The sequence below is a fragment of the Embleya sp. NPDC050493 genome (assembly GCF_044458105.1).
Lineage (GTDB): Bacteria > Actinomycetota > Actinomycetes > Streptomycetales > Streptomycetaceae > Embleya.
Window position 1 is genome coordinate 390,388 of record NZ_JBITHP010000003.1, and the last position, 112,471, is coordinate 502,858.

The 112,471-nt window shown below is 72.3% G+C and carries 98 protein-coding genes, 1 pseudogene and 1 riboswitch (1 of these 100 cut by a window edge); of the genes and pseudogenes, 58 read left to right on the top strand and 41 right to left on the bottom strand.

The features are described 5' to 3' along the window. On the top strand, positions 1 to 1,786 hold the 3' portion of the coding sequence (locus tag ACIBM5_RS08495) for a BTAD domain-containing putative transcriptional regulator (protein WP_396006060.1). It extends 1,721 nt beyond the left edge of the window; 1,786 of the gene's 3,507 nt are visible here — the last part of the coding sequence; its start codon lies beyond the left edge, outside the window; the stop codon is at positions 1,784 to 1,786. Here ACIBM5_RS08495 and ACIBM5_RS08500 read toward each other — a convergent pair. Further along, positions 1,780 to 2,190, bottom strand: a complete 411-nt coding sequence (locus ACIBM5_RS08500) for a VOC family protein (RefSeq protein ID WP_396006061.1) — start codon at positions 2,188 to 2,190, stop codon at positions 1,780 to 1,782. The two genes, ACIBM5_RS08495 and ACIBM5_RS08500, sit on opposite strands and share 7 nt — an antisense overlap. 59 nt (positions 2,191 to 2,249) lie before the next feature. Between ACIBM5_RS08500 and ACIBM5_RS08505 the strand changes: the two genes are divergently transcribed. The 3 genes from ACIBM5_RS08505 to ACIBM5_RS08515 all read left to right on the top strand — a co-directional run bounded on the left by ACIBM5_RS08505 (position 2,250) and on the right by ACIBM5_RS08515 (position 4,079). Next, positions 2,250 to 2,690, top strand: a complete 441-nt coding sequence (locus tag ACIBM5_RS08505) for a MarR family winged helix-turn-helix transcriptional regulator (RefSeq protein ID WP_396006062.1) — start codon at positions 2,250 to 2,252, stop codon at positions 2,688 to 2,690. Between the two features lie 228 nt (positions 2,691 to 2,918). Further along, positions 2,919 to 3,581, top strand: coding sequence for a hypothetical protein (locus ACIBM5_RS08510; RefSeq protein ID WP_396006063.1), 663 nt, complete (start codon positions 2,919 to 2,921; stop codon positions 3,579 to 3,581). Between the two features lie 102 nt (positions 3,582 to 3,683). Then, positions 3,684 to 4,079 carry a cupin domain-containing protein gene (locus ACIBM5_RS08515; protein ID WP_396006064.1) on the top strand — a complete coding sequence of 132 codons (396 nt, stop codon included), beginning with the start codon at positions 3,684 to 3,686 and terminating at the stop codon, positions 4,077 to 4,079. A 337-nt stretch (positions 4,080 to 4,416) separates the two neighbouring features. Here ACIBM5_RS08515 and ACIBM5_RS08520 read toward each other — a convergent pair whose 3' ends face one another. Beyond that, positions 4,417 to 5,577: a pyridoxal phosphate-dependent aminotransferase gene (locus tag ACIBM5_RS08520; protein WP_396006065.1), complete on the bottom strand. Its 1,161-nt coding sequence runs from the start codon at positions 5,575 to 5,577 to the stop codon at positions 4,417 to 4,419. Between the two features lie 161 nt (positions 5,578 to 5,738). On the opposite strand from ACIBM5_RS08520, the gene ACIBM5_RS08525 reads away from it, so the two are divergent. Next, positions 5,739 to 6,275, top strand: coding sequence for a helix-turn-helix domain-containing protein (locus ACIBM5_RS08525; RefSeq protein WP_396006066.1), 537 nt, complete (start codon positions 5,739 to 5,741; stop codon positions 6,273 to 6,275). A gap of 170 nt (positions 6,276 to 6,445) precedes the next feature. Continuing rightward, positions 6,446 to 7,567, top strand: a complete 1,122-nt coding sequence (locus ACIBM5_RS08530; RefSeq protein WP_391584095.1) for a dienelactone hydrolase family protein — start codon at positions 6,446 to 6,448, stop codon at positions 7,565 to 7,567. Between the two features lie 195 nt (positions 7,568 to 7,762). Here the strand turns inward: ACIBM5_RS08530 and ACIBM5_RS08535 are convergent, their stop codons facing one another. Beyond that, positions 7,763 to 8,215 (bottom strand): heme-binding protein, encoded by a 453-nt coding sequence (locus tag ACIBM5_RS08535; RefSeq protein WP_396006067.1) that lies wholly within the window; start codon positions 8,213 to 8,215, stop codon positions 7,763 to 7,765. A gap of 249 nt (positions 8,216 to 8,464) precedes the next feature. Here ACIBM5_RS08535 and ACIBM5_RS08540 point away from each other — a divergent pair, with 249 nt between their 5' ends. The 5 genes from ACIBM5_RS08540 to ACIBM5_RS08560 all read left to right on the top strand — a co-directional run bounded on the left by ACIBM5_RS08540 (position 8,465) and on the right by ACIBM5_RS08560 (position 11,258). Next, positions 8,465 to 8,854: a hypothetical protein gene (locus ACIBM5_RS08540; RefSeq protein ID WP_396006068.1), complete on the top strand. Its 390-nt coding sequence runs from the start codon at positions 8,465 to 8,467 to the stop codon at positions 8,852 to 8,854. 208 nt (positions 8,855 to 9,062) lie between these two features. After that, positions 9,063 to 9,893, top strand: coding sequence for an oxidoreductase (locus ACIBM5_RS08545; RefSeq protein ID WP_396006069.1), 831 nt, complete (start codon positions 9,063 to 9,065; stop codon positions 9,891 to 9,893). Between the two features lie 180 nt (positions 9,894 to 10,073). After that, positions 10,074 to 10,391 carry a GNAT family N-acetyltransferase gene (locus tag ACIBM5_RS08550; protein ID WP_391584091.1) on the top strand — a complete coding sequence of 106 codons (318 nt, stop codon included), beginning with the start codon at positions 10,074 to 10,076 and terminating at the stop codon, positions 10,389 to 10,391. Between the two features lie 130 nt (positions 10,392 to 10,521). Beyond that, positions 10,522 to 10,710: a hypothetical protein gene (locus tag ACIBM5_RS08555; protein ID WP_396006070.1), complete on the top strand. Its 189-nt coding sequence runs from the start codon at positions 10,522 to 10,524 to the stop codon at positions 10,708 to 10,710. Between the two features lie 188 nt (positions 10,711 to 10,898). After that, positions 10,899 to 11,258, top strand: a complete 360-nt coding sequence (locus tag ACIBM5_RS08560) for a GNAT family N-acetyltransferase (RefSeq protein WP_391584090.1) — start codon at positions 10,899 to 10,901, stop codon at positions 11,256 to 11,258. Positions 11,259 to 11,393: 135 nt separating this feature from the next. Here ACIBM5_RS08560 and ACIBM5_RS08565 read toward each other — a convergent pair whose 3' ends face one another. From ACIBM5_RS08565 to ACIBM5_RS08575, 3 genes are all read right to left on the bottom strand, one after another. After that, positions 11,394 to 12,038: a LysE family translocator gene (locus ACIBM5_RS08565; RefSeq protein ID WP_396006072.1), complete on the bottom strand. Its 645-nt coding sequence runs from the start codon at positions 12,036 to 12,038 to the stop codon at positions 11,394 to 11,396. Between the two features lie 55 nt (positions 12,039 to 12,093). Next, positions 12,094 to 13,470 (bottom strand): histidine--tRNA ligase, encoded by a 1,377-nt coding sequence (gene hisS, locus ACIBM5_RS08570; RefSeq protein WP_396006073.1) that lies wholly within the window; start codon positions 13,468 to 13,470, stop codon positions 12,094 to 12,096. Between the two features lie 94 nt (positions 13,471 to 13,564). Continuing rightward, complete coding sequence (locus ACIBM5_RS08575) at positions 13,565 to 13,963, bottom strand: MerR family transcriptional regulator (protein ID WP_396006074.1); 399 nt, start codon at positions 13,961 to 13,963, stop codon at positions 13,565 to 13,567. Between the two features lie 64 nt (positions 13,964 to 14,027). Between ACIBM5_RS08575 and ACIBM5_RS08580 the strand changes: the two genes are divergently transcribed. Beyond that, positions 14,028 to 15,245, top strand: a complete 1,218-nt coding sequence (locus ACIBM5_RS08580) for an MFS transporter (protein ID WP_396006075.1) — start codon at positions 14,028 to 14,030, stop codon at positions 15,243 to 15,245. 182 nt (positions 15,246 to 15,427) lie between these two features. Next, positions 15,428 to 16,207 carry an SDR family NAD(P)-dependent oxidoreductase gene (locus tag ACIBM5_RS08585; protein ID WP_396006076.1) on the top strand — a complete coding sequence of 260 codons (780 nt, stop codon included), beginning with the start codon at positions 15,428 to 15,430 and terminating at the stop codon, positions 16,205 to 16,207. A 157-nt stretch (positions 16,208 to 16,364) separates the two neighbouring features. On the opposite strand, the gene ACIBM5_RS08590 is transcribed toward ACIBM5_RS08585, so the two are convergent. Further along, positions 16,365 to 18,296 (bottom strand): LamG-like jellyroll fold domain-containing protein, encoded by a 1,932-nt coding sequence (locus tag ACIBM5_RS08590; RefSeq protein ID WP_396006077.1) that lies wholly within the window; start codon positions 18,294 to 18,296, stop codon positions 16,365 to 16,367. 32 nt (positions 18,297 to 18,328) lie between these two features. Between ACIBM5_RS08590 and ACIBM5_RS08595 the strand changes: the two genes are divergently transcribed. Next, complete coding sequence (locus tag ACIBM5_RS08595; RefSeq protein ID WP_396006078.1) at positions 18,329 to 18,577, top strand: hypothetical protein; 249 nt, start codon at positions 18,329 to 18,331, stop codon at positions 18,575 to 18,577. Continuing rightward, positions 18,577 to 19,173 carry a GNAT family N-acetyltransferase gene (locus tag ACIBM5_RS08600; RefSeq protein ID WP_396006079.1) on the top strand — a complete coding sequence of 199 codons (597 nt, stop codon included), beginning with the start codon at positions 18,577 to 18,579 and terminating at the stop codon, positions 19,171 to 19,173. Before ACIBM5_RS08595 ends, ACIBM5_RS08600 begins: the two co-directional genes overlap by 1 nt. Positions 19,174 to 19,478: 305 nt before the next feature. Here ACIBM5_RS08600 and ACIBM5_RS08605 read toward each other — a convergent pair whose 3' ends face one another. Next, on the bottom strand, positions 19,479 to 20,909 hold the full coding sequence (locus tag ACIBM5_RS08605; protein WP_396006080.1) for a PLP-dependent aminotransferase family protein: 1,431 nt from the start codon (positions 20,907 to 20,909) through the stop codon (positions 19,479 to 19,481). Positions 20,910 to 20,937: 28 nt separating this feature from the next. Between ACIBM5_RS08605 and ACIBM5_RS08610 the strand changes: the two genes are divergently transcribed. Continuing rightward, complete coding sequence (locus tag ACIBM5_RS08610; protein ID WP_396006081.1) at positions 20,938 to 21,816, top strand: DMT family transporter; 879 nt, start codon at positions 20,938 to 20,940, stop codon at positions 21,814 to 21,816. Between the two features lie 340 nt (positions 21,817 to 22,156). On the opposite strand, the gene ACIBM5_RS08615 is transcribed toward ACIBM5_RS08610, so the two are convergent. Beyond that, a complete protein-coding gene (locus tag ACIBM5_RS08615; protein WP_396006082.1) occupies positions 22,157 to 22,534 on the bottom strand; it encodes a MerR family transcriptional regulator in 378 nt (125 codons plus the stop codon). A 308-nt stretch (positions 22,535 to 22,842) separates the two neighbouring features. Further along, positions 22,843 to 23,610: an SDR family NAD(P)-dependent oxidoreductase gene (locus tag ACIBM5_RS08620; RefSeq protein ID WP_396006083.1), complete on the bottom strand. Its 768-nt coding sequence runs from the start codon at positions 23,608 to 23,610 to the stop codon at positions 22,843 to 22,845. An 855-nt stretch (positions 23,611 to 24,465) separates the two neighbouring features. Here ACIBM5_RS08620 and ACIBM5_RS08625 point away from each other — a divergent pair. After that, positions 24,466 to 25,518 carry a 2-dehydropantoate 2-reductase gene (locus ACIBM5_RS08625; RefSeq protein WP_396006084.1) on the top strand — a complete coding sequence of 351 codons (1,053 nt, stop codon included), beginning with the start codon at positions 24,466 to 24,468 and terminating at the stop codon, positions 25,516 to 25,518. A gap of 143 nt (positions 25,519 to 25,661) precedes the next feature. On the opposite strand, the gene ACIBM5_RS08630 is transcribed toward ACIBM5_RS08625, so the two are convergent. Beyond that, positions 25,662 to 26,642, bottom strand: a complete 981-nt coding sequence (locus ACIBM5_RS08630; RefSeq protein WP_396006085.1) for a LysR family transcriptional regulator — start codon at positions 26,640 to 26,642, stop codon at positions 25,662 to 25,664. Positions 26,643 to 26,893: 251 nt separating this feature from the next. Here ACIBM5_RS08630 and ACIBM5_RS08635 point away from each other — a divergent pair, with 251 nt between their 5' ends. Continuing rightward, complete coding sequence (locus ACIBM5_RS08635; RefSeq protein WP_396006086.1) at positions 26,894 to 27,589, top strand: type 1 glutamine amidotransferase domain-containing protein; 696 nt, start codon at positions 26,894 to 26,896, stop codon at positions 27,587 to 27,589. A gap of 287 nt (positions 27,590 to 27,876) precedes the next feature. Here ACIBM5_RS08635 and ACIBM5_RS08640 read toward each other — a convergent pair whose 3' ends face one another. Then, the gene (locus ACIBM5_RS08640) at positions 27,877 to 29,283 is read right to left on the bottom strand and encodes an MFS transporter (RefSeq protein ID WP_396006087.1); all 1,407 of its coding nucleotides are present in this window, start codon (positions 29,281 to 29,283) and stop codon (positions 27,877 to 27,879) included. 59 nt (positions 29,284 to 29,342) lie between these two features. Between ACIBM5_RS08640 and ACIBM5_RS08645 the strand changes: the two genes are divergently transcribed. Further along, positions 29,343 to 30,527, top strand: coding sequence for an ROK family protein (locus tag ACIBM5_RS08645; protein WP_396006088.1), 1,185 nt, complete (start codon positions 29,343 to 29,345; stop codon positions 30,525 to 30,527). 51 nt (positions 30,528 to 30,578) lie between these two features. Here ACIBM5_RS08645 and ACIBM5_RS08650 read toward each other — a convergent pair whose 3' ends face one another. Beyond that, the gene (locus ACIBM5_RS08650; protein WP_391584072.1) at positions 30,579 to 31,424 is read right to left on the bottom strand and encodes a serine/threonine protein kinase; all 846 of its coding nucleotides are present in this window, start codon (positions 31,422 to 31,424) and stop codon (positions 30,579 to 30,581) included. Positions 31,425 to 32,575: 1,151 nt separating this feature from the next. Here ACIBM5_RS08650 and trpS point away from each other — a divergent pair. Both trpS and tsaA read left to right on the top strand, forming a co-directional pair. Further along, positions 32,576 to 33,706, top strand: a complete 1,131-nt coding sequence (gene trpS, locus ACIBM5_RS08655; protein ID WP_396006374.1) for a tryptophan--tRNA ligase — start codon at positions 32,576 to 32,578, stop codon at positions 33,704 to 33,706. Positions 33,707 to 33,749: 43 nt separating this feature from the next. Continuing rightward, entirely contained in the window at positions 33,750 to 34,166 is a 417-nt protein-coding gene (gene tsaA / locus ACIBM5_RS08660; protein ID WP_396006089.1) for a tRNA (N6-threonylcarbamoyladenosine(37)-N6)-methyltransferase TrmO, read from the top strand. Positions 34,167 to 34,274: 108 nt separating this feature from the next. Here tsaA and ACIBM5_RS08665 read toward each other — a convergent pair whose 3' ends face one another. Continuing rightward, positions 34,275 to 35,900, bottom strand: coding sequence for an MFS transporter (locus ACIBM5_RS08665; protein ID WP_396006090.1), 1,626 nt, complete (start codon positions 35,898 to 35,900; stop codon positions 34,275 to 34,277). 194 nt (positions 35,901 to 36,094) lie between these two features. Between ACIBM5_RS08665 and ACIBM5_RS08670 the strand changes: the two genes are divergently transcribed. Further along, positions 36,095 to 36,835, top strand: coding sequence for a TetR/AcrR family transcriptional regulator (locus ACIBM5_RS08670; protein WP_396006091.1), 741 nt, complete (start codon positions 36,095 to 36,097; stop codon positions 36,833 to 36,835). 377 nt (positions 36,836 to 37,212) lie between these two features. Then, complete coding sequence (locus tag ACIBM5_RS08675; protein ID WP_396006092.1) at positions 37,213 to 39,342, top strand: MMPL family transporter; 2,130 nt, start codon at positions 37,213 to 37,215, stop codon at positions 39,340 to 39,342. 95 nt (positions 39,343 to 39,437) lie between these two features. Here ACIBM5_RS08675 and ACIBM5_RS08680 read toward each other — a convergent pair whose 3' ends face one another. The 4 genes from ACIBM5_RS08680 to ACIBM5_RS08695 all read right to left on the bottom strand — a co-directional run bounded on the left by ACIBM5_RS08680 (position 39,438) and on the right by ACIBM5_RS08695 (position 45,010). Continuing rightward, positions 39,438 to 40,373 (bottom strand): MerR family transcriptional regulator, encoded by a 936-nt coding sequence (locus ACIBM5_RS08680; protein ID WP_396006093.1) that lies wholly within the window; start codon positions 40,371 to 40,373, stop codon positions 39,438 to 39,440. 90 nt (positions 40,374 to 40,463) lie between these two features. Next, positions 40,464 to 42,092 (bottom strand): ABC transporter substrate-binding protein, encoded by a 1,629-nt coding sequence (locus ACIBM5_RS08685; protein ID WP_396006094.1) that lies wholly within the window; start codon positions 42,090 to 42,092, stop codon positions 40,464 to 40,466. Between the two features lie 224 nt (positions 42,093 to 42,316). Next, positions 42,317 to 43,873 (bottom strand): alkaline phosphatase D family protein, encoded by a 1,557-nt coding sequence (locus ACIBM5_RS08690; RefSeq protein WP_396006095.1) that lies wholly within the window; start codon positions 43,871 to 43,873, stop codon positions 42,317 to 42,319. A 204-nt stretch (positions 43,874 to 44,077) separates the two neighbouring features. Further along, the gene (locus ACIBM5_RS08695; protein ID WP_396006096.1) at positions 44,078 to 45,010 is read right to left on the bottom strand and encodes an NADP-dependent oxidoreductase; all 933 of its coding nucleotides are present in this window, start codon (positions 45,008 to 45,010) and stop codon (positions 44,078 to 44,080) included. A 125-nt stretch (positions 45,011 to 45,135) separates the two neighbouring features. Between ACIBM5_RS08695 and ACIBM5_RS08700 the strand changes: the two genes are divergently transcribed. Together ACIBM5_RS08700 and ACIBM5_RS08705 are read left to right on the top strand one after the other, a co-directional pair. After that, positions 45,136 to 46,119: a GlxA family transcriptional regulator gene (locus tag ACIBM5_RS08700; protein ID WP_396006098.1), complete on the top strand. Its 984-nt coding sequence runs from the start codon at positions 45,136 to 45,138 to the stop codon at positions 46,117 to 46,119. 168 nt (positions 46,120 to 46,287) lie between these two features. Beyond that, on the top strand, positions 46,288 to 47,085 hold the full coding sequence (locus ACIBM5_RS08705) for an SGNH/GDSL hydrolase family protein (RefSeq protein WP_396006099.1): 798 nt from the start codon (positions 46,288 to 46,290) through the stop codon (positions 47,083 to 47,085). Between the two features lie 93 nt (positions 47,086 to 47,178). On the opposite strand, the gene ACIBM5_RS08710 is transcribed toward ACIBM5_RS08705, so the two are convergent. Continuing rightward, positions 47,179 to 48,162 carry a DUF5937 family protein gene (locus ACIBM5_RS08710; protein WP_396006100.1) on the bottom strand — a complete coding sequence of 328 codons (984 nt, stop codon included), beginning with the start codon at positions 48,160 to 48,162 and terminating at the stop codon, positions 47,179 to 47,181. Positions 48,163 to 48,250: 88 nt separating this feature from the next. Here ACIBM5_RS08710 and ACIBM5_RS08715 point away from each other — a divergent pair, with 88 nt between their 5' ends. The 3 genes from ACIBM5_RS08715 to ACIBM5_RS08725 all read left to right on the top strand — a co-directional run bounded on the left by ACIBM5_RS08715 (position 48,251) and on the right by ACIBM5_RS08725 (position 51,558). Then, positions 48,251 to 49,597 carry an MFS transporter gene (locus ACIBM5_RS08715; protein WP_396006101.1) on the top strand — a complete coding sequence of 449 codons (1,347 nt, stop codon included), beginning with the start codon at positions 48,251 to 48,253 and terminating at the stop codon, positions 49,595 to 49,597. 348 nt (positions 49,598 to 49,945) lie between these two features. Continuing rightward, a complete protein-coding gene (locus ACIBM5_RS08720; RefSeq protein ID WP_391584058.1) occupies positions 49,946 to 50,308 on the top strand; it encodes a YciI family protein in 363 nt (120 codons plus the stop codon). Then, the gene (locus ACIBM5_RS08725) at positions 50,305 to 51,558 is read left to right on the top strand and encodes an RNA polymerase sigma factor (protein WP_391584057.1); all 1,254 of its coding nucleotides are present in this window, start codon (positions 50,305 to 50,307) and stop codon (positions 51,556 to 51,558) included. The genes ACIBM5_RS08720 and ACIBM5_RS08725 overlap by 4 nt, the downstream gene beginning before the upstream one ends. A 136-nt stretch (positions 51,559 to 51,694) precedes the next feature. Here the strand turns inward: ACIBM5_RS08725 and ACIBM5_RS08730 are convergent, their stop codons facing one another. The 3 genes from ACIBM5_RS08730 to ACIBM5_RS08740 all read right to left on the bottom strand — a co-directional run bounded on the left by ACIBM5_RS08730 (position 51,695) and on the right by ACIBM5_RS08740 (position 54,084). Further along, entirely contained in the window at positions 51,695 to 52,207 is a 513-nt protein-coding gene (locus tag ACIBM5_RS08730; RefSeq protein WP_396006102.1) for a VOC family protein, read from the bottom strand. A 181-nt stretch (positions 52,208 to 52,388) separates the two neighbouring features. Next, positions 52,389 to 53,411, bottom strand: coding sequence for an aminotransferase class I/II-fold pyridoxal phosphate-dependent enzyme (locus ACIBM5_RS08735; protein ID WP_396006103.1), 1,023 nt, complete (start codon positions 53,409 to 53,411; stop codon positions 52,389 to 52,391). Between the two features lie 241 nt (positions 53,412 to 53,652). Next, a complete protein-coding gene (locus tag ACIBM5_RS08740) occupies positions 53,653 to 54,084 on the bottom strand; it encodes a nucleoside deaminase (protein ID WP_396006104.1) in 432 nt (143 codons plus the stop codon). Positions 54,085 to 54,290: 206 nt separating this feature from the next. On the opposite strand from ACIBM5_RS08740, the gene ACIBM5_RS08745 reads away from it, so the two are divergent. Together ACIBM5_RS08745 and ACIBM5_RS08750 are read left to right on the top strand one after the other, a co-directional pair. After that, positions 54,291 to 54,626, top strand: coding sequence for a hypothetical protein (locus ACIBM5_RS08745; RefSeq protein ID WP_396006106.1), 336 nt, complete (start codon positions 54,291 to 54,293; stop codon positions 54,624 to 54,626). 252 nt (positions 54,627 to 54,878) lie between these two features. Next, positions 54,879 to 55,172, top strand: coding sequence for a hypothetical protein (locus ACIBM5_RS08750; protein ID WP_396006107.1), 294 nt, complete (start codon positions 54,879 to 54,881; stop codon positions 55,170 to 55,172). Positions 55,173 to 55,243: 71 nt separating this feature from the next. Here ACIBM5_RS08750 and ACIBM5_RS08755 read toward each other — a convergent pair whose 3' ends face one another. Continuing rightward, a complete protein-coding gene (locus tag ACIBM5_RS08755; RefSeq protein WP_391584051.1) occupies positions 55,244 to 56,143 on the bottom strand; it encodes a MurR/RpiR family transcriptional regulator in 900 nt (299 codons plus the stop codon). Positions 56,144 to 56,367: 224 nt separating this feature from the next. On the opposite strand from ACIBM5_RS08755, the gene ACIBM5_RS08760 reads away from it, so the two are divergent. From ACIBM5_RS08760 to ACIBM5_RS08795, 8 genes are all read left to right on the top strand, one after another. After that, positions 56,368 to 57,552, top strand: coding sequence for a C45 family autoproteolytic acyltransferase/hydolase (locus ACIBM5_RS08760; RefSeq protein ID WP_396006376.1), 1,185 nt, complete (start codon positions 56,368 to 56,370; stop codon positions 57,550 to 57,552). Between the two features lie 107 nt (positions 57,553 to 57,659). Beyond that, positions 57,660 to 59,306: an ABC transporter substrate-binding protein gene (locus tag ACIBM5_RS08765; RefSeq protein WP_396006109.1), complete on the top strand. Its 1,647-nt coding sequence runs from the start codon at positions 57,660 to 57,662 to the stop codon at positions 59,304 to 59,306. A gap of 136 nt (positions 59,307 to 59,442) precedes the next feature. Then, positions 59,443 to 60,393 (top strand): ABC transporter permease, encoded by a 951-nt coding sequence (locus ACIBM5_RS08770; protein ID WP_396006110.1) that lies wholly within the window; start codon positions 59,443 to 59,445, stop codon positions 60,391 to 60,393. Continuing rightward, a complete protein-coding gene (locus tag ACIBM5_RS08775) occupies positions 60,390 to 61,265 on the top strand; it encodes an ABC transporter permease (protein ID WP_396006111.1) in 876 nt (291 codons plus the stop codon). The genes ACIBM5_RS08770 and ACIBM5_RS08775 overlap by 4 nt, the downstream gene beginning before the upstream one ends. Continuing rightward, positions 61,265 to 62,293, top strand: a complete 1,029-nt coding sequence (locus ACIBM5_RS08780; RefSeq protein ID WP_396006112.1) for an ABC transporter ATP-binding protein — start codon at positions 61,265 to 61,267, stop codon at positions 62,291 to 62,293. Before ACIBM5_RS08775 ends, ACIBM5_RS08780 begins: the two co-directional genes overlap by 1 nt. After that, the gene (locus ACIBM5_RS08785) at positions 62,290 to 63,111 is read left to right on the top strand and encodes an ABC transporter ATP-binding protein (RefSeq protein WP_396006113.1); all 822 of its coding nucleotides are present in this window, start codon (positions 62,290 to 62,292) and stop codon (positions 63,109 to 63,111) included. The genes ACIBM5_RS08780 and ACIBM5_RS08785 overlap by 4 nt, the downstream gene beginning before the upstream one ends. A gap of 265 nt (positions 63,112 to 63,376) precedes the next feature. Then, complete coding sequence (locus ACIBM5_RS08790) at positions 63,377 to 65,335, top strand: fibronectin type III domain-containing protein (RefSeq protein WP_396006114.1); 1,959 nt, start codon at positions 63,377 to 63,379, stop codon at positions 65,333 to 65,335. 133 nt (positions 65,336 to 65,468) lie between these two features. Next, complete coding sequence (locus ACIBM5_RS08795) at positions 65,469 to 67,562, top strand: fibronectin type III domain-containing protein (protein WP_396006115.1); 2,094 nt, start codon at positions 65,469 to 65,471, stop codon at positions 67,560 to 67,562. 114 nt (positions 67,563 to 67,676) lie between these two features. On the opposite strand, the gene ACIBM5_RS08800 is transcribed toward ACIBM5_RS08795, so the two are convergent. The 3 genes from ACIBM5_RS08800 to ACIBM5_RS08810 all read right to left on the bottom strand — a co-directional run bounded on the left by ACIBM5_RS08800 (position 67,677) and on the right by ACIBM5_RS08810 (position 71,068). Continuing rightward, the gene (locus ACIBM5_RS08800) at positions 67,677 to 68,144 is read right to left on the bottom strand and encodes a pyridoxamine 5'-phosphate oxidase family protein (RefSeq protein WP_396006116.1); all 468 of its coding nucleotides are present in this window, start codon (positions 68,142 to 68,144) and stop codon (positions 67,677 to 67,679) included. A 65-nt stretch (positions 68,145 to 68,209) separates the two neighbouring features. Then, the gene (locus tag ACIBM5_RS08805; protein ID WP_396006117.1) at positions 68,210 to 70,357 is read right to left on the bottom strand and encodes an MMPL family transporter; all 2,148 of its coding nucleotides are present in this window, start codon (positions 70,355 to 70,357) and stop codon (positions 68,210 to 68,212) included. A gap of 108 nt (positions 70,358 to 70,465) precedes the next feature. After that, positions 70,466 to 71,068 (bottom strand): HDIG domain-containing metalloprotein, encoded by a 603-nt coding sequence (locus ACIBM5_RS08810; RefSeq protein ID WP_396006118.1) that lies wholly within the window; start codon positions 71,066 to 71,068, stop codon positions 70,466 to 70,468. Positions 71,069 to 71,415: 347 nt separating this feature from the next. Here ACIBM5_RS08810 and ACIBM5_RS08815 point away from each other — a divergent pair, with 347 nt between their 5' ends. From ACIBM5_RS08815 to ACIBM5_RS08830, 4 genes are all read left to right on the top strand, one after another. Further along, complete coding sequence (locus tag ACIBM5_RS08815; protein WP_396006119.1) at positions 71,416 to 72,051, top strand: hypothetical protein; 636 nt, start codon at positions 71,416 to 71,418, stop codon at positions 72,049 to 72,051. Between the two features lie 53 nt (positions 72,052 to 72,104). Beyond that, positions 72,105 to 72,770 (top strand): TetR family transcriptional regulator, encoded by a 666-nt coding sequence (locus ACIBM5_RS08820; RefSeq protein WP_396006120.1) that lies wholly within the window; start codon positions 72,105 to 72,107, stop codon positions 72,768 to 72,770. A gap of 32 nt (positions 72,771 to 72,802) precedes the next feature. Further along, entirely contained in the window at positions 72,803 to 74,878 is a 2,076-nt protein-coding gene (locus tag ACIBM5_RS08825) for a HelD family protein (RefSeq protein ID WP_396006121.1), read from the top strand. Between the two features lie 125 nt (positions 74,879 to 75,003). After that, positions 75,004 to 75,642 (top strand): SGNH/GDSL hydrolase family protein, encoded by a 639-nt coding sequence (locus ACIBM5_RS08830; protein ID WP_396006122.1) that lies wholly within the window; start codon positions 75,004 to 75,006, stop codon positions 75,640 to 75,642. A gap of 85 nt (positions 75,643 to 75,727) precedes the next feature. Here the strand turns inward: ACIBM5_RS08830 and ACIBM5_RS08835 are convergent, their stop codons facing one another. Further along, positions 75,728 to 76,525, bottom strand: a complete 798-nt coding sequence (locus ACIBM5_RS08835; RefSeq protein WP_396006123.1) for a maleylpyruvate isomerase family mycothiol-dependent enzyme — start codon at positions 76,523 to 76,525, stop codon at positions 75,728 to 75,730. 246 nt (positions 76,526 to 76,771) lie between these two features. On the opposite strand from ACIBM5_RS08835, the gene ACIBM5_RS08840 reads away from it, so the two are divergent. Both ACIBM5_RS08840 and ACIBM5_RS08845 read left to right on the top strand, forming a co-directional pair. Then, entirely contained in the window at positions 76,772 to 77,044 is a 273-nt protein-coding gene (locus ACIBM5_RS08840) for a type B 50S ribosomal protein L31 (RefSeq protein ID WP_391584033.1), read from the top strand. A gap of 190 nt (positions 77,045 to 77,234) precedes the next feature. Then, complete coding sequence (locus ACIBM5_RS08845; RefSeq protein WP_391584032.1) at positions 77,235 to 78,080, top strand: SAM-dependent methyltransferase; 846 nt, start codon at positions 77,235 to 77,237, stop codon at positions 78,078 to 78,080. Between the two features lie 31 nt (positions 78,081 to 78,111). Here ACIBM5_RS08845 and ACIBM5_RS08850 read toward each other — a convergent pair whose 3' ends face one another. Further along, positions 78,112 to 79,008, bottom strand: coding sequence for a Gfo/Idh/MocA family protein (locus ACIBM5_RS08850; protein WP_396006124.1), 897 nt, complete (start codon positions 79,006 to 79,008; stop codon positions 78,112 to 78,114). Between the two features lie 316 nt (positions 79,009 to 79,324). Between ACIBM5_RS08850 and ACIBM5_RS08855 the strand changes: the two genes are divergently transcribed. Both ACIBM5_RS08855 and ACIBM5_RS08860 read left to right on the top strand, forming a co-directional pair. Beyond that, entirely contained in the window at positions 79,325 to 80,437 is a 1,113-nt protein-coding gene (locus ACIBM5_RS08855; RefSeq protein ID WP_396006125.1) for an LLM class flavin-dependent oxidoreductase, read from the top strand. 99 nt (positions 80,438 to 80,536) lie between these two features. Beyond that, on the top strand, positions 80,537 to 81,331 hold the full coding sequence (locus tag ACIBM5_RS08860) for an SDR family NAD(P)-dependent oxidoreductase (protein WP_396006126.1): 795 nt from the start codon (positions 80,537 to 80,539) through the stop codon (positions 81,329 to 81,331). A 129-nt stretch (positions 81,332 to 81,460) separates the two neighbouring features. Here ACIBM5_RS08860 and ACIBM5_RS08865 read toward each other — a convergent pair whose 3' ends face one another. The 4 genes from ACIBM5_RS08865 to ACIBM5_RS08880 form a co-directional block, all read right to left on the bottom strand. Further along, on the bottom strand, positions 81,461 to 82,990 hold the full coding sequence (locus ACIBM5_RS08865; protein WP_396006127.1) for an MFS transporter: 1,530 nt from the start codon (positions 82,988 to 82,990) through the stop codon (positions 81,461 to 81,463). Between the two features lie 176 nt (positions 82,991 to 83,166). Next, on the bottom strand, positions 83,167 to 83,859 hold the full coding sequence (locus tag ACIBM5_RS08870) for a TetR/AcrR family transcriptional regulator (protein WP_396006128.1): 693 nt from the start codon (positions 83,857 to 83,859) through the stop codon (positions 83,167 to 83,169). 198 nt (positions 83,860 to 84,057) lie between these two features. Beyond that, positions 84,058 to 85,047 carry an aldo/keto reductase gene (locus ACIBM5_RS08875; RefSeq protein ID WP_391584349.1) on the bottom strand — a complete coding sequence of 330 codons (990 nt, stop codon included), beginning with the start codon at positions 85,045 to 85,047 and terminating at the stop codon, positions 84,058 to 84,060. A gap of 367 nt (positions 85,048 to 85,414) precedes the next feature. Further along, positions 85,415 to 86,860, bottom strand: a complete 1,446-nt coding sequence (locus ACIBM5_RS08880; protein WP_396006129.1) for a PLP-dependent aminotransferase family protein — start codon at positions 86,858 to 86,860, stop codon at positions 85,415 to 85,417. A 119-nt stretch (positions 86,861 to 86,979) separates the two neighbouring features. On the opposite strand from ACIBM5_RS08880, the gene ACIBM5_RS08885 reads away from it, so the two are divergent. From ACIBM5_RS08885 to ACIBM5_RS08895, 3 genes are all read left to right on the top strand, one after another. Then, positions 86,980 to 87,846, top strand: a complete 867-nt coding sequence (locus tag ACIBM5_RS08885; RefSeq protein ID WP_396006130.1) for a hypothetical protein — start codon at positions 86,980 to 86,982, stop codon at positions 87,844 to 87,846. 598 nt (positions 87,847 to 88,444) lie between these two features. Further along, the gene (locus tag ACIBM5_RS08890; RefSeq protein ID WP_396006131.1) at positions 88,445 to 89,713 is read left to right on the top strand and encodes a hypothetical protein; all 1,269 of its coding nucleotides are present in this window, start codon (positions 88,445 to 88,447) and stop codon (positions 89,711 to 89,713) included. A gap of 86 nt (positions 89,714 to 89,799) precedes the next feature. Further along, positions 89,800 to 90,294, top strand: a complete 495-nt coding sequence (locus tag ACIBM5_RS08895) for a DUF1203 domain-containing protein (RefSeq protein WP_396006132.1) — start codon at positions 89,800 to 89,802, stop codon at positions 90,292 to 90,294. Positions 90,295 to 90,432: 138 nt separating this feature from the next. Here ACIBM5_RS08895 and ACIBM5_RS08900 read toward each other — a convergent pair whose 3' ends face one another. Next, entirely contained in the window at positions 90,433 to 91,104 is a 672-nt protein-coding gene (locus ACIBM5_RS08900; protein ID WP_396006133.1) for a TetR/AcrR family transcriptional regulator, read from the bottom strand. Between the two features lie 148 nt (positions 91,105 to 91,252). Here ACIBM5_RS08900 and ACIBM5_RS08905 point away from each other — a divergent pair, with 148 nt between their 5' ends. After that, positions 91,253 to 92,767 carry an MFS transporter gene (locus ACIBM5_RS08905; protein ID WP_396006134.1) on the top strand — a complete coding sequence of 505 codons (1,515 nt, stop codon included), beginning with the start codon at positions 91,253 to 91,255 and terminating at the stop codon, positions 92,765 to 92,767. A gap of 77 nt (positions 92,768 to 92,844) precedes the next feature. Here the strand turns inward: ACIBM5_RS08905 and ACIBM5_RS08910 are convergent, their stop codons facing one another. Then, positions 92,845 to 94,071 carry a hypothetical protein gene (locus ACIBM5_RS08910; protein WP_396006135.1) on the bottom strand — a complete coding sequence of 409 codons (1,227 nt, stop codon included), beginning with the start codon at positions 94,069 to 94,071 and terminating at the stop codon, positions 92,845 to 92,847. Continuing rightward, entirely contained in the window at positions 94,071 to 94,901 is an 831-nt protein-coding gene (locus ACIBM5_RS08915; protein WP_396006136.1) for a polysaccharide deacetylase family protein, read from the bottom strand. The genes ACIBM5_RS08910 and ACIBM5_RS08915 overlap by 1 nt, the downstream gene beginning before the upstream one ends. A gap of 61 nt (positions 94,902 to 94,962) precedes the next feature. Between ACIBM5_RS08915 and ACIBM5_RS08920 the strand changes: the two genes are divergently transcribed. Then, positions 94,963 to 95,682, top strand: coding sequence for a Type 1 glutamine amidotransferase-like domain-containing protein (locus ACIBM5_RS08920; RefSeq protein WP_396006137.1), 720 nt, complete (start codon positions 94,963 to 94,965; stop codon positions 95,680 to 95,682). A gap of 22 nt (positions 95,683 to 95,704) precedes the next feature. On the opposite strand, the gene ACIBM5_RS08925 is transcribed toward ACIBM5_RS08920, so the two are convergent. Continuing rightward, positions 95,705 to 96,661, bottom strand: a complete 957-nt coding sequence (locus ACIBM5_RS08925; RefSeq protein ID WP_396006139.1) for a hypothetical protein — start codon at positions 96,659 to 96,661, stop codon at positions 95,705 to 95,707. A gap of 211 nt (positions 96,662 to 96,872) precedes the next feature. Here ACIBM5_RS08925 and ACIBM5_RS08930 point away from each other — a divergent pair, with 211 nt between their 5' ends. Next, positions 96,873 to 98,339 (top strand): hypothetical protein, encoded by a 1,467-nt coding sequence (locus ACIBM5_RS08930; protein ID WP_396006140.1) that lies wholly within the window; start codon positions 96,873 to 96,875, stop codon positions 98,337 to 98,339. Positions 98,340 to 98,458: 119 nt separating this feature from the next. On the opposite strand, the gene ACIBM5_RS08935 is transcribed toward ACIBM5_RS08930, so the two are convergent. Then, positions 98,459 to 100,720: an MMPL family transporter gene (locus ACIBM5_RS08935; RefSeq protein WP_396006142.1), complete on the bottom strand. Its 2,262-nt coding sequence runs from the start codon at positions 100,718 to 100,720 to the stop codon at positions 98,459 to 98,461. Positions 100,721 to 100,822: 102 nt separating this feature from the next. Here ACIBM5_RS08935 and ACIBM5_RS08940 point away from each other — a divergent pair, with 102 nt between their 5' ends. Together ACIBM5_RS08940 and ACIBM5_RS08945 are read left to right on the top strand one after the other, a co-directional pair. Beyond that, on the top strand, positions 100,823 to 101,305 hold the full coding sequence (locus tag ACIBM5_RS08940) for a MarR family winged helix-turn-helix transcriptional regulator (RefSeq protein WP_396006143.1): 483 nt from the start codon (positions 100,823 to 100,825) through the stop codon (positions 101,303 to 101,305). A gap of 205 nt (positions 101,306 to 101,510) precedes the next feature. Then, positions 101,511 to 102,575, top strand: coding sequence for a glycerophosphodiester phosphodiesterase family protein (locus ACIBM5_RS08945; protein ID WP_396006144.1), 1,065 nt, complete (start codon positions 101,511 to 101,513; stop codon positions 102,573 to 102,575). 185 nt (positions 102,576 to 102,760) lie between these two features. Here ACIBM5_RS08945 and ACIBM5_RS08950 read toward each other — a convergent pair whose 3' ends face one another. The 3 genes from ACIBM5_RS08950 to ACIBM5_RS08960 form a co-directional block, all read right to left on the bottom strand. Further along, positions 102,761 to 104,038, bottom strand: a complete 1,278-nt coding sequence (locus tag ACIBM5_RS08950; RefSeq protein WP_396006377.1) for a transglycosylase family protein — start codon at positions 104,036 to 104,038, stop codon at positions 102,761 to 102,763. 32 nt (positions 104,039 to 104,070) lie between these two features. After that, positions 104,071 to 104,304: riboswitch (cyclic di-AMP (ydaO/yuaA leader) on the bottom strand. Positions 104,305 to 104,751: 447 nt separating this feature from the next. Beyond that, positions 104,752 to 105,939 carry a (Fe-S)-binding protein gene (locus ACIBM5_RS08955; protein WP_396006145.1) on the bottom strand — a complete coding sequence of 396 codons (1,188 nt, stop codon included), beginning with the start codon at positions 105,937 to 105,939 and terminating at the stop codon, positions 104,752 to 104,754. Continuing rightward, the gene (locus tag ACIBM5_RS08960; RefSeq protein WP_396006146.1) at positions 105,936 to 107,501 is read right to left on the bottom strand and encodes an FAD-linked oxidase C-terminal domain-containing protein; all 1,566 of its coding nucleotides are present in this window, start codon (positions 107,499 to 107,501) and stop codon (positions 105,936 to 105,938) included. Before ACIBM5_RS08960 ends, ACIBM5_RS08955 begins: the two co-directional genes overlap by 4 nt. Before the next feature lie 115 nt (positions 107,502 to 107,616). Between ACIBM5_RS08960 and ACIBM5_RS08965 the strand changes: the two genes are divergently transcribed. The 3 genes and pseudogenes from ACIBM5_RS08965 (at position 107,617) to ACIBM5_RS08975 (ending at position 109,519) form a co-directional block, all read left to right on the top strand. Beyond that, positions 107,617 to 108,390 carry an IclR family transcriptional regulator gene (locus tag ACIBM5_RS08965; RefSeq protein WP_396006147.1) on the top strand — a complete coding sequence of 258 codons (774 nt, stop codon included), beginning with the start codon at positions 107,617 to 107,619 and terminating at the stop codon, positions 108,388 to 108,390. Continuing rightward, a pseudogene (locus ACIBM5_RS08970) lies at positions 108,369 to 109,085 on the top strand (fumarylacetoacetate hydrolase family protein); the annotation flags it as partial. The gene ACIBM5_RS08965 and the pseudogene ACIBM5_RS08970, both read left to right, overlap by 22 nt. Before the next feature lie 182 nt (positions 109,086 to 109,267). Next, positions 109,268 to 109,519, top strand: a complete 252-nt coding sequence (locus ACIBM5_RS08975; RefSeq protein WP_396006148.1) for a hypothetical protein — start codon at positions 109,268 to 109,270, stop codon at positions 109,517 to 109,519. A gap of 154 nt (positions 109,520 to 109,673) precedes the next feature. On the opposite strand, the gene ACIBM5_RS08980 is transcribed toward ACIBM5_RS08975, so the two are convergent. After that, positions 109,674 to 110,546 carry an aldo/keto reductase gene (locus ACIBM5_RS08980; protein ID WP_396006149.1) on the bottom strand — a complete coding sequence of 291 codons (873 nt, stop codon included), beginning with the start codon at positions 110,544 to 110,546 and terminating at the stop codon, positions 109,674 to 109,676. Positions 110,547 to 110,821: 275 nt separating this feature from the next. Between ACIBM5_RS08980 and ACIBM5_RS08985 the strand changes: the two genes are divergently transcribed. Beyond that, positions 110,822 to 112,096 carry an ATP-binding protein gene (locus ACIBM5_RS08985; RefSeq protein WP_391584007.1) on the top strand — a complete coding sequence of 425 codons (1,275 nt, stop codon included), beginning with the start codon at positions 110,822 to 110,824 and terminating at the stop codon, positions 112,094 to 112,096. Positions 112,097 to 112,471: the final 375 nt, after the last annotated feature.

Below are 112,471 nucleotides of genomic sequence, written 5' to 3' on the forward strand. Positions count from 1 at the left end.
CTCGCTGGTGGAGAAGTCGATCGTGGACGCGGTCGGGGACGGCGAACCGCGCTACCGGATGTTGGAGACGGTGCGCGCCTATGCGGCCGAGCAATTGTCGCTGGCCGGTGAACAGGCCGGGTTCGCGGCCCGGTTCGAGCGCTACTTCCTGGCGCTCGCGCACGAGCAGGACCCGCTCCTGCGCACGTCCGCGCAGTTGGAATCGCTCGCGCTGTTGGATGCGGAGTACGACAACCTGATGGCCGCGCTGCGGGCGTTCGTGGACGCCGGGCAGGCGGTGGATGCGGCCGGGTTCGCCGGTGCGTTGTTCTGGTACTGGGGGATACGCGGGATCGGTGCGCCGTTCGAGACCATCGTGCCCGAGGTGTTGCGGTTCGGTGACGCGCTGCCCGAGCACGCGCGGGCCGCGTTCGCCGTGATGCGCCTGTTGGCCGGGATCGGCGCGCCGCGGCTCGCGGACGGCGAGGAGCTGCGTTCGTTGCTCGAAGCCTGCGCCCGGGCCGACGTGTTCGCGCATTACCCGGCGCTCGTGGTGGGGCTGCCGCTGGCCGCGTTCCTGTCCGGGAACACCGAGGCGGGCGAGCGCGAACTGGCCCGGATGGTGTCCGGGTCGGATCCGTGGGTCCGGGCCTGCTCGCACTGGATGACGGACTTCGTGCACACCGATCGTGGTGACTGGGAGGCGGGGGCGAGTGCGCGGGCCGAGGCGCTGGCCGGGTTCGCGGCGGTCGGCGATCGGTGGGGTCTGGCGACGGCGCTGATGGCCATCGGTGCGCACCACTCGATTCGCGGCGAACACGAGCCGGCGATCGCCGCGTTCGAGCGGGCGGTCGCGCTGGCGAGCGAACTGGGAGCCGCGGACGACGCGTCGCTGTACCGGGGTACGCTCGCCGCCGAGCGCATGCGGGCGGGCGACCTGGCCGGCGCGCGGAGCGAACTGGCGGCCGCGGAGCGGCAGGCGTGGACGCGCGGGCATCGCTATCTGGAGCTCGCGGTATTCTCCGGCCGCGCCGAACTGCACCGCAGGGTCGGGGAGTTCCCGGACGCCGAGAAGATGCTCGACCGCCTGGAGGCGCTCGCCGAAAGCCTGTCGCTGCCCGCCGAGATGGTCGGCGACATGCTCGCCCAGGGGCGGTTGGCCACCCTCCTCTCGGCGGCCGAGGAGGGTCTCGACCCGGCGTCGACGGATGGCATGCACGAGATCGACGCGAGGGCGTCCGGTGCGCCGGATCGGGCCGATCGGGCGCCCTCCCGCACGACGGCGGGGGCCGCCGTCGAGTCCTCTGCGGGCACCGATCGGGCCGACCCGGTGTCCTTCGGCACCGCGACGCGGGTCGACGCCGGGGCCTCCGCGCGCATCGATCGGGCCGACCCCGGGGCCTCCGCCCGCGTGGATCGCACCGAACTCGGCTCCTCCGCCCGTGTGGATCGAGTCGACCTGCTCGCGCGGGCCCGGGAGTTGTTGCCCGCGACCTCCGCCGCGGCGGTCGCCCGTCGCGATCTGGCCGACGTCGCGCCGACGGCGGAGTTGCTCGCCGCGGTGTTGCGGTGGGAGGGGGATCCGGTCGGCGCGGCCGAGGTGCTCGGGCTGAGTGCGGCGTTGCGCGGCATCTTCGACGCGGGCAGCCCGGATCTGCGATTGCTGGTGGACCGGCTCGTGGCGACCCTGGGCACGGCGGGCTACCGCGAGGCGTACGAGCGCGGCGCCGCGCTGCCCCGGGAACAGGCCCTGGGCGCCGTATTGGCCCGACTCGAACCGGTCACCGTCCCGAACGCGCCTCAGTAGGACTGGAGTGCGAGCAGGGTGCCGGCCGGATCGCGGACGTGGGCGGTGTGCAGGCCCTCGCCCCAGGCCGGGCGGTGGGTGGGCGGGGTGACCGGCTGTGCGCCGTGCGCCAGACACAGTGCGTACGCCGTGTCCAGGTCGGCGACCCGGCTGACGAGCATCGTGTGGTCCTGCACCGGCGCGGGGGTCTCGCCGGGCAGATGGCCGGTACCCACCACCTCGGCCATCGCCGTGCGGTCGAACAACATCAGCACGCCCTCGGCGCCCACGTCCCAGCTCGCGTAGGGACCGTGCGCGGCGCCGCGGGTGCGGGTGGCGCCGATCAGTTCGGGCAGGACGGCGTCGTAGAAGCGGAAGCAGTCGGCGAAGCGGTCGACCAGAAGGCGGGGGTGCAGGGCGTCCATCCGAGCTCCGAAATTCGTAGGTGAGAACCTATCATTGGTTGGAGCCTATAGTATTCGCCATGAACGAGACCGCGCCGCCGACGCTGACCGCGCTGACCACCTACCTGCTGTCCCGGGTCGGCAAGACCGCCCGAGGCCGGCTCGCCGACCGGCTCGCCGGCAGGGGGCTGCGCCTGTGGCACATGGCCGTGCTCGCCGCGCTGGCCGACTTCGGTCCGCATGCGCAGCGTGACCTGGCCGCCCGGCTGGCCATCCACCCCAGCGACGTGGTCAAGGTGCTCGACGAACTCGCCGTCGCCGAATGGGTGGAGCGGGTGCGCGACCCGAAGGACCGCCGCCGCGTCCGGGTCAGTCTCACTGCGGCCGGCCGCATCGCCCTGGCCGAGTTGGAGGCGGATGCGCGCGAGGTCCAGGACCGGCTGCTGGAGCCGTTGAACGCCTCCGAACGAGGCGTCCTGAACGAGCTGTTGCTTCGGGTGCACGGGCAACTCCCGTACTGAGCAGGCACATCAGGTCCGGCGGCGGCCGTGTCGGTGATCGGCGGTCGGCGGTCGACGCGGCCGGCCGATCGGATTTGCATCTGCCGGCTGTATGACCATTATTGGGTCGCAAATACAAGCCGATCCGCGAGGTCGGTGCAGAGATGTATTTTGTGTTCGGACCCTTCGGCATGGGCATGATCCGGAACGGTGGCCGAACGGATGATCACGCGATCGGAAGGAGCAGCGGTGAGCGATCGCGAGATCCGGGAGGTCGGGCTGGACGGGGAGTTGACCAGGGTCGCCGGGACCGAGGTGCGGATCGTCGTCGACGGCATCGCGGCCTGGGGCATCGAGTGGGTCGACGGCCCGACGGTGGATCGCATGCGCGGACACGTCGCCGCCGTGCGCACGGCGCGACGCCGTGTCGCGCCCCCCGAGCATCGGCTCGCCTACCGTCGCCGGCAGAGCCCGCGGGCGTGGGCCGCGCGAGCGATAGCCGTGCTGCGGGACGCGAACTCGGCCCGCGCGGTGGCGGCGGGCGCGGCGTTGCGCCGCAACCACCCGGCCGCACAGGGGTGGCGGGCCGGCGGCCTGACACCCGAGGACCACGCGCTCCTCGACCTGGTCCAGCGGTTGTCCGAGGGCATCGCCGACCCCGAGCGCGCGGACCGGCCGGAGGACGAGCCGCTGATCCGTCGACTGCTCGACGAGGGCGACCACTCCAAGGAAGCGATGTGCAGGCTCCTCAATGACGGATCCGACGGCTCCGACGGCTCCGACGGCCCGGACGGTCCGGGTATCGGTAGCGGTCCGAGCCTCCGCCTCCGCCTCGGCCTCGATGGCGGAACCACCGAGAAGCCGCGTGAACGGGCGCGGTTGCGGCTGGTCCAGGGGGGCTCCGGGCGCTGAGTACGGCCGCCGGCCGCCGCGTGGGCAGCGGATCGGGTGCGGGGTGTCGACGGGTTGGAAACGTACAAGACGCGCGCCCGAGCGATGGTCGAGAATCGGGTCATGGAGATCAAGCCCGTCAACCTCACCGAAGCACTGGCGACCTTCGAGGACGTGTACAGCCCTCGGATCGTGGCCCGAATGAACGACTACGACGTGCGCATCGCCCACACCCTGGGTGAGCACGTGTGGCATGTACACGAGGACACCGACGAGTTCTTCCTCGTCCTCGACGGGCGGTTCGACATCGCACTGCGGGAAGCGGACGGCGACGAACACACGGTGGTGCTGCGCAAGGGAGACACCTTCGTGGTGCCCAAGGGCACCGAGCACAAGCCGTCGTCGCCGGGCGGCTCCATCCTGATGTTCGAACCCACGGGCACCTCGACCACGGGGGACCGGCACCTGGGCGAGATCCCGGACCACGTGGACAGCACCACCGGCCACCGACTGGCCTGACTGCGCCCGACGCGACGCCCCGGGGCGCCGCGTCGGCGCGGCAACCCCGGCCGGCGCACTCGGGCTGCGCGGCCCCAAGCGCTCACCCGCACGCGCCAACGCAGGCGCCCACCCGCGGCAGCGCCCCGCCCGCAGGCGTCACCGGCAGGCGCACCCGCAGCAGCGCCCGACCGGCGCCCACCCGCCGGTCGCCCACCCGCCGGTCGCCCACCCGCCGGTCGCCCACCCGCCGGCCGCCCACCCGCCGACCGCCCACCCGCCGACCGCGCACCCGCCGACCGCCGCCCACCCGCACCTACGCCCCCGGTCGCCACAAAGCACCGCTGGTCGGCCCCGGTCAGCCGAACGCCGCCGCGAACCGGGCGCGTACGTCGCCCAATCGCTCCACCGGTTCGTTGGCGAAGACCAGACGCAGGTGCGTACTCCCCTGCGGACCCCAGCCGTTCATCGGCGTGGCCGCGATCCGACCGAGCCGGAACAGCCGTTCGGCGGCGACCTCCGGGGCCAGGCCCATCGCGGCCGTGTCGATCAGCAGCGACCAGCCGCCGTGCGGTCGGATGCACGGGTAGTCGGCGAGTGCGTCCAGGATGGTCGCGCAGCGCTCCCGCCAGATCCCGGTCGCGGCGGCGACGTCGGCGTCCGCATCGGGCGCGGACAGCGCGGCGGCGACGGCCGCCTGACCGATGCCGACCGGGCAGACCACGTTGCTCAGGCCGACGAGTTTGACGTCGGCCATGATCTCGGCGGGCCCGACCACCCACCCCACCCGCCAGCCGATCATCCGCAGTTCCTTGGAGGCGGCACCGCACGTGATGGTGCGATGAGCCAGCCCGGGATGCGCCGCCGGATGGTCGGGCGCCCTGCCGTCGAACCGGATGCGCTCCATCGCCGCGTCGTGGATCACCCAACAGTCGTGCTCGGCCACCGCGCGGGCCAGCGCGTCCCAGTGCGTGTGGTCGAGCAGCGCGCCGGTGGGCATCGCCGGGGACATCACCAGCACGGCGGCGGTGTTCGGGCCGACCGCGGCGGCGAGTTCGTCCGGATCGGTGCTCCAGCCGGCCGGGCCCGCGGTGCACGGCACATGGCGCGGAACGCCCCCGGCGAGGCGGATCCGGTTGACCAGGCCGGCGTAGATCGGGTCGGCGAGCACCACCTCGCGGCCCGGCTCGACCGTGGCGAGCAGCACGTCGAGGATGCCGTTGAGCCCGCCGGCCGCGTTGATCACCTCCTCGTGCGGGTCGTACGCGCGTCCCGCGATGCGGCCCACGTGCGCCGCGGCGGCCTCGCGCAGGGCGAGCGAACCGTGGAACGGCAGGTAGCTGTTGGCCGCGTCGTCGTCGATCGCGGCCCGGGTGGCGGCGAGGGCGACGGCCGGCGGGCGGATGTCGGTGTCGAGGTTCTCCAGACGCAGCAGGTCCGGATCGTGTGCGGCGTCGGCGGCGGCGCCGACCCTGTCCACGCCGATGCCGGGGATGTGCTCCAGGCGGGAGACGCGCATGACCATGTTCTTCCATCCCTACGGAGTCGGGGGAACGTCCCACAGCGCCCAGGCGGCACCGGCACGACGCGCCCGTTCCCGCGGTGTTCGGGAGCGTGGTCCAGAAGCACCGGCTCATGTGTACCGGTAAACTGGTACGGCAATCCAGCATAATGAACGGCATGACCATCGCAAGGGAAATCGGGCACAACATTCGGGTGCTGCGCGAGGCGGCCGGCCGCTCGCTCGCCGACCTCGCCGCGAGTGCGGGCCTGAGCAAGACCACGTTGCACGGCATCGAGCAGGGCGAGGCCAATCCCACGCTGAGCACACTGTGGGCCCTCGCGGGCGCGCTGGACGTTCCGCTGGGCGGTCTGCTCGACGGCGGCGCGCCGGCGGTCACGGTGGTCCGGGCCGACCAGGGGCCGCAGGTGAGCGGCGAGGCGGTGCACGCCCGCCTGCTGCACCGGGTGCACGTCCGCGGCTGGGTGGAACTGTACGAACTCGACGTCACCGACGCCGAACAGGTCTCGGCGGCGCATCGTCCCGGCGTCGAGGAATGCCTGCTGGTCACCGCCGGCCGGATCGAGACCGGGCCGGTCGCCGACCGTCGGGAGTTGTCGACGGGCGACTCGATCCGCTTCGACGCCACCCGTCCGCACGTCTACCGGGGCCTGGCCGACGACAACCGGGCCGTGCTGCTGATGGTCCATCAGTAGTCGCCGGCAGCCCGTCGACGACCCGGTGCGAAACCGGCCGTGCCGCCCGCCGGCCGCCGGCCGGATTTCACCCTTCGTGTCGCCGCCCCCACACGACTGTGACCGGGGTCTCGATACTTTGGCCAAGTAATGCGGTGCCAAAGCGAGTCGGCGAAGAGTTGACTCGCTTCATGGCAACCACACTCGTGCCCGAGAGTCCGGTACGCCCGGACCAGCCGGGCCCCTATGGCATCGGCACCATCGAGTTCCCGTTCTGGACCGGTGGACCCGGGTTCACCCTCGCCAAGATCAGCTACCCGGCCGAGCACGACGGCTGGTTGGCCCCGGCCGACAAGTCCGAGGGCTCGTACCCGTCCGTCGTCCTCGCACCGGCGACCTGGACCGGCTCGAACATGTACGACTGGTTCACCGACTACGTGGTGCGGCACGGCTACATCGTCTTCCGCTACTTCCCGGAGAACATCCTCGCGCTCGACCCGCACGTGCACGCGGACACCATCAGCGATGCCATCGACAAGCTGATCGACATCGACGACGACCGGTTCAACCCGCTGCGCGGCATGATCAAGCAGGACGCGTTCGCCGCAGTCGGGGTGTCCCTGGGCGGAGCGGGCGCGCTGGTCGCGGCGGCCCGGGACAAGCGCATCCGCGCGGTCATGGGCTTCGCGCCCGGTCGCAACGTCAAGGAACCCGACCTGTACGCGCTGATCGACGCCGACGTCGCCAAGGTGAGCGCGCCGACGCTGATCGTGTCCGGGCAGAACGACAAGATCTCCCCCGGATCGGGCGTGCACTACCTGGACCTGGTCCCGCAGGGCTACAAGGCGTACGTGGAGATCAGCGGCGGCAACCACGTGCAGTTCCTCGATCCTAGCGACATGGACATCCACCTGCCCGGCCTGCCCCGGGACGGCAAGCCCGGGATCGGCTTCGCCGAACAACACGCGATCACCAACGTCTACGCGACCGCGTTCCTGCACGCGGCGCTGAAGGGGTACGGCCACTGCGAGGGGTACGTGTCCGGTGAGGACGCGGTGATGGCGCTGAAGAACGGCCAACTCTCCGACCTGCGTTCACACGCCGGCCCACTGCCGCTGCCGTTCCCGGCGGCGACGAGCGGCGTACGCGGCGCGGCGGTGGCGGCGAGTACGGCGGCGGCGTCGGGGAACCTGGTCGAGGCGGCGAGCACGGTCGCCTCGGCGGTGCTGCTGCGCGTCAACGGGCTGGTCCGGGACGTGGCTCGCGGGGTGGAACGGGCGACGGTGGCGGTGGAGAAGCGCATCGTGGGCTGACCGACATCGGGATCGGGGCGGCCCGGTGTGGGGCGCGGGCCTGGTGCGGTGGTGGGTCGACCGAGACCGAGACCGAGACCGAGACCGGGATCGGGATCGGGGCCGGGGTCGGCGGGTGTCGGGCGCGGCCCCGGTGCGGTCGTGGGTTGCCCGAGATCGGGAGCGAAGCCGCCCGGTGTCGGGCGTGGCACCGGTTCACCCGCCCGCGTCTCTGCCGAAGGATTCGGCGGCGGCGCGGGCGAGTTCGTCCTCGTACTGCGCCGCGTCCCCGCTGACTCCGACCCCGCCCACCGGTCGGCCGTCGACCAGGAGCGGATGGCCACCGCGGCCCAGGTACCAACTCCCGTGCTGGACGAAGCTCTGCGCGAACACCGGCCGATCGCCCAGTTGTTCCTCCATCGTCGCGGTGGACCGGCCGAACGCCGCCGCCGTGCGGGCCTTGGCCGTGGCCAGATCCGCGCTGAACCGCAATGCCCCGTCCATGCGTTCGAACGCAACCGGTACGCCGGCGCCGTCCACCACCGCGACGCTCACCGCGCGACCGGCCGCCGACGCCGCGGCCACCACGTTCCGCACGATCGCCCGTGCGGCACTCGCGGCCACATCGTGGTTCGGCACGACGTGCCCGGCCCGGCTTCCGTTGCCCATCGTCGCTCCCGTCGTCGGGCCGCGCGAACCCGGCCGGACCGCGCCGGGCCCGGCGAGAACCGGGGCGCAGCGGCGCGGCCCACCGGGATCCGCCGGACAGGGCCCAAGGGTGCCGGCGCGGCGATGATCGCGGAAGAGCCGTTCCGGGCCCGGATTCGGGCCTTTGGGCGGCCGACTCGGACTCGCCCATTCGGTGTGGTTCGGCGACACGCGCGTTTCCGGCATCGACCCCGCGTCGACCCTGAACCCATGGCCGACCGTGAACCTGTGAACCAAGCCGTGCTCGTACCCGCCGGTGCCGACGTCGTCGGTGCGCAGGGCATCCGGATGAGCGAACGTGTATCCGCCGCGACCGTGGGCGCCGGACGCCTGTGCGGCTTCTTCGCCACGCTCGGACCGGGCGAGCGGACCGCGGTGCACCACCACGAGGGCGAGGAGACCGTCGTGCTGCTCACCGCGGGCAGTTGCGACGTCTTCTCCGGTGCCGGGTTGGCGAGCGGGGTGCACATGAAGGTGGGCGACGTCGTGTTCATCCCGTCCGGCTGCGTGCACCAGGTCCTGGCCGGCCCGCACGGATTCACCGTGTTCGAGGTGCGATCCGGCGCCACGGACCGCACGGTGCTCGTCGGCCCGCCGTGATCCGCTCCGGGTGCGCCCGCGGCTCTTCGTCCCGCCGGCCCCGGGTCCGGTCCGTGGTCGGGGAACTGCGCTCGCGTCGATAACCATCGGCTATCACCGGTGGTCTTGGACCGGGCGTTGGCCGGCACGGCAGGGTGATGGCACGGGAAACGCACGCCGACGACGACTTGCCGAGTCGGCGGGGACGATCACAAGGGGGAACCTCACGATGAGCAGGATCTGGTTGGTCACCGGCGCGAACAGTGGCTTCGGGCGGGCCGTCACCGAGGCGGCCGTGGCCGCCGGCGACACCGTGGTGGCCGCGGCGCGCCGGCCCGAGTCGTTGGCCGATCTGGTGGCGGCACACCCGGATCGCATCGAGGCGGTCCGGCTGGACGTGACCGACGCGGCCGGGATCGAGACCGTGGTCACCGAACTGGTCGCCCGGCACGGCCGGGTCGACGTCCTGGTCAACAACGCCGGCCGCACCCACGTGGGCGCGCTGGAGGAGACCACCGACGCGGAACTGCGCGCGCTGTTCGATGTGCACGTCTTCGGCCCGGCCGCGCTGGTGCGCGCCGTACTGCCGCACATGCGTGCCCGGCGCTCCGGGGCGATCGTGCAGTTGAGCAGTATGGGTGGGCGGATGTCGTTCGCGGGCTTCTCGGCCTACAGCGGCACCAAGTTCGCCTTGGAGGGCATGTCCGAGGCGCTGGCCGACGAGGTGCGGCCGTTCGGCATCAAGGTGCTGGTGGTCGAGCCGGGTGCGTTCCGAACCGGTTTGATGGGCGCCGCCGGTGCAAGTGCCGAGATCGCCGCGTACTCCGAGGGCGCGGTGGGCACCACTCGACGCATGGTCGGCGCGGCCGACGGGCAACAGCCCGGCGATCCGGCCAAGGCCGCCGCTGCCATCCTGGCCGCGCTCGCCGACGAGGCCACCCCGCTGAACCTGCCGCTGGGCGCGGACGCGGTGGATGCGATCGTCGGCCGGCTCGACACCCTGCGGTCCGAGATCGAGGCGTGGGAGAAGGTCGCCCGCGCCACTGCGTTCGACGCGTGAGCGGAGCCGGCCGGCATGCACCGGGCGGTATGGGCACGCACCGGGCCGGTCCGGCATGCAACGGACCGGCCGCGGGCGACCGGGGCCGGAGGGTCGCGGTTGCGCCTGTCGGGTGGGCTGCGGGTGGTCGGTACGGTTGAGGGTCCGGGTCGTACGTCCCGGTCCGGACCAGGAGGCACCATGCACACGCGCGTGATCGACAACCCGGCGCAGTCCCGATTCGAGCTCCACGTGGGCGGCGATCCGGCCGAACTCGCCGGATTCGCCGAGTACTTTCCCGGCGAGGACGACGTGATCGCGTTCATCCACACCGAGGTCGATCCGCGCTTCGCGGAGCACGGTCTGGGCGATGTGCTGGTGCGGTCCGCGCTGGACACCGCGCGCGAGCGCCGGGTCGGGGTGGTGCCCAACTGTGCCTACCTGCGCGCCTGGATGATCGAGCACCCCGAATACCTCGACCTGATCCCCGAGCGGCACCGGGCCGCCCTGGGGTTGTGATCCGGGCGAAGGGTGTCGGCGGCGGCGCCGGCCTGGCAGCCTTGACCCACGGGCACCGTGGGGTGGTCCGGGTGGATGCGCGTGATGCGCGTGATACGCACGATGCGCGCGAATTCTTCGAGGAGCGTCGATGGGGAAGTCCTTGCGGGAACGGATCGGCCCGGAGCGATTCGACCAGTTGGTGGAGGAGGGCGTCCGGAAGGCCGTCGCCGAGCTGCATGCGGCCGGCCTGCCGTCGGTCGGCACCGACGAGACCGGTCGGATCTGCAAGGTGTACGCGGACGGCACCAAGGTGTACATCGACGACGAGCCCGAGTGAGCCCGAGTCCGTTCGAAGCGGCGGGGCGGCGGGCCTCGGCAGGCGGTGCGGGGACGGGGGAGAAACGGCCGCCGGCGGTGCCGGATACGGTGGGACGCGCGAGTGCGGCGATCGGTGTGGCCGAAGGGCGTGCGCGCGGACCACATTGCCCGGGCCGCAGGTCCCGATGGTGACCAGGAGGCAGCGATATGGAAACGCGTGTGAGCGACAACCCCGCGCAGTCCCGCTACGAGATATTCACCACCGCCGAGGCCGCTTCCGACACCTCGACCGGCCCGGTCGCCCCGCCGCTGCGAGCGACCGAACTCGTGGGCTTTGCCGAGTACTTCGTCAGCGGCGACGAGGTCGCCTTCACACACACCGAGATCGACCCGAAGTTCGGCGGCCGGGGTCTGGGCGGTCGGCTCGCCCGGGCGGCGCTGGACGCGGTCCGGGAGCGGGGCCTCGCGGTGCTGCCCTACTGCTCGTTCATCAAGGACTGGATCGCCAAGCACCCGGAGTACGTCGACCTGGTCCCGGAGGATCGGCGCGACGCGTTCGGATTGTGAGCCGTCCGGTCGGGTGACCTCGGCCTTGGCGGGCGTCTTCGGCGCCTGCGGGGGGTTAAGGCCCGTTCGTTCATCGCGGCCGGCCGGCCGATCCGGGCACCGCCTCGGCCTGCGGGCCGGGCGTGGGGCGGCTGTTTACGACTCCACGGCCATCCGGATGCCCAGTGCCACCATGACCCCGCCGGACGTCTGCTCCAACCGGCGGCGGACCTTGGCGCGGCCGAGTACCGCACGCATGCGGCCGACGAACCACACGTACAGGCTGTAGTACCCGACTTCGTACGCCGCCCAGATCGCGGCCAGGGCGACCATCGTGGGTAGCTGCGGCGAGCCGTGCGGAACGAACTGGGGGAGGAAGGACATCGCGAAGACGGCGGCCTTCGGGTTGGCCAGGTTCAGGGTCAGCGCGGCGCGGTAGGCGCGCCGGCCGCTGCCCGGTTCGGGCTCGGCCTTAGCCGTGTTGCCGGCCTCGGCGGTGATGAATCCGGTCAGGCCGTCGCGGCGGGCCGAGCGGATGGCCTGGATGCCGAAGCCGACCAGGACGACGGCGCCGACGATGCGCATGATGTCGTAGGCGAGTTGGGACGCGGCCAGCAGGCCGGTGAGCCCGAAGGCCGCGGCGAGTCCCCAGATGAAGACCCCGGTCTCGTTGCCGAGCACCGCCAGGAAGCCGGCGCGACGGGTGTGCAACGAGTGCCGGATGATCAGGATCGAACTCGGCCCGGGACTCGCCGCGATGAGCGTGCAGGCGCCCAGGAACGCCAGGAGGGTGTGCGTCATGCCCCGCATCCTGAACCCGCGCCGGGCCGAGCCGCCACCGATTTGTCCGGGCGGACTACCGGGCGGGAAGCGGCTCGGGCTGCTCGGGCGGCAGCCAGGTGTGCGGGTCGGCGACGGCCTGCTCGGCCGAGGCCAGGTCCTTCACCTGGTGCGATCGGCCGTCGCCGACCCCGGCGCCCGGATCGGCCGGCGGGAACCATACGTGGCCGATGCCCTTGCACAGCGCGTACCGCAGTTGCTTCTGCAACTTGTCCGGCTGGTGGTAGACCTCGGTGCGGATTCCACGGGCGCGCAGCACCGCGCCCGTGCGCTGCGCGAGCGCGAACGACGCGGCCTCGGGCACCGCGACCAGCACCTGCGTGGGACACTTCGGGCCGATCGGCAGCCGACCCTCGGCAACGAGCTTGGCGAAGATTCGGGTCAGGCCGATGGAGATGCCCACACCCGGCAGGTTGCGCCGGATGAAGGAGCCCGCCAGGTTCTCGTAGCGGCCTCCCGAGCAGATGCTGCCGTAGTCCGGGAATTCGACGAACTTCGCTTCGTAGACGGTGCCGGTGTAGTAGTCGAGCCCCCGCGCGACGGACAGATCCGCGACGATCGAACCGCGCGGTAGATCGGCCAACGCGTCGAGTACGAGGGCCAGTTCGGCGAGGCCCTCGTCGAGCAGGGGGTGTTCGACGCCCAACGCGCGGATCTCCTCGACCACGGATGCGTCGGTGCCGCGAATCCCGGCCAACTTCAGGCAGTTCGCCACCAGGTCCGGCTCCAGGCCGAGTTCCTCGACGAGCAGGGGCCCGACCCGGTCGAGGCCGACCTTGTCCAGTTTGTCGAGGATCCGGATCGCGGCCACCGGGTCCGTCAGGCCGAGCCCGGCGTAGAAACCCTCCAGGATCTTGCGGTTGTTGAGGTGGATCGTGAACGGGCCGATTCGCAACCCGGTGAGGACCTCGTGGGCGATGCGAGGCATTTCCGCATCGAAGTGGAGCGGGATCCGGTCCACGTTGATCACGTCGATATCGCATTGCACGAATTCCCGATACCGGCCCGCCTGTGGGCGTTCGCCGCGCCAGACGCGCTGGATCTGATATCGCTTGAACGGGAAGACCAGGTCGTTGAAATTCTGCGCGGTATAGCGCGCGAACGGCACGGTGAGATCGAAGTGCAGGCCGAGCCGGGCATCACTGTCGTCGTCCCGGTCCGCCTGGAGCCGGTGCAGGGTGTACACCTCCTGGGAGGTCTCACCCTTCTTGAGCAGGACGTCGAGTGCCTCCACGGCCGGCGTCTCGATCGGGGTGAAGCCGTACGACTCGAACGTGCGCCGGATGTGGTCGAGCCATTGCACCTCGACCATGCGGACTTCCGGAAGCCATTCCGGAAATCCGCTGAGCGGAGTCGGACGCAGAGGCGGATCAGCGCGCACGATATGCACCATCCCGGTCGAGGATCGTTTTGCGGGTTCGGATTCGGGTTCGGCAACCCTCACAGAGTCGGCGGAGACGGGCAAGGAAATATGTGGCGTCACGCCTTCACGCCTTCACGTCGTGAAGGTGGGCGGTGGGTGGGGGGGTGGGGTTGCGTACCGCGTCGAGGTATTCGGCGATTGCGTCGCGGTTGCGGGTCAGGCAGTTGACGCGTTCGGTCATCCGGTCGCGTTCGTGCTCCAGGGTGGCGATCATCTCCGGTGTCGCGTCCGGGAAGTGGATGATGCGGGGCTTGTCGAGGCAGGGCAGGATCTGTTTGATGATTCGGGTCGGCAGTCCGGCGTCGAGCAGGCCGCGGATCTGTAGGACCCGGTCGACGCAGGACCCGTCGTAGTCGCGGTAGCCGTTGGGGGAACGGTCGGCGACGATCAGGCCCTGCTCCTCGTAGTAGCGCAACAACCGGCGCGGAGTACCGGTGCGTTCGGACAGCTCGCCGATGCGCATGTGATCCACCTCGTGTCTCGCTGCTTGACCCTCACATCAATGTGATGGTTCGAGCATACGCAGCATGAGAACCCGAAGCGCGACCCCGACACCCTCACCCACCACGATCGACGACCGGAAGTTGCCGATGGCGGCGCTGTTGGCGCTGGCCACGGCGGTGTTCGTGACCAGTCTGACCGAGACGCTGCCTGCCGGTGTACTGCCCGCGATGAGTGCCGACCTGAGGGTCGGGGAGTCGGCGATGGGGCAGTCGGTGACGATCTATGCAATCGGCACGGCGCTCACCGCGATTCCGCTGTCGGCGGCGACCGCCGGGTGGCGTCGTAAACGACTGCTGCTCACCGCGATGGCCGGCTTCGCGGCGGCCAATACGGTCACCGCGGTTTCCGGCAGCTACCCGCTGACCATGGTGGCCCGCTTCGTCGCCGGTGTGGCCGCGGGCGTGGCGTGGGCGCTGCTGGCCGGATACGCCCGTCGCCTGGCGCCGGCGCACCTCCAGGGCAAGGCGATCGCGATCGTGATGGCGGGCATTCCGATCGCCCTGTCGCTGGGAGTGCCCGCCGGGACCTTCCTCGGCGACGAGTTCGGTTGGCGGGTCTCCTTCTGGGCGATGACCGTGCTTGCGCTGGTCCTGATCGCCTGGATCGTCGCGATCGTGCCGGATCAGCCCGGACAACGTGCGGACGAGCGAACGCCCCTGCTGCGCACTCTGGCCATCCCGGGTGTGGCGCCGGTCCTGTTCGTCACCCTGGTGTTCGTGCTGGCGCACACCATCCTCTACACCTACATCGCCACCTACCTGGATCGACTGGACCTGGGCGACTCCACCGACGTGGTGCTGCTGGTCTTCGGCGGCGCGTCGCTGCTGAGCATCTGGGTCGTGGGCACCGCGATCCACCGACGGCTGCGCGAGCTGACCATCGCGGCCACGCTGCTGTTCGCCGCGGCGGCCACGATCCTTGCGGCATTCTCCGACAGCCACGCCCTGGTCCTGGCCGCGGTCGTGCTGTGGGGACTGGGCTGGGGCGGTGCGCCCACCCTCCTGCAGACCGCCGTCGGCGACGCGGGCGGGGACGAGGCGGATGCCGCCCAGGCGATGCTCGTCACCCTGTGGAACGCGGCGATGGCCGGCGGCGGCGTGGCCGGTGCGATCCTGCTGGACCTGCTCGGCACCGGCTCCTTCCCGTGGAGCGTGCTGGTCCTGCTGATCCCGGTGCTCGCGGTGGTCGTCGCAGCCCGCGCACACGGCTTTCCGGCCCGACGCCGGGGCGCGGACGCCTGATCGACGGCTGCGCACGGACGGCGCCCCGGCGCCCCGGCACCGCGGGACGCCGGCGCGCCGTTCGGTTCCCGGGCGTTGTCGGATCGGCGGGATGCCGAGCGCCGGAACATGACCGGCGGGGTGCGGGACCGGCCGTCGACCCGCCCCGCCGGCGAGATCGATCCCGGTATTAGGCTTTCGTCATGAGCTCGCAGGCATACCTCTCCGCACTGTTCTCGCTGGACGGCCGGGTCGCCGTGGTGACCGGCGGCAGTTCCGGTATCGGCCGCGCCATCGCCCGAGCCCTTTCCCGGGCCGGGGCGAGCGTGGTGGTCGTCGCCCGACGGGAGGCGGAACTGACCGAGACCGTCGAGGAGTTGACCGCTCAGGGTGGCAAGGCGGCCTGGGTGAGCGGCGATCTGGGCAGCCGTGCCGGGGTGCGCGCCGCGGCCGAGGCGGCGGTCGAGGCGTTCGGCGAGCCGGACATCCTGGTCAACTCCGCGGGCATCAACCTGCGCCCGCCGATGAGCGAGCTCGGCGACGACGTCTGGGACGCAACGATGGCGGTGAACCTGGAGGCGCCCTACCTGCTGGGGCAGCGCTTCGGGCCCGGCATGGCCGAGCGCGGCTACGGGCGGATCATCCACGTCTCGTCACAACAGGCGCATCGGGCATTCGTGCAGAGCGGCGCCTATGGCGTGTCCAAGGGCGGGTTGGAGTCACTGGCCCGCTCCCAGGCCGAGGCCTGGTCGCCGTACGGGGTCACCGCCAACACGCTCGTGCCCGGCTTCGTGATGACCCCGCTCAACGCGCGACTGTCCGCCGACCCGGAAAGGGTCGCCTCGCTGGCCGCCCGCACCATGGTCGGCCGGAACGGGCTCGCCGAGGACTTCGAGGCCGCGGCGGTGTTCCTGGCGGGCGCCGGATCGGCGTACGTCACCGGCCAGTCGATCTTCGTCGACGGCGGACTCTCGGTGCACTGAGCACCGACCGTACCGACCACACCCCGGCCACACCGACCACACCGACCACACCCCGGCCACACCGGCGCCCCGGACCCGAGCCGATGTCGACTCGGGTCCGGCGTCCCTTCCCCGCACGGCTGCCGCGATCCCGGCGCGCCGTCCGGCGAAGCTGCCCTCAGCGGCCGATCATGAACGCGTCGGGTCGCAGCGCCCGATCGACGATCCGCACGTCGCCGACCCAGGCGTTGAGCGTCTGGTCCAGCTTGCCGTCGTACGCGTAGCCGCCCAGCATCCAGGGCAGGTTGAGCGTGGTCAGGCCGATCGAGCGGGCCGACGGATTGCGCACCACCGGGCAGCCGTCGACGTACATCGTGGTCTGCCGGGAGTCGTTCACGACGGCGACGTGCCACCACGTGTCCGGACCGAGTTCGTGGCTCCAGTTGGTTGCCGAGCCGTCACTGTTCAACGGATAGACGCACCACTGGAGTTCGCGACCGCCGGACAGGCTGAGCGTGACGAGCGGCTCCTGCGGATCGCCTTGCGGCTTGCGCGCCTCGCCGCTCATGCCCCAGCGGCTGAGCAGCGCCGACCAGCCGTCCCGGCCTCCGTCCCAGTCGGCCGGCAGCTTGAAGAACGCCTCGATCGTGTAGCCGGACCGGAATGTCGCGGTGTTCAGCGGGGCGTCGTTGGCGGTTTGCAGATGTCCGCCACGCAGCGGCGAGTTGCCGCCCGCGAGCCGGATGCTGCCGTGGCCCGGCTGATCGGGGTGGAACTGGTGGGACCAGCTGACCGAACCGGCCGCGGCGCCCGGAGCCGGCACGAGGGTGAGGTCGTTGCCGCGCCCGGACAGGTCGGGGAAGCGCTGCGCCCCGGGGATCGGCGCGCCGTCCTGGTGCGAGCCGTCGAAGCGCCAGTAGGCGACCGTCCCGGGTATCACCATGCGCTGGGCGGGGCGGGCCGCACGCTGCGGTATCGGGGCGAAACGGGCGAAGCGCCGGTCGAAGTCGATCGGCACCGAGAAGTAGTCCTCCGGGCCGGTCAACTCCATCTCGCGGCGCTCCAGTTCGTTGAGCCCCCGGTTGCTGCGGCCGAGGATCCACGGGGAGAGCGTCTCGACGTCGATCGTGTTGCGGTCGAGATCGAAGTGGTAGAGCCGGATCATCGCGGCGCCGCCGAAGTAACGATTCTGGTAGTTGGTGATGTGCAGGTGCACGTCACCGCCCGCATCGTTCTTCTGCGTCGTGCGCCCGGCCGGCCAATAGTGGCCGTTGAGTGTGAGGAAGATCTGGTCGTTGCCCTTGATCAGATCGTTCCACAACTGCCGGCCGTGCTCGGAGAACTCCGCCTCCTGACCCGGTCGGTCGGCCGAGACGAGTTCGTGGCTGGTCAGGATCACCGGCGCGTGCGGATGATCCGCCATCACCTTCCTGGCCCAGGCGATGCCGGCCGGCGAGGGCCGCCAGTCCAGCGCGAGCACCAGCCATTCGCGACCGGCGGCGCGGAACAGGTGGTACGTGTTGTAGCCGTCGGCGGTCGCCCCGCCGAAGGAACGCTTGCCGCGGAAGCGTTGCGGTCCGAACGTGTCCAGGTACGGGGAACGCCCGCGCCGGTCGTCGGTGTTGGAATCGATGTCGTGGTTGCCGGCCAGCACGCTGTAGCCGACACCCTTGCGGTCGAGCATCTCGAACGCCCGGCCGATCCCGTCGAATTCGGCCTTGCGGCCGTTCTGCGTGAGGTCGCCCAGGTGCGACATGAAGACGATGTTGTCGTCCCGCGCGTGCTCCAGGATGTACCGGAAGGACGCCTCGATCGGGGCGCTGGTGATGCTCGGCTCGTCGAACATGTACTGCGTGTCCGGCATCACGACCAGCGTGAACCGACGGCTGTCGCCGTCCGGACGCCAGGCCGGCAGGTGTTGCGCGTCCACCGTGGAGTCGGCCGCCGCGGCGCCGGCGGCATCGTCGGCGGCGGCCGGGGAGGCACCCACCACACTCGCCGCGGTGACGCCGGCGCCCGCCAGCGCGGCGGAGCGCAGGAACGCCCGTCGCGCGGGTCCGGACAGGGGAGTGACGGGCGGCTGATCGCAGTCGTCGTGCTGCTGACACATGATGGTTCTCCGGCGCCGAGCTGGTTGGGGGCATGCGCACGGTATTGGGTGGAAAACCCACGCGGATTGTCCGTACTGCCAACAACCGCCGTCGACCGGGTGAATTCGCAGATCGGCCGACTTTCGGCGGATCGGCAGGCGAGCCCACCACCGTGCCGATCGCCGCTGCCGGCGGCATGCCGATCGTCGTGTGGGAAAGCCGTGCAGCCGATCCGGCGAACCTCCCGGGTCCTCGGGAAATGCGCTGGACGACCGGTCGGTCGTCGCCGATGATCCGATGATGACCGAACCCCTCGACGATTTCTCGCCCCCGCCGTCCGACCCACTCATCGCCCGCCCCGGGGTCGTTCCCGAACAGCGGGTCCGCTGGGTCTACCTGATCGGTCGGCCGCTGACCGCCCTGCTGGCCGGCGATCTGGCCCAGGCGCGCTACCAAACGGGCCTGGAGTTGCCCGAGTTCTTCGTCTCCGATCAGGCGCGCGGGCTGTGGCGGCGGCGCTTCGAGCAGGTGACCGCCGAACCCGAGAGTGCTCCCTGGCTGGCCCGGGCCGCGGTGTCGGAGCCGGACGGCGCGGTGGTGGGGTACGCCGGCTTCCACGGACCGCCGGACGAGGTGGGCATGGTGGAGATCGGCTACACCGTGGTGCCCGAGGCGCGCCGTCGCGGTCATGCCCGGGCGATGCTGAAGTCGCTGCTGGAACGGGCCGCCCACGAGCCCGACGTGAGGACCGTCCGGGTGACCATCGCGCCGGACAACGCGGCGTCGCTGGCCACCATCCGGGGTTTCCACTTCGTCGAGGTCGGCGAGCAGATGGACGAGGAGGACGGCCTGGAGATCATCTTCGAGGTGCCGGCCGACCGGATCCTCGAGGCGTGACGCCCTTCGCGGCGACGGTGCCCGCGGCCTCGCCGACCGCCCGGCGAAAGCGCGGCCCGGCGAGCGATCGTGTGTCGGCCACGCTCGCCGGGCCCGCTCGCCGGCCCTGCGGTGCGCCCACCCGCGTCACCCCGGCGCCCGCCGTCGCGGCGAACACCGCGGTGCGCAGGCCGTGCGCGGTCGCCGCCCGCAGCACCTCGCCGGTCCGGCCGTCCGTGCCGGACTCGGCGATCGCCACCAGCCCCCGAGTGCCGCGCGCCGCCGACCCGCCGGCCGGTGGACGCCACTCCGGCCCGGAACCGGGGTCAGCCCTGCCCGGTGAACGCCCGGTGCAACCGCTCGACGCCCTCGACCAATTGCTCCGGGCCCTCGGGGTAGGAGTACGCGACGCGCAGGTACGGAGCCGGCGGCTCGGCGGTGAAGTACGCCGGTCCCGGCGTCACCGCGACACCGGCGCGCAGCGCGGCCGAGGTCAACGCCGGAACGTCCTGCCCGTCGGGCAGCCGCAACCAGAAGTGGTAGCCGCCGTACGGCAGTCGGTCCGGCAACAGCTCCGGCAGCCGCCGCTCCAGCGCGCCGGCCAGCACCCGGCGCCGATCGCGCAGCGCCGCGCTCAGCATGCGCAGGTGTTGCGGCCAGGCCGGCGCGCCGACCAGTTGCAGGGCGGCCTCTTGGAGGGGGCGCGGAACGAAGAAGCTGTCCACCGTCTGGACGGCGCGCAGCCGTTCGAAGGCCGGGCCGTGCGCGGTCAGGGCGGCGACGCGCAGGCTGGGTGAGGTGGGCTTGGTCAGCGAACGGATGTGCACCACCACGCCGTTGGGGTCGTCGGCGGCCAGCGGTGCGGGCAGCGGCGGCGCGTCCGCGTGCACGAGCCTACGGGCGAAGTCGTCCTCCACGACGAACGCGCCCGCCTCGTGCGCGACTTGCAGCACCTCGGCACGCCGAGCCACGGAGAGCACCGTGCCGGTCGGATTCTGGAACACCGGCTGGCAGACGAACGCCCGGGCCCGGGTGGCCGCGAACGCGTCGGCGAGCAGATCGGTACGTACGCCGTCGCCATCCATCGGCACCGGTACCGGACGCAGCCCGGCGGCCTGCGCGACGGCCAGTACGCCGGGGTAGGTCGGCGATTCGACCAGCACCGGCGAGCCCGGTGCGACCAGCGAACGCAGCGCCGTGGTCAGTGCGTTCTGGCCGCCGGCGGTGATCAGCACGTCCGACGTGGCGACCGTGCCGCCGATGTCGCGGGCGAACCACGCGCGCAACTCCGGCAGACCCTCCAGCGGCGGGCGCTCCCACGCGCCCGGACGGCGGCCGGCGCGGGAGAGCGCGGCGGCGAGCGCGCGTTCGGGTTGGAGGGAGGCGTGCAGATAGCCGCTGTTGAGGTCGACCACTTCGGGCGGGGCCACCACGAGCGAGGACAACACGCCGGATGCGTCCGGGCTGCGCTGCGGCGGCAGGCCCGGTTCCGCGCTGAGCGCGACTTCCTGCCACGAGGTGTCGCCGGTCGGCGCGATCGGGCGGCTCGGCGCGGCGCGGTAGACGCCGGCCCCGGGCCGGGAGATCACGAGCCCCTCGGCGGCGAGTGTGGCGATCGCGCGGGAGACCGTCACCGGACTGACCCGATGCTCGTCCACCAGGGAGCGACTGGACGGCAGCTTCTCACCGGGTGAGTAGCGGTTCAGCTCCCGGCGCAGGATGGCGACAAGATCGGCAGGACCGCTACTCTGATTCATGACAGTACAAGATAGCGCTATTCGATCGATGCCGATAGCGATCGGCGGCACCACCCTCGCCGCACTCGCGATCGTGACGTTCTCGCTCAGCTTCCCGGCGACCGTGTGGGCCCTGGACGGATTCGGCCCCTGGACGGTCACCGGGCTGCGCGGGCTGCTCGCGGCGCTGTTCGCCGGGGCGGGCCTGCTGGCGGTGCGGGCCCCGCTGCCCGCGCGGGCGGACCGGCTCGGGTTGGCCGTGATCGCCGTGGGCTGCGTGCTCGGCTGGCCGCTGCTCACCACGCTCGCGCTGCGGAGCTCGTCGACGGCGCATTCGGCGGTGGTGGTCGGTCTGCTGCCCCTGGCCACCACGGTCTGCGCGGTGCTGCGCGTCGGTGAACGGCCGAGCCGGTCCTTCTGGGCGGCGTCGGTCGCGGGTGCGGCGGCGGTGTTCGCGTTCGCCGTGCAACAGAGCAGCGGCGGGGTCGGCCTCGCGGACGTGTACCTGTTCGGCGCACTGGTGTTGTGTGCGGCCGGCTACGCCGAAGGCGGCCGATTGGCCCGGCACATGCCCGGATGGCAGGTGATCGCCTGGGGCGTGGTGCTCGCGGCGCCGGCCACCGCGCTGATCTCGGTACTGGGACTGGCGAATGAGCCGGTTCACCTCGATGCCCGAGGCATGGGTGGGCTGTTCTACCTGGCGGCGGTCTCCCAGTTCCTCGGCTTCGTCGCCTGGTATCGGGGGATGGCGGTGATCGGCGTGTCGGCGGCCGGCCAACTGCAACTGGGCCAGCCGCTGTTGACGCTGGTGTGGGCGGTGCTGATCCTGGGCGAGACGTTGTCGCCCGCGATGCCGATCGCCGCATTCGCCGTGCTCGGCTGCATCGTGCTGACCCAGCGCGCCAGGTCGACCCCCGCCCGGGCCTGACCCGGGGTCGGCACGAACACGGGTCCACGAGGGGCGGGTTCGGCGGGGGTGCGGACCGGACGACGACCCGACGACCCGACGGCCGACGCGGTCGCGGTCGCGGTGGAGATCGTCCGGCGGTACCGGGACGGTGCGTCCGGGGCCTGCCGCTTCGTGGGACCGGGGAGGTATGCCCCGCCCCGGCCGCCGCGCGCCGGTGACCCCGGACGCACGCACCGCTCGGCGACCGCCCGGTCGTGGACGGCCCGACGGCACGACGGCGCTCGTCCGGCGCCGACACCGCCGCCCGGGTGCGCGTGGGTCGAGTGACGCGGGCCTTGACCGTCCCGGGCGGACCGGGTCAGGCCACCGGGCGGATGCGGTCCACGCTGGCCCGCCGCAGCGCCGCCGCCAGGTTGTTCCGGGCCTCGGTCTGGGCGGCGATCCGGGCGTCCAGAACGGCCAATCGGTCCACGGCGATCCGGACGGCGGAGGCAGAGGGCGGTTGCGCGGCGACGTCGACGCCCGCGTCCAGGCACGGGAGGAAGGCACGCACGTCGTCCAGGGTGAGCCCGACGCCGAGCAGGTCGCGGATCGAGCGGACGCGGGCCACGGCGTCCTCGTCGTAGACCCGGTAGCCGTTCGCCGACCGGGCCGATTCGATCAACCCCGCCTGTTCGTAGTGGCGCAGCGCACGCGGCGTCGTACCGGTCGCCTTCGCGAGTTCACCGATCCGCATCCGGACACCTCCGATCCGCACCACTCCTATCACGAGCATCCCGCCCGACCGGTGCCCACCAGGGCCTGTCTTCGATCCCACGCCGAGTACCGTGACGCCCGGCCATCCGCCGTTCGGGCTTTTGGCTGGGCGCGTCTCGCCGGCTCGGTGAAACGCCCGAGGGCGATCGTCGCGCGGGTGTTTCCCCGGCACGCCGATGCGCGGCACCGGAGGCGGCGGAGCCCGAGGCGGGATCCAGGACGGGTGCCGGCGCCCCGGGGTCGAAGCCGCGGGCTCCCCGTATGCGGCCCGTGCGATGCCGACACGATCTACGCCACGACCGCGCCGCCGTCGACCGGGAGGACCACGCCGGTGACGAAGGAGGCAGCGGGCGCGGTGAGTGTGGTGATCGCCCAGGCGACCTCCTCGGGAGCGCCGATCCGGCCCATCGGCGTGTGCGCGAGTTGCCAGGCGCGGATGGCGGCGCGTTGCTCGGGAGTCCAGCCCTGGTGGTCGGCGATCGGTGTGGTGATCGCGCCGGGGGCGATCGCGACGACCCGGACCCCGCGCGGGGCGAGTTCGACGGCCCAACTGCGGGTGAGCAGTTCCAGGGCGGTCTTGGTCGCCGCATACAGCGAGTTGCCCGGCCAGGCGCGCTGCCCGACGGAGGTGGTGATGTTGACGACCACCCCGCCGGCGGCCTCCAGGAGCGGCAGTGCGGTCTGGGTGAGCAGGACCGGGGCGATCAGATTGGTGGCGAGCAGCGGGTCGATCGCCTCGCGGGTGTAGGTGCCCAGGTTGCCGGAGCCGACGATGCCCGCGTTGTTGACCAGGACGTCGAGCCGGCCGTGGGCGTCGGTGACGGTGCGGACGATGTGTTCGGCCGCGCCGTCGGCGGTGATGTCGGCGGTCAGCGCGGTGATCCGGTCGTGGCCCGCGGCGGTCTCGGCGAGCGGTTCGGCGCGGCGCCCGACGGCGATCACATGCGCGCCCTCGGCGGCGAAGGCGCGTGCGGCGGCCCGGCCGATACCGGTACCCGCGCCGGTGATCACGACGACGCGGGGCGAGCGGGCGGTGAGGCTGTCATCGAGGTTCATGCGGCGATCGTGCAACCCTGCCGCCAACGACAGGGTCAAGCGAACGCGGGCGACTCCGGGCGGGCGACTCCGGGTGTGCGACCCCGGGTGTGCAACTCCCGGCGGGCGGCGAACGGGGCGCCGCGGACGGATGCGGGGTACAGGTCGGCGGTTGCGGATCCGACGCGGATGACGTCGCAGGCACGCACTTTCGGCTCGGCGCCGAGATCGAGGTCGAGGTCGAGGTCGAGATCGAGGTCGGAGGTCGAAGCTGGAGGCCCGGGACCGGGCCGGAGGCTCGTGGCCGGAAGCCGGAAGCCGGGACCCGACACCGGAAGCGCGAGGTTCGAGGCCCGAAGCCGGCGAGGCGTGAAGCCCGCAGCCCAAGGCCCGAGCCCAGACCGAAACCCAAGGCATGAGCCCAGACCCAAGCTCAAGGCCCGTGCCCAGACCCAAGCCCAAGGCCCGAGCCCAGACCCAAGCCCGGAGCCCGGAGCCCAAGGCCCCAGCCCAAGACCGAAGCCCGGAGCCCGGAGCCCGGAGCCCAAGGGCCCGAGCCCAAGACCGAAAGCCCGGAGCCCGAAGCCCAAGGGCCCGAGCCCAAGGCCGAAAGCCCGAAGCCCGGAGCCCGGAGCCCAAGGCCGCAAGCCCGCAGCCGGAGCCCGGAGCCCGAGCCCCCTAACGCCGTCTGCCGGCCCGGCCCCGGTCGGAAATCGGGCTCCGATGACCGGACCCCGGGAGCCGCGCTCGGCCGGAATTCGGTGCCTCCGACGCGCAGGCCCCGGCCGTCGGATGCCTCGAACGCGCATGCGGCCCCGGAGACGTACGCTTGCGGATTGATTCCCTGGCTCTTCCATCCATAGGCGGAGGCCGTACATGTCCCAACCCGCTCCACGTTCGCGGTCCCGACCCCGGATCGCGATCTTCGGTGCCGGCAGCGTCGGCTGCCAGCTCGGTGGTCGGCTCGCCGCGTTCGCCGACATCACCCTGATCGGCCGCCCGGCCGTCCTGGACGCGCTCGCGGACGGCCTGACCGTCACCGGCGCGGGCCGTCCCGCGACGGTGGTCGGACCGGAGCAGCTGACCCTGGCCGAGACGCCGGACGCGGTGGCCGGCGCCGACTTCGTGCTGGTCACCGTCAAGTCCGCGGCCACCGCCGAGGCCGGCCGGCAGCTGGCCGGTCGGCTCAGCCCGGCCGCGATCGTGGTCAGCCTGCAGAACGGCGTGCGCAACCCGGCCGTGCTGCGGTCCGCGCTGCCCGGGCACACGGTGCTGGCCGGCATGGTCCCGTACAACGTGGTGCGGACCGAGCCCGCGGTGTTCCATCAGGGCACCTCGGGTGCGTTGATGGTCGACGCGAATCCGCGGGCGATCCCGCTCGTGGACGTGCTGGCCGAGGCCGGCATCCCGGTGCAGGTCCGCGAGGACATGCCCGAGGTGCAGCACGCGAAGCTGCTGATGAACCTGAACAACGCGATCAACGCGCTGTCCGGCCTGCCGCTGCGCGATCAACTCGGGCAGCGCGACTACCGGGCGTGCCTGGCGCTGTGCCAGGGCGAGGCGCTCACCGCGTTCCGGGCCGAGGGCATCCGGCCGGCCAAGCTGGGCCCCGGCTCCGCCGCGCGCAACCGGCAACTGCTGGGGTTGCCCGATCCGCTGTTCCGTCGGTTGGCGGGTTCCGCGCTCCGGATCGACGCGAAGGCACGCTCCTCGATGTGGGAGGACCTGCAACGGGGTCGGCGGACCGAGGTCGACAGTGTGCAGGGCGAGATACTCGCGATCGCCGAACGCAACGGGCTGACCGCGCCGGCCAACGCGCGCCTGATCGAGCTGATCCGCGAGGCGGAGACCGCACCGGCCGGGCAGTCCCGGCAGTGGAGCGGGCCGGATCTGCTGGCCGAACTCACCGCGGCGGTCGCGACCGCCTGACCGGGCCCGACACACCCCGCTGCCGGATGGGCGTCCCCGGCCCGAGCCACGAGACCCGGCCGTCCGGTGAACCCGGCCGTCCGGTGAACCCGGCCGTCCGGTGAACCCCGCAGGCGCGGCGGCGGACGGCGGGCCGCCGCCGTTCACCAGGTGCGGGCCGCCCGGACCAGGTGGTCGTGGACCAGCGTCAGATGCGGGTGGTCCGCCGTACCCGCGCGGCGGACCAGGAAGCCGGTGTTGATCGGCGGGTCCTCGGGGGTGAGCAGCGGTACGAGTGCGCCGGAGGCGAGTTCGGCCGCGCACAGGTAGCGCGGCAGCACCGTCAGCCCCGCGCCGGCGACCACCGCGGTCAGCACCCCGCGCAGGTCCGGGACGGTGATGGCGGCCCGTTCGGTGAGCCGGGTGCCGAACACGTGACGCCAGTAGCGGCGGGCGATCGGCAGGTCCTCCGCGTAGCTGACCAGCGGTACGCCGCGCAGCGCCGCCGGGCCCTCGGCGGCGACCCGGTCCGGGCCGATCCGCTCGGCCCACCGCGGCGCGGCGACCAGCACGAATTCCTCGTCCATCAGCGGCACGGCGACCAGTGCGCGCCCGCGCGGTCGCCCGGTGGACAGGACCAGGTCGTAGCGGCCCGCGCGCAGGCTCGGGAGCAGGTCGTCGGTGAGCCCGGTGGTGATCCGCAGCAGCACGCCGCGCTCGATCAGCGGGGCGAGTACCGGCAACACCCGCACGCACAGGACCTCGGCGGGACCGGCCAGGTGCACCGGCTCCGCCGGGGTGTCCGCGCCGAACCGGTCCCGCTCGGCCACCTCCGCCAGCGCGTCCAGCGGTTCCGCGACCCGGATCGCCAGGTCGTCGGCGATCGGTGTGGCCGCCACGCCTCGGGGCAATCGTTCGAAGAGCGCCCGGCCCAGCCGGTGCTCCAGCGCGCGGATCTGGGTGGTGACGGTGGGCTGGGACAGACCCAGCACGCGCGCGGCGCCGGTGAACGAACCGGCCCGGTGCACCGCCAGGAAAGTGCGGAGCAGGGTCAGATCCAACGGACCGCGGGCGACAGGCTCGGGTATGGACGCCGCCGCCGTCTCCGTCGTGTTCGGCAACCCATTGGAATCCTCATGGCTCATGATGGAAAGCCTATTTGGATGGTGATGGATGAGCATCTACGTTCGAGTCCGACGGCGCGACGATCGGTGGTGACGATCGGTGGTGCCGGCCGGTTTCGACAGCCGGCCGCGACGACCGATCGACCGCTCGACCGTCGGCCGTGCCGATGTGCCCGTGGGGATCCGACGATCCGACGTGGCGATCCGACGTAGTGATCCTGTGATGGCCGCCGAGCACACTCCGCTCCGGCGCCGAAATGGAGAGATGACCCATGGCGAAGATCCTGTTCGTGCTCAGCGGATCCGACTACTGGACGCTGGCCGACGGCACCCGGCACCCGACCGGCTTCTGGGCCGAGGAGGCCGCCGCCCCGTTCGAGGCGTTCACTGTGGCAGGCCACGAGGTCGTGGTCGCCACACCCGGCGGCGTGGTGCCGACGGTCGACCAGGCGAGCCTGGCGCCCGAGGTGAACGGCGGCGCGGACGGAGTGGCCACGGTGGCCTCCGCGCTGGAGCAGTTCACCGCGCTGCGTGCGCCGATCGACCTGGCCGATGTCGACCTCGCCGACTACGCCGCGGTCTTCTACCCCGGTGGTCACGCGCCGATGGAGGACCTCGCGGTGAACGCGACCTCCGGCGCGTTGCTCACCGCGGCGCTCGACTCGGGCAAGCCGCTGGGCGTGGTCTGCCACGGGCCGGCCGCGCTGCTCGCCGCCGAGCGCCCCGACGGCACCTCGCCGTTCGCGGGCTACCGGCTGACCGCGTTCACCAACACCGAGGAGACCCAGGCGGGACTGGCGGACAAGGCCACATGGCTGCTCCAGGACCGCCTGGTCGGCCTCGGTGTCGACTTCCGGGAAGGTGCCCCGTGGGCGCCCAATGTGGTCGTCGACCGCAACCTGTACACCGGCCAGAACCCCGCCTCGTCCGCCCCGCTGGCGGCGGAACTGGTCAAGGCCCTGAGCTGACGGCAGGCCGGCGACCGACGACCCGACCCGCGAGCGACTGCCGGCTGTCGGTCGCCGACCGGTCGAATCGGCGGCCGTCGGGTATCGGCGGTCGCCGGCCGGTCGCCGATCACCGGTTGATCAGGCGACCGGCCCGCGGCCGCGTCGCCCGGGCGGGTCGGTGCCGGTGATCCCGGACCCGGCCTCGCCCGACCCGGGCTTTCGGCGTCCTCCGCGCCGCCTTCTCGGCGGTCCGGCCACCCGCGTCGTACCCGGCATCGCCTTCGGTCGGATCCCGCGCCCGGGCGTCATCGGTCCTCCGCCGGCAGTGGCGACACCGAGGTCACCGCACCCGAAGGCGAGATGGCGGCCGGGGCGGTCCGTACCTGCGTGTTGCCGCCGGTGTCGACCTCGGGGTCCGCGCCGCGCGGCTCGGCCGAGGGGTTGAGCAGTCGAGCCGTCGGGATCAGGATCGCGGCGAGCACGGCGACCACGGCGAACGAGGCGCCCAGCGACGCGCGGTCGGCGATGCCGCCCACGATGGCGGGCGCGATCAGGCCGGACGTGTAGGTGACCGTGGCCACGCCGGCGATGGACTGGCTCGGGTCCTGGCCGGTGCGCCCGGCCGCGGCGAAGGTGAGCGGCAGGACGGCGGACACGCCCACGCCGAGCAGCGCGAAGCCGAGCGCGGCGGGCAGCGGCGAGTGCGCGGTGGCGACCATGGTCGCGCCGATCGTGGCCAGGACGGCGCCCGCCTGAACCGTACGGGTCACCCCGAACCGGTCCACGACCCGGCCCGAGGCCAGTCGGGCGATGGTCATCGTGCAGGCGAAGCCGGTGAAGGCCAGCGCCGCCACGCCGGGGGAGGCGCCCGCGACCTCCTTGAGGTGTACCGCGCTCCAGTTCGCCCCGGCGCCCTCGGCGAACACCGCGCAGAAGCCGACCGCGCCGATCGCGAGCACCGCCCGGGACGGCAGCGCGAACCGCGGCGGGGCCTTGGCGCCGGCCGCGGGACGCGCGTCGAGCAGGTCGCGGCCCGCGATCCAGCCCACCGCGGCGAGCAGTACGGCCAGCCCGGCCAGGTGCACGCGGGCATCGAGTCCGGCGAACGCGGCGGCCGCGCCCAGACCCGCGCCGACCAGCGCGCCGGCGCTCCACATCCCGTGCAGCAGCGGCAACGTCGAGCGGCCGACCCGTTGTTCGACCACGAGCCCCTGGGTGTTCATCGCCACGTCGGACATGCCCGCGCCCACCCCGTACACCAGCAGGGCCGTGCACAACCACGGCAGCCCGGGGGAGGACAGCGGCAGCAGCGGCACCGCGCACCACAGCACGATCAGGCAGCGCAGCGCGGTCCGACCGCCGTGCCGGTGGACCAGCGACCCGGCGAGCGGCATCGCCAGCGAGGCACCGACGGCGGGGGCGGCCAGGGCGAAGCCCAGCCGGCCCGGGCTCAGGTCGAGGTGTTCCTGAAGCCACGGCAGCCGGGAGGCGAAGCCGCCGCCGACCGCACCGTGCACCGCGAAGATCAGGCTCGCGGCGATCCGGGCGCGGCCCGCCTCGGCGACCTCGGCCGCGAGTGGTGGTGGCGCCGTCGCGGCGGGCGGGGCGGCGGAGGGCGTCGGAGGCGGGGCGTCCGCCGGGCGTGGCGCCGGGCGGGCAGGCGGCGTGGTGGGCATGCCGATGGCGTCTCGGCAGCTGGAAGTCTGCGTCATGGTGCGATAAATTATCAGGAAGGGTTCCTGAAAGAAAGACTCTGCGAGGATCGCCACCCATGACAGCCGCCCGCACCGCGACACCGAGCACGTGCCGCACCATCAACGACCGCCTGGCCCTCGATCTGCTGATCGAGCACGGCCCGTTGACCGCGTCCCAGCTCAAGACCCTCACCGGACTGTCCCGGCCGACCGTCGCGGATCTGGTCGAACGCCTCGGCGGCGCGGGCCTGATCCACCTGGCCGGCGAGGCGGGCGAACGACAGCGCGGCCCGAACGCGCGGCTGTACGGGATCGTTGCCGAACGCGCCTACATCGCCGGGCTGGACGTGCGGGCGGGAGGCGTCGAGGTGGCCGTCGCCGACCTGGCCGGCCGTACCGCCGCGACCGGCGCGCTGACCGTGGCCCCGGATCGCGACCCGGCCCTGGCCCTGGCCGACGTACTCGGCCTGCTGGACGACACCGCGGCCCGGGCGGGCGCCGACACACTGCACACCTTCGGCGTCGGTGCGCCCGGCCTGATCGATCCGGTCTCCGGCAACCTGCACGAGGCCGGTTTCCTGCCCGGCTGGCACACCCTCCTGGTCGCCGCGCTCCGCGAGCGCGGCCGGGTCGTCCTGGAGAACGAGTCCAACCTCGCCGCCATCGCGGAACACCGCCTCGGCGCAGCCCGGGGGCTGGACACGTTCGTCCTGGTCTGGCTCGGCCAGGGCGTCGGCGCGGGCGTGATGCTGGACGGTCGACTGCGGCGCGGCGCCTCGGGCGGCAGCGGCGAACTGGGCTTTCTCCCGGTCCCGGGTACCGCCCACCTGCCCTCGCGCGTCGACTGTTCGGGCGGCTTCCACACGCTGGTCTCGGGGTCGGCGATCGAGGAACCGGCCGCCCGGCACGGCTTCACCGGGAGTGCCGAGGAATGTGTGCGGGCGGCGGCCGAGCAGGCCGATGCGGGGCGGGACGCGGGGCCCGCGGCGGCGCTGCTGGACGAAATCGCCGACCGGATCGTGCTGGGGGTCGCCGCGCCGGCGGTCATCCTCGACCCCGGCCGCGTGGTGCTCGGCGGAGAGACCGGACGGGCCGGCGGTGCGGCGCTGGCCGATCGGGTCGGGGCCCGACTCGCCGACGTGTCGCCGCTGAGCACGCGGGTGGTCGCGGGTGCGGTACCGGGCAACGCGATCCTGGAGGGCGCCGTGCTGACCGCCCTCGACGATGCCCGCGACGACCTGTTCGGTGGGCCGCGGCGCTGAGCACGGCCGGGCGGGATGCGCCGAGGGCGGGAGGCCGGGGTGCGCCGGGGGTCAGACCCGGTGGGTGCCGGAGAGCAGGCCCGCGGGCGCGACCGCGCTCCACGCGTCGAAGAGTTCGGTGACGTTCGAGTAGCGCTCGGCCGGGTCGCGCCGGGTCGCCCGCTCGACCACGGCGAGTTGGGCCAGCGTGCCGCGCCAGGCCCGCTCCTCGTCGCCCGCGTCCAGCAGCAGGCGCAGGGTTCGGCCGAGCAGGAACACGGTGCCCGCGCGGGTGACCAGCGCGCCGCGCCGGCTGTGCTCGGGCGGCATGTAGCGGGTGGACCCGGACAGCCGGGCGGTGTCCAGCACGAACGGTGCGCTGCGGTACTCGTCCAGGTCGATCAGGTGCACCCGGCGGGCGGCGAAGTCGTACAGCACGCAGCCGTCGTACCAGTCCACCCCGACGTAGCCGGCCGCGTCGATCAGGCGGTGCGCGTCCAGGATCGCGTCCAGCGCCGCGTGTACGTCGTCCAGCGGCAGGGCGCGGAAGCGGGCGAGCGGCGAGGCCGCGCCGGTGCGCAGTTGCTTGCCGGCGCGCTTGACCGTCGAGTGGTACAGCACCTCGCCCGCGCGCCACGGCCCCACCGTCACCGGGATGCCGTTGGCGGTGAACGAGTGCAGCACCGGCACGATCGCCGGGTGTCGGACGTGCGCGTGCAGGTCGATCGCGCGGCGCAGGCACAGCGCGGACGCGGCGTTGGGGCCGGTCTTGACGAACCAGTTCCCCTCGGCATGCACACCGTAGGAGACCGCACCCGAATCCTGGTCGCCGAAGGTCGTGTGCACGGTTCCGATCGAGCGCAGGAAATCGGCGGGATCCTGCGCGGTGTCGATGGCGTCGAGCAGTGGGTGCGGCACGGCGGTGGGCCTTTCCTGGCGGGTGTTCCGGACCCGCCGCCCGGGGGTCGGCAGCGTGGACGGATCGAGCCTGTGGGCATCGGGTCCTTACAGCGACGGTAGCGCCCTTGGGAAGGGCGTTGGGGCGTTTTCGGCGGAAGCCCCGCAGATGAGGGGCCTGGCGGGGGTGCTCGGGAGCGGAAGGGGAACAGGATTTCGGGGGATCGTGTCGGGAAACGCGGCAATTGTGCGGAGCGCTCGGAGGCCGGTACGAGGGCGTCCCGCCGCCTTCTCACGGCCTCGGCGTGCGGGCGGTGCCCGGCCTGCTCTCGCCGCTCGGCGAAGGCCGGCGCGTGGGGGCTCGACCGGAGCCGACCCGACCGCACCCGATCCGAATCGATCCGGCCCGACGAGGCGGAGCGCGGTGGACCCGCCACGTCCGCCTCGCCCGCCGCGCTGCGGAGCGTACCTCCCCAAAGGCTCTCCGCAGGCTGTTCATTTCGGTCCGGGGATGTGCGCGCGATCGCCGGCCCGGAGCCGGTGATCGGGCGCGGCAACAGGGGAGTTGCCTGATCGTCGGCGCCGTCCGGGCGAACCCGCATTCGGCCGGCGTGGATCCCGGCACGGGCATCGCGCGTACCCGGGCCTCGACCCGACGAGGCGGGCGCGGGCGGGCAGCCGCGACGTCGGCGGCCGGAATGCTGCCACCGTAGACCGACACGACCCTCGTGCGACAGGCGATTACCGGACAGATGCGCCGAGTTCGTCCCGGCGGCGCAGCGGAACAGGCTCCCGGGACGGCCGAAACCGCCACCGGCAGATCGGCGACCGCGGCGCGCTCGTCGTGCGGACGCGCCGCCCGGTCGACCTGCGGGGAGCCGCCCGGCCCACCCCCGACGACACCTCGACCCGCCGATGCGTCACCACTTGCCCACCCTTCGGCCACGAGCGGGCGGTGGGCGGTATGGTGGGGGTATGCAGTGTGCAGTGGGTATGAGTTGGTGGCGCTCCACTTAGGAGCGACCACCATGCATGCATGACCCGGGTCGTTCGGACGGACGGCCCCTTTTTTGTGCCCTGATCGAGGGGCGGTGCCGTCGGGACGGCGACCGACCCATCGACGGGGAGAAACCATGAACGGCACATCGAGCAGCACGGCCGACGCGGCCGCCATGACGACGACACCGGCCGGCTCGGCGGATGCGACCGCCCCGAACGAGCCGATCGCTGCGACGGATGCGACGGATGCACTCGGAACGAGCGCCGCGCGGGCCCGGAGTGCGGTGCTCGAAGAGCGGATTCGCCGCGAACCCGGGCGATTTCGGGTACTCACGGGCGACCGTCCGACCGGGCGCCTGCATCTGGGCCACTACTTCGGCACCCTGCACAACCGGGTGCGTCTGCAGAACCTCGGTGTCGAGCAATACCTGATCATCGCCGACTACCAGGTGCTCACCGATCGCGATATCGCGGACCACCTGGTCGAGTACGTCGAGGGCCTGCTGCTCGACTATCTGGCCGTCGGGATCGACCCGGACCGGACCACGATCTTCACGCACAGCGCGATCCCGGCGCTCAATCAGCTCCTGCTGCCCTTCCTGAGCCTGGTCTCGGTCGCCGAACTGGGCCGCAATCCGACGGTCAAGGACGAGATCGCGCACTCGCGACAGGCCGCCGTCAGCGGATTGATGTTCACCTATCCCGCGCACCAGGCGGCCGACATCCTGTTCTGCAAGGGCAATCTGGTCCCGGTCGGCCAGGACCAGTTGCCGCATCTGGAACTCACCCGCACCATCGCCCGCCGATTCAACGACCGCTACCCGGCGGGAGGACACCCCGTCTTCCCCGAGCCGGACGCGCTGTTGTCGGCCGCGCCGCTGCTGCTGGGCACCGACGGCACCAAGATGAGCAAGAGCCGCGGCAACTCGATCGCGCTCGCGGCCACGGCGGACGAGACGGCCAAGCTGATCCGGGGCGCCAAGACCGATGCCGACCGGCACATCACCTACGACCCCCGGACCCGTCCGGAGGTCTCCGGGCTGGTCCTGCTGGCCGCGCTGTGCCAGGACCGGGACCCGCACCGGGTCGCGGAGGAGATCGGTACGGCGGGCGCCGCCGCGCTCAAGCGCACCGTCACCGAGGCGGTCAACGAGTTCCTCGCCCCGATCCGGGCGCGTCGAGCCGAGTACGCGCGCGACCTCGGCCAGGTCCGGCGCATCCTGCACGCGGGCAACGAGCGGGCGAACGCGGTGGCCGACGCGACATTGCGCGAGGTGCGGAGCGCGATGATGAGCCTCTACTGAAACGACCGCCCCGCCGGCGGGGCGCGAAGAGGAGGTGGTCCCGGTGACCCGGGACGGGTACTCGGTGCGACCCATCGGCAGGGTCGAATCCGGGCTGGTGGACCGGAGTTCGGCGCCCCGGCAGGCCGACGAGGGGGCGCCCGACGCGTGGCTCGTGTTCGAGGAGGAGGTGCGCGCGGGGCTCGGCGATCTGCGCGCGGGCGACGAGGTCGTCCTGCTGACCTGGCTGGACCGGGCCGCCCGCGACGTGCTGAGCGTGCATCCGCGCGGCGACCGGGAGCGGCCGGCCACCGGCGTGTTCAGCACCCGCTCGCCGGACCGGCCCAACCCGATCGGACTGCACCGGGTCGTGATCACCACGGTGGACGGCCTCAGGCTGCACGTCCGCAACCTCGAAGCGATCGACGGCACACCGATCCTGGACGTCAAACCCGTCCTGGGCCCGGAGTCCGAACGCTAGAACCGCGCTGCCGAAGCCGGGAACGGGCGCCCCGAGCAAGCCCGTTCCCGGCCGACCGGCCGATACCCCGATCGCTCCGCCACCTCGCCCGCCACCTCGCCCGCCCGCTCAGGCAGCGACCTTCGCCAACGCGCCCGCTTCGTCGCCCGCCGCCGCGGGTCGATCGCGCATCAGATACGCCACCAGCACCGCCGATCCGAGCAACATCGCCGAGCCGGTCCACAGCGCCAGATGCAGGCCGTCCATGAACGCCGTCGTCGCGGACTCGCGGACCACCGTCGGCGTGTCGCCCAGGTGTCCGATCCCGCCGCCACCGCCCGACGTACTGGCGTCGACGATCCGACGCGCGTCGTTCGCCGGGACCCGTGCGTCGGCCAGCAACTCGGTCAACCGGCTCGACAGGCGCCCGGTGAGCACCGCGCCCAGTGCGGCGATGCCGACCACGCCGCCCAGTTCGCGGGCGGTGTTGGTGACCGCCGAGGCCATGCCGGCCCGGGCCGGCTCGACCCGCGACATCACCGCGACCGAGATCGGCGTGAAGCACAACCCCATGCCCGCGCCGAGGAAGGGCAACACCCAGAAGAACTCCGGGTAGGACGCGTCCTCGCCGTAGAAGGAGAGTCCGCCCAGCGCGACCCCGCACAGGGTCAGTCCGGTCACGAGCGGTACGCGCGGCCCGATCCGACCCGCGAAGTGCCCGGAGATCGGGGCCGCGATCATGATCGCCAGCGTCGACGGCAACGACGCGAACCCCGCCCGGGTCGGCGAGTACCCGAGCACGTCCTGCATGTACAGGCCGAGAAAGAACAGCGCGCCGAACATGCCGAAGCTCACCGCGAAGCCGCCCCACACGGCGGCGCCGATCACCCGGTCGCGCAGGAAGCCGATGTCGAGCATCGGTTGGGCGACCCGGAGTTCGACACACACGAAGGCGATCAGCGCGACCGCGGCCAGTGCGCCGGCACCGAGCACGCGGGCCGAGGTCCAGCCCTGGGCCGGGCCCTCGATCAGCGCGAACACCAGCGCACCGATCGCCGGTACGCCCAGGAGCAGTCCCGGAACGTCGAAGCGGCCGCGGCGTTCCGCGAATTCGGGGAGCACCCAGGCGCCGATCAGGATCCCGCCGATGCCCACCGGCACGTTGATCCAGAACACGCTCGCCCATCCGAACGTGTCCACCAGCGGGCCGCCGATCGCCGGGCCGAGCGCGAGCCCGCCGCCGGAGACCCCGGACCAGATGCCGATGGCGCGGGCCCGCTCCCGGTCGTCGGTGAACACGTGTCGAATGATCGACATGCTGCCGGGCATCAACAGCGCGCCGCCCACGCCCTGGACCGCGCGTCCGGCGATCAGCGCGGTGAGCGAGCCGGCCAGCGCGCAGGCGATGGATCCCGCCGTGAACACGCCGAGGCCGATCAGGAACACGCGGCGCCGGCCGTACCGGTCGCCCAGGGTGCCGCCGGTCAGCAGCAGCGCGGCGAAGACCAGGCTGTAGCCCTCCATCACCCATTGCAGACCACTGACCCCCGCGTCGAGGTCGCGGTCGATGCTGGGCAACGCGTTGGACACCACGACGTTGTCGAGCATGGCCACGAACAGCGCGACGCACAGCGTGGCCAGGATCAGCCCCTTGCGCGGCGCGCCGGCCTGCCCGGATGCGGCCGGGGTCGGGCCGCCCGGCGGGATCGGTGGGCCCTCCGGTCCCGGTATCGGACCGGGGGAATCGTGCGCCATGATCACTCCCTAACAGTGTTAGTGACTGTCTAACGGTGTTAGATTGCACTTCGTCGGGCATCGGCGCAAGGGGATTGCTCCGGCTCCGCGGGCAGACGATGCGATTGCGGAAGAGGATTGGCCTGATTCCGAAGGAGAATCGACCCGACGGGGTCGGCGGCAACGCCCGCCGGGGTCGACGACAAGGAGTGGGGATGACGGGCAAGGGCCGGGCACCGGCGGACGGTGTGCAACGGCGGCCGGCGGTGACCCTCGACGCGTTGGTCCGGGCGGGTTTGGTGGTGCTGGAGCGCGACGGTCTGGATGCACTGTCGATGCGGTCGGTCGCGGCCGAACTCGGTGTGCGGGCACCGTCGCTGTACTGGCACGTGCGGGACAAGGAGGAACTGCTCGACCTGCTCGCCGACGGGCTGCTCGGCATCGGCGTGCCCGCGTTGCCGCCGATTCGTGGCGACTGGCGCGTCGAACTGCGCGAACTGGCCTGGGCGCTCCGCGCGTTCCTGAACCGCAGGCGGGACTCGGTGCGGGTGCTGATGGGCCGCTTCCCGGCCGGCCCCGGGATGGCCGCGGTGATGGAGCATCAGCTCGCCATGCTGGACCGGGCCGGGTTCGGTCGGCAGGACGCGGCGTACATCACCTACGGCCTCAGCACGCTGGTGACCGGGTTCGTGTACAGCGAGCAACGACCGATCTCGGCGGCGGTGGCCGCCGGGGTGCCCGTGCGCGAGGCGGTGACCGCGATCGGCGACACGATCGCGGCCTTCCCGGCGGACACCTATCCACACCTGGTGGCGACGGCGCGCGAACTCACCGGGCCGCACATCGACGACCGATTCGAGTTCGTGCTCGAACGCTTCCTGGACGGCCTGGCCGTGCTGCCCCGGAATCCGAAGCCCGACGGGGGAGGGACGACAACCGCGGCCGAGGAAGGTTGACCGACGGGTCGGTCGGCGGTGCAACGAGCCCGGAAGGCGGGTGCGCACACCGTCGTTCGGCGGCCGATGCGCCCTCCCGATTCGGCGAGTTCACCATCTATTAACCCGCACTGTGCCCAACTGGGCGTTATTCGGTGGACGGTTGGACCGTCCGTCCAGGACAATCCGCCGTCGGACTGTCGGCAAACGATGAGTTTCGGGGCGCCGCGCAGTCTGAACTCCTGTATGCAACACAGCAATTTTCGGCACCGACCGGTTGGCTCCGGGAGGGGTCGCGGACAGTCTCGATCGCCCGGTCACGGAGCCGGCGTAGAGCTGACTCCATGTTGTCGATCGACCGCTGTTTCCTTGGAATCAGCCCATCAGCTGGGGGATACATGAACCGGATCAAGGCGCTTGCGGCGTTGCCGTGCGGGCGTCGATCCAAGTGGGTCGTGCTTGCTTTGTGGTTGGTGCTGCTCGTTGCGGCAGCACCGCTCTCGGCCAAGTTGACCGACGCTCAGAACAACGAGGTCTCGTCGTGGCTGCCCGCCGAGGCCGAGTCCACGAAGGTGATCAACGAACAGAAGGACTTCCGTCCGGACACCACGGTGCCCGCCGTCGTGGTCTACGAGCGGACCTCCGGCCTGACGCCGGACGACACGAAGGCGATTGCCGACGACCGGGCCGCGTTCGGTACCGCCAAGGGCGTCACGAACAAGGTCGAGGACGCGCGGCTCGATCCGCAGAACAAGGCCGCCCAGGTCCTGGTTCCGATCACCATCAAGGACGGTGGCTGGAACGACCTCGGTGACGCGGTCGACGAGATCAAGAAGAGCCTGAAGGACAACCCGGACGGGCTCAAGGCGTACGTCACCGGCCCGGCCGGACTCGGTGCGGACCAGGCGTCCGCGTTCGAGGGCATCGACGGGACGCTGCTGTACGCGACCCTCGGCGTGGTCGTGCTGATCCTGCTGTTCACCTACCGCAGTCCGGTGTTGTGGCTGCTCCCGGTGATCTCGGCGGTCGCGGCGCTGTTCACCGCGCAGGCCGTGGTGTACCTGTTCACCAAGGCCGGCCTGGTCGTCAACGGCCAGAGCGCGGCGATCCTGACCGTGCTGATCTTCGGTGCGGGTACCGACTACGCGTTGTTGCTGATCGCCCGCTACCGCGAGGAACTGCACCGGTACGAGGACCGGCACGAGGCGATGGCGGCGGCGCTGCTCCGCGCCGGACCGGCGATCGTGGCCAGCGCCGCGACGGTCGGCATCGGCATGTTGTGCCTGATGGCCGCGGAGATGCAGTCGACCAAGGGCCTGGGCCCGGTCTGCGCGCTCGGTGTGGTGGTCGGCCTGATTGCGATGACCACCCTGCTCCCCGCGCTGCTCGTGATCGTCGGCCGCTGGGTGTTCTGGCCGGTCCGCCCGGCCTACGAGCCGGACGCGATCACGCACGACGAGAACGGCATCTGGGCCAAGGTCGGCCGGCAGATCGCCCGCGGCCCGCGCCTGGTGTGGATCGTGACCGCGGTCATTCTCGGTGTGATGACCATCGGCCTGACCAACCTCAACGGTGACGGCATCGCCAACAAGGACTCGTTCACCAACAAGCCGCAGTCGATCACCGGCCAGGAGATCTCCGAGCGCTACTTCCCGGCGGGCTCCGGCGACCCGATCGTGGTGATCGGTCGTGAGTCGGCCGCGGGCACGCTGATGCAGACGCTCCAGGCAACCCCCGGGATCGCTCCCGACGGGGTCCGGAACACCGGCACGGCCAACGGCCGGGTGCAGATCGAGGGCGTGATGAGCGATTCGCCCGACTCGGCGGCGGCCAAGGACACCGTCAAGCGGGTGCGCACCGCGATGCACGCGGTCCCGGACGGCGCGGCCAAGGTCGGCGGCGGCACCGCGACCCAGATGGACGTCGCCAAGGCGTCCGAGCACGACGACAAGGTGATCATCCCGCTCATCCTGCTCGTGGTGCTGATCGTGCTCGGCCTGCTGCTGCGGGCGGTGATCGCACCGCTGGTGCTGATCGCCACCGTGGTGTTGTCCTTCGCCGCGGCGCTGGGCATCAGCGTGTTCACCTTCGAGCACCTGCTCGGCTTCGAGGGCACCGACGTGGGCTTCCCGCTGTTCGTGTTCGTCTTCCTGGTGGCCCTGGGCATCGACTACAACGTGTTCCTGATGAGTCGGGTGCACGAGGAGTCGAAGAAGCACGGGACCCGGCGCGGTGTGCTGATCGGCCTGTCCGCGACCGGTGGCGTGATCACCTCGGCCGGCCTGGTGCTGGCGGCCACGTTCGCGGTGCTCGGCACGCTGCCGATCGTCGCGTTCGCCGAGATGGGCTTCACCGTCGCGCTGGGCGTGCTGCTGGACACCTTCATCGTGCGCTCGGTCCTGGTCACCGCGCTGGGCCTGGACATCGGCCGCAAGATCTGGTGGCCGAGCAAGCTCGCGCAGCACCCGGACGAGGAGGAGCCGAAGGCCGGCGGCGACGGCGACCGGGAGGGCGTCCTGGTCGGCTGAACCGGCACGGCGCCGATCCGTTGATCGGGGTCTGTTGATCGAGGGTGGTGGGCGGATGGCACGCGCCCACCACCCTCTTCGCGTTCGGTGGGCGGTTACCGGCTCCGGGCCCGCAGCGCGGCCCGGAACCAGTCGAAGACCGGGGCCAGGCTCGGCCAGGTCGGCCAACCGTTCATCACGCCGAGCAGTTGCCAGTAGCGTTCGGCACGCGGGTCGGTGCCCACCTCGAAGCGTTCGGTCAGCCAGACGATGAACGCGTCGTCGGGGGTCCGGCCGAAGGCGGTGGCGTATTCCGCGAGCAGGTCGGCGAACACCGGTTCGGCCTCGGGCGAGGTCGGCTCGATGCCGGCCGTGCGGGCCGCCTCGACCCACTCCCGGGTGATCGTGGTCAGCCGCTCGTGGGTGCCCGGAGCGACGTCGTCGCCGCGGGTGCGCGCCTGGTACTCGGCCATCCGCCGAATCGAGGCGCGGAAGTCCGGATCGGCGACCAGTTCGCCCAGTTCGACCCACGCCTCGACCTGCTCGGCGGTCGGGTCGTCCGGCAGGGCCGGCACTCCGCAGCGCATCTTGGCCAGGAAGTCCGGGTCCACGTCCAGGTCGGCGAAGGTCGCGTCGAGGAAGTCGGTGATCATCTTCCGGCGTTCCTCGTCGGACAGTTTCGCGAGCTTGCGCATCAGGTCCAACTCCTCGGGACTGGAAGCCCGCCGAGCCACCGCGCGCAGCACGGCCCGACGCAAGCGCAACGTGCGGATCTGCGTGTCCACCGCGTTCGCGTGCGCCTCGGCGACCTCGGCGACGGTGACCTCGCGGGCCAACACCCGTCGGATGGTCACCAGATCGATGCCGAGGTCGCGCAGCGTGCGCACGAGTTCGAGGCGCACCAGCGCGTCGAGGTCGTACAGCCGGTAGCCGGCGGGACTTCGTCGAGTGGGCGGCACGACTCCCGCGTCCGCGTAGAACCGGATTGTCCGGACCGACAGGCCGGTCCGGCGCGCCAGGTCGCCGATCGAATACAGGGTTGCGCCGTCCATGTCCCCCACCGTGTCGCCTCCACCCGGTGGAGACTCAAGTCCCGTCCGTCCCGGGCCGCGAGCCCACGGGTCCGCGGCCCGGGCATCGGGTCAGCCCTTGAGGCCGATCCGGTCCATCAGCACCATGCCGTCGTTGGTCAACACCATGCCCACCACCGCCGACCGGTGGAACCCGGTCACCACCGAGGACTGGTAGGTCCACAGCGGGGCGTCCTGCTTGAGTTGGGCGGCGACCGCCGTGTACGCGGCCTTGCGCTGGGCCGGGTCGTTGGTGGTCCGGGCCTTGTCCAGGTTCTGGTCCACGGCCGGGTTGGCGTACAGCAGGTAGTTGTTCGGGCTCGTGCTGTAGAGGTTCACGTACAGCCCGGGCTCGGCGTCCGAAAGGTAGTAACTGAACATCGCGGCCTGGTAGTTCTTGTTGATCACGATGTCCGTCTGGTAGGCGGCGATCGGCATCGGGGCGAGCTTGACGGTGACGTTCTTCAGGCCCTGGAGCGAGGTCATGATGTATTCGGCGGTCCGCTGTGCGTTCGCGTTCTGCGGTATCGAGTAGGTGAAGTCCAGCGGCTTGCCCTCGGCCGCCAACTCGTTCAGCAGCCGCTGCGCCTCCGCACGGTCGGTGCGCTGAACGGTCTCGGTACCGGGCTCCACCAGCGGGCTGTCCGGCGGGAAGATGCTCTTGGTAGGCGTGCCGTTGCCGCTGAAGGAGATCTTGTTCACCTCGTTCGCGTCGAGCGCGAGTTGCACGGCACGGCGGGCGCGCACGTCGTCGAACGGCGCGCGCTTGTTGTTGAAGAAGAGCGACTCGCCGCCGATGATCGTGACGATCTTGGTCTCCAGGCCCTTCTGCTTGGCCTTGACCGGGTCCTCCGCGTTGACCGAGACCTTCAGGTCGGCGCTGCCGGAGAAGACCGTCTCCAGGGCCTGGGTGCTGTCCTGGATGATCTTGAACACCACGGTGTCGGCGTAGGGCTTGCCCGCGCCCTGCCAGTAGCCGGGGTTCTTGACGAACGTCATGTGGTCGCCGTTGGTCCACTCCTTGAACGTGTACGGACCCGCGCCGACCGGGTTGCGGGCGAAGCCGGCCGGATCCTTCTTGTACGCGGTGGGCGAGACGATGAAGGACAGGTTGGATGCGACGATGTGGTCGAAGTTGGCGTTCGGGCCGCTCAGCGTGATCTTCAGGGTGGTGGGGTCGACCACCTCGGTCGCCTTGACCGCCGCGATCGTGCCCGCCTGGTACGACTTGCGCGCCGGCGCGGCGTGCTCGTCCCAGGTGAACTTCACCGCCGCCGCGTCGTAGGGGGTGCCGTCGGAGAACTTCACATTCGGCTTGAGCTTGAGCGTCCAGGACGCGTTGCCCGGGTCCGGGGTCAGGCTCTCGCCGATCTGCGGCATCACCTTGCCGGTCTTGGCCTCGTGCCAGAACAGCGAGTCGTAGACCGTGTTCAGTCGGGTGTTGTCGGTGTACGAGTTGCTCAGCGCGCCGAACGGGTCCATCGAGCGCATGTCGCTCGCCATCGCCACCGTCAGCGTGCCGCCGCTCTTGGGCGCGACGGTGGAGGTGTCCGGGGTCTCGGTCGCCTTGTCGTCGCCCCCGCCGCATGCGCCGAGCACCAGGCACGCGGCGACGGCGGGGACCACGGTACGAAGGGCGCGTGCGCCGGCCGGGCCTCGGGACGGTTCGTCGGGGAGCCGATTCCGGCGTGTCGTATCCATCTGTATGCCTCGCTTCGATCTGTGCGCCGACCCCCGAGGGGCAACCGGTGGCGGAGCATAATCGAAGCCGCGAACGATCTTTGTCGCGCTTTTTCGGGTACTGATGGATGTTTCGCCCGGTGCCCGACGCTGCGCGTGCCTGCGGGCCCGACGGCCTGCGCGCGCGCGAGGGCCCTCGTCCGCCGACGAGGGCCCTCGGTGCGAGCGGGTGCGGGACGCGGGTCTCAGCGCTCCGGGCGCAACGTCTTGCTCCACAGCACGGTCGAGGCACCGTCGCGCAGATTGACCGTCAGGTTGCCCGAGGGGCCGTCGATATCGACCTCGCCGAAGTGCTGGAAGCCCTCCAGCGGCGAGTAGTTCGCGCGCGGCGGGGCGTGCACGAACTCGGCCCTGGGGCCGAACGTGCCGTCCAGCGCGTTGGGGCCGAACGCGCCCGCGTTCAACGGACCCGAGACGAACTCCCAGAACGGGTCGAAGTCCTTGAACGCCGCCCGGGACGGGTCGTAGTGGTGCGCCGCGGTGTAGTGCACGTCGGCGGTCAGGAACACGATGCCGCGCACGCCGCGCCGCTGCGCCGTGCGCAGGATCGTGGCGAACTCCATCTCGCGGCCCAGCGGCTTGCCCGGGTCGCCCTGCGCGACGCCCTCCTGGGCGGCGGCGCCGTCCGGCACCACCAGGCCCAGCGGCAGGTCGTTGGCGATCACCTTCCAGGTGGCACGGCTCTGCGACAGGCCCTCGATCAGCCACTGCCGCTGCCGGTCGCCGAGCATGCCGCGCTTGGGATCGGCGTAGCGGTTGTCGTCGTTGGGGTCCTTGTAGGTGCGCATGTCCAGGACGAACACGTCCAGGTGCCGGCCGTAGGAGAGTTTGCGGTAGACCCGGTCGTCGCCGATCGGCACCCACTCGCGGAACGCCTGCCCGGCGCGCGCGGCGAGCACGTCGACGCGCTTCTCGGTGTAGCGGGCGTCGTCCAGGATCTGGCCCGGATACCAGTTGTTGCGCACCTCGTGGTCGTCCCACTGGTTGATCTGGGCGACCTCGGCGGCGAACGCGCGGTAGTTGCGGTCGAGCAGGTTGTAGGCGAACTGACCCCGGTATTCGGTCAGCGACTCGGCGACCTTGGACTTCTCCGGGGTGACCACGTTGTGCCAGATCCGGCCGTCGGGCAGCGGGACGCTCTCCACCAGCGGACCGTCCGAATAGACCGTGTCGCCGCTGTTGAGGAAGAAGTCCGGACGCAGCCGGCGCATCTGCTCGAAGATCGTCATGCCGCCGATGTCCGGGTTGCTGCCCCAGCCCTGGCCGACGGTGTCGCCGGACCACACGAACCGCACACCGGAGCGGTTGCGCTCGCTCGGCGCGGTGAGCAGCGAACCGGTCACGGCCGGGCCGGCCGCGCCGCGTTCGCCCTCGACCCGGACCCGGTAGTGGATGCGCCGCCCGGACGGCAGGCCGCGCAGCCGCACCCGGCCGGTGAGGTCGCCGTCCGGGGTCAGCCACGGGCCTCGCACGCAGTGCGCGTCGCGCAGGTCGGGCCGGGTGCCGTACTCGACGATCAGCCGACCGGGCCGGTCCGCCCGGCCCCACACGATCGCCGAGGACGCGGTGGCGTCGCCGCTCTGTACGCCGTGGCTCAGGCTCGGCCGGCCGGAGGCCACGTACGCGGGCGCGCCCGACGTCGACGCCGAGGCCGAGGCGGCGCCCAGCACGGGAGCGATCGCGAGGCCGGCGCCGACGACGGAGCCGGTGCGCAGGAGGGTCCTTCTGTCCACTGAGGTCATGGACATGTGTGTAGTGGCGCCGGGCGACGTATCGGCGAACGCGGGTTGGCCGACTCGTCAAGTCTGGTCGGCGGGCGGGGGGTGGGGCCGCCGGGCAGGTCACCCGGCCTCCCGGTCGGCGGGGCCGTGCTCGCGCCACGGATATCCGTGCGACCGGAACGCCTCGGCCACCGCGCCGCGTCCGGCCTGCGGCCGGGCGCGGCACTAGACCACGGTCAGCACGATCTTCCCGGAGGTGCGCCCGCTCTCGCCCAACTCGTGTGCCTTGCCCGCCTGCTCCAGCGGCAGCACCGCGTCGATCACCGGCCGCAGCAGGCCCGCCTCGGCCAGCGCCGCGATCTCCTTCAGCCCGCCCTGATCCGGCTCGACGATGGTGAACCCCGCCCGCAGCCCCGCCGCCTCCGCCACCGGCACCAACTCCACCTCGGCCGGGGACGCCAGCGAGACCACCAGTCCACCCGGTCGCAACGTCCGCAGCGAGCGCGGCCCGTACTCGCCGCCGATCGTGTCCAGCACGACGTCCACGTCCCGCACCGCCTCGGCGAAGTCGACGCTCGTGTAGTCGATCGCTTCGTCCGCCCCCAGGCCGCGCAACAACTCGTGCTTGGCCGCGCGGGCGGTGCCGATCACATACGCGCCGCGGGCCTTGGCGATCTGGACCGCGAGATGCCCCACCCCACCGGCCGCGGCGTGGATCAACACCCGCTGACCGGACCGTACGTCGGCCGCGTCCACCAGCGACTGCCATGCGGTGAGCGCGGCCACCGGCAGCGCCGCCGCCTCCACGTGCGACAGGGCGGCCGGCTTGCGGGCCAGGTGCCGGGCGGGCGACGTGACGAACTCGGCGTAGGTACCGGCCGGCTGCGGCAGCCGGGGCATGCCGAACACCTCGTCGCCGGGTCGGAACACACTCACGCCCAGGCCGACCGACTCGACCACGCCCGACACGTCCCAGCCCAGCGGGACCGGGGTGTCGCCGAGCAGACCGCCGGAGGCGCGGTGCCAGTAGTCGGTCGGGTTCACCCCGGCCGCGTGCACCCGCACCAGCACCTCGGAGGCACCCGGGGTCGGGCGCTCCACCTCGACCACCTTCAGCACCTCGGGCCCACCCAGCGTGTCCTGTCGGATGGCGCGCATCGTCATCACATTCCCCAGCTCGTGTTCCGGTTCGACCGTCGTGTCCGGCGGCGTGGGAGCAACTCTGCCGTCGCCCCCGAGACCCATCGAGTGGCCGAGTGGCCAACATGTGAAAGGATCCGGCCATGCATCGAGTCGTGGTCCTGGCCCTGGAAAACGTCTATCCGTTCGAGCTGGGCATCCCGGTGCGGATCTTCGGCACCGCGACCGGCGCCGCCGACGAACCGCTGTACGAGGTGATCACATGCAGCCTCGACGGCCGACCGGTGCGCACCAGCGCCGACTTCACCATCGCCGTCGAGCACGGCGCCGAGGTGCTGGCGAGCGCCGACACCCTGGTGCTCCCGCCGTTCACGTGCGGCGTGGACGAGAACGACGAGCAGGACTGGCTCCCGGAGCCGCTCGCCCGGGCACTGGCCGGACTGCGGCCCGGCACCCGGATCGTGTCCATCTGCACCGCGTCCTACGTGCTCGCCGCCGCCGGCCTCCTCGACGGCCGTCCGGCGACCACGCACTGGAACGAGGTCGAGGAGTTCCGCAGGCGGTTCCCCCGCGTCGAGGTCGACCCGGACGTGCTGTTCGTCGACGACGGCGACATCCTCACCGCGGCCGGGGTGGCCGCCGGCATCGATCTGTGCATGCACCTGCTGCGCCGCGACCACGGCAGCGAGGTGGCCAACCGGGTCGCCCGGCGCTGCGTGACGCCGCCGTGGCGCGAGGGCGGGCAGGCGCAGTTCATCGAGCGCCCGGTGCCGGAGCCGTCCTCGGCCACCACCTCGGCGACCCGGGCCTGGGCGCTCGAACACCTGCACCGCCCGCTGTCGTTGGCCGAACTGGCCGAACACGCGCGGATGAGCGTACGCACCTTCACCCGGCGCTTCCGGGACGAAGTGGGCATGACCCCCGGCCAGTGGCTGACCCGGCAACGCGTCGAACACGCCCGCCGGCTCCTGGAGACCACCGACCTGAGCGTGGACCGGATCGCCGACCGGGCGGGCTTCGGCACCGGCGCCTCGCTGCGCCAGCACCTGGTCGCCACCATCGGCGTACCGCCGATGACCTACCGCCAGACCTTCCGCACCCACGAGCCGGTGTCGGCGCGCGGGTGAGACATCGGCCGCCGTGCGGGCCGACGTGGTGAAGACGACTCCGGCTGCCCGCGCCCGGGCGCGGCGCGGGCCGCCGGGCATCCTTCCCGCGGGTGAGTGCGGTCAAGCCGGCCGCCGTTGCGGCCGATACCTCCGACAACGTGCCCACGTTCCGGAGGAGATCCACTCGTGCCGTCGCCGTTCCGTGTCGCCGCGTCCGTCGTCGCCGCCGCGGCCCTCACGTTCACCGGAGTCGGCGCGCACCCGGCTCCCGCCGCACCGGTCGCGCGTTACGCGGCGCTGGGGGACTCGTACAGTTCGGGCGTCGGCGCGGGCGACTACCTCGCCGACGGCGGCGACTGCAAGCGCAGTGCGAACGCCTATCCGGCGCTGTGGCAACGGGAGCACGCGGCGGCCGAGTTCGCCTTCGTGGCGTGCTCCTCGGCGACCACGGCGGATGTGCGTGCGCGGCAGTTGTCCGCGGTGACCGCCGACACCACGCTGGTGACGATCAGCGCCGGCGGCAACGACATCGGCTTCGCCGATACGCTCGAGACCTGTGTGCTCGGCAGTGACCGGGCCTGTTCGGACGCGGTGGCGACGTCCACGGCGTACGTGCGCGACCGGTTGCCGGCCGATCTGGACGCGACCTACGCGCAGATCCGCCGCCGGGCCCCGAACGCGCGACTGGTCGTGCTCGGATATCCGCGCCTGTTCGAAACGGGCAGCTGTCTCCTGGGGCTGAGCGTGGCCAAGCGGCGGGCGCTGGACGACGCGGCCGACACGTTGGCGGAGGTCACGGCACGCCGGGCGGCGGCCGGCGGCGCGGAATTCGCGGACGTCCGGGCCCGGTTCGCCGGACACGGGGTGTGTGCGGCGGACGAGTGGCTGCACGGGCTGACGCTGCCGGTCGACGAGTCGTACCACCCGACCGCCACGGGCCAGGCCAGGGGCTACCTGCCGAGCCTGGTCGCGCGCACCGGCTGAGCGGCCGCGGGCGTCGGACGGGCGGGCCGACGCTACGGACCCGGCCGCCCCGAACCGCGGCCGGACCCGAGCACCCGAGTGCGGCCGGGCGGGTCAGCCGCGCCCCTCGGCCAACACCTCGCCGAGCGTGGTGCGTCGGTAGTGCACGCAGCGGCCCACCCGCAGGCCGGTGACCAGGTCGGCGCGGCGCAGCACGGCCAGGTGGTCGCCGACCGTACCCAGGCCGAGGTTGAGCCGCGCGGCCAGTTGGGTGGTCGTCGCCTGGGTGGCCAGCGCGCGCAGGATCGTCGCGCGGGTGGTGCCCAGCAGGTCGGCCAGTGCCTCGTCGTCCGATCGGGCCGGGGCGCCCAGCAGTTCGGCCACGCCCTGGGCCGGATACACGATGGCGTACGGCCACGGCGGTTCCACGTAGGCGATCAACGCACCGAACGCGGACGGCACGAACAGCAGCCCGTCGCCGCCGAGTGCCACCGTGTCGATCGCCTTGTGGGCGACCTCGATCACGCCCTCGTCGCGCCACCGCAGCCGCGGCGACAGGTCGCCCAGCGCGGCACCCCAGCCGTACGCCGCCAACCGCCCGGCGGTGCGCACCAGATCGCGCTCCAGCACCGCACGCAGCGCCGGCCACTCCGGCTCGACCAAAGTCGTCCACGCGGCCTCGATCGCATCCGCCAGCCGCGCCACCACGTCGGGGGAGTCGAGCAGCGCACGGGTCGAGGCCGAGGGCGCGCGGAGCCCGGCCAGGTTGCGGGCGAGTTCGGCGCGGGCCCGGGCCAGGGGCGTGGCCCGCAGTACGGCCAGTTCGTCCCCGATGCCGGCCGGGGTACCCGACGGGGGCGGGTGCAGGAGGTCCGCGTTGTAGCCGCCGCGCCGGTACAGCGACGTCATCGCCGCGACCGCCGGCTGCTCGCGGCGCAGCCGCTCGTACCCCGGCCGCAACCGCTCGATCCACGGTCGCAGCGGCCCGGCCTGGTGGCTTCCCGACAACGTTCGCAGCACCCACACCACCTCGCCCAGCGGCGAGATGCCGAATCTGCTGCGCGCCACGTCGGCCGGCCCGACCTCGATCCTGAGCATGCGCCGCCTCCCACCCGGCAGCCTGCCAGGTTTCGGTTGTGGCCGAAAGATTGGCCGGCGGGCGGCGTGCCGCAGCACGCTCGCCCCCATGATCGGCGACGACGTCAAACCGGCGACCTACCGCGAGGTCTTCGCGGTCGGCGCCTTCCGGGTGCTGTTCGGTTCCTATGTACTGCTGCTGATCGGCGACACCGTGCGGATGCTCGCGCTCGCGGTGCTCGTCTACGAACGCACCGGGTCGCCGGCGCTGTCCGCGCTCGCCTTCGTCGCCGGGTTCGTCCCGCAGGCGTTCGGCGGGGCGCTGCTACTCTCGCTCACCGACCGGCTGCCGGTGCGCACCGCGATGGCCGGATACGACGTGGTGCGCTGCGCGCTCGCGCTGGTGCTCGCGGCCGACGTGTTGCCGGTGTGGGCGGTTCTGTCGCTGCTCGCGAGCGTCGGGTTGGTCAGCCCGGTCGCGGGCGCCGCGCGTCAGCGCACGCTGCCCGAACTGTTGCACGGCGACGCCTATGTGCTCGGGCGTTCGGTGTTCGGGATGACCGCCGGCGCGATGCAGGTGCTCGGCTATGCGGTCGGCGGTCTGCTGCTCGCACTGGTCGGGTCGAGCGGTGCGCTGCTGTTCGCGGCCGGTACCGCGTTGGCCTCCGCCGCGGTGCTGCGATTGGGCCTGCCGGCGGCGGCGCGCACCGAGCGCCCCGCGGCGGCCCGGGCCGAGGGCACGGTACGCGCGACCCGGCGGGTCAATCGCGAACTGCTCGGCGACCGCGCCGTGCGCGGCCTGCTGCTGGCCCAGTGGATACCGGCGAACCTGGCCGTGGCCGCCGAGGGCGTGATCGTCCCGTACACGCCCGACCACGCCGGTGTCCTGTACGGCTCGGCCGCCGCCGGGATGCTGCTGGGCAACCTGTTGGTGGGCCGCTTCGTGCGCCCGGCCGCGCGCGAACGCCTGGCGCTGTGGTTGGCTCTGCAACTCGGCGTCCCGCTGGTGTTCTTCGCGGCCGGGCCGCCGCTGTGGACGACGGCCGGCCTGTTCGTGCTCTCCGGCGCGGGCCTGTCCTACCAGCTCGGCCTGCAACGCCGCTTCCTGGAAGCCGTTCCCGAGGCCGCCACCGGCCAGGCGATGGGCCTGGCGATGACCGGCACGATGACCCTCCAAGGGGTCACCATGGCGGGCGCGGGCGCGCTGGCCGGCGTGCTCGCCCCCGGCCACGTGATCGCGCTGGTCGGCCTGGCCTCGATCGTCGGCACGCTCGCGGTGCACCGCGTGCTGCGCCCGCCGGCGGACGGGCGGTCGGCGCCGGGGGTGCTCGCGGTGCCGACCCTGTCGGTGGAGGCGGCCGAATCGGCGGAATCGGCAGGGTCGGTGGTGCCGCCGGGGCAGGCGGCGGTGCCGACGGTGCCGGTGCTCGGGGTGGAACCGACGCGGGCCGACTGACCGGGTTCGGGGTCGGGCCCGGGGGCGGGGACCGGTTTTCGGGTTCCGGGTCCGACCCCGGTTCGCGACGTCGTCCGAAACACCTCGGTTGCCGGCCGGTGGCGTGTCGGAGGCCGCCGTTCGGGGCGTTCGGGGACGGGTTCGGCCGGGCGGCTTCGTCCGCCGTGGATCGATTCGGCATTCTGTCCGCCGGGATGTCGAGAACGGTCGACTCGCTCCGACCCGGATACGAGCGACCCGCCCGGCGACTCGGCAGCGTGATGCCGAGCACCGGATCGGGCCGCCGGTCGGACCGGGGCACCCGGCCCGACCGCACCGAACCGGAACCGGAACCACCAGGAGTCACCGATGAAGTTCATGCTGCTGATCCACAACCGCCCGGGATTCGTGGAAGAACTCTCCGAGGCCGAGCGCACCGAGTTGTTCGGCGAGGTCGACGAGTTGATGGCCGAGCTGACCGCATCCGGCGAACTGCTCGGCGGCGAGGCGCTGGCCGACCCCGCGCAGACCCGCACGGTAAGGGTCCGGGACGGTGTGCCGGCGGTCACGGACGGCCCGTTCGTGGAGGCCAAGGAGCACTTCGCCGGCTACCTGCTGGTCGAGTGCGAGAGCACCGAGCGGGCCGTCGAGATCGCCGCGCGCTGGCCGGACGCCCGCTACTGGGCGATGGAGGTCCGCCCGGTGATGACCGACTCCGGGACGGAGATGTGAGCCGGGACGCGCACGTCGAGGGCCTGCTGCGGGAGTTGACCCCGCAGGTCCTCGGCGTGCTCGTCCGCCGGCACGGCCAGTTCGACGCGTGTGAGGACGCGGTCCAGGAGGCGCTGCTCGCGGCCACCGTGCAGTGGCCGGTGGAGGGGATTCCGGACAGTCCGTGGGGTTGGCTGCTCACCGTGGCCGACCGACGGCTGATCGACCACTGGCGCAGCGAGCGGGCCCGCCGCAACCGCGAGGAGCGGCTCGCCGCGCAGGCCCCGGCCGACGAGTTCGTCTCGCCGGCACCCGACGAGGACGATGCCGCCGGCGATCGCGACGACACGCTGACCCTGCTGTTCCTGTGCTGCCATCCGGCACTGACGGGAGCCTCGCAGGTGGCGTTGACGCTGCGCGCGGTCGGCGGTCTGACCACCGCGCAGATCGCCGACGCGTTCCTGGTGCCGGAGAGCACCATGGCGCAGCGGATCAGCCGGGCCAAGCAGCGGATCAAGGCCGCCGGCGGTCGCTTCGGCACGCCGGCCGGGCGGGAGCCGATGGAGCGGCTGGGTGCGGTGTTGCAGGTGCTCTACCTGATCTTCAACGAGGGCTACACGGCCGGTTCGGGCCCGGATCTGCTGCGCACCGACCTGACCGCCGAGGCCATCCGGCTCACCCGTGCGGTGCGCCGGTTGCGGCCGGACGACGGCGAGGTGTCCGGGTTGCTCGCGCTGATGTTGCTGACCGATGCCCGCCGAGCCGCGCGCACCGCCGCGGACGGCGGGCTGATCCCGCTGGCCGAGCAGGATCGCGGCCGCTGGAACGCGGAGGCGATCCGGGAGGGCACCGAGCTCGTCACCGACGCGCTCACGTGGGGGCCGCCGGGCCCGTACCAGCTACAGGCCGCGATCGCCGCGGTGCACGCGGAGGCGGCACACGCCGAGGACACCGACTGGCGGCAGATCCTCGCGCTGTACCGGCTGCTCGACCATCTGTCACCCGGCCCGATGGTCACCCTCAACCGCAGCGTCGCGACGGCGATGGTGCACGGCCCGGGGGCCGGCCTGGAGCTGCTCGACACGCTGGCCGAGGACGACCGGATGATCGAACACCACCGGGTGTGGGCGGTGCGCGGCCATCTGCTCGAACTCGCCGGCGACCGCGAGGCGGCTCGGAAGGCCTACCGCGAGGCCGCCCGGCGGACGACCAGCCTGCCGGAGCGGCGCTACCTGGAGATACGCGCGGCGCGGGCGGCCGACGGGGCGTGATCCGCGCGTGGCGCGGGCGGCGCGCCGCGGCCCTGCCGACTCGCGCCCGCCCGTGGGCCCGCTCGTCCTCGCCCGCTTGCCCGCCCCCAACGGCCTCGCCGGCGAGTGGCGCCCGCCCGCCGCCGGCCCGGGCGGCTCAGCCCGCGAGTCTGCCGGCCGCGCGATCGGCGAGCCAGGCGTCGAGCGCGATCCGGGCCTCGGCGGCGTCCTGCTCGGTCAACGGGCGGGACTGGTGGGTGATTTCCAGGTGCACGCCGTTGGGGTCGAAGCAGTACACCGAGTACCACACGCCGTCGTGGTCGATCGGGCCCCGGACCTCGACCCCGTGTCGGCGGATCTGCTCGGCCATCGCGTCGACCTCGGCGACGGAGTCCACGCCGAGAGCTACGTGCCGGGTCCACCGTTCGAGGCCGTCGGGCACGGGAGCGTAGTCCTTGGCCACGTCGAAGAACGCGATGCACTCGCCGCTCGCGAGCGCGTAGAAGACGTGCAGGAAGGGCGCGGTGACCTCGCCGCTGCTGGTGGTGAGGGACTCCTCGCGGACCGCGCCCGCCAACTCCGCGCCGACCGCCTCGGTCCAGAAGCGGTGCGTCGCCGCCAGGTCCCTGGTCTGGTAGGCGAGGTGGTTCAGCGCTACCGGTACGGCCATCATGTGCTCCTGTTCGCCCGACGATGAGCAATTTCAGTGCACCGTGCACGATATCGACGATGCGGCCGTCCCGACACCGCCACGGCGATGGCGGCGATGGCGGCGATGACGACCACGACGACGGAACGGCCGCTTGCGCCGGCGAGGGCCCGGGGTCGGCCCGAACGCGGGCCCGATCCGGCTATCCGGTGCCGGCCCGGGAGTGCCGCCGACCCGGGGCGGGACCTCGGTGCACGGTGGGTCGGTCGACGGTGGTGAAGGGGCCGGTGCGGTCGCCGATCAGGGTCGCGAGGCGGTTCAGGCCGTGGTCGATCGTGGCCGGGTCGAGCGTGCCGCAGGACAGCCGTAGGCGGTGGGCGGGCCCGATCCCGGGGTGGTAGAAGTGCGCCATCGGCGTCCACATCACGCCGTACTCGCGGGCGGACAGCTCCACCAGCTCGTCGTCGGCCACGAACGGCACGGTCAGCACGACGAGGAAGCCTCCGTCCGGGCTGCTCCAGTGCACCCGATCCGCGGCCGGACCCCGGCCGAACCGGGCGGCGAGGCCGTTCAGCAGGTGCGCCGGGTTGCCGATGCGGCCGAGCCGACCGGGCCGGCCGGTTTCGGCGAACGAGCCGACGTGTACGACGCGTTGCCGGGTGTCCAGGGCCGCCAGTGTCGGCGGTCGGCGATCGCCGGCGACATGGATCAGGCCGTACGGGTCGTCCTCGAGCAGCAGCAGGTCCAACTCTGCCGCGGTGGCCAGGAGTTCGCACCGGGCGAGGCGGTCCAGGCCGATCCCGGACGGGTTGGCGAAGTCCGGGACCACGTACAGGGCGCGTGGACGCAGACCGGCCGCGCGGGCGCCGTACACCTGCGCCGCGAGGTCGTCCAGGTCGACGCCACGCGGGCCGTCCGCGACCGGGAGCACCGGCATGTCGGCCCGCCGGGCCGCACCGATCAGCCCGAGATAGGCGGGCGCGACCGCCAGCACCACATCCCGATCCGAGCCGCGCAGCACCCGCAGGACCCGCAACAGCGCGTCCCGTTCGCCGGTTGTCGGCGGGCCGGTCGCGGTGTCGCCGTACGGGCGCCGGCCGGCGAACGAGATCGCCTTCGGGTGCCGGCAGGCCACCGCTTCGAGCAGGGCCGCCGAGCGCAGGATCGGGTCCGCGGGCGCGGACTTCGGGCCGTCGGGGGTCGATTCGCCATCGATGTGCGTCATCGCGGGCCCCTCTCCCGTCGGCCGCCGACCCGGAGCGCGGTATCCACCGGCACATCACCGAGGTGCCACGCGTCGCCCGGGCCGCCGGGTTGGCGACGAGGCTAGGAGGTGAACGGGGCCGGCGGGCGGCATCTGAGCAAAACGTGAGGTTCCCGGGGTGCGAGCGAGGCAAAGGACCGGTGGGGATGCGGTGTTCAGCCGTTGCGGGCCGGGCGCCACATCCCCCGTTCCCACCCGACGGCTACCGGTAGTACCCCGCCACCACGTCGCGCACCTCTTCGAGCAGCGCCGGGCCGACCTGCGGTACGGGGGGTTGGCCGCTGCTCGGTCTGATGTCCAGGAGTTGTTCATTGGACAGCGCGAACACCACCCGGCGCAGGCCCGCCCGCTCGATGACCGCCGCGCACATTTCGCACGGCTGGCAACTCGTGTACATGGTGGTCTCCGCCGCCGTGGCCGCGTCCAACTCGCGTGCGGCCCATCTCGCGAGCTTCAGTTCCGGGTGGGCGGTGATGTCCCTGTCGGTGAGCGTTGTGTTGCGCTCCTCCGCGAGGACCTTCCCGTCCGGTGCCGCCAACAGCGATCCGAACGGCGGGTTGCCGTTGGCGCGGGCCTCGGCGGCGAGCGCGATGGCCTGCCGGAGGAGGGTGTGGTCGTCGGGTGTGTTGGTCATTGCTGCTCCGTTCCCGTGCGGGTGAGGTCGAACCGCGCGGCCTCCGCGGCGAGTGCCTGCCGAGCAGCCTAGGGTCTGTCCTCCATCCCGCGTCGGGCTCCACGCGCCCGGTGCCGCGCATCGGTGCGCCGGGGACGCACTCGCCCGCCGGGTGGTCCGGGCGTCGGTCGGAGTGCCGATGCGGTATCGGCGGGTAGGTTTCGACCATGACTGCCTCAGCCGCCCGCGCGACCACCCATCCGGGCTCCGGCGGCCGACCGCCCGCCGGGGCCGACCGGCTCGGCCCGCGACTGGCCCCCGCCGGGATCGCCATGCCCATCCTGATCGTTGCCTCCACGCTGTGCGCCGTGGCCGCGGACATCGACCTGGCCGATGCCCGCGCCCTGTGGATCCTGGCCGCGGCCGTATGCGCGGTGGCCGCGGGCGTGGCGTGGACCGACATCCTGATCGTCGTCCACCGCCGCCGCCCGACACCGCGATCCGCCGCCGGGATCGCCTCGCCGACCGAGGAGCCCGGACCCGTTCCGCGCGGCGGCGGATGACCCCGGCGGACGCCGGCGCCGGTCGTGGGCGGGTGCGGCCCGGTACGCCCGGCGCGGGCGCCTGATCGGCCCGCGCCGGGAACCGCAAGCCCGCAGCCCGACGTCCGGCGCACGGCGCACGGCGCACGGCGCACGGCCCCGAGCGACCCGACCTCGAGCGACCCCGCTCCGCAAGGCGCGGCGCCGACCCCCGCGTCACCCCGTCCATCGATCGGCGAGCCCGGCGCGGCGCACGGCTGCACGGCCGCGGTGGTGCTCCTCCCGGTATCCGCGCTTGTCGGCCTGGCCGTCGGCGCCCTGCTCCGCGGCCCGGTCACCGCGCTCGGCGTGGTTTTCGCGGTGTTCTTGCTGCTGCCGGAGTTCGTTCCCGCCGACGGCAATCGCGTCCTCGCCGAACCGCACGCCGTGTTGCCGCGGGTCGCCTGGACGACGTCGGTCGGCACGGACGCCGCCGGCTCGATACCGCGATCGTGGCTCGCGCTCGCCCTGTGCCCGGTCGCCGCGCTGCGCGCCGCGACCGCCGTCCTCGGCCGGCGCGACGTGTGATCCGCCGCTGCGCGGGCCGCCCGGTCGGTCGACGCCCGGGCCGGGCCCGGCCCGGTGGGGCCGGAGCGCTTTCAGCGCCTGGGTCGGCCCTCCTTGGGCTCCAGCAACTGGGCGCGAAGGGCCGTCAGTTGGTGGGAGTGCTCGACCGAGCGGGTCTCGTCGAGGGAGGCCACGGCCAGCAGTAGCGCGTCGCTGAGCACGATCGCGGCCAGCGATTCGGCGGTGATGCCGGTCGGGGTGTGCGGTGCGTACAGGACCGCGTCCGCGGTGTCGGCCAGGCGCTCGACCAGTTCGTCGGTGACCACCACGATGCCGGCGCCGACCACGCGGGCGCGGTCCAGAAGCACCTCCATGTCGCGCAGGAAACGCCCGGGGACGAACATCACCACCACGTCCCGGCGACGCAGCGCGAGCAGTTCGTCCGCCAGGGCGAAGCCGGTGGTGCCGACGAAGCGGGCCCGCCGACCCATCCGGTTGAGCTTGAGCGCGAGATGCCGGCCGGCCAGTTCCGAGGCGCCGACGCCGTACGCGAGCACCTCGCCGGCGTCGGCGAGCAATTGGGTGGCTCGTCGGAAGGCGGTCGCGTCGAGGTTGGCCCGGCCGTGTTCCAGCCGTTCGATCGCCTCGTCGTAGACCCGGGCGCGGATGCCGTCGAGGTCCTGGCCGACCTGGGTGATCCGTTGCCGGACCCGGACCTCGGGGGCCACGTCCGCGCTGAAGTCCGCGGCGATGTCGCGCTTGAGCGCGGACAGGCCGCCCAGGCCCAGTCGCTGCAGCGTACGCACCACGGTGGCGTTGCTGACACCGATGCTCGCGCCCAGGTCCTGGGCGCTGGCGAAGAGCACCTGCTCGGGGGAGCAGTTGGTCAGGTATCTGGCCACGTTCCGCTCGGCCGGGGACAGGTCGGCCCATTGATCACGGATCGCCGCCCGGAGTCGGGACAGCGCCGGATTCTGCGGTTGTTCGCTCACGCCTCTTGACTCCCCGGTATCAACCATTACTCTCCTCATGAAACAAGCAATACATGTTACCGCGAACTCGTAATGAACGTTACTAAGCCTGTGGGTCGAACCAACCGACCCGGGACGACGAACGGTCGCCACGAGGCTCGCGGCACCCGGGGCGTGCCCCAGGACAGCGTGCAGCACCCGCCCGCCCGCCCAACCCCCAGCACCCAGGAGACGACGTGAGTGGCGTGTCCCTTCCGACCATCGAGATCGGCGGCGAGCCCCGGACCCGGGGCCGCCAGTACGGCGAAGGGGCGAGCGCGCTCATCCATTCCGCGGTCGACTACTACGCCGAGGCCTTCGGCGCGGCCGGCGGCCTGACCTGGCGTCAGGTCACCGACCGGGCCGAACACTGGCTCGCCCCGTCCCGCGCCTTCGCCCCCGACCTGGTCGAGGAGATGACCGGGATCGCCGAGGGCGCCGGCCTCGGCCTGCTCGACATCCTCGCCCTCAACGCCCGCGGCGAGATCATCTACGACGACACCTTCGCCGCGATGGGAGCGGCGGGCACACCAGCGGAAGCGTCGGGGACACCGGACGTGTCGGTCGAGCCGCAGACGCCGGAGAACCCCGACGGCTGCACCTCCTTCGCCCTGCTCGACCCGGCCTCCGGCGACGGCCACGTCTACGCCGGCCAGAATTGGGACTGGCGCTACGGCGTGCGCGAGACGGTCATGGTCGTGCGGGTGGTCCAGCCCGGCAAGCCCACCGTGGTGATGCAGGTCGAGGCGGGCCAGGTCGGCCGGCAGGGCGCCAACTCGGCCGGCCTCGCGCTCAACGCCAACGGCCTCGGCGGGCGCTTCGACCACGCCGTCGGCATCCCGCAGACGCTGATCCGGCGCCGCGTGCTCGACTGCGCCAACCCGGCCGAGGCGCTGGACGTGCTCTTCCGCACCCGCGCACACATCGCCAGCAACGCCCTGCTCACCCACCGGGCGGGCTTCGCGATCGACATCGAGACCACGCCCGGCGCGAACGGCTGGATGTACCCCACCGACGGCCTGCTCGTGCACGGCAACCACTACCAGGCCTTCATGCCCACCCAACTGGCCGCGAACTACCGCCCCACCGCCCCGGATTCGCTGCTTCGGGTCCCGCGCGCCGAGGCCGGCCTGCGGCGCTGCCGGGACGCGGGCGACCCGGCCGAGACCCGCAAGCTGATCCACGCCGCGATGTCCGACCACCTCGGCCACCCCGAATCGTTGTGCACCCACCCGGACCCGGCCCGACCGGCGGTCCGGCAGTGGGCGACGCTCCTGTCCAGTTGCGTCGACCTGACCACGGGCGAATACCGCGTCACCGCCGGCACCCCGTGCGATCACGAGTACGAACTCCTGCCCTGGAACCTGCACGACGGTCCCGGCGGCGCCTGACCCACCCGCCCGCTCCCGCGGCGCCCGACCACCCGCCCGCGCCCGCGCCGGCGACCGGCCCACCGTCCCCCCGCATCCCCGCATCCCCGCATCCCCCGGAGAGTCGCATGTCCCGCACTCGCACCCTCGCCGCGCTCGGCCTGGCGGCCCTGCTCGGCCTGAGCACCGCGTGCTCCAACAAGACCGCCGGCGGCAACCCCGCCGCAGGCACCCCCGGCAAGCCCGCCGACCTCGCGCTGACCGACACCACCGCCAAGGCCACCGGCGCGGTGGACAGCGTCAAGTGGCTGCTGGCCAAGGAACCCAAGTCGCTGGACCTGGACGTGCGCTCGGACAGCGACTCCAACGCGCTGCTCGCCAACGTCTGCGAACGCCTGTTCCAGACCCAGCCCGACCTGAGCATGCGCCCGCACCTGGCCGACTCGGCGACCTACACCGACCCCACGACGCTCGTGCTCAAGCTGCGCGCCGGCGTCACCTTCCACGACGGCTCGCCGATGACCGCGGACGACGTGGTGTGGAGCCTGCAACGGCACGCCGCGGACGGGAAGAACGAATCGGACGAATTCGAGCGGGTGAGCTCCATCGAACGCACCGGCGACGCCGAGGTCACCGTGCGCCTGAAGGAGCCCGACGCACTGTTCACCAAGGCGCTCGCGGGCAACGCGGGCGTCGTGCTCGACCGCGAACAGGCCGAGCCCGCGGGCAAGGACTACGGCACCCCGGGCCGCACCGACGCGTGCTCGGGCCCGTACACCCTCAAGGAGTGGAAGGCCGGCAGCCGGATCACCCTGGAGCGCTACGACGCCTACTGGGACAAGTCCCGCAAGCCGCTCGTGCGTTCGGCCACCTTCGGCTGGGCGGACGAGAACGCCATGGTGAACAGCATGACCACCGGCGCCGCCGACGGCACCTACCTGACCACGATGAGCGCGGTCCCGCCGCTGGCCGGCAACGGCGCACTCACCGTCTCGTACGGCTCCTCCTCCCGCGCCTGGACGCTGATCCCCACCGAGCGCGGCGGCATGAAGGACCCGCGTGTGCGGCGCGCGCTCTCGCTCGCGCTGGACCGCCAGGGCATCGCCAAGGCGGCCTTCGCCGGACTGGCCACGCCGTGGAAGACCCCCCTGGGACCGGGCGCGTGGGGCTACGAGAAGGCCACCTTCCAGGCCGGCTACGACGCGCTCCAGGGCGCCCCGGCCCAGCCCACCGCCGCCGACCTGGACGCGGCGAAGAAGCTGATCACCGAACTGGGCCCCGCCGCACCGACCATCGTGGTCGCCAACGACGGCACGCCCACCCGCAACCTGATCGCCAACGCGGTTGTGGACGCGGCCCGCCGGATCGGCCTCAAGGCCGAGATCAAGACCATGTCCGGCGCCGACTTCACCTCGCTGTACACCGACCAGGCGCTGCGCAAGAGCGTCGACATGTTCGCCGACGACTGGTACATCTCCAAGGCCGACCCGGCCGGCTTCTACGACAACGCGCTCACCGGCTCGAACAACAACTGGGTCGGCTTCAGTTCGCCCGAGTACGACAAGGTCGTCAACGAGGCGCTGCGCACCACCGACGACGCCGCCCGGGCGAAACTGCTGGTCGAGGCCGAGCGCCGGTTCACCGCGGACGCGGTGTGGTTGCCGCTGGTCCAGGTGCCCAACGTGCTGATCACCAGCGCCAAGCTGACCGGCGCGCCCGCGTCGATGGCCAACGTCGCCTACCCGTGGCTGGCCGACCTCGGCGCCAAGGGCTGATCTCTCGCGCTGCGCCGGCCGTACCGGCACCCATGCCCGGCCGGCGCACCGGCCCGTTCCCCAGGCCCTCTCCTCGATTCCGCGAGCACCACGACGCGGAATCGAGGACCGGCCCTCGCCCTCGGAGGTGTCCCCCATGCCCGCCCGCGCCCTGCGCATCACCCTTGGGCTGCTCGTCACCCTGCTCGCCGCGTCCTTCGTGATCTTCGGCGCGATCTATGCCGCCCCCGGCGACCCGGCCGCGTTCCTGGTCGGCGGCCAGGAGGACGCGACGCCGGAGAAGCTGGCCGCCGTCCGGGCCGCCTACCACCTCGACGACCCGCTGTGGGTGCAGTACGGGGACTGGATCGGCGGGGTCCTGCACGGCGACCTCGGCCGCTCGATGCAGTACCACGACCAGGTCGCCGACCTGGTGTCCTCGCGCGTGCCCACCACGCTGTTCCTGGTCTCCTACTCGGCCGTGCTGTTCGTCGTGGTCGGCGTCGCCCTCGGCGTGTGGTCCGCGGTGCGCGGCGGGCGGGTCGACGCGGTCGTGGTCGCGGTCACCACGCTGCTCGCGTCGATCCCCAAGTTCGTCAAGGCGCTCGCCCTGGTCGCCTTCCTGGGCGTGCAGTGGGGCTGGTTCCCGGTCACCGGCGCCGGCGAGGGCTTCGGCGACCGCCTTTACCACCTGACCCTGCCCGCACTCTCGCTGGCTCTGGGCGAACTGGCCGTGGTCAGCCGGGTGACCCGGCAGAGCATGTTGGAGCAGTTCGCCCAGGACCACGTCACCGTGGCCCGCGCGGCGGGACTGTCCGAGTTCAAGGTGATCCGCCGACACGTGTTGCGCAACGCGCTGGCGCCGGTGGTGACCATGTGCGGCCTGATCACCGCGAGCCTGTTCGCGGGCACCGTGGTCGTGGAGACCGCGTTCGGGATCAGCGGGATGGGCTCGCTGCTGGTCCAGGCGATCAACACGCACGACTTCCCGGTGACCCAGGCCGTACTGCTGCTCATGGTGCTCGCGTACATGCTCGTCACCACGCTCGTCGACCTCGTGCACCCGCTGATCGATCCGCGGGTGCGCCTCGAAGGAAGCGCCGCATGACCCTCCTCCAAGCCGCCGCGCCGCCGGTGCCGGCGGCGTCCCCCAAGCCGGCCAAGCCCAAGCGGACCTGGCCGATCTCGTTCCGGATCGCGGCCGGATTCCTGCTGCTGACCGCGGCGCTGGCGATCCTGGCGCCGCTGGTGGCGCCGTACGAGCCGGACGCGATCGACCTCGACGCCTCACTCGCGCTGCCGAGCGGCGCGCACGTGCTGGGCACCGACCAGTCCGGGCGCGACCTGCTCTCCCGGGTGCTGCACGGGGCCGGCCCGAGCCTGGTGGCGCCGCTGGCGCTGCTCGCGCTCGCGTCGGTGATCGGGATCGCGCTGGGCACGCTGGCCGCCTGGCACGGCGGTTGGGTGGACGCCTTCGTCTCGCGGGTGACCGACGTGATGTTCGCCTTTCCCGGATTGTTGTTCGTGATCCTGATCGTGTCGGTGTTCGGCGACGGCCTGACCACGGCGGTGATCGCACTCGCGCTGGCCTACTCGCCGGTGGTGGCCAAGTACACCCGCAGCATCGCGCTCGCGGAACGGGCCAAGCCCTACATCGACGCCTATCGGGTGCAGGGCATGGGCGGATTCGCGATCTGCGCCCGGCGTCTGGTGCCCAACCTGGCGCCGTCGCTGATCGGCTACCTGGTGCTGATGTTCGGTCAGGTGCTGATGGGCATGGCCACCCTCAGCTATCTGGGCTTCGGCGCGCAGCCGCCCAGTTCGGAATGGGGCCTGATGGTCAAGGAGGGACAGGCCGCGCTGGTCCAGGGCGCGCTGTGGCCGGCCCTGGTGCCCGGTACCGCGATCGCCCTGGTCGTGGTGGCCTTCAATGTCGTCGGCGTGCGGATCTCCGACCGCCTGGGGGTGAGGGAACGTTGATGGCCCACCACGAGAAGGACCCGGTGAAGGCCGCACCCGGCCTCGATGCGCTGCTGGACATCGAGGACTTGACGGTGGAGCTGCCCGGCGTCGGGGCGCGGCGACCGGTGCTCGACGCCGTGCGCCTGCGCGTGGATCGCGGCGAAGTGGTGGGCCTGGTCGGCGAGTCCGGCTCGGGCAAGTCCACCGCCGCCAAGGCCGTGCTGCGGATGTTGCCGCGCGACGCGCACATCGGCGGCCGGGTGGGCGTGGCCGGGCGCGACGTGCTCACCCTGGACGCCGGCGACCTGCGTGAACTGCGGGCCCGTCGGGTGGCGATGGTGCACCAGGATCCGCGCTCCTCGCTCAATCCGGTGCGTCGGATCGGCGACTTCCTGACCGAGCGGCTGATCCACACCCTGGGTCGGCCCAAGGCGCAGGCGTACGCCGAGGCACTGCGGCTGCTGGAGGCGGTGGGCATCGTACGCCCGGCCGAGCGGCTGCGGCAGTTCCCGCACGAGTTGTCCGGCGGGATGCTCCAGCGGGTGGTGATCGCGGCGGCGCTCGCGGGCGACCCCGAACTGCTGCTCGCGGACGAGGCGACCAGCGCCCTGGACGTGACCACCCAGGCCGAGATCCTGGCCATCCTGCGCGAGCATCGCAGCCGGCGCGGCCTGGGCCTGCTGTTCATCACGCACGACCTGCACCTGGCCGCGGCCTATTGCGACCGGGTGTACGTGATGTACGCCGGACGGGTCGTGGAGGAGCGGACCGCGGAGCGGCTGTTCGAGGATCCGCGCCATCCGTACACGGCCGGCCTGTTGGCGTGCACGCCCGAGCTGGGCGACCCGCGCCCGATCCGGCCGATCCCGGGCCGACCGCCGTCGCTGGACGACGCCTTCCCCGGCTGCCCGTTCGTCGCGCGCTGCCCGGTGGCGGAGACCGCGTGCGAGACCTGGCGGCCGGTCGCGCGCGAACTCGACGACGGTGGCAGCGTGATGTGCCGCCGAACCGATCTGGACCACCCCGTGGAGAAGGTGCGCAGATGATCACCCCGGCTCTGGAAGTACACGGTCTGTGTCGCGAGTTCGCGCTGCCGGGCCGGCGCGGCGAGCGCACGGTCGCGGCCTGTGACATCTCCTTCACCGTGCCGCCGGGCGGTTCGCTCGGCCTGGTCGGCGAGTCCGGCTCGGGCAAGACCACGATCGCGCGGATGCTGGTGGGCCTGGTCCGCCCGGACGCGGGCACCATCGCGGTGGACGGGCATCTGCGCGCGCCGCGCGCCCGGGGTGCCGCGGAACGGCTGCGTCGGGCCCGGGAGATCCAGATGGTCTTCCAGGACCCGTACGTGTCGCTGGATCCCAGGCTCACCGCCGCACAGTGCGTGGCCGGCGTGCTGCGCCTGCACGGCGAGGCGGACCGCGACAAGCGGGTGCGTGAACTGCTCGACCAGGTCGGCCTGGGCACCCGCGAGGCCGACGCCCGACCGCACCGGCTCAGCGGCGGGCAGCGGCAACGGTTGTCCATCGCCCGGGCGTTGGCGGCCCGCCCGCGGGTCCTGGTGCTGGACGAGGCGGTTTCCGCGTTGGATGTGTCGATCCAGGCGCAAATCTTGGCCCTGCTCACCGAATTGCGCAAGGAGACGAACGTCGCGCTGGTGTTCGTCAGCCACGACCTCGCGGTGGTGCAACAGGTCACCGACGACCTTCTGGTGCTCTATCGGGGCGTGGCGGTCGAACAGGGACCGACCACCGACATCCTGACCGACCCGCGGCACGCGTACACCCGGTTGTTGGTCGGGTCCGCGCCGCGGCCGGGCTGGGACCCGGCCTCGGTGGGCGCTCTGCGCAGGGAACTCGCCGGGTGAGGTGTGCGGGGGCGGCGCGCCGGCCGTGTGCTCGGCGGGGCCGGAGCGGGCGGCAAATCCGGGCGTGGGCCCGGGAATCGGGGCGCTGCGGAGCGTAACCGGTTGGGGACGGCGAGGTAAACGGAGTCGGATCGGGTGGAAAACCTTGACACGCTCTATTGGTCTGGACCACTTTGGCCTAGACCAATATGCGCGCAGGGCGGGCTGTCGCGCATGCGGCGGTACCACGTCCACCCACATCGCTTCTCCACGCACGGAGGCAGTAGTGGCACGCGTTTCGCATGTTCCGCAGGCGAAGTCCCCTCGCCGCGGGCACCCCACCCTGGCCGCACTCGCGGCGCTCACCCTGGCCGGCGCCGGTCTGACCGTCGCCGTCGCGGGCAGCGCGCAGGCCGCGGACAACCTGATGAGCAACCCGGGCTTCGAGGACGGCCTTTCCGGCTGGTTCTGTTCCGCCGGTTCCGGCGCCGCGGTGAGCACCCCGACGCATGCCGGCACCGGCGCGCTCAAGGCCACCCCGGCGGGTGCCGACAACGCTCGATGCACACAGACCGTCACGGTGCTGCCGAACTCCGCCTACACCCTGAGCGCCTGGGTCCAGGGCAGCTACGTCTACCTGGGCGCCACCGGCACCGGCACCACCGACCCGTCCACCTGGACACCGGGTGCCGGAACGTATCAGCAACTCACCACCACGTTCCGTACCGGCCCCTCGACCACCTCGGTCACCGTCTACACGCACGGCTGGTACGGCCAACCCGCCTACTTCGCGGACGACATCACCCTCGCCGGCCCCGGCGGCAGCACCCAGATACCGGCCACCCCCACCGGTCTGGCCGCCGGTGCGCCGACCGCCACGAGCGTGCCGCTGTCGTGGAGTTCCGTGCCCGGTGCGACCGGTTACAACGTGTACCAGAACGGCACGAAGGTGCAGTCGGTCAGCGGGACGAGCGCGAACGTCACCGGTCTGACCGCGAACACGGCGTACGACTTCCAGGTCACCGCGACGAACTCGGCGGGCGAGTCGGCCAGGTCGGCGACGGTCACCGCCACCACGACCGGCGGCGGCACCCAGATACCGGCCACCCCGACCGGTCTGGCCGCCGGTGCGCCGACGTCGTCGAGCGTGCCGCTGTCGTGGAACCCGGTTTCGGGCGCGACCGGTTACAACGTGTACCAGAACGGCACGAAGGTGCAGTCGGTCACCGGGACGAGCGCGACCGCCACCGGTCTGACCGCGAACACCGCCTACAGCTTCCAGGTCAGCGCCACCAACTCGGCCGGCGAGTCGGCCAAGTCGGCCGCGGTGACCGCGACCACCACCGGCGGCGGGGGCGGCGGCCAACTGCCCAAGCACGTGCTCACCGGCTACTGGCAGAACTTCAACAACGGCGCCACCATCCAGACCATCGCCCAGGTGCCCGCCGAATACGACATCATCGCCGTCTCGTTCGCCGATGCCACCGGCACCCCGGGCGGCGTCTCGTTCACCCTGGACCCGGCGCTGAACTACTCCGAGGCGGCGTTCAAGGCCGACATCGCGGCCAAGAAGGCGGCCGGCAAGAAGGTGATCATCTCGGTCGGCGGCGAGAAGGGCACCGTCTCGGTCAACAGCTCCTCCTCGGCGACCAACTTCGCGAACACGCTGTACACGCTGATCCAGAACTACGGCTTCGACGGCGTGGACATCGACCTGGAAAACGGCATCAACTCCACCTACATGTCCCAGGCGCTGCGTTCGTTGTCCGGCAAGGTCGGCCCCGGCCTGGTGATCACCATGGCGCCGCAGACGCTGGACATGCAGTCCACCGGCACCGAGTACTTCAAGACCGCGCTGGCGATCAAGGACATCCTGACCGTCGTCAACACCCAGTACTACAACAGCGGCGCGATGCTCGGCTGTGACGGCAAGGTGTACAGCCAGGGCACGGTCGACTTCATGACCGGCCTCGCCTGCATCCAACTCGAAGGCGGCCTGGCCCCCTCGCAGGTCGGCCTCGGCCTCCCCGCCTCCCCGCGCGGCGCCGGCTCCGGCTACGTCTCGCCGAGCGTGGTCAACAACGCGCTCGACTGCCTCGCCAAGGGCACCGGCTGCGGGACGTTCAAGCCGAGCAAGACCTACCCGGGTCTGCGCGGCGCGATGACCTGGTCGACCAACTGGGACGCCCTGAACGGCAACCAGTTCTCCAACACGGTCGGCCCGCACCTCGACACGCTCCCGTAGCACTCAGCACTCAGCACTCAGCACTCAGCACTCAGCACTCAGCACTCAGCACTCAGCGCACAGCGCCCGGGCCGGACCACGCGACCGGCCCGGGCGTCCCGCTCCGTTCCGTCCCGACCACGCGAGGAATCCCATGTTCGGATCCACCAGCGTTCGTCCCCCCAAGCGGCTGCGCCCCCTCGTCGCCGCGGCAAGCACCGCCCTGTTGACCGCCGCCATGCTCACCGCGGCGGGCGGCACCGCCGACGCGGTGGACGCCGCCGAACTCGTCCAGAACGGCGGCTTCGAATCCGGCCTGACCGGCTGGACCTGCGGCGCCGGCAGCGGATCGACCGTCAGTACCCCCGTACACGCCGGGACTTCGGCCCTGAAGGCGACCCCGGCCGGCAGCGACAACGCGCGCTGCGCGCAGACCGTGACCGTGCAGCCCTCCTCCGACTACGTGATCTCCGGCTGGGTGCGCGGCAGTTACGTCTACCTCGGCGCGACCGGCACCGGCACCACCGACCCGTCCACATGGACCGGCTCCGCACCGGACTGGACCCGCCTGACCACCACGTTCCGCACCGGCGCGAACACCACGTCGGTGACCCTGTACACACACGGCTGGTACGGCACGGGCGCCTACTACGCCGACGACCTGTCGCTGACCGGTCCCGGCGGCGGCACCCAGATCCCGGCGGTGCCCACCGGCCTGGCAGCCGGTGCGCCGACCTCGTCGAGTGTGCCGCTGTCGTGGACCGCCGTGCCCGGTGCGACCGGCTACAACGTGTACCAGAACGGCACGAAGGTACAGTCGGTCACCGGGACGAGCGCGAACGTCACCGGGTTGACCGCGAACACCGCCTACAACTTCCAGGTCAGCGCGAGCAATTCGGCCGGCGAGTCGGCCAGGTCGGCGACGGTCACCGCGACCACCACCGGCGGCGGCACCCAGATCCCGGCCACCCCCACCGGCCTCGCCGCCGGCACCCCGACCACCACGGCCGTGCCGCTGACCTGGACCGCGGTCCCCGGCGCGACCGGCTACAACGTCTACCGCAACGGCACGTTGGCGCAATCGGCGACCGGTCCGAGCGCCACGGTGACCGGACTGAGCCCGGCCACGGCGTACAGCTTCCAGGTCAGCGCGAGCAACTCGGCCGGCGAGTCGGCCAAGTCGGCGGCCGTCACCGCCACCACCGCCACCGACGGCGGAGGCGGCGGCCAACTGCCCGCGCACGCCCTGGTCGGCTACCTGCACGCGAGCTTCGCCAACGGCGCGGGCTACACCAGGATGGCCGACGTGCCCGCGAGTTGGGACGTGATCAACCTGTCCTTCGGCGAGCCCACCTCGGTCACCTCCGGCGACATCCGGTTCGTGCGCTGCCCGGTCGCCGAGTGCCCGAGCGTGGAGAGCGACGCCGACTTCAAGGCCGCCATCCGGGCCAAGCAGGCGGCGGGCAAGAAGGTGCTGATCTCGATCGGCGGGCAGAACGGCCAGGTGCAACTGTCCACGACCGCCGCCCGGGACAAGTTCGTGCAATCGGTCGGCGGGATCATCGACGAGTACGGACTCGACGGCCTGGACATCGACTTCGAGGGCCACTCGTTGTCGCTGAACGCCGGCGACACCGACTTCAAGAACCCGACCACGCCGGTGATCGTCAACCTGATCTCGGCGGTCCGGACGCTCAAGGCCAAGTACGGCAGCCGGTTCGTGCTCACCATGGCGCCGGAGACGTTCTTCGTGCAGATGGGCTACCAGTACTACGGCTCCGGCCAGTGGGGCGGCCAGGACCCGCGGTGCGGCTCCTACCTCCCGGTCATCTACGCGTTGCGCGACGACCTGACCCTGCTGCACGTCCAGGACTACAACTCCGGCTCGATCATGGGCCTGGACAACCAGTACCACAGCATGGGCGGGGCCGACTTCCACATCGCGATGACGGACATGCTGCTCACCGGCTTCCCGGTCGCGGGCAACACGAACAACGTGTTCCCGGCGCTGCGACCCGACCAGGTCGCGATCGGCATGCCGGCCTCGGTGCAGGCGGGCAACGGCTGGGTGTCCACCACCGAGGTGAACAAGGCCCTCGACTGCCTGACCAAGGGCAGCAACTGCGGCGGCTACACACCCCACGGCGTGCGACCGAACCTGCGCGGACTGATGACCTGGTCGATCAACTGGGACCGCTTCAACAACCTCGAATTCTCCCGCAACTTCGACAACTACTTCGGTAGCTGAGCCGCTCGGCTGCCGCCGTCCCCCGGCAGCCGAGCCCCCGACGACCCCCGCCGCCGGCACCCACGAGAGACCGGCGGCGGGCCGGTCAACCCGGCACGTCGCGGCGCGTTCGCGCTACGGAACCAGCCAGGCGCCGTCGCGGAACACCTCGCGACCCGCGAGTTCGTTCGCCTCGCGCCAGCTCTGCACCAGTTTCGGGCGGATGCGGAAGTAGTGGTAGGAGGTGGTGAGTTTCCGCGGGTCGAAGCCGGTCTTCGCGGCGAAGGCGTCGGCCGTGTCACCGGGGATCTCGGCCGGCGTGAGAGGTTCGGCGGTGGCCTCGATCATGACCACGTCGCGGGTCGGTCCGATCCCGAGCCGCAGCGTGCCGCCCGCCGGCAGGTTGCGGGCGGTCGGGCTCGCCGAGGCGGTCGCGATCAGCAGCGTGTCGCCGTCCCACAGGAAGGACAGTGGCACCAGGTACGGCGTCCCGGTCCTCGCGTCGGCGGTGGCCACCCACGCGTCCACGTCGTGTTCGAGCCGATCGAGGGTGTCCTGCTTGCGCTGCTCGGCGGTGCGGGGAGGGGATGGCGGTGAGGTCATGGTGACGCTGCCTCCGGATCGGCTCGCTCGGATGATCGACGTTGCGCAGGTCGGCCTGCGACGGCTCAGTCTTTCGCACGTCCCGGTCGCCAGAACCGGGGGCCGATCTCCAGCGCCAGCGCCGGAATGAGCAGGCTGCGGACCAGGAAGGTGTCCAGGAGCACGCCCACCGCGACCAACACGCCCTGCTGGAGCGAATTCACCGTCGGGATCACGGTGAGCGCGGCGAACGTGGCCGCCAGCACCAGGCCCGCCGAGGTGATCACGCCGCCGGTCACGGTCAACCCGGTGAGCACGCCCTCGCGGTGCCCACGCACCCGGACCTCCTCCCTGGCCCGGGTCATCAGGAAGATCGTGTAGTCCACGCCCAGGGCGACCAGGAACAGGAAGCCGAACAGCAGCAGCCCACGGTCGATCCGCGGGTGGCCCAGCGCGTGATAGATCAGCGCCGCGGCACCCACCGCCGAACCGAACGAGAGCACCACCGACAGCAGCAGCACGACCGGCGCGACCAGTGCGCGCAGCAGCACCACGAGCATCAGCAGGACCACCGCGAGGATCAGCGGGATCAGCAGCTTCTCCTCCTCGCCCTGCGCCTGCGAGGTGTCCAACGCGACCGCACTCTGCCCGGCGACCAGTGCCGAGCGGGTCTGCGCCGGTCCCGAGCGCAGCGTCGCGCGGATCCGCTCGATGGTGTCCCGGGCGGCGCCGGTGTCGGGACTGTCCCGCAACACCGCCGCGATGTGCGTCCATCCGCCGGCGCTCGCCACCTCGGTCGCCGAGCTCACCCCCGGCACGGTCGGCAACATGCGCACCGTCGCGGCGGCACCCTCGCTGCGTACGTACACGTCCGCGGGAGCCGACGAGCCGGCCGCGAAGTGCTCGGCGAGTCGTTCCTGCCCGATCACCGAGTCGACCCGCTCGGTGAACTGCTCACCCGCGGTCTGCCCGCTGCCCAGCGTGAGCGCGCCGCACGCCAGCGCCGCGAGCACCAGCACACTGCCGATCCAGATCGGCCGGGGCCGCAGGCCCACCGCGCGCGAGACCCGGGCCCATGCGCCGTGTTCGCGCTCCACACCCACGCCCTGGTACCCGACCGTGTGGCGCGGGATCAACGGCCAGAACACCCAGCGACCCAGGACGACCAGGAACGCGGGCAGCAGCGAGGTCATCGCGCAGAACACGATCACCACGCCGATGGCCACCACCGGCCCCAGACCGCGGGTGGAGTTCATGCTGCCGAAGACCAGACACAGCGTGGCGATGCCCACCGTCGCGGCGGACGCGGCGATCGCGGGCAGGCAGCGGGTCAGCGCCGTCGCCATCGCCTCGTGCCGGTCCCGGTGCCGGTGCAACTCCTCGCGATAGCGCGCGATCAGCAGCAGCGCATAGTCGGTGCCGACCCCCAGGACCAGCACGACCAGCACGTACGAGCTCTGCCCGTTGACCACCAGGCCCGCATACCGGGCGAGCAGGTACACCACGCCGGAGGCGACCTGACTCGCCAACGCCACCGAGATCAGCGGGATCAGCCACAACACCGGACTGCGGTACGTGATCAACAACAGCAGCGCCACGATCGCCAACGTGGTGCCCAGGAGCGTCGCGTCCATGCCGGAGTACACATCGATGAAGTCGGCGAGGTTGCCCGCCTGACCGGCGATCCGCACGTCGAGTCCGGCGGGTGCGCCCTCCCCGGTGAGCTTGCGCACGGCCTCGACCGCGTCGCCGAGCACCGCGTTGTCGCTCTTGTCGGCCTTCAACGGCACGGTGAGGTAGGCCGCCTTGCCGTCCTGCGACACCACGACGTCCGGAATCTCCGCCGCCGCCATCCGTCGCTCGCGCAAGCGGCCGCGATCCTCGCCGATTCGGGCCAGGTCGCCCGGGGTGAGTCCCCGATCGCGGGTGTAGACCACGACCGCGGTCAGGATGCCCTTGTTCGTGAAGTGCTCGTCGGCGATGTCCAGCGCCCGGGTGGCCTGGGAATCCGCCGGCAACCAGGTCTGCTGCTCGTTGTTCTGCACCGAACCGAGCTTGGCGGCCAACGACCCGCCGACGCCGATCAGCAACAGCCAGCACACCAGCACCACCCACTTCGAGCGCCGTCCGGCGACGAACGCGGCGTAGCGCCCGAAGAGCGTGGGCGGCGGCGCGGGAGAGGGTGCGTCGGCCGGTCGATCCGCCGGGGCGGAGGGAGAGGTCTGCGTGGTCATGGTCGCTCGCCAGGGGTCTCGTGCTGCGCTGCTTCGGTCACAGTGCTGACACGAGCCGGGCGGCGAATGTGACACCCGACCGGCCGACCGGTTCGGGAGCGCCGCCGCTCAGGTGATGCGGTGCCCGAACTCGGCTGCGAGCGGTTCGAGTTCGGGCGTACCGAACTCCTCGGCAAGGGCCTGGAAGGCGACCACCTTGTCGTCCCCGAAGCGCCGGATTTTCGCGGCGAACGTGTCGGGGCGCAGGAACCGCGGCGGGTTCGACTTGCTGTGGAACTTGTCCGCGTACATCACCAGGCGCTCCTCGGCCGACTCGGCGACGTAGTCGTCCACCGGGATCGGCAACTGCCGGCTCAGCACGTCGTGCCGGGTCAGCCCGACGCCGGTGTGGCACGAGCAGAACCGGTGCAGCGACTCGGGCAGGCCCTCCTTGCGCAGGATCTCCACGCCGAGCAGCCCGTGCCGCACGTAGTTGGCGCCGTCCAGCCGGCCCTCCTCGTCGTAGAGCCGGTAGACCCCGATGTCGTGCAGCAGGCACCCGGCCCGGACCAGGTCGAGGTCGGCGCCGGCGCCGCCGGGTCCGGTCGCCAACTGCTCGGCGATCCGCCCGACGATCACGCAATGTGTGTGCACCTTCTCGAAGACCGCTCGGGTCGGTGCGTATGCCCTGTGCAGTGCGGTGATCTCGGCGACCGTCGGAAGCTGTGACATCCGGGGAGCCTAACCGAGGGACCGTCGGGTTTGTCCGTATGGGCGGCGGATCAGCGTGGCGGGGCGGGCGCCGGCCGTCGGCGCGGGTGCGCGGACACGCTTCGGGCGCGGCGGAGCCGGGATGGTCCGGGAATGCACGGTGTGCGAGGGTCAATGTGCCTGTACGCAGCGCGAGTTCGATGTCGGGCGGCGCTGACGGGTACCCTCGTGGTTGCCTGATGTTCGCCCGGTCGATCCTGCGGGGGCATCCCGGGATCAGGCACCGTGGAGGGGCGACGGCCGGCGACGTGCTCGCACGCTGGGTCCGTCCGCGACCGACGGCCATCCCAGCGAACCAGGACACCGCGATGACCCCGACCACGCTCGCAGGGCCCGCTCCCGCCGGGCGCACCGATCACCACACGTTCATCGCGATCGAGGGGCCGCCCGGCGCGGGCGGCGCCGCGCTCGCCGACACCCTCGGCGCCGTGCTCGGCTGCACCCCGATCGCCGGGCGTGCCGAATCGATCCGCCTCGGCGCCCGCGCCGGATACGGCCTCGGCCTGGCCGGGCTGCTGCGGGCCGACGCGCTCGTCAAGCGCCGGCGCTCGGCCGGGCCGGTGATCGTGCACACGTGGGCGGCCGGCGTCGCCGCCGACGGTGCGGTGATCTATCGGGCCGACGGGAGCCGGCTCAGTGCCCAGGTCGCCGAATACCGGGCCGTGCTGGAGGAGCCGACGGTCACGGTCCACCTGACCGCGGCGGCCCGTACGCTGCGCGACCGGCTGTCCGCGCAGCAGGTGCTCTCCGTCGACGACCGGGGCTGGCTGACCCGCCGTGGCGCGCTGGAGCGCATCGCGGAGGCCCATGTCGCGATCGCGGTCGAAGCCGATCCTCGGCACACGATCGTGGTGGACATCGACCGATGCGGATCGCGGTCGGTGGCGGACGTGGTGCTGGCGGGCCTTCGGGCACGCGAGATCGGCGTCGTGGACGCGGCCTAGTACCCGCGCCCGCCCGGGCGGTGGGCGCCGTCGGTCGGCGTAGGGTGCCGCGCATGAGCGGTGAGATGGGGTTGCGCGAGCGCAAGCGGTTGCGGATGGCGGCGACGATCTCCGATGTCGCGATCGGGTTGTTCCTGGCGAGGGGCTTCGACCGGGTGTCGGTCGCCGAGGTCGCGGACGCCGCGGAGGTCTCCAAGCCGACGCTGTTCCGGTACTTCCCGACCAAGGAGGACCTGGTGCTGCACCGGTTCGCCGACCATCAGGACGAGGCCGGTCGGGTGGTGGCCGGGCGGCCGGAGGGCGTCTCGGCGCTGACGGCGCTGCGCCTGCACTTCCTGGCCGGACTGGATCGGCACGATCCGGTGACCGGGCTCTGCGACCATCCGCAGGTGCTGGCCTTCCATCGGTTGCTGTACGGGACCCCGAGTCTGGTGGCCCGGCTGTACGCGTACACCGAACGTTCGGAGGAGGCGCTGGCCGCCGCGCTGGGCGCCTCGGTCTCCGAGACGGACGCGGCCGAGGACGCGGACGGCATGCAGGCCCGGTTGGCGGCCGGCCAGATCGTCGCGGTGCAACGGATCCTGGCCCGGGAGAACTGGCGGCGGATCGCGGCGGGCGAGCGGGCGGCGGCCCTGCATCCGGTGGCCCGGGTGACGGCGGAGCGGGCCTTTGATCGGCTGGCGGAGGGGTTGATCCGCTATTCGGACGTTACTCGGTAACGTTTTTAACCGAGTTGCATTATCCTTCCGGTATGACGCCACTCGATGCCGAACTCGGCCGGGAGCGCGCCTACCACGAGGTCTGCCGCGAGGCGATGGCCGCGATGGTCGCGGGCTCCGCCGAACACGTGCGCACCGGCGCCGACGTCTCCGCGTCCGGCGCGGACGCCGAGGCGCTCGGCTACACGCTGCGCAGTCGCGCCCGCGAAATGCACGAACTCCCGGACACACCACTGTTCTTCGGCCGCCTGGACTTTGCCGGTACGGCGGCGGCCGGCGAGCACCGGGGCGGCTGCTACCACATCGGTCGGCGTCGGATCGGCACCGATCCGGCCGTGCCGCCGCTCGTGGTCGACTGGCGCGCACCGATCTCCCGCGCCTTCTACCGCGCCAGTACCCGCGACCCACAGGGCGTCGCGATCCGCCGCCGGTTCGGCTGGGCACCGTGGAGCACCGGCGCCGCCGAGGACCTCACCGGCCTGGAGGACGAGCACCTCGCCGGCCACCCCGCGCCGGACGCGGCCGACGCCGACGGCCCCGGGGCGATCCTGGCCGGCGAACTCGGCCGGCCCCGGGTCGGCCCGATGCGCGACATCGTCGCCACCATCCAGCCCGAACAGGACGACCTGGTCCGCCGCGACCCGACCGCCTCGATCTGCGTACAGGGCGCCCCGGGCACCGGCAAGACCGCCGTCGGCCTGCACCGCGCGGCCTACCTCCTCTACACCTACCCGCACCGCATCCAACGCGCCGGCCTGCTGATCGTCGGCCCCAACCGGGCCTTCCTGCACTACATCTCCGAGGTGCTGCCCGCCCTCGGCGAGACCGGCATCCGGCAGGCCACCATCGACGACGAGGTCGGCCGGCACCCGATCCGGGCCCGGGACGAACCCGCGGCCGAGGTGGTCAAGCACGATGCCCGGATGGCGACCGTGCTGCGCCGCGCGCTCTACGCCCGGATCACCGCCCCGACGGAACCCGTCGCCGTACCCGACGGCTCCTACCGGCGCCGGATCGCCCTGGACGAACTGACCCGGATCGTCGACGGGGTCCACGCCGAGGACACCCCCTACCAGGTCGGCCGAGAACGGATCCGAGCCCGCGCGGTGGCCCTGCTGCAACGCCAGGCCGAACGCAACTCCGGCCCGCCGACCGGCGATTGGCTGCGCCGGATGGGCCGCTCGAAGGCCGTCGGCGGCTTCGTCGACCACTGTTGGCCCACGGCCCGGCCCGAGCAGGTCCTCGCCGAGCTGCTCACCGACCCGGACGCGCTCGCCGCCGCGGCCGACGGCATCCTCACCGCCGACGAACAGCGGGCGATCCGGTGGACCCGGCCGCCGCGCTCGTGGCGGAGCGCCCGCTGGACGGCCGCCGACCTGGTCCTGCTCGACGAGGTCGGCGGCCTGATCGAACGGCCACCGACCTACGGCCACATGGTGGTCGACGAGGCCCAGGACCTGTCCCCGATGCAGTGCCGCGCGCTGGGTCGGCGGATCGGCTCCGGCTCGGTGACCGTGCTCGGCGACCTGGCCCAGGGCACCACACCGTGGTCCGCGCGCACCTGGCCCGAGCTGCTCGCCCACCTGGGCCGACCCGACGCCGAGGTGGCGCCGCTGACCGTCGGCTTCCGGGTGCCCGCGGTGATCGTCGCACTGGCGAACCGGCTGCTCGCCGGCCTGGACGTGGACGTACCCGAGGCCCGATCGTTGCGCGCGGACGGTGAGCTGACCATTCGCGAGGTGGCCGACCCGATCGCCGCGGCGGTTGCCGCGGTGCGCGCCGCGCTGGGCCGACCGGGCTCGATCGGGGTGATCGCCGACGAGGCGGGTACGCAGGCGCTGCGCGCCGCGCTGGCCGACGCCGACATCGCCACCACGACGGCGGACGCGCCGGACCCCACCGGCGCGGTACGGGTGACCGTGCTGCCCGCGACGCTGGCCAAGGGCCTGGAGTACGACCACGTGGTGGTGGTCGAGCCGGCCGCGATCGTGGCCGCCGAGGCCCGCGGGGCGGGCCGTCTGTACGTGGTGCTGACCAGGGCGGTCTCCCGGTTGGACATCCTGCACCACCGGCCGCTGCCGGCGCTGCTGCGCGAGGCGTCGCAATGACGGACGGCGCCCGGCCCGGCACCACCCGTTCGCGGTAGCCGAGCCGGCGCCGGGCGCGCGGCGAACCTACCGTGTGGACAGGACCGCTGCCCGGACACGGCCGGTGGATCGACCCGGGAGGCACGATGACGGGCGCGAGACACGAGGTCCCGGTGATGATCGCCGGCGACTCGATCGGTCACGTCGGCAGCGGCGACCGCACCTGGCGCTACCGACTGTGGCGGCACCTGCGCGCCCACGACGTGCGACTCGACCTGGTCGGGTCCAAGGACCCGCTCGGCGACATCGAGGCCGAGGTGGCCGAGCACCGGCCCGACTACCTGCTGATCCTGCTCGGGGTCGACGACCTGCGGCCGACGGTGGATCCGACCCGGTTCGAGACGGACCTGCGCGCGTTCATCACCGACGCCCGCCGGGGCAACCCGCGCCTGCGGATCGTGCTCGGCCACGTGTTGCCCACCCATCAGGCGGGCCCGGACCCGGAGTTCGCCGCCCGCGCGGCGAGTTTCAACGCCCGCATCGATGCCATCGCGGCCGAACTGAACACCGACGAGTCGCCGATCGTGGTGGCCACCACCGATGCCGAATTCGTCGCGGCCGAGCACACCGGGGACGGCCTGCACCCGAACCAGGCCGGCGAGTACCGGATCGCGGCGGCCTTCGCGGACGTCCTCGCCGACCGCTTCCATCTCGGCGTGCACTACCCGCGCCCCTTCCCGAGAGTCTCGGCCACCTCCACCGACACGACCCCGCCGACGGATTGACGGCCCACCCCGAAGCCGTCGCTTCGTGGTGTCGCGCAAGTGCGCGACCGCTGTTCCCGGAGCCCGCGATCGGGCCGGTGCGGGTCTACACGGCCGGGACCAGGGCGAGGTAGCGGTCGACGGTGTCGGGGTCGCCGGTGACGGTGAGTCGGTCGGCCGGGACGCGGCCCCACAGGAAGAGGGCCAAGTCCGATGCCGTACCGGCCAGTTCGACGTCACCCGGTCCGTCGGCCGGGCCGAACCGGACCTCGTCGCCGACGAAGCGCACCGCCCAGTCGCCCGGACCGTCGGTCCGCCGGAACCGCAGGTGCTCGCCGGATCCGGGTGGTGCCTGCCGCCGGTCGCGCCGGGCCGGGACCATCACCTCGAAGTGCTGGGTGATCGCGTCCGCCGCGAGTTCGGCATCGATCGGGACCGCCGTGCCGAGCGTGTGCTCGGCATCCCAGCGGTGCACCGCGGCCTCGACGGTTTGCATGCGCAGCCAGAAGCCGACGCTCTGCTCGGCGGACCAGGTCCAGACCGGTCTCTCCGCCGGGGTGCGCTCGAACGCTTCGGCCAACTCGCGTGCCCCCGCGGCGAACCAGTCGACCAGACCGGCCGGCAACGGGCCCGGGGTGGGGGTGGCGCCGCCCGGATCCGGCCAGCCGGTGCGATCCTCGGGCAGTGCGTAGATGGAGATGTCGGTGACGGGCGGCGGCTCGGCGAGTCCGGCCACGACGACCCGGGTCACGAAACGGTGCACGCCGCCGAGGTGCACCACCAGGTCGGACATCGTCCACTCCGGGCAGGACGGCACGACGGGCGCCTCGGCGGCGTCCAGGGTCCGCCGCGCGGCGGTCTCGAACGCCCGAACCTCGCGGCGGAAATGGCTGATGTGGTCCATCCCTCGATTATTGGACCCCGCCCGGGGCCGGGCGAGCACAGCGGCCGATTCGGTGCCCGCGACCCCGATCCGCGCACCCGGTGGGCGAAGGTCCCGCGGCCCGCGCGGCGTCGGCGGCGGTGGTGGGTACACCTTTCGGCTCACCGCTCTCGCGGGGCGTCGGATTGTTCGCGAGGCTGACGGAAGAACCCGGGCGCGTCGTGCGTTGGGCCCGATGGCACACCGGAAAGCGACAAGGGAGCAACGATGAAGCAGGACAAGCACCCCGCGTACGGCCCGGTCGTCTTCCGGGACCGGTCTGCCGGATACGCCTTCCTCACCAAGTCGACCGCCGTCAGCGAACAGACCATCGAATGGGACGACGGGAACACCTATCCGGTGATCGACGTCGAGATCTCCTCGGAGAGCCATCCGTTCTACACCGGCAATGCCCGTCCGGTGGACCCCGAGGGCGAGATCGCCAAGTTCGAGCGCCGCTACGGCGATCGGGGCGGTGACGGTCGGGCCGATTCGAGCTGAATCGGGCCGCCGTCGCCCGAGTACGGCCGCGTCCGGGACGGACGTCCGCCCGTGGCACGGGAGTTCGCCGCCGCCGCGCGGACGGAAACACCGCGGTTGATCCTTGCCCCGGGCAACAAAACCGGGTCGGGCACCAATAGGCTTACCACCAACGGGAACCGATGATCACTCAACCCACGGTTGGAGCCTCATGGCAGACGACTCGCAAACGGCGGGCAACGCTCCGGTCGAGCCGGACGACGACTGGCGACCGGTCGGCATCGACATCTCCATGCCCAGCATCGCCCGGGTCTACGATGCCGTGCTCGGCGGCAAGGACAACTATCCGGTGGACCGCGCGATAGCCGAGGCCTCGCTGGCGATCGTTCCGGAGATCGGCGATGTCGGCCGGTACAACCGGGCGATCCTCGGGCGCGGCGTCCGGTACATGGCCGAGCAGGGCATCCGGCAGTTCCTCGACCTGGGCTCCGGCCTGCCCACCGTGCAGAACACCCACCAGGTGGCCCAGGCCCACTCGCCCGAGGCCCGCGTGGTCTACGTGGACAAGGACCCGATCGTGCTCGCGCACGGCCGGGCGCTGCTCGCGGAGAACGACCGGACCACGGTGGTCACCGCCGACCTGCGCGAGCCGGCCGAGATCCTGGCCCACCCGGACGTGCGCGCGTTGATCGACTTCGACCAGCCGATCGGGCTGATGCTGGTGGGCGTCGTGCACCACCTCAACGACGACGAGGGCCCGGAGCAGATCGTCGAGGCCTACAAGAAGGCGCTGCCGCCCGGCAGTTTCCTCTTCCTCACCCACTTCTGCGCGTCCAGCCCGGACGCGGTCGCGCTGGAGAAGGCGCTGCTCACCGACCTGGGTTCGGGGCGCTTCCGCACCATCGAGGAGATCTCGGCCTACTTCGAAGGTCTCGAACCGGTCGAGCCGGGCGTGGTGTTCCTGCCGCAGTGGCGGCCGGAGGAGCCGGTCGAGGAGCCGCTGACCGTCGGCCAGAAGCTGATGGCCGGTGGCATCGCCCGGAAGCCGACGGCCTGAGCCGGCACACGTGATCGTCGCGGCGCGCGGTTCAGCGTGCCGCGACGAGTTGTTGTTCGGCGCGGGCGATGACCTCCTGGAGATACAGCCCGCGGTGCACGTCGCACACGTGCTCGCCCCCGTCGCGCACCAGGCTCGCGAACTCCGCGCGCAGCACCGCGAACGCGGCCCCGTCGATCGCGGTGGACAGGTTCAGCTCGGTGGCCCCGGCCGACCCGTACATCTCCACGTCGTAGCGGTGGCCGGCCACGGCGGTGCAGCACAGCACCAGTTGGGACACCGCGCCGCCGGCGTGCACCAGTTGCACCGCCGTCCAGCCGGCACCCGGTGAATCGGCCCGCATGTCCACGATGTCGCCCAGCGCGACGCTCATCAGGTCGAACGCGTGCGGCCCCACGTCGAGAATCGCCCCGCGGGTCTGCCGCCACGGCGACGCCGCGAACGGACCGTCGAGGAACGCGTCGGTGACGCACGCCAGTCGGCCGCCGCGCCAGGGCGTCTCGGCACTCGCCAGGTGGGCCAGGAAGTCCCGTACCCGCGGCGCATATCGTGCGCTCAACGCCACCATCGAACCGACACCGGCCGCGCCGATCACGTCGGCCAGCCGACGGGCGGTGTCCAGGTCGCCCGCGATCGGTTTCTCCAGCAGCACCGCCTTGCCCGCCCGGGCCGCCCGCTCGGCCAGCGCGGGTTGCGCCTCGGGGGCGATCGCGAAGACCACCGCCTCGCACCGGTCGAGCAACTCGTCGAACTCCGCACACGCCCGGGCCCCGTAGGACTCCGCGAGTTCCCGGGCCGCCTCCGGACGGCGTGCCCACACCGCGGTGAGCCGGGTCTCCGGCCCGGTCGCGAAGACCGGTGCATGCACCTGACTCGCCCATGGACCGGCCCCGACCAGACCCACCGCGACCCGCTCGTCCATCGTCATCCTCGCCTCCGCCACCCGTACTGCCGACCCCGCCGAGCGAGCGTACCGGCGAGCCGAGCCCACCCGGCCACGCCACGCATGCGCGCGGCCCGGGCGGGGGCTCGTCGGGCCCGCCCGGGGGCGCCCGGGCCTGACCGGGAGCCGACCGCGCGTGCGACCGGCGGCCCGCCGCGCCCGACTCGCACGACCCGGGTTCCCGGCCCGGTTCGCACGACTCGGTCCGCACGACTCGGTCCGCACGGCCCGGCTTCCGATCCGTCCGTGGGCGGAGCACGGCCCTGGAGAGCTTGCGAGGACGCTGCTAGCTTCCGGCCGCATGAGGTTCTCCATGTCGCTGCCCGTGCTTCGGGATCCGGGCAACGCGCAGCCGTACCACCGCACGTTCGCGCTCGCCCGGATCGCCGAGGAGGCGGGGTTCGACACCGTCACCGTCGGCCACCACCACTTCATGCCGGGCAACATGAGCGATCCGCTCACCCTGCTCGCGGCCGTCGCCGCGCGCACCGAGACGTTGCGGTTGGGGACCGGCATCTTCCAGCTCCCGGTGCACCATCCGGTGCGGGTCGCCGAACAGGTCGCCACGATCGACGAGATCTCCGGCGGCCGGGTCACCCTCGGTGTCGGGCTGGGCTGGTGGCCGCTGGAGTACACCGCGCACGGATCCGACTTCCGTACCCGGGGCGCGCGGATGGAGGAGGCGCTGGAGATCCTGCGATTGCTCTGGACCCGGGAGAACGTCGGCTATCGGGGCCGCTTCCACACCTTCCCCGAACTGACCGTGCATCCGCGCCCGGTCCAGGAGAACATCCCGCTGTGGGTGGCGGGCGTCGCCGACGCCGCCGTCGAGCGCGCCGCGCGGCTGGGCGACGCGTGGTTGTGCGGCCCGGTGCAGTCGTTGGCCCGGGCCCGGTCCTGCCTGGCGGTCTACCGGGCGGCCTGCGCCACGCACGCCAAACGTCCGGACTGGGTGCTGCGCCGCTACGCGTGGCTGGGCAAGGACCGGCGCACGGTGGCCGAGGACGTGCTGCCCGGGTACGTCGGCGGCCTGCTGGAGCACTGGCGCGAGTCGGCCGAGGACGCCGGCGAGCGGGACCTGTTCCGCCGCCTGGACGCGGGCGAGCACGTACCCGCCGAGGAGATCGCGCACGACCGCCTGCTGTGGGGCGGTCCCGAGGACGTGATCGCCCAGATCGCCCGCTACCGGGACCTCACCGGCAGCGACCATGTGCACGCCGCCTTCGGCGCGGGTCTTCCGGCGGGCGCGAGCCCGGTGTCCACGCGCGGCTCCTTCGACGAACTGGCTTCGATGATCCGGCTGTTCGGGGCCGAGGTGATCCCGGCGTTCGACCGACCCGGACGGTCGGCGACGGCACCCGGTCCACGGCACGCCGGGTCCCGGAAGCAGGCGCGAGGCGATCGGGACGAATGAAACCGCTCGTGCGGATCGGCCCGTCGCGGGCCGGAATCGGGTCGTCCGGATGATCTACTGGACACCCGCGGAGTGTTGGTCGGACGAAGGGTTCGCAGCGTGCTGATCGATCTCGCCGGGAAGTCCGCCCTGGTCACCGGGTCGACCCAGGGCATCGGGGCGGCGATCGCGATGGGCTTGGCCCGGGCCGGAGCCCGGGTCGCGGTGAACGGGCGCACCCCGGACTCCGTCGAGGCCGCGATCGAGCGCATGCGCGGCGAGCTGCCGGAGGCGCAACTCCTCGCGGCTCCCGGCGACATCGCCGCCGACGAGGGCGCCGCGCGGGTGTGGGCGGCGATGCCGCAGGTGGACATCCTGGTGAACAATCTCGGGATCTTCGGGACCCGGCCCGCGCTGGAGATCGACGACGCCGAGTGGCGGCGGTACTTCGAGGTGAACGTGCTCACCGCGGTGCGGATGATCCGCGCCTATCTGCCCGGGATGCGCGAGCGCGGCTGGGGGCGGATCCAGAACATCGCGAGCGATTCGGCGGTGGTCACCCCGGCCGAGATGATCCAGTACGGGGTGTCCAAGACAGCGCTGCTCGCGGTCTCGCGCGGCTTCGCCAAGGAGGCGGCGGGCAGTGGGGTGACGGTCAACTCGGTGCTCGCCGGGCCGACCCACACCGGCGGGGTCGAGGACTTCGTCTACGAATTGGTGGACCCCTCGCTGCCGTGGGCGCAGGCGCAGCGCGAGTTCATGCGGCTGCACCGACCGCAATCGCTGATCCAGCGGTTGATCGAACCCGAGGAGATCGCCCACATGGTGGTGTACCTCAGCTCGACCTTCGCCTCCGCCACGACGGGCGGCGCATTGCGAGTGGACGGCGGCTACGTGGACGCGATCCTGCCCTGAGCGCCCGGCGTCGCCCCCGCCGGCGAGGGGGTGTGCCCGAGTGCGGGTACGGCGCAGGCCCCACCGCCGATGGCGATGGGGCCTGCGTTCGGGGTACCGCCGACCTGCGCGGCGGTCAGTGCGTGGCGGTCAGTGCACGAGCACCGGGATCGGCACCTCGTCCGCGTCCGTGTCCGCGTCCTTGTCGTTGGCGGCGACCACCGTGCTGTCGCCGTGCCCGACGGTGATGAACGTGAACGCGATCGTCGAGGCCAGGGCCAGGATGCCGACCGCCCACCAGATCGCGGTGGCGTAGCCGTGCACCACGGCCTGCATCTTCAACTGCTCCAGCCCGCCCGAACCGGCCGCGTGCGAGCCCACGTAGGCGGTGGTCGCGCTGGCCGCGATGGTGTTCAGCAGTGCGGTCCCGATCGCGCCGCCGACCTGCTGGGAGGTGTTGACCATCGCCGAGGCGACGCCCGCGTCCCGCGGCTGGACGCCGTAGGTGGCCAGGCTCATCGCCGGCATGAACGCGGTGCCCATGCCCAGGCCGAGCAGGATCTGCGCGGGCAGGATCAGCCCGACGTAGGAGCTGCCGACCTCGATTTGGGTGAGCAGCAGCATGCCGACACCGGCAGTCAGGAAGCCCGGGCCCATCAGCAGCCGGGCCGGGACCCGGGTCATCAGCCGGGCGCCGATCTGGGTCGAGCCCGTGATCATGCCCGCGATCATCGGCAGGAACGCCAGGCCGGTCATCACCGGCGAGAAGTCCTTGACGATCTGGAGGTAGTAGGTGAGGAACAGGAACATGCCGAACATCGCGATGATGGCCAGGCCCAGCGAGAGGTAGATGCCGGCCCGGTTGCGCTCGGCGATCACTCGCAGCGGCAGCAGCGGGGCCTTGACCCGGCTCTCCACGAGGACGAACGACGCGAGCAGGACGACGGCGGCCAGGAACAGACCCAGCGTGCTGCCCGCGGTCCAACCGTGGCTCTCGGCGCGGGTGAACGCGTAGACCAGCGTGCCCAGGCCGATCGAGGACAGCAGCACGCCGGGGATGTCCAGCGGCGAGCGGTTGCGGGATCCGACCGGCTCGCTGATGACCAGGACGGCACCGGCCGCTGCGACCGCGGCGAACGGGATGTTGACGAAGAAGGTCCAGCGCCAGTTCATGTACTCGGTGAGCACGCCGCCCAGGATCAGGCCGACCGCGCCACCACCACCGGCGATCGCACCGAAGATGCCGAACGCCTTGGCGCGTTCCTTGGCGTCGGTGAACATCACCGCGAGCAGGGACAGCGCGGAGGGGGCGAGCAGTGCGCCGAAGATGCCCTGGAGGGCGCGGGCGCCGAGCAGCATGCCGGTGCTTGCGGCTATGCCGCCGAGTGCGGAGGCGGCGGCGAAGCCGACCAGGCCGACGATGAACGTCCGACGTCGACCCCACAGGTCGGCGATTCGGCCGCCGAAGAGCAGCAACCCGCCGAAGGCCAGGGCGTACGCGGTGATCACCCATTGCCGGTTGCCGTCCGAGATGCCCAGGTCGGTCTGGGCGGACGGCAGCGCGATGTTCACGATGGTGCCGTCGAGGACGACCATCAGCTGGGCGATGGCGATGAAGACGAGCGCTTTCCAGCGCCTGGGATCGGGCAGGGCGGTCTTGGGCGGGGCTGTTGCAGACATGGGGGTACTCACTTTGCGGGTGCGTCGCGACGGGGGCGTCGCGGGATGGACGGTGCGCCCTCGCCCGCGCGGAGTGGCGAGGCGACGGTGAAGTGTTCGTGGTCGTTACGCGGACTGTCGGTACGCGGTCACGCACGCACGCGGTGCCGCGGGAGATCTGAAGTCGGTGGGGCGCGTCAGCGCCCGTGAGGCTGCCCCTCGGGCTCGTCGGCCAGGTGTTCCAGGTCCCGCATCGCCACGGCGGAGCCGGACAGCGCGGTGGGTTCGGGTGTGCACAGACCGTCGAGCAGCACGTCGAGGTGACGGTGCACGAACCGGTCGTTCACCACGCAGCTGCCCATCCCGGGCAATGGTCGGGTGAGCTGGGTGATCGCCATCAGCAGATCACCCGAGCCGATGTCCGTGCGCAGCCGGCCCTCGGCGCGAGAGCGCTCCATCAGCGTCTCGACCAGGTGCTCCAGCCGCGTTCGGGCGGTGATCAACTCGGGGTGTTCCTTGTCCACGGTCGCGGACACGAGCGGGCACAGGGCCCCGATCCGTTCCTTCACCGCACCGTGGGCGAAGCGCCGCAGGGCCGCGAAGGCCTCCGACTCCTCGGCCAGGGCCAGCTCGCCCTGTTCGGTGATCCGCTCCAGGACGGAGAGGATCACCCGGTGGGCGAGCTCGGCGCGGTCGGCGAAGTGACGGTACAGGGTCGCGTTGCCGACGCCGGCGCGGCGGGCGACCTCGTCGAACGCCACCTCGGAGCCGTGCTCGACGAACATCTCGCGTGCCGCGGCGATGATGCGCTCGCGGTTGCGCCGGGCATCCGCACGAAGTCGCGGACCGCGGTCCTCGGCAATGTCGGTGACGGTGGCGATGCTGCCCATGGTCCGGCTCCTTCCTGTCGGCACCCGGTCGATAACCGGGGAGCGATTCCCCGATTGTGATTCGCTCGGTTAAACGGACAGGAAGTCCCCGGATATTTCGATCGGCCATGTGACCTGAGTCACACCACCTCCGAGGGGCTCTCCGGACGGTGTTCCGGCGCTCTCCAGGAGCCCCTCGGTGGTCTGCCGGCAGGCCTCCTACCAGGCAAAAGACTCCGGAGCCGGTCCCGGGCCCGGGAAGATCCGGTCGAGTTCGGCGAGTGTTTCCGGGCTCAGTTCGACGCTCAGCGCGCGCAGTGCCGAGTCCAATTGGTCTCGTGTGCGCGGTCCCACGATCGGCCCGGTCACTCCGGGACGGGTGAGCAGCCAGGCGAGGGCGACCTCGCCGGGCGGCGTGCCGAGCTCGGCGCACAGGTCCTCGTACGCCTGGATCTGCTCGCGCCGCTCGGCCACCTCGCTCGCGGCCCGGTCGCCGGCCGAGCGGTGTCGGCCGCCCGCGCGCTCCTTCTCCAGCACGCCGCCCAGCACGCCGCCGTGCAGCGGCGACCACGGGATGACCCCGAGGCCGTACGCCTGCGCGGCCGGCAGCACTTCGGCCTCGGCGGCCCGCTGGGCCAGGTTGTACAGGCACTGCTCGCTGACCAGGCCCAGCGAGGATCGGCGGGCGGCCGCCTCCTGGGCCCGGGCGATGTGCCAGCCGGCGAAGTTCGACGAGCCGACGTAGAGCACCTTGCCCTGCGCAACCAGCAGGTCCATCGCCTGCCAGATCTCCTCCCACGGCACCCGGCGGTCGATGTGGTGCATCTGGTAGACGTCGATGTGGTCGGTACCCAGACGACGCAGGCTGTCCTCGCAGGCCCGACGGATGTGCCGGGCGCCGAGCCCGCCGGAGTTGGGCCAGTCGCCCCAACTGCCGTAGACCTTCGTGGCCAGCACGACCCGTTCGCGGCGATCGCCTCGGCCCAGCCAGCGGCCGACCAGTTCCTCGGTGGCGCCCCGGGCTCCGGCGCCGGTCAGCTGGGAGCGCCCGTACACGTCGGCGGTGTCGAAGAAGTTGACCCCGGCATCGAGCGCGGCGTCCATGATCTCGCCGCTGTCGCGTTCGTCGGTGGCGGGGCCGAAGTTCATCGTGCCGAGCACCAGGCGGGCGACGGTCAGGCCGGTGCGGCCCAGCTGGGTGTACGGCATCTCGGGAGCGGTGGCGGAGGAGGAAGAGGTCATGTCCTTGTCGCTGCCCGGTCCGACCCGCCGGGAACCCAGGAGAGGGGAGGGGCTCGCCGGGTGCTCGGAGTCGGGCGGGGCGGCTGCGGTCGCCGCTCGCTGCGGTCTCCGGGGCCGGCGTGGGCCGGTGCGGGCCGGTTTTGCGGTTTGGTGCGGTGCGGCGTGGCGGGGATCCGACGCGTGTGGGTCGCCTCGACGGCTCGGTCCGGATCGGGGCGCGAGGATACCGGCGGGTCGGCGATGCGGTGTGGGGTCCGGCGGGTGGGGCCGGTTGGCCGGCTGATGTGGCGTCCTGGGGCCGGCGGGTGTCGGGCCCGGGGGGCCGGTGGGTGCGTCAGCGGCTTGCCGCCAGGCGGCGGGTGTGTTCCTCCCAGGCGGCGGTCAGGCGGTCGACGGCGGTTTCGAGCGTGGCCGGCGACTCGGCGAAGGACAGGCGTACGCCGCGGCGATGCCGGCCGTCCACGCACGCTGCGGCCCCCGGGACGACCAGTACGCCGTAGCGCGCGGCCAGGTGCACGAACGTGGTGCTGTCCCCGACCGGCAGGTCGGCCCACACCGACAGGCCCGCCTGCGGCGGCTCCACCCGCCAGGCGGGCAACTGCCGGGCCAGCAGTTCCAGCAGCAGGTCGCGCCGCTCGGTCAGGGCCCCGCGCAGGCCGACCTGCCAGTGCGTGTCGGCGGCCCGCAACAGCCGGGTGGCGAGCACCTGCGCGGGCACGCTCGCCGCCGGCGCGCCGACCGCGGAGGCCTGCGCCAGGTATCCGCGCAGCGAACCGGGCGCCCGCAGCCACCCCACCCGCAGACCCGCCCAGAACATCCTGGACAACGACCCGATCGCGATCACCGCGTCGTCGTCGGCGGCGGCCGGCGGCACGGGCCGGGTGCCATCGGGGGCCTGCTCCCGGCCGGGGCCCAGGCCCAGCCCGGTCTGGGCGAGGTCCTCGACGAGCACCGCGTTCCGCGCGCGCCGCACCGCGAGCAGGTTGTCCCGGCGGAGCCGACCCAGCGGCGCACCGGTCGGATCGTGGGCGGCCGTGGCGGCCAGGATCACCGGCGCGTGCAGGCGGGCGGCGGCCCGGTCGACGGCGGCCACATCCAGGCCGAGCGGGTCCACGCCGACCCCGATCGGCCGGCCCCCGGCTGCCGTCACGGCGGCGGCCAGGCCCGGTGGGCCCGGGCAGCCGGTGAGTACCGCCCGTCCCGGCGACACGAGCGCCGCGAACACCAGGGACAGCGCGTGCCGGCCGCCCGCGGTGACGATCACCTGGTCGGGCGTGGTCGGCAGTCCCACGTGCGCGGTGAGATGGTCGGCCAGTGCCGTGCGCAGCTCGGGCAGGCCGTTCGGGTGCAGGCCGTGATCATCGTTGCCGGACAGTGCGAACGAGCCGTCCACGGGCGGCAGATGCCCCGTTCCGGCGGGCACCGACAGGGACAGGTCGAGCGCGTCGGCGTCGGCGACCAGGCGCCGTCGGACCGGGGCCGCGACCGGTGTGGGCGGGTGCGTCCACCCCGGTCGTGGGCGGATGAACGTGCCCGCCCCCTGCCGCCGCTCCACCAGGCCGGCCTCGGCGAGGGTCTCGTAGCCGCGCACCACGGTGCCGCGACCGACCCGCAACGCGTCGGCCAGCGGACGTTCGGCGGGCAACCGGGCGCCCGGGTCGGCGAGTCCGCGCTCGATCGCCTCGGCCAGCGCCTCGGTGATCCGTCGGTGCCGCGGCCCGGGGCGCGTCTGCCAATCGTCCAGGGCGATCCGTACCCACCAGCCCAGATCCTGGTCCATTCGCTCAGATTGGCACTGTCTCGGCGGTGGGACAACGGGCAACCTGGTCGGCGGGCGGGCCCGGACGGTCGGTTGCCGGTTCCGCCCGCGCACCCGTCCCCTGCCGAAAGGTGTCCGCCGTGTCATCCGCTCCCGCTCCCACCCTGGCCAGACGGTTCTGGGAGACGATCGAACCCGTCCACGCCGTCGCGTACTTCGCGCCCGAGCCGATCGAGGCGGCCCGTGCACTCGGGCTGATCGGCTGGTGGATGGGCTACTTCGCCGGCCGCCTCGCCCCGCTCGGCGCGGTGCGCGCACCCGAGGCGAACGCGCTGTGCTTCGCCTTCGCGCCGAGTCGGGTGGCCCGCGCGCTGCCCGACGCGTGGGCGTACAGCACGCCGGAAAAGGTGCTGGACACCCGGCTCGGCGCGGTCGAGTCGGCGCTCACCCGCACGCTGCCGGCCGTCGGCGAACGCCACCTGACCCGCCTGGCCGACCTGCTGGAACGCGCCGTCGAGGGCTGCGGATACGAGGGGCGCGCGCTGGCCGCCGGGTGGGCCGGCGTGCCGCGTCCGGACGGCGTGGTCGGGCGACTGTGGCTGGCGAGTACGGTCCTGCGCGAACATCGCGGCGACGGCCACGTGATCGCGGTCGCGCATGCCGGCCTGACCGGGCTGGAGGCGGGCCTGACCCACGCCGCCACCGGCAACGTGCCGCGCGAGCTGCTCCAAAGCACCCGGGGTTGGACCGACGCGCAATGGGAACAGGCCCGCCGCCGACTGGTCGCCAGGGGCCTGCTGGACCGCGACTCCCGACTCACCAAGAGCGGCGGGGCGCTGCGCCGGGACGTCGAGCACGCCACCGACCGACTCGCCGCCGACCCGGTCACCCGGCTTGGCGAGGACGGCGTCGAGGAGGCCATTCGGCTGGCCGCACCGCTGAGCCGCCACCTGGTGGACAGCGGCCTGATCCCGGTACCCAACCCGATCGGAGCGCCCCGCCCCTGACCCGGTGGACCTCGTTCGCCCACTGGGGCCGCGCCGACCATGTGCGTCGAGCGAGCCGGCGCGATCACCACGTCGAACACCGGCCGGCGACCACCGCCCGGGCCCGGCTCGACGCGCTCGACCCGGCGTCCGGCATCCGGCACCCGGCACCCGGCGAGTGCGGTGTCGCGCGTGCCCGGCGGCGGCCACGCGCTGGATCGACCCGCCGAGCGACGCCGGCCCGGCGGGGGAGGCGTCCCGGTTCGCGGTCACCGTGTTGTCGACCGAGGGTGGTGCGGCCGGACTGGAACGGTTCCGGAGCCGGGCGCGTCCGTAGTGGGCGGGAGTCGGTCTCGACCCCCCCGACCGCTGCCCGGCCCGCCGACCCGATTCCGTTCGTGGTCGTGCGCGGCGGTCCATCGGTCGCGAGAGAGCATGTGCCGGCCGCGACCCGGGGGGTTGCCGGACAGGGGTCGACCGGCCACGACACAGGGGGACGATTCGTATCGCCATCGCCGAGCCCGGGCGGACTGCCCAGGAGAGCACCGCGCGAGATGGGGCCGGGGACGCGACCGGCGGAACCGGGGCCTCGAAGATCGATGCGGGTGACGCAGGTGGGGTGAACGCGGGCGAGGCCGGTGGCCGCGAGGTGGGCGTCCTCGGGTCGGCGGCCGGCCGGGTCGGGACTCGCCGGGTGGGCGCCCGTGACGTGGTGGATTCCGACGGGGGGAGCGGCGGCCCCGGGGCCTTCGGCGGCAGCGGCGACGCGCCCGGGGACGGCGACGGCGGGGTCGGCGAGCCTGCGGCTCCCGACGGGCCGCCCGAGGTGCCCTCGACGCGGCGCCGGGGGCGGCTGCGGCGCCGGTGGCGGTCGTGGAGTCGGTGGAAACGGGCCACCGTGATCCTGTTGCTCCTGGTGAGCCTGCCGCTGGTGCCGATCGGTGCGGCTGCGCTCGCGCTGCGGTTGGAGTACGCGGGCGATCCCTCGGATCAGGCCCGCAGTCGCGGCCGGGACGCGATCTGGCTGGGCCACGCGTGGGTGGACGGGCGCAAGGGCCCGGCCGAACTGGCCGTGCTGGCGCAGCGGTTGCGCGGGACCGGCATCCACGACCTGTACGTGCACGCGGGTCCGCTGGAGCACGACGGCACGCTGCCGGCCACGGCCCACCCCGGGGCGCGGCAACTGGTCGAGGCGGTGCACCGCGAACTGCCCGGCGTACGGGTGCAGGCCTGGCTCGGCGACATCGTCTCGCACGGCGGCCCCGGGCTGAACCTGGACCGCCCCCGGGTACGCGAGGCGATCACCGCGTCGGCCGCGCAGGTCCTGGACGCCGGCTTCGAGGGCGTGCACTTCGACCTGGAGCCGGTGTGGTCCGGCGACGAGGACTTCCTGACCCTGCTCACCGCCACCCACGAACTGACCCGGGCGCGCGGCGTCCCGCTCTCGGTCGCCGCCGCCCAGATCGACCCGCTGCCGTCCCTGCACAACATCTCCAAGGCAGTGCGCGACCACCCCAAGTGGTGGTCGCAGCGCTACTTCGGCCAGGTCGCGCGACGGGTCGAGCAGATCGCGGTGATGTCCTACGACACCGCGATGCCGCTGGAATCGCTGTACGGCGGCTACGTCGCGCAGCAGACCGCACTCGCTTTGGAGGCGACGCCGGCCCGGGTGGACGTGCTGATGGGCCTGCCCGCCTACTACGCGAACTCGTGGGGCCACCACGGTTCGGCCGAGACGGTCGCGGCGGCGGTGCGCGGCGTGCGCCTCGGCCTGACCCGAACCGACCTGCACCGGCCGGGTTTCGGCGTCGCGCTGTACGTCGACTTCGCCGCGACCGACACGGACTGGGCGTCCTACCGCCGCGATTGGTGCCGGCCGGACCGCTGAACCGGACCCGGCCCACCCCTCCCGGCACCGAACGCGGCGTCCGAATGCCGCCGGCGCCCCGTCCCGGCGCCGCCCAGGCTGGTGCCATGACCACCACCACCAACGTGCGTACCTTCGTCGTCCGAGCGATCCCCGCCGAGTTCCTCGCCACGGTCCGGGCCGCCGGCACGGACGTCTCGGGTCACCCGATCGAGTTCCACACGGCCGGCGGCGGCGAACCCCTGCGCTGCTGCCTGCGCGACGCCGAACCGGGCGAGGCCCTGATCCTCTTCGGCTACGAACCCCCGCTCCCGGCAAGCCCGTACCGCGAGATCGGCGCGGTCTTCGCGCACGCCGAAGCCTGCCCCGGCCCGACCACCGACGCCTACCCGCCGCACTGGCGCGACCGCCCCCAGGTCTTCCGCGCCTACGACGCCCGGGGCCGGATCCACCCCACGTCCCGCGTCCACGACACCGACGACCCCGAACCCGCCCTGGCCGAAATCCTCGCCGACCCGGAGGTCACCCGGGTCCACAGCCGCAACATCACCTACGGCTGCTACATGTTCACCATCACCCGTCCCGCCCCCGACAACGCCTGACCCCCGGCCCCGTCCATCGGGTCGCCATCTCCCCGAACAGCCCGAAGGCGCAAACGAGTTCGGACGAATCTCCGGAAACGGCCGGGTCCGCTCCAGGACCCGGCCGTTCGGCGTTCGCGCGCCCGGTCACGCCGCGGATCATCGGTCGTCGGTCGGGGATGCGCCGATGCCGTCGAGGACGTAGTGCAGACCCGTGGTGAAGGTGGCGTCCCAGTCGTTTTGGAGCATGTAGTCGTTGGCGCTGAGGGTGGGGTAGCGGTCGCTCAGGTCGTTCAGGCGTAGCTGGGCGGCCTCGCGGTCCGCGGCCGAGAGGGTGAAGCCGGCTCGGGCCACGGTCGCGCCCATGAGGTGGTTGTAGAGCGCCCAGGTGGCGGAGTTGAGGCGGCGGCCGGTGAAGCCCGCCCGGACCAGGGTGGCCTGGAGGAACTCCATCCGGGCGAGCAGGTTCGGGCCCAGGGTCGGTCGCTGGAGCAGCGCGGCGGACCACGGGTGGCGCAGCATGATCGCCCGCCAGTCCAGGAGCAGGGTGACGATGTCGGCCCGCCACGCGTCGGGGTCCGGGGAGGCGGCCGGTACCGGCGTCTCGGCGAAGATCGCGTCGAGCGCGAGGTCGACCACGTCGATCTTGGTGTCGACGTGCCAGTAGAGGGTGGTGACGCCCGAGCCCAGCCGCTCGGCCAGCCGCCGCATGGTCAGCCCGTCGATGCCCTCGGCATCCAGGAGGGCCACCGCCTCGCCGACGATGCGAGCGCGTGTCAGTGGGGGTTCCTCGCGCGCCGCCCGGGATTCGCGCAGCCAGACGCTTTGCACGCCCCCCGCGGCTTGGCCCTTGGCGTTGCCCTGCTTGCCCTTGATGGCCCGACCTCCTTGCTCTTTCCGTGACGGCGAGCCTAGTATCCCGGCCTGTCGAACGTTGTACCGGTACCGGTACGTTGTTCTAGAGGGATGTGGGTGAGCCGTGCATCAGCGCGAGTACGAGCAGGAACGCGAACAGGAACACCGGGGCGAGCGGGACCTCGCCGAAGAGGCGGTCGAGCGTCGGCACGAGCAGCGGTGGTGGGCGTTGGCGGTGATCACCCTCGCCCAGTTGATGATCGTTCTGGACGGCACGATCGTGAATGTCGCGCTGCCCTCGATGCAACAGGATCTGCACCTGTCGGACGCCGATCGGCAATGGGCGGTCATCGCCTATGTGCTGGCGTTCGGCGGGTTACTCCTGCTCGGCGGCCGGATCAGTGGGCTGCTCGGGCACCGGCGGACGTTTCGGATCGGCCTGATCGGGTTCGCCGCCGCCTCCGCGCTGGGCGGCGCGGCCGACGGCGCGGGCACCCTGTTCGGTGCCCGCGCGCTGCAAGGGGTGTTCGCGGCGGCGATGGCGCCGGCCGCCATGTCGCTGCTGACCCTGACCTTCACCGACCCGCGCGATCGCGGGAAGGCGTTCGGGGTGTTCGGCGCGATGGGCGCCGCCGGTTCGGGGGTCGGGCTGCTCGCGGGCGGGCTGCTCACCGAGTACCTGGACTGGCGGTGGTGCCTGTGGGTCAACGTGCCCATCGCCGGACTCGCCCTGCTGGGCCTGCCGTTCGTGTACCGCGACCGCCCCTCGGTCACCGGTCCCGGTCGGCTGGACCTGCCGGGTGCGCTGCTGAGCGTGGCCGGCCTCGTGGCTCTGGTCTACGGCTTCAATCGCACCGAACCGCACGGCTGGGACGACCCGTTGGTGCTTGCCCTGCTGCCGGGCGGGGTGCTGTTGCTCGGCCTGTTCGTGCTGGTGGAGACCAGGGTGAGCCATCCGCTGTTGCCGATGCGGGTGGTCCTGGACCGGGTCCGCGGCGGCGCCTACCTCACCAGCGCGTTGATGCTGGCGGCGCTGTTCGGCTGCTTCCTGTTCCTGAGCTACTACGCGCAGACCGTGCTGGGCTATTCGCCCGTGCGGGCCGGGCTGACCATCATGGTGCTGGTCGCGGGCTCGCTGGTGGGCTCGATCCTGATCGCGGGCAGACTGCCGGCCCGGGTGTCGCCCAGGACGCCGATGGTTCCCGGACTGCTCGCCATGGCCGCCGGGTTGCTGCTGCTGTCCCGGTTGACGGCGGACAGCGCGCACGTGCTGGTGCTGTATCTGGTGCCCGCGCAGATCCTGATCGGCCTGGGCCTGGGCGTCGTGCTCACCATCGCGACCGGCCTGGCCACGGCGGGGGTGGGTGCGGCCGACGCCGGGACCGCCGCGGCGACGTTCAACGCCGGACAACAGGTGGGCGGCGCGCTCGGCACCGCGCTGTTCAACACCGTCGCCACCAGCGTCACCGCGACCTGGCTTCGCACTCACGAGGGTGGCCGGGACGCGGTCACCGCGGGCACCGTGCACGGGTTCGGTACGGCCCTGCTGGTGGCCACCGGCATCATGCTCGGCGCCGCGGTGGTCGCGGCGGTGCTGATCGATCCGCGCCCCGCGCGCGAGGAGCCGCCGTCGTCCTGAGCCGGCGACGAGCGGGCGGCGGGGGCACCTGCCTCGACGAGGCACGTGCCCCCGCCACCCGACCCGAGGGGCCGCGGTCAGCGGAAGACGCCGGTGTGGCCGAGTGAGTAGCGGCCCGGCTGCGGATACACGCACAGCCCGTGCGGCCCGACGCCGACCGGGATGCGGGCGAGCAGGTGTCCGTCGGTGGTGTCGATCGCGTACACCTCGGCGTTGTAGCGACCGCTGAGCCACAACACCTTGCCGTCGGCGGAGACGCCGCCCATGTCCGGGCTGCCGCCGCCGGGCAGGTGCCACTTGGCGGTCAGCGCGCCGGTGGCGAAGTCGAGTACGGAGATCGAGCCCTCGCCGCGATTGGAGATGTACAGGCTCTTGGAGTCGCGGCTCGGGTACAGGCCGTGCGCGCCCTTGCCGGTGCGCAGCTTGGTCGGCTTGCCGAACGTGTCGCCGTCGAGCACCCAGACGCCGTCGGACATCATGTCGGCGATGTACCAGGTACGGCCGTCCGGGGAGATCTTGACGTCCTGCGGCATCGAGCCGGACTGCGGGATCTTCTGTTTGGCCAGCACCTTCATCTCGGCGGTGTCCACCTTGAGCAGTTCACCGGAGAACTCGCAGGAGACGATGAAGTACCTGCCGTCGGGGGAGAAGTCCGCGTGGTTGACGCCCGCGCACTCGCTGGGCACGGACTTGACCACGTCCATCGTGTGGGCGTCGCGGAAGACCAACTGGCGGTCCATCGAGGCCATCACGACCGCGTACTTGCCGTCCGGCGTGAAGTAGAGGTTGTACGGGTCGTCCACCGGGACCGGCGTGCCGGCCTTGCCGGTGGCCGGGTCGAGCGGGGTCAGCGTGTCGCCGAGGTCGTTGTTCACCCACAGGGTCTTCAGATCCCAGGACGGCACCACGTGCTGCGGCTGGTGGCCGACCTTGATCGTCTCGATCACCTTGTAGGTGGTCGGGTCGATCACGCTGACCGTGTTCGAATCGGTGTTGGGCACGTACACCCGGGACGGGAAGTCCTTGACCACGTCCGAGAGCATGCCGGGGCGGTCGGCGGCGTACAGGTCCTTCGGGTCCAGCGGCGGCGGCATGCCGGGCAGGAGGTTCGCGGTCTCCGCGGCGGGCACCGCGGGCGGGACCGGCGCGGCTTCCACGGGAGCGATCGAGGACTTGACCGGGGAAGGGTTCGCCGTGCCGTCCGTGGAGGACGCGCACGCGGCGGACGCCACCAGGCAGCAGCCCGCCAGGAACAGCGCGACCGGGCCGGGACGGCGACGGGTGGGGGAGGGGTGAGTGGTCATCAGGTGACGAGCTCCGACATCGTGACCGCCCGCAGTCCGCGGGTCCGTAGGCCGTCGAGGATTGCGGGCATCGCGGCTACGGTGCCCGGGTGTCCGAAGTGCAGGCTGACCACCGAGCCCGGCCGAACCCCGTTCAGCACGGTGTGGCCGACGGCGGCGGCGCCGGGATCGGTGAAATCGAGGGAGTCCAGGTCGTAACCCAGGCAGTGCGCGTATCCGGCGCGGCGGGCCTGGGCGAGGACGGTGGGCGTGCAGTCCTTGGCTTGCGAGGGCCGAAACCAGCGTCCGATCGAGCCGGTGAGGCGTTTGAGCCGATCGGCGCAGTCGGTGATCTCGGCGTAGGTGCGATCGGCGGACATCGAGGAGATGTCGCCGTGATGCATGGTGTGATTGCCCAGTTCGTGGCCGCCGGCCAGCACCCGGCGCGCCATCCGCGGCTGTTCGTCGAGCCAGGTCCCCACCGCGAGGACCGTGCCGCGCGCCCCGGCCGCCTCCAGCAGGCCCAGTAGCGAGTCGGCGATCCGCGGATCGCCCTGACCGTGGAAGGTCAGCGCCACCCGGGGGCGATCGGGTGGACCCGAGGTGACCTGGAGCGGCAGATCGGCGGGCAACGGGAGCGGCTCGGGTCCGTTGCCGACGTTGCCCGAGGCGGCATGAGCGCCGGACGGAAAGCTCGGCGCGGAACCGGTGTCGACCGGCTTGGCCGTGGGTGCGGGCATGGACGCGTGCGGGGAATCCTCGCCACACGCACTCGCGGCCGCACCGGCCGCACCCAGCGCGGCGGCCCGGGCGAGCTGCCGAAGCACGCTACGGCGATCCAGAGGCGTCACCCTGGCGACCTTACGGGTTGTGATCGTCCGGGTGCGCAATGTGCACGTCGGAGGTGGGTACGTGTCGCGGCATCAGGGTTCGGCGATGCGTCTGTATCTCTCCTCGTTCCGGATCGGGGACCACCCGGAACACCTCCTCGCGTTGCTCGACCGGCCCGCCGTCGGTGGCCCCACTGTCGACCGCTCCGCTCTCGACCGCCCCGCCGGGGCTGCGATCGCGGTGATGGCCAACGCGACGGACGATCGCGCGCCCGGTGACCGCGCGGCCGGGGTCGACCTCGAACTCGCCGCCCCGGCCGCGTTGGGACTGCGGCCGACCGAGCTCGACCTGCGCACGTTCTTCGACCGCCCGCCGGCCGAAGTCGCCGTCGTGCTCGGCGACTTCGACGCCGTCTGGCTGCGCGGCGGCAACGTGTTCGTGCTGCGCCACGCGCTCGCCCGCAGCGGCGCGGACGGCGTACTCGTCGAGCTGCTGCGCCGGGACACGCTCGTGTACGCCGGGTACAGCGCCGGCGCGTGCGTGCTCGCGCCGAGCCTGCGCGGGCTGGAAGGGTGCGACGACGCGGACGCGGTACCGGCGCTGTACGGCGAGCCCGTCCGCTGGGACGGGCTCGCCGTGCTCGACCACGCCGTCGTCCCGCACATCGACTCACCCGGCCACCCCGAGACGGAACTGCTCGCCGCCGTCGCGGCCGACTACCGCACCCGAGGCGTGCCGCACCGCACGCTGCGCGACGGACAGGTGCTCGTGATCGACGGCGCGCGGACCCGGATCCGCTGACCGCAGGCGCGGCCGACCGCACTCACCCGGCGATCGGCGGCACCGCTTCCGCGTACGCCCGCAGGGTGACCAGCGCGTCGACGGTGATGCCCGGACGGGCCTCGGCCCGCACGGTGGGCGACCACTCGGCCCAGCGCAGCGGCCAACCGCCGTCCTCCTGCCGGGCGTCGGCCAGGGCGCGCAGACCCACCCGCAGCTCGGCGTCGGTGAACCACTCCCGGGCCAGGCTGTCCGGGCGCGGCGCGAAATCGTGCGGCAGGTGGTACTCGCCGGCCGCGTAACCGGGCGCCAGTCGGGCCTGTTCGGGGTGCGCCGGGTCGAGCAGCACGAGCCGCTGTTCCCGGACCAGTTCGCCCAGCCGCTCGGCCTGACGCCGGGCCCAGGCCCGGTCCGGCAGACCGTCGAGGAAGGTCACCGCCGCCTCCACCTCGTACGGGTGGGTGGTGCCCAGTGCCTCGACGGCGGTCCGGCAGAACTGCGTCGCCTGCGGCAACCACGGATGCTCGACCCCGGCGCGCAGCAGCGGTCCGACGATCCAGCCGGTCGGGATCAGGCCCGCGACGGGCGCATCCGGGACCACCAACCACGGCGGATGCGGGTATTCGCGCAGACTCGTGAACGCCGGCGGCACGCCGCCCGCCTCGGTCGCCGCGCCCGCCGTCCAGTCGCACAGCCGAGCCGCCTCGGCGCCGTGCAGGGCGTCGGTCTCCACCAGGATCGGCATCGCGGTACGCAGCGTGGCCGGTTGGGCGATCGGCCCCCGCACGTCCGGCTCCAGGCCGTAGGCATAACCCCCGTCCGGGGTGCGGTACGCGTGCAGCGCATCGAGCACACCGGCCCGCTCGTCGCCGGTCGCCTCGGACCCTCCCGCCCCCTGCGCGCCGAACAGGTATGCGAAACGGCGCTGTTCCAACACCCGACCGGACGTCCACAAAAATCGCTCGGCTTGCTCGATCATGGCCTTCGTGATCCACGTCATTCCTCGACGCTAGCCGGCCGACCACGTCCGGTCTTGAACGATTCGGACACCGGGCGCGCCCCCGGTTCCGCGGCGCCGATTTCGTGGCCGGCGCGTGTCGGGACATGGGCCCGGCGATGACGGTTGGTGGAATTCGCCCGCGCAGGGGTTGGCCCGCACGCCGTCGGCCGGCCACGGTGGGCGGGTCAGGCTCGTCGATGCTCTTCGGGGGATGCTCGTGTTCGCTCGCTCCGCTTCCCATGGTCTGCGCCGATCCGTGATCGCCGCCGCCGTATTCGCCGCCTCGGCCGCTCTGGCCGGCCCGGTCCCGGTCGCGCACGCCGCCGCGGCGGACCGATCGGCGGGCGCACACGGCACGTTCGGGGTGCACCGCGACGGCCGCCCGGTGGTGGTTCCGTTCCGCACCGGGCGCGACGGCGAGGCCCTGGTGACGCTCACGGTCGCCGCGCCGGGCCTCGACTGGGGCACCCCCGGCCGTGAGTCGGCGGTGCTGCAACTGCTCGTGGACGGACGGCCCGCCGGCGACGTGGTGGTCTTCGGGGCCACGCCCACCGAGCGCGGTTTCGCCCTCGGCGCGCTGCGCAGGGGCCGGCACGAGCTGACCCTGCGCTACGCGGCCGACCGGTCCTCGCCGGCGGGCTCGGTGGTGCGGGTCTCGCGGCTGCGCACCGAGACCGTGGACACCGGCGACCGCGACTACGCCGCGGCCGCGAACGCGCCGGTCCTGTACGGGCGGAGCATCCCGGGCGTGCCCGGCGGAGCGACCGGCCCGTTCCAGAACGCGATCTCCGACACCCCGGTGCTGGCCTGGTACCAGGAGGCCCCGGCGGCGACCGCCGGACACCGGGTGCTGACCTACACGATCGTGTGGACCAACGAGGACGGCGGCACCTCGACGCCGGCGCTGATGGCCCGCTGGGGCCGGACCACCGACATAGAGTGGGCCTACCGTGTCGAGGTGGACGGGCGCGGCAAGGCGGTGCCGGGCACCGCCTACTTCCAGTCGCCCGACCACGGCACGACGTTGTTCGCCGGGCGCTACGAGGACGCCCACCCGCTGCTCCAGACCTGCACGCTGAACAACAACCTGTGCGACGTCGTGGACAACCCGATGCGCTTCGCGCCGGCGGCGGTCGAGCGGCTGGTCGATCCGCGGCGCACCGCGCGTGAGGAGATGGTGGACCGCCACCCGTGGGTGTACCCGGTGATGACGGCCGAGGTACGGCGCGAGGGCCGGGTCGTCGCCGATCCGCCGGCCGACACCACCACGCTGATCGCCGACCCGCAGGACTACCTGTACGCGGTGCTCCGCAAGACCACCTCGGCGCCGCCGCCGGGTGCGGCAGGCTGGAACGGTGTCGCGATCGGGGTGCGGATCAAGGGCGACCCGACGTTGTACCGCTCGGACTGCGGGCGGGTGGACTGGTCGTTGCAGCGCGACGACCCGGCGGCGACCACGGTGCGGCTCCCGCACGGGACGCGGGCGTCCGACATCGTGGAGGTGGTCGCGATTCGTACGGTGGCCGGGGTCGACCCGGGTTCCACGATCACGGTGAACGGGGTCAACCGGGCGTTTCTGCTGGGTCGGGACGATCGGCCGGGGCGGGCGGTGCCGGTCCGCTCGAAGTCGGTCACGCTGAGCGCGGCGGCGCCGGAGGCGGTGCTGTACCGCCGGTGAGCCGGTCGGCCTCGGACACCGGCCGGGCTTGGTGAGGTGTTCCCAAGCCGCGGTCGGGGATCGGGCGTCGGGCGGGCCGAAATCGGCCCGCCCGGTGCCCGATCGGTTGCGCTGCCGCGCTATGGCGCGGAGACCGGGATGCGCGGCTCGGGTGTGACCGGCGGCTGGGCCGGGCCGCCCTCGGACAGGCCGAACCGGTCGTGCAGTCGGCGCAGTGGGGCGGGCGCCCACCACGTCGCCTTGCCGGTCAGGGCCAGCACGGCCGGCGCCAGCAGGCTGCGCACCACGAACGCGTCGACCAGGACGGCCAGTGCGAGACCCATGCCGAGCATCAGCGTGTTGGTCACCCGCGAGGTGCCGATCGCGAACATCACCACCGCCAGGACGCATGCCGCCGCGGTGATGATGCCGCCGGTGCGGGCCAGGCCGGTGGCGACCGCGCCCCGGTGGTCGCCGGTGCGGTCGTGCTCCTCCTTGATCCGGGAGATCAGGAACACGCCGTAGTCCATCGACAGGCCGAAGGCGATGCAGAACATCAGTACCGGCAGCGCGGTCTCGATCGACCCGGTCGGGGTGAAGTCGAGCAGTCCGGACAGGTGGCCGTCCTGGATCACCCACACCACGGCGCCGAACATCGCGGTCAGACTCAGCGCGGCGAACACGATCGCCAGGATCGGCAGCACCACGCTGCCGGTGAGCAGGAAGACCAGCACGAACGTGGTGAGCAGGATCAGGCCGCCGGCGAGCCACAGCCGGCTGCCGATCGCGTGCTTGGCGTCGACCACCTCGGCGGACTGTCCGCCGACCAGGGCCGGTCCCGGAGCGGCGACCCCGCGCACCTCGCGCACCAGGTCCTCGCCGGCGGCGGAGAGGTCCTCGACCGCGGGCACCACCGAGATGTACGCGCTGCCGGCGGCACGGCGGCCGGCCTCGGCCGGGCCCGCGGGTGCGCTGCGGACGCCGTGTTCGAAGGTGCCGGCCGGGCCGACCACGCGGGCCACGCCGTCCAGGGCGGAGAGTCGGGCGCTGTAGTCGGCGGTGCCCTCGGCCTGCTGCGTCGTGCCGACCACGATCTCGATCGACCCGGTGGGCCGGCCGTCGACCTGGTCCCGGATCACCTGCTGGACCTGCCGGGACTCGGCCGACCTCGGCAGTTGGCGGTCGTCGCCGGAGCCGAACTGCACGCCCAGGAAGGGCAGTCCGAGGGCCACCAGGAGGCCGGTGGTGAGGACGGCGACGATCGGCGCCCGGTGCATGATCGCCTGCGAGAGGCGATACCAGCGACTGTCGCGCACCGCGGTCGGCGCGCCGCCGGCGCCGGCGCCGGGCCGCAGTCGGCGGCCCAGTCGGCGCAGCGGCGCGCGCAGGTCGCCCCGGTCCACCCGAGTGCCGAGCAGGACCAGTGCCGCGGGCAGGATCACCAGCGCGCCGAATGCGGCGAGCAGCACCACCGGGATACCGGCGTAGGCGAACGACCGCAGGAAGTACTGCGGGAACACCAGCATCGCGGCGAGGGAGACGGCGAGGGTGAGGGCGGAGAAGACCACGGTGCGTCCGGCGGTGTCGAGCATCACCGCGACCGCACGCGCCGGCGGGGCGCCGGCGGCGAGTTCCTCGCGATAGCGGCGGACCACGAACAGGCCGTAGTCGACGGCCAGGCCCAGGCCCAGGACGGTGGTCAGGTTCTGGGCGAACACCGATACGTCGGTGGTCGAGGAGACCAGCCGCAGCACGGCGTTGGTGCCGACCATGGCCAGGATGCCGACGCCGAGCGGCAGCAGGGCGGCGACCAGGCTGCCGAAGACCAGGATCAGGATCAGCAGGGTGATCGGCAGGGCGATCAGTTCGGCCCGGACCAGGTCCTCGGAGATGGTCTTCTGCACGTCGTGGCGCACCGCGACACTGCCGCCGAGTTCGACGGTCAGGGCTCCCCGGGTGCCGCGGTAGTGCGCGGCCAGGCGTTCGAACGTGTCCGAGGCGGCGGTCTCCTCGCCGCGGATGTGGGCCAGGACCAGGCCGTGCCGGCCGTCGGCGGTGCGCAGGATGGGGGCACCGTCGGTCCAGTGGGAGAGCACTCCCTCGACGTCCGGTTCGGCGGCGAGGCGGGCGGCCAACTCCCGCGCCTGGGTGGTGACTTCGGGTGCGTCCAGGGGACGGTCGGCGCCGACCAGGAGGACCAGGTTGGGTCGGCTGCCGGGGAAGTCGCGGTCGAGTGCGGTCGCCGCGCGGGCGGAGGCCGAGTTCGGGTCGACGGCGCCGCCGCCGAGGAGGTGGTCGCCGACGCCTCGACCGAGCAGGCCGGCGCCGATCAGCAGGAGCAGGGCCGTGAGCAGCAGCAGTCGGGGTCGGGCCGTGGTCAGGCGGGCCAGGGCAGCGAACATCGCCGAACCCTTCCGTAGAGTCGATGGATCGTATGTGGAACATACGATAGGCATCGCCTTTCGTCTAGAAGACATATGATCGAGGACCGCTAATATGTGGCCATGACGGACCGACCGAGCACGGGGCGGCCGCCGATGGGAGCTCGGACCGGATACCGGCTGGTCAAGCTGGCCGATCTCCTGTTGGCGCTCGCCGATCAGACGCTGGCCACGCTGGGGGTCAAGGCCAAGCACGTACACGTGCTGGAGACCCTGTTGGCCTACGAATCGTTGTCCCAGCAGGACGTCAGTCGGCTGCTCGGGATCGACCCGAACGTCCTGGTCGGCCTGCTCGACGATCTGGAGGCGCGCGGCTTCGCCGAGCGTCGGCGCAACCCGCACGATCGGCGCCGGCACGTCGTCCAGGTCACCGACTCGGGGCGGGAGTTGGTCGCGGAGAGCACCCGGCTGCTCGGTGATGCGGAGGACGCGTTCTTCGCCGTCGTCTCGGCGGAGGAACTGCAGGTCGTGCACGACGCGTCGGGCCGGCTGCTGGCCGCGCACCGGCCCGGCTGGACCGACAACGGGTCCTCGATGGGCTGCTGAACGGCCCTGCGGGCGCCTCGACTTCGGTCCTCGGGCGGATCGCTTCGGCGGTTGGTCGGCGCTGCCCCGGTGGGCGACTTCGTCTGCGCTTCGTCTCTTCTTCGCCGGAACGCCACGGCCCGACTCCCCGCGCATCACGTCGCGCGGGCCAGGGTGTGGGCGTCGACGGTCGATCGTCGTCGACCGGAGCGAGAAGGAGACGTCCATGTCCGGATGGAAGACCGTCACGGCCGCGGTCCTGGCCGGGGCCGCCATCGTCGCCGCCCCGGGAGCGGCCGCCGCGGCGGACCGCCACGGCGGTCACCACCGCGAGTCCTTCGACCTCCAGGCGCACCGAGGCGGACTCGGGCTGACCGTGGAGAGCACGCTCGCGTCCTTCGCCAAGGGCTTGGACCTGGGCGTGTCCACCCTCGAACTGGACGTGCAGATCACCGAGGACGGCCGCGCCGTGGTCACCCACGACCGCAGGGTCGACGGGCGCAAGTGTGCCGACACCGAACCGGTGCGGGCCGGCGACCCGGAGTTCCCCTACGTCGGCAAGTACGTCAACACGCTCAGCCTGGCCCAGATCCGCACCCTGGACTGCGGGTCGCGGCAGTTCCCCGGCTTCCCCGCGCAGACCACCTCGCCGGGCGCCCGAATGCCGCTGCTCACCGAGGTGTTCGACCTGGTCGAGCGCCGGCACGCGCGCGGCGTGAAGCTCAACGTGGAGACCAAGGTCGAGGCGGGCGCGCCGCAGGAGACCGCGCCGCGCGAGCAGTTCGTGCAGACCGTGGCGCGCGAGGTGCGTCGGGCCGGGCTGTTGCGCCAGGTCACCATCCAAAGCTTCGACTGGGGCGCGCTCAAGCGCATGCGAGAGGTCGAACCGCGGCTGCCGCTGGTCGCGTTGACCAACTACGACTTCCTCCAGGTCGGCAAGCCCGGCGCCTCGCCCTGGCTGGGCGGCCTGGACATCGACGACTTCGGCGGCGATCCGCTGCGCGCGATCGCCTCGTTCGGCGCCACCACGTTCTCACCCGTGCACGGCTTCCCGCAGAACGGCAAGGTCACCGACCCGGACTACCGCCCTTACGTGACCCGGGAGATGGTCGCCCAGGCGCATGCGAGGGGCATCAAGGTCGTGCCGTGGACCATCGACGACCCGGCGACCATGGCCAAGCTGATGGACGACGGTGTGGACGGGCTGATCACCGACTACCCCGATCGGGCACGGGAGTTGCTGGCCGCACGCGGACTGCCGCTGCCCAAGCGGTACCCGGCACGCGGCTGATCGACTCGGCCCGCGGGGCTTCGGCGGGCGCGGGGATCCAGGCGTCCGCGGGGGTCTCGGCGTCCGCAGGGGTGCGGACGCGCACGTGGGCCGGGCCCGTCGACGCGTGGTCGACGGGCCCGGCCCTGGTACGGCTACCGCAGAGTGGCTGTCGCCGTGCGGTTACTGCCTGAGTGACGCTCGGATCAGAGGTTGACGCCGTGCGCGCGCAGGTAGCTGACGGGGTTGATGCCGCTGCCGTAGTTCGGGGTGGTGCGGATCTCGAAGTGCAGGTGCGGGCCGGTCACGTTGCCGGTCGCACCGGAGAGGCCGATCTGCTGACCGGTGCTCACCGTGGCACCGGCGCGCACGCCGATGCTGGACAGGTGCGCGTACTGCGAGTACTTGCCGTCCGCGTGCTTGATCACGATCTCGTTGCCGTAGGCGCCGCCGTTGCCGGCCTTGACCACGGTGCCCGAGGTGATCGCCTTCACCGGGGTGCCGGTGGAGGCCACGAAGTCCTGGCCGGTGTGGCTGCCGCTGGACCACATCTTGCCGCCGACGCCGAACGCGGTGCCCAGCGAGCCGCTCACCGGGGCGACGTAGCCGGACGCGTTGACCGCGGTGCTGCCGGCCTTGGCGGAGGACGCCTTGGCGGCGACCGGGGCCTTCTCCTTGACCGTGGTCTTCGGCGCGACCTTCACCGACGCCGAGGGCTTGGTCTCGGCGACGGTCTCGGTCTTGGGCGCGGCCTTCGGCGCGACCTCGACCTTGGCGGCGGCGGTGGCGGTGGCGGCGGACGCCTTGGCCTTGCCGGACAGCGAGAGCTTCTGGCCGACCTGGATGAGGTTGGGGTTGCCACCGATCACGGAGCGGTTGTCGGCGTACAGCTTGTGCCAACCACCGGCGATGTCCTTGTCGGCGGCGATCTTGGACAGGGTGTCACCCTTGACCACGGAGTACGAGGTGGTGGTCGACGCGGGCTTCGCGGCGGCCGGGACGACCTCGATCTTCGGGGCGGGGGCGGTCGCCGGCTTGGACTCGACCGGCTTCTCGGCGACCTTGGGGGCGACCTTGATCGAGGTCTTGGCCGAGCCGGAGGACTTGGTGGTCGGCGAGACGGCGGGCTTGGCGCCGCCCTTGGTCAGACCCGCCGGGCCGGAGGTGTTCGGCCAGGCGCCGGGGCCCTGCACGGCCAGGACCTTCTCGGCGATGGCGATCTGCTGGTCCTTGGTGGCCAGGTCGGCGCGCGGGGCGTACTGCTGACCGCCGAACTCGTTCCAGGTGCTCTGGGTGAACTGCAGGCCACCGTAGAAACCGTTGCCGGTGTTGATGTGCCAGTTGCCCGAGCTCTCGCCCATGGCGACCTTGTCCCAGGTGGAGACCGAGGCGGCGTTGGCGGTTGCGATACCGGTGATCAGCGGGGCGGCGACGATGGCGCCGGCCATGCCGAGGGTCAGCGCGAGACGCGTCTTCTTGGGCATGCGGGCAGGGGTGATGAACGACTGCACGAAGATTTTTCCTTCTCCCACGCCTACGAAGTGAGCTGTCGGATTCGGGCTGGAGAGTCTCGCCCGGCCGTGTTCGACCCTCGAATGAGAGGGACGGGCACGGCTTCACCCCAAGCCGTCCGCATGGGCGTCTGTGTCACAGACGCCCGGGACGGCATTCCACTTGGTTCCCCCGCTCCTGCCTTTCGGGTTTCGTACCGTGGCCTCGCTCCGGCGGCAGGATTCGGCGAACCGGGAGACCATTTCGCCGAGCACCGGACCGGTGTGGCGAAGCACCAAGCTACGCACACCCCCGGCGCGGAACCAAACATCACGATTCGCCGAAACCGAAGAATCGGGTCTTAAGGGTGGAATAACGGGACTTAAAGTCCCGATCTCCGTACGCATTGTGCCCGAAATGCTCACTCAATGTTTACCGGTGAATCGCAGAGGGTGAGAATCCGGGAAACTCGGTTCACGGTGTGTGCGAGCTCCTGACGAACGGTATGCACGATGTGACGTGCGTCATGCGTCGGCAAAGTATTGTCCGAATTACCCCTATATGGCCGGTGATTCTTTGGGCCGAGCCTGGTGCCTGCCGTGTCTGCCGTCCCTGCCGCATCGGGCCGGCGGCGGGAGCTGGTACGGCGCACGCGGCTCCCCCTATGAAGTTGCGTGCGCCGCATCGGGCCCCGGCTCCCCTGGCCTCAGCCCGCCATCGGGTCGCCGGCCGCGGGGGTCGGCGGCGCGTGGAACGCGGTGAGGAACTCGGCGAGGTGCATCGCGCGCACCCGCGACCCGCGCCGACGCAGGCCGGTGCGCAGTTGGCGCAGGCAGCCGGGGTTGACCGCGATCACGACCTCGGCGCCGGTCGCCTCGATCGCGTCGAGCTTGCGGTCGAGGATGCGTCGGGACGCGGCCGGCCGCAGCAGGGCGTACGTGCCGGCCGCGCCGCAACATTCGGCGGCGCCCGGGGTCTCCACGAAGTCGGCCACTCGCGCGAGCAACGCCCGCGGCTCGCGCCAGACGCTCAGGCCGTTGCGCAGGTGGCACGAGTCCTGGAGGGTGACCTTGATCCGGTGCCCGGCCGGCGCATGCGCGGTGAGCGTGGCCGGGTCGATCGCCTCGGACAGTTCGGCGACCCGATCACGGCCGATGACGTCGGCCAGGTGCGCGGCGCAGCCGCCGGAGGTGGTGACGATCCGGCCGGGCAGCCGCTCGCCCAACCGGCGGGCGAGCGCGCGTCCCTTCTTCAGCTCGCCGTTGTGCGCGTGCAGCGCGCCGCAGCAACCCTGGTCGTCGGGTACCGCGAGGCCGGGCAGCAGGGTGCGTGCGGCGCGGGCGACCTTGGGGAACATGGCCCGTTCGAAACAACCGAGCATGAGCGAGGCACCCGTGCCCGCGTCGGGGTCGGGCGCGGGCACGGAGGTGCCGGACGCGGAGGACGCCGGCGGTGCGGTCGCGGCCCGCTCGGTCCTTCGTCCGGACTTCGCCGGATCGTGTTTCGCTCTCCCGGCCGGCAGCACGAAGCGCCCCCATCCCATGACTCGCACCACGGGGGGCATGCTCACCACGACGGTCAGCAGCCGGGCGAGCGGCGGCCTGCGCCGGCCGCGCCACTGGTGCTCGCGCCATTGTTCGAGCAGCGAGCCGTACGGGACGCCGGCGGGACAGACCGGTTCGCAGGCCCGGCAGCCCAGGCAGGCCGAGGATTGTTCGAGCAGGGTCGGGTCGTCGGCGTCCAGACGGCCGGTCTCCAGGGCGCGCATCAGATTGATCCGGCCGCGCGGCGAGGACGCCTCGTCCCCGGTCTCGGCGTAGGTCGGGCACGCGGGCAGACAGAAGCCGCAGGAGATGCAGCGGGAGAGTTCCTCGGGATCGAACACACCGGTCATGAGCCGAGCTTTCCGGGATTGAGGATGCGGGCGGGATCGAAGGCCGACTTGATCCGGCGCAGCAGATCCAGTTGCTCGTCGCCGAGCTGGGCCCGCAGGTGGGGCAGCTTGGCGGCGCCGACGCCGTGTTCGCCGGTGATCGTGCCGCCCAGTTCGATCGCGGTGCGGAAGATGTCGTCGAAGGCGGCGTGGGCACGCTCGATCGACTCGGTGTCCTGCGGGTCGGCCACCACGCAGGTCGGGTGCAGATTGCCGTCGCCGGCGTGGCCGAAGGTGGCGATGGTGACCGTGTGTCGGTCCGCGATGGCGTCGATCCGGTCGACCATCTCGGCGATCCGCGGGCGCGGGACGGTGGCGTCCTCCAGGATGGTGAGCGAGCCGAGTCGGGACAGCGCGGGCAGCGAACAGCGGCGTGCGGTGAGCAGCGCCTCGGCGCCGGCGACGTCCTCGGCCAGGGTCCACTCGCTTGCGCCGGCCCGGTCGCACAGGTCGGCCATCCGGGCGAGGTCGCGGCGCACCGCGTCCGGCGCGCCGTCGTCGCCGAACAACAACAGTGCGCCCGCGTCCGTACGCAGGCCCAGGTGGGCGAAGTCCTCGACCGCGCCGATGCAGCGCCGGTCCAGGAACTCCAGGGTCGCGGGCACGATGCCGGCGGAGAGGATGTCGGCGACCGCACGGCCGGCGTGGGCCAGGTCGGGGAAGTAGGCGATGCCGGTGCCCGTGTCGGCGGGCGCGGGCAGCAGGGCCATGGTGATCTCGGTGATCACCGCGAGGGTGCCCTCCGACCCGGTGAGCAGCCGGGTCAGGTCGTAGCCGGCCACGTCCTTCCACAGCCGGCCGCCGGTGCGGATCACCTCGCCGGTGGGCAGCACCGCCTCCAGGCCCAGCACGTAGTTGCGGGTGACGCCGTACTTGAGTCCGCGCAGCCCGCCCGCGCACGTGGCCACGTTGCCGCCGACGGTGGATACCGTGCGGCTGCCCGGGTCGGGCGGGAACAGCAGGCCGTGTTCGGCGACGGCGCTCGCGAGTGCGGCGGTGGTCACGCCGGGTTGCACCACGGCGAGCAGCTCGGCGGGGCTGACCTCGCGGATCGTGTTCATCCGGGTGGTGACCAACACGATGCCGCCGTCCAGGGCGACGGTGGCCGCGCACAGGTTGGAACCGGCGCCGCGGGGGACGACCGGGATGCGGTGCTCGGTGGCCAGCCGCAATACCGCGGCCACCTCGGCGGTGTCGGCGGGAAAGACCACGGCGTCCGGGAGCCGGTCGAACAGGGGCGTGGCGTCGCGCGCGTAGGGCACGAGATCACCGGCGGCGTGCCGGACGTGTTCGGCGCCGACGATCGCGGCCAGGCGGTCGATCAGGTCCGTGGACAGGGGCATGCGACGTGCTCTCTCTCGGGTGGGGCGGGTGGATCCGGCGGGCATCCGGTCGGCCGGGTCGGCGCGCTTTCCGCCGACGAAGACGCGGCAGCCCTCCTCCGGGAAGCGGCGGGCGGCGGCGAGGCCGATGCCGCGGCTTCCGCCGCCGACCGGCACCCGCTTGTCGACGAGTCCGCGCAATAGTTCCCCTCCGTGGGCTCCGATGAGCCGGGACGGTATCAGCGTTGCGCGAAACGGTCTATCATTCCGTTGTGCGGAACGACGTCCCATTATTGCCTCGTCACTGGGGGGTACCTTGACCGGCACCAGCGATTCGCCCGTGATCAGCGTGGATCGGGCCCTGCGGATCCTGATGCGTATGGGGGAAATGCCCCGAGGCATCACCCTGGAGGAACTCGCGGGTGATCTGGACCTGCCCAAGAGCACGCTGCACCGGCTGCTCGGCGCGCTCAAGTACCGGGGTTTCGCCGCCCAACCCGAGGTCAACGGCCCGTACTTCATCGGCAGTCGGCTGCTGGCGACCGCGTTCCGCTTCCACGACGACATCGACCTGCGCTCGATGGTGCATCCGCTGCTCGCGGAGCTGCGCCGGGTGACCGACGAGACCGTGCACGTGGCGACCCTGGACGCCGGCGAGGTGGTCTACCTGGACAAGGTCGAGGCCTCCGGGGCGATCAAGCTCTCGTCCGTGATCGGCGGCCGAAATCCCGCGCACAGCACGGGAGTCGGCAAGGCCCTGCTGGCCTGGACGTATCCGACGGACGAGGCGCTGCGGGCCTGGGCGGCGCCACGGCTGCCGCTGCGCGCGGCGACTCGGCACACGGTCACGTCGGTGCCGAAACTGGCCGCCGAGCTGGAGGAGGTGCGGGCCCGCGGGTACGCGACCGACCTGGAGGAGAACGAGGTGGGGCTGCGGTGTGTGGCGGTGCCGCTGTTCCTGGGCCGGTCGGCGCCGGTGGCCGCGATCAGCGTGACCGGGCTGAAGTCGCGGATGACCTCGGCGCGGATGGCGGAGCTGGCCGAGGCACTGCGCTCACGCGTTGCGGAATGGGCCGGCGCGGTCGGTTAGGCCCTGTCCGGCGGATCTCGACGGCCCCACACGATCCGCCGGACAGGATCCGGACCGGCTTGCGGTGTCTCACGTGCCGGACCGGCCGAAACGACCCGGCCGCGCCTCGGGTTTGCCGCCCGCGCACCGGCAGCACACCCGAAACCGTACCCACCGTGCGGCAACCGCCCTGCACGATAAGTGAATTACCCGAGACCCCCGAACCGGCAACTCGCCGGTTCGGGGGTCTCTTGAGATCTTCGGCGGCTCGTTGTTTTACTCACCACGCCATATGGAATCACGTTCCGCTAGACGGAACGGTGACCGTGGACGTCGACTGGGAGGTCGAACTCGGCGTGGTGATCGGCCGCCCGCTGCGATGCGCGGACAAGGACGAGGCGATGGCCGCGATCGCCGGGTACACGGTCGCCAACGACGTCTCCGCCCGCGACCTGCAATTCGGCGACGGCCAGTGGGTGCGCGGCGAGAGCCTGGACACCTTCTGCCCGCTCGGGCCGGTCCTGGCCACTCGCGACGAACTGGCCGACCCGCAGGCGCTGGTGCTGCGCACCCGGGTCAACGCGGAGACCGTGCAGAACTCCTCCACCGTCGAAATGGTCTTCGGCATCGCCGAGTTGTTGTCCCACTGCTCGCGCGCCTTCACCCTCGAACCCGGCGACCTGGTGCTCACCGGCACCCCGTGGGGCTGCGGCGCGTTCATGGACCCGCCGCGCCGGCCGGTGCCGGGCGGCGTGCTGCAATGGCGGATACAGGGTGTTTCGGGGCGGCCCGGCGAGGGGCGACTTCAGTCCTGCGTCATGGTGCCCGGGGGATCGACGGCATGCCGTACGGCCGACCGGGTGGCTTGCGCCGGCCCGACCGCGGGCATGGGCTCGGGATGGAACGCTTCGAGATCGAGATCCTCCCGTACAACGCCCAGGACATGCCCGCCGAGGCGCGAGGGCCGGCGGTGCGCTCGGCCGTGGTCGAGGCCACCGGCGAGATCGGCGCCTCGGGACATCCGCGCTATGCGGGCGAGGGCGTGGTGGCCGACATCGACCCGACGTCGCGCACGGTCGAGGCGATCACCATCGACGGGGCGGAGATCGAGGACGGGTGGAGTGTGCGGATCACGCCGAAAGAGGACTGACCCGGATTCGGCCGGGCCGAGGTGACGCGGTCGAGCCGGCGCGCGGCGGCGGGTCGTGTGACGTGGCCGAGCCGGGAGTTGTGGCCGGTCCGGGAGGTGTGGCCGGGCCGGACTGTCCCGGTGGACGGGACGGTCCGGCCCGGCCGCGATCGGCTCAGACCGCGGCCGACAGGGCCTCGAACTGCTCGTCGGACAGTTCGATCCGGGCCGCCTCGGTGTTCTCCTCCAGGTGCGCGACGCTGGAGGTGCCCGGGATCGGCAGCAGCACCGGGGAGCGGTGCAGCAGCCAGGCCAGCGCCAACTGTGAGGGTGCGGCGCCGTGTTCCTTCGCGAGCCGGTCCAACGGGCCGCCCGGCCGGGCGAGTTCCCCGGTGGCCATGGGGAACCACGGGATGAACGCGATGTTCTCGGTCGCCGCGTAGTCGAGCACGCTCTCGGCCTTGCGGTTGGCCAGGTTGTACAGGTTCTGCACGGAGACGATCTCGACGATCTCGCGGGCCTGGCGCAGCTGCTCCACGGTGACCTCGGACAGGCCGATGTGCCGGATCTTGCCCTCGCGCTGCAACGCGCCGAGTTCGCCGAGCTGGTCCGCGAGCGGGACCTGCGGGTCGATCCGGTGCAGCTGGTAGAGATCGATCCGGTCCAGACCGAGGTGGCGCAGGCTCAGTTCGGTCTGCTGGCGCAGGTATTCGGGCCGGCCGAGGGCGCGCCACTCGCCGGGTCCGGTGCGGGCGAAGCCGCCCTTAGTGGCGATCACCACGTCCTCGGCATACGGGTGCAGGGCCTCGCGGATGATCTGTTCGCTGACGAAGGGGCCGTACGAGTCGGCCGTGTCGATCAGGTTCACCCCGAGTTCGACGGCGCGGCGCAGCACCCGGATCGCCTCTCGGCGGTCCTTGGGCTCGCCCCAGACGCCGGTCCCGGTGAGCTGCATGGCGCCGAACCCGAGCCGGCGCACCGGCAGGTCGCCGCCGATCGGGAAGACACCGGACGCGTGGGCGGGGCCGGACGCGGACGAGACGGTCATCTGTTCTCCGTGGGGGTCGGGCGGCCCGAGCGGGCCGGACGGCGCGGACGAGATCGGTCGAGCGGTCGAGCGGTCGAGCCCATTGTGCCCCGGGCCCCGAACGCGGTCGCCGGGCTTTCGTCCGGCGCGCGTGTCGCAGGTCCTTCGCGAGGTGTCCATTCACAGGGTGACCAAGTTCGGGTCCGCACTTGTACACAACGACGCGTTCGCGGCGCGGCGGTGCTCCCTAGTGTTTGCCATTCGTCGAGGCACTCGATCCACGGATGGAGCTGTTCATGGTCTGGCTCATACAGGACTACCGCGAGGAGGACCTCGCGGCGGTGGTGCACCTGATCGACACCACGACCGAGCTCGGCCAGGAGTCGGTCTTCTCGCTGTCCGAGTGCATCAACGCGCTGACCTCGCGACAGCCGGCGGTGATCGCCCGGCGGGACGGCGCGGTGGTGGGCGCGGCGCTGGCCACGGTGTCCGAGGGGCGGGCCTGGGTGATGCGGATCGCCATCTCGCCGGCCGCGCGCGGCCTGGGGCTGACCAGCACGCTGCTGCTGGCGCTGGAGCGCAGGTTGGTCGAGGATCGGGTGCGCCGGATCGCCTACGTGTTGCCCGAGGAGGACTCACGCGAGCTGGGGCTGCGCAACGCGGGCTACGAGCGGCGGCCGGCGGTGGCCTACTTCGAGAAGGTCGAGCCGGTCGACGACCACGCGGCGGAGACCCTGGACCGGCTCGGCGGGCGAATGTTGCCGGGTGACCTGTGGTCGAAGGTGGCCGGCATGGAGGTGGAGAAGAACCTGATCGAGCGGCGTGTGGTGCTGCCGCTGGCGGATCCCGAGCGCGCGCTGCGGCACGGCGTGGAACCGCCCAGTGCAATCGCGCTGTTCGGCCCGCCCGGCACCGGCAAGACCACCTTCGCCCGGGCGATCGCCTCGCGCCTGGGCTGGCCGTTCGTGGAACTGCTGCCCTCGCGGCTGGCCGACGGCGGCAACCTGGCCGCCGCGCTGCGCGAGGCGTTCGGGCGGCTGGCCAGGCTGGAGCGGATCGTGGTGTTCATCGACGAGGTCGAGGAGATCGCGCCGGTCCGGCACGCCCGGCCCAGTGCCGGCCACGCGGTGACCAACGAACTGCTCAAGCTGATCCCGGCGTTCCGCGAACACGGCGATCGGCTGCTGGTGTGCGCGACCAACTCGGTGCGCTCGCTGGACCCGGCCTTCCTGCGGCCGGGCCGGTTCGACTACATCATTCCGGTGGGCACGCCGGACGCGGACGCGCGGCGGGCGATGTGGACCCGGTACGCATCGGCCCGTCCGGATGTGGACCTGGACGCGCTGGTGGCGGCCAGCGAGTTGCTCACACCCGCCGACATTGGCCACGCCGCCCGGATCGCCGCCCAGGCGTCGTTCGAGCGCGACCTGTTCGACGAGTCCGCGACCGCCGACGGGCCCGGTGCACACACCGAGGACTACCTGGACGCCCTCGCCCAGTCCCGACCCACGGTGACCGCGAGCATGGTCGAGATGTTCGAGCAGGACATCACCACCCACGCCCGGGTGTGACCCGGCGCCGCGCCGGCCGGGGCCGTCGGATCCGGCCGGCGCGGCGGGCGGTGACATCGCGTGCGGTCGGCACTTCGCGTACACGTGCTCCGCGTTGCCCGGAGCGGTGACCTGTCGGTCGCGGAGCACGATGGAGAGCTTGGCGCCCCAGCCGCGGCACGCGGTGTCGAAGTCGGCGCCGGTGTACTCGACGACGAGGACCCGATTGTCGAAGGTCGCCGCATAGGATTCACGCCGGCGGATATTTGATTCCGGTAATACTTTGCGAATTTGCATGCGGCAACGCATCCGCGGCCCTCGACTATCCGCCCGGTCGGGGTATCGAATTACCCGCCGACAATGATCACGGCCGGGAATGGGCCGGGCCGGAAAAGG

Excerpts from the sequence above, each read along its gene's own strand:
- ACIBM5_RS08630 (WP_396006085.1), bottom strand. The coding sequence starts at position 26,642 with ATGAGCCATGAGGATTCCAATGGGTTGCCGAACACGACGGAGACGGCG.
- ACIBM5_RS08555 (WP_396006070.1), top strand. The coding sequence starts at position 10,522 with ATGGGGAAGTCCTTGCGGGAACGGATCGGCCCGGAGCGATTCGACCAG.
- ACIBM5_RS08500 (WP_396006061.1), bottom strand. The coding sequence starts at position 2,190 with ATGGACGCCCTGCACCCCCGCCTTCTGGTCGACCGCTTCGCCGACTGC.
- ACIBM5_RS08785 (WP_396006113.1), top strand. The coding sequence starts at position 62,290 with ATGATCACCCCGGCTCTGGAAGTACACGGTCTGTGTCGCGAGTTCGCG.
- ACIBM5_RS08910 (WP_396006135.1), bottom strand. The coding sequence starts at position 94,071 with ATGACCACTCACCCCTCCCCCACCCGTCGCCGTCCCGGCCCGGTCGCG.
- ACIBM5_RS08610 (WP_396006081.1), top strand. The coding sequence starts at position 20,938 with ATGCCGATAGCGATCGGCGGCACCACCCTCGCCGCACTCGCGATCGTG.
- ACIBM5_RS08805 (WP_396006117.1), bottom strand. The coding sequence starts at position 70,357 with ATGACCACGCAGACCTCTCCCTCCGCCCCGGCGGATCGACCGGCCGAC.
- ACIBM5_RS08575 (WP_396006074.1), bottom strand. The coding sequence starts at position 13,963 with ATGCGCATCGGCGAGCTGTCCGAACGCACCGGTACTCCGCGCCGGTTG.
- ACIBM5_RS08735 (WP_396006103.1), bottom strand. The coding sequence starts at position 53,411 with ATGACGCACATCGATGGCGAATCGACCCCCGACGGCCCGAAGTCCGCG.
- ACIBM5_RS08540 (WP_396006068.1), top strand. The coding sequence starts at position 8,465 with ATGGCCGACCGTGAACCTGTGAACCAAGCCGTGCTCGTACCCGCCGGT.
- ACIBM5_RS08810 (WP_396006118.1), bottom strand. The coding sequence starts at position 71,068 with ATGTCACAGCTTCCGACGGTCGCCGAGATCACCGCACTGCACAGGGCA.
- ACIBM5_RS08840 (WP_391584033.1), top strand. The coding sequence starts at position 76,772 with ATGAAGCAGGACAAGCACCCCGCGTACGGCCCGGTCGTCTTCCGGGAC.
- ACIBM5_RS08690 (WP_396006095.1), bottom strand. The coding sequence starts at position 43,873 with ATGACCTCAGTGGACAGAAGGACCCTCCTGCGCACCGGCTCCGTCGTC.
- ACIBM5_RS08565 (WP_396006072.1), bottom strand. The coding sequence starts at position 12,038 with ATGACGCACACCCTCCTGGCGTTCCTGGGCGCCTGCACGCTCATCGCG.
- ACIBM5_RS08715 (WP_396006101.1), top strand. The coding sequence starts at position 48,251 with ATGATCGGCGACGACGTCAAACCGGCGACCTACCGCGAGGTCTTCGCG.
- ACIBM5_RS08515 (WP_396006064.1), top strand. The coding sequence starts at position 3,684 with ATGGAGATCAAGCCCGTCAACCTCACCGAAGCACTGGCGACCTTCGAG.
- ACIBM5_RS08745 (WP_396006106.1), top strand. The coding sequence starts at position 54,291 with ATGACTGCCTCAGCCGCCCGCGCGACCACCCATCCGGGCTCCGGCGGC.
- ACIBM5_RS08550 (WP_391584091.1), top strand. The coding sequence starts at position 10,074 with ATGCACACGCGCGTGATCGACAACCCGGCGCAGTCCCGATTCGAGCTC.
- ACIBM5_RS08505 (WP_396006062.1), top strand. The coding sequence starts at position 2,250 with ATGAACGAGACCGCGCCGCCGACGCTGACCGCGCTGACCACCTACCTG.
- ACIBM5_RS08775 (WP_396006111.1), top strand. The coding sequence starts at position 60,390 with ATGACCCTCCTCCAAGCCGCCGCGCCGCCGGTGCCGGCGGCGTCCCCC.
- ACIBM5_RS08770 (WP_396006110.1), top strand. The coding sequence starts at position 59,443 with ATGCCCGCCCGCGCCCTGCGCATCACCCTTGGGCTGCTCGTCACCCTG.
- ACIBM5_RS08765 (WP_396006109.1), top strand. The coding sequence starts at position 57,660 with ATGTCCCGCACTCGCACCCTCGCCGCGCTCGGCCTGGCGGCCCTGCTC.
- ACIBM5_RS08590 (WP_396006077.1), bottom strand. The coding sequence starts at position 18,296 with ATGTGTCAGCAGCACGACGACTGCGATCAGCCGCCCGTCACTCCCCTG.
- ACIBM5_RS08710 (WP_396006100.1), bottom strand. The coding sequence starts at position 48,162 with ATGCTCAGGATCGAGGTCGGGCCGGCCGACGTGGCGCGCAGCAGATTC.
- ACIBM5_RS08600 (WP_396006079.1), top strand. The coding sequence starts at position 18,577 with ATGACCGAACCCCTCGACGATTTCTCGCCCCCGCCGTCCGACCCACTC.
- ACIBM5_RS08535 (WP_396006067.1), bottom strand. The coding sequence starts at position 8,215 with ATGGGCAACGGAAGCCGGGCCGGGCACGTCGTGCCGAACCACGATGTG.
- ACIBM5_RS08870 (WP_396006128.1), bottom strand. The coding sequence starts at position 83,859 with ATGGGCAGCATCGCCACCGTCACCGACATTGCCGAGGACCGCGGTCCG.
- ACIBM5_RS08795 (WP_396006115.1), top strand. The coding sequence starts at position 65,469 with ATGTTCGGATCCACCAGCGTTCGTCCCCCCAAGCGGCTGCGCCCCCTC.
- ACIBM5_RS08595 (WP_396006078.1), top strand. The coding sequence starts at position 18,329 with ATGCGCACGGTATTGGGTGGAAAACCCACGCGGATTGTCCGTACTGCC.
- ACIBM5_RS08670 (WP_396006091.1), top strand. The coding sequence starts at position 36,095 with ATGACGGGCAAGGGCCGGGCACCGGCGGACGGTGTGCAACGGCGGCCG.
- ACIBM5_RS08940 (WP_396006143.1), top strand. The coding sequence starts at position 100,823 with ATGACGGACCGACCGAGCACGGGGCGGCCGCCGATGGGAGCTCGGACC.
- ACIBM5_RS08665 (WP_396006090.1), bottom strand. The coding sequence starts at position 35,900 with ATGGCGCACGATTCCCCCGGTCCGATACCGGGACCGGAGGGCCCACCG.
- ACIBM5_RS08580 (WP_396006075.1), top strand. The coding sequence starts at position 14,028 with ATGAGAACCCGAAGCGCGACCCCGACACCCTCACCCACCACGATCGAC.
- ACIBM5_RS08720 (WP_391584058.1), top strand. The coding sequence starts at position 49,946 with ATGAAGTTCATGCTGCTGATCCACAACCGCCCGGGATTCGTGGAAGAA.
- ACIBM5_RS08815 (WP_396006119.1), top strand. The coding sequence starts at position 71,416 with ATGACCCCGACCACGCTCGCAGGGCCCGCTCCCGCCGGGCGCACCGAT.
- ACIBM5_RS08680 (WP_396006093.1), bottom strand. The coding sequence starts at position 40,373 with ATGGACGGCGCAACCCTGTATTCGATCGGCGACCTGGCGCGCCGGACC.
- ACIBM5_RS08985 (WP_391584007.1), top strand. The coding sequence starts at position 110,822 with ATGGTCTGGCTCATACAGGACTACCGCGAGGAGGACCTCGCGGCGGTG.
- ACIBM5_RS08560 (WP_391584090.1), top strand. The coding sequence starts at position 10,899 with ATGGAAACGCGTGTGAGCGACAACCCCGCGCAGTCCCGCTACGAGATA.
- ACIBM5_RS08875 (WP_391584349.1), bottom strand. The coding sequence starts at position 85,047 with ATGCCGTACACCCAGCTGGGCCGCACCGGCCTGACCGTCGCCCGCCTG.
- ACIBM5_RS08930 (WP_396006140.1), top strand. The coding sequence starts at position 96,873 with ATGCTCGTGTTCGCTCGCTCCGCTTCCCATGGTCTGCGCCGATCCGTG.
- ACIBM5_RS08675 (WP_396006092.1), top strand. The coding sequence starts at position 37,213 with ATGAACCGGATCAAGGCGCTTGCGGCGTTGCCGTGCGGGCGTCGATCC.
- ACIBM5_RS08545 (WP_396006069.1), top strand. The coding sequence starts at position 9,063 with ATGAGCAGGATCTGGTTGGTCACCGGCGCGAACAGTGGCTTCGGGCGG.
- ACIBM5_RS08695 (WP_396006096.1), bottom strand. The coding sequence starts at position 45,010 with ATGCGCGCCATCCGACAGGACACGCTGGGTGGGCCCGAGGTGCTGAAG.
- ACIBM5_RS08530 (WP_391584095.1), top strand. The coding sequence starts at position 6,446 with ATGGCAACCACACTCGTGCCCGAGAGTCCGGTACGCCCGGACCAGCCG.
- ACIBM5_RS08925 (WP_396006139.1), bottom strand. The coding sequence starts at position 96,661 with ATGACGTGGATCACGAAGGCCATGATCGAGCAAGCCGAGCGATTTTTG.
- ACIBM5_RS08525 (WP_396006066.1), top strand. The coding sequence starts at position 5,739 with ATGACCATCGCAAGGGAAATCGGGCACAACATTCGGGTGCTGCGCGAG.
- ACIBM5_RS08955 (WP_396006145.1), bottom strand. The coding sequence starts at position 105,939 with ATGACCGGTGTGTTCGATCCCGAGGAACTCTCCCGCTGCATCTCCTGC.
- ACIBM5_RS08615 (WP_396006082.1), bottom strand. The coding sequence starts at position 22,534 with ATGCGGATCGGTGAACTCGCGAAGGCGACCGGTACGACGCCGCGTGCG.
- ACIBM5_RS08950 (WP_396006377.1), bottom strand. The coding sequence starts at position 104,038 with ATGCCCAAGAAGACGCGTCTCGCGCTGACCCTCGGCATGGCCGGCGCC.
- ACIBM5_RS08865 (WP_396006127.1), bottom strand. The coding sequence starts at position 82,990 with ATGTCTGCAACAGCCCCGCCCAAGACCGCCCTGCCCGATCCCAGGCGC.
- ACIBM5_RS08800 (WP_396006116.1), bottom strand. The coding sequence starts at position 68,144 with ATGACCTCACCGCCATCCCCTCCCCGCACCGCCGAGCAGCGCAAGCAG.
- ACIBM5_RS08520 (WP_396006065.1), bottom strand. The coding sequence starts at position 5,577 with ATGCGCGTCTCCCGCCTGGAGCACATCCCCGGCATCGGCGTGGACAGG.
- hisS (WP_396006073.1), bottom strand. The coding sequence starts at position 13,470 with ATGGTGCATATCGTGCGCGCTGATCCGCCTCTGCGTCCGACTCCGCTC.
- ACIBM5_RS08975 (WP_396006148.1), top strand. The coding sequence starts at position 109,268 with ATGGAACGCTTCGAGATCGAGATCCTCCCGTACAACGCCCAGGACATG.
- ACIBM5_RS08635 (WP_396006086.1), top strand. The coding sequence starts at position 26,894 with ATGGCGAAGATCCTGTTCGTGCTCAGCGGATCCGACTACTGGACGCTG.
- ACIBM5_RS08850 (WP_396006124.1), bottom strand. The coding sequence starts at position 79,008 with ATGACGATGGACGAGCGGGTCGCGGTGGGTCTGGTCGGGGCCGGTCCA.
- ACIBM5_RS08730 (WP_396006102.1), bottom strand. The coding sequence starts at position 52,207 with ATGGCCGTACCGGTAGCGCTGAACCACCTCGCCTACCAGACCAGGGAC.
- ACIBM5_RS08880 (WP_396006129.1), bottom strand. The coding sequence starts at position 86,860 with ATGGACCAGGATCTGGGCTGGTGGGTACGGATCGCCCTGGACGATTGG.
- ACIBM5_RS08640 (WP_396006087.1), bottom strand. The coding sequence starts at position 29,283 with ATGACGCAGACTTCCAGCTGCCGAGACGCCATCGGCATGCCCACCACG.
- ACIBM5_RS08830 (WP_396006122.1), top strand. The coding sequence starts at position 75,004 with ATGACGGGCGCGAGACACGAGGTCCCGGTGATGATCGCCGGCGACTCG.
- trpS (WP_396006374.1), top strand. The coding sequence starts at position 32,576 with ATGACGACGACACCGGCCGGCTCGGCGGATGCGACCGCCCCGAACGAG.
- ACIBM5_RS08845 (WP_391584032.1), top strand. The coding sequence starts at position 77,235 with ATGGCAGACGACTCGCAAACGGCGGGCAACGCTCCGGTCGAGCCGGAC.
- ACIBM5_RS08980 (WP_396006149.1), bottom strand. The coding sequence starts at position 110,546 with ATGACCGTCTCGTCCGCGTCCGGCCCCGCCCACGCGTCCGGTGTCTTC.
- ACIBM5_RS08935 (WP_396006142.1), bottom strand. The coding sequence starts at position 100,720 with ATGTTCGCTGCCCTGGCCCGCCTGACCACGGCCCGACCCCGACTGCTG.
- ACIBM5_RS08820 (WP_396006120.1), top strand. The coding sequence starts at position 72,105 with ATGAGCGGTGAGATGGGGTTGCGCGAGCGCAAGCGGTTGCGGATGGCG.
- ACIBM5_RS08780 (WP_396006112.1), top strand. The coding sequence starts at position 61,265 with ATGGCCCACCACGAGAAGGACCCGGTGAAGGCCGCACCCGGCCTCGAT.
- ACIBM5_RS08605 (WP_396006080.1), bottom strand. The coding sequence starts at position 20,909 with ATGAATCAGAGTAGCGGTCCTGCCGATCTTGTCGCCATCCTGCGCCGG.
- ACIBM5_RS08645 (WP_396006088.1), top strand. The coding sequence starts at position 29,343 with ATGACAGCCGCCCGCACCGCGACACCGAGCACGTGCCGCACCATCAAC.
- ACIBM5_RS08620 (WP_396006083.1), bottom strand. The coding sequence starts at position 23,610 with ATGAACCTCGATGACAGCCTCACCGCCCGCTCGCCCCGCGTCGTCGTG.
- ACIBM5_RS08825 (WP_396006121.1), top strand. The coding sequence starts at position 72,803 with ATGACGCCACTCGATGCCGAACTCGGCCGGGAGCGCGCCTACCACGAG.
- ACIBM5_RS08895 (WP_396006132.1), top strand. The coding sequence starts at position 89,800 with ATGACCACCACCACCAACGTGCGTACCTTCGTCGTCCGAGCGATCCCC.
- ACIBM5_RS08685 (WP_396006094.1), bottom strand. The coding sequence starts at position 42,092 with ATGGATACGACACGCCGGAATCGGCTCCCCGACGAACCGTCCCGAGGC.
- ACIBM5_RS08585 (WP_396006076.1), top strand. The coding sequence starts at position 15,428 with ATGAGCTCGCAGGCATACCTCTCCGCACTGTTCTCGCTGGACGGCCGG.
- ACIBM5_RS08855 (WP_396006125.1), top strand. The coding sequence starts at position 79,325 with ATGAGGTTCTCCATGTCGCTGCCCGTGCTTCGGGATCCGGGCAACGCG.
- ACIBM5_RS08740 (WP_396006104.1), bottom strand. The coding sequence starts at position 54,084 with ATGACCAACACACCCGACGACCACACCCTCCTCCGGCAGGCCATCGCG.
- ACIBM5_RS08700 (WP_396006098.1), top strand. The coding sequence starts at position 45,136 with ATGCATCGAGTCGTGGTCCTGGCCCTGGAAAACGTCTATCCGTTCGAG.
- ACIBM5_RS08945 (WP_396006144.1), top strand. The coding sequence starts at position 101,511 with ATGTCCGGATGGAAGACCGTCACGGCCGCGGTCCTGGCCGGGGCCGCC.
- ACIBM5_RS08625 (WP_396006084.1), top strand. The coding sequence starts at position 24,466 with ATGTCCCAACCCGCTCCACGTTCGCGGTCCCGACCCCGGATCGCGATC.
- ACIBM5_RS08835 (WP_396006123.1), bottom strand. The coding sequence starts at position 76,525 with ATGGACCACATCAGCCATTTCCGCCGCGAGGTTCGGGCGTTCGAGACC.